108 protein-coding genes (2 of these 108 only partly in view) are annotated in these 112698 nt (G+C 70.4%); 37 read left to right on the plus strand and 71 right to left on the minus strand.

What is annotated here, in order from left to right; genetic code table 11:
* From VGC13_RS01875 to VGC13_RS01900, 6 genes are all read right to left on the minus strand, one after another.
* Positions 1 to 369 carry the 5' end (the start) of a 50S ribosomal protein L11 methyltransferase gene (locus VGC13_RS01875; RefSeq protein WP_331123492.1) on the minus strand. It extends 780 nt beyond the left edge of the window, so only the first 369 of its 1149 coding nucleotides appear in the window; it begins with the start codon at positions 367 to 369; its stop codon lies off the left edge, out of view.
* On the minus strand, positions 362 to 1255 hold the full coding sequence (locus tag VGC13_RS01880) for a hypothetical protein (RefSeq protein WP_331123493.1): 894 nt from the start codon (positions 1253 to 1255) through the stop codon (positions 362 to 364). The genes VGC13_RS01875 and VGC13_RS01880 overlap by 8 nt, the downstream gene beginning before the upstream one ends.
* Before the next feature lie 151 nt (positions 1256 to 1406).
* Positions 1407 to 3245, minus strand: coding sequence for an asparagine synthetase B family protein (locus VGC13_RS01885; protein ID WP_331123494.1), 1839 nt, complete (start codon positions 3243 to 3245; stop codon positions 1407 to 1409).
* A gap of 40 nt (positions 3246 to 3285) precedes the next feature.
* A complete protein-coding gene (locus VGC13_RS01890; RefSeq protein ID WP_331123495.1) occupies positions 3286 to 3591 on the minus strand; it encodes a PqqD family protein in 306 nt (101 codons plus the stop codon).
* Positions 3588 to 4229, minus strand: a complete 642-nt coding sequence (locus VGC13_RS01895) for a hypothetical protein (protein WP_331123496.1) — start codon at positions 4227 to 4229, stop codon at positions 3588 to 3590. The genes VGC13_RS01890 and VGC13_RS01895 overlap by 4 nt, the downstream gene beginning before the upstream one ends.
* A 14-nt stretch (positions 4230 to 4243) precedes the next feature.
* Entirely contained in the window at positions 4244 to 5269 is a 1026-nt protein-coding gene (locus tag VGC13_RS01900; RefSeq protein WP_331123497.1) for a hypothetical protein, read from the minus strand.
* A gap of 261 nt (positions 5270 to 5530) precedes the next feature.
* Here VGC13_RS01900 and VGC13_RS01905 point away from each other — a divergent pair, with 261 nt between their 5' ends.
* From VGC13_RS01905 to VGC13_RS01925, 5 genes are all read left to right on the plus strand, one after another.
* A complete protein-coding gene (locus VGC13_RS01905; RefSeq protein WP_331123498.1) occupies positions 5531 to 6145 on the plus strand; it encodes a polysaccharide biosynthesis/export family protein in 615 nt (204 codons plus the stop codon).
* Positions 6146 to 6170: 25 nt separating this feature from the next.
* Positions 6171 to 6872: a response regulator gene (locus tag VGC13_RS01910; RefSeq protein ID WP_331123499.1), complete on the plus strand. Its 702-nt coding sequence runs from the start codon at positions 6171 to 6173 to the stop codon at positions 6870 to 6872.
* Between the two features lie 198 nt (positions 6873 to 7070).
* Positions 7071 to 8570 (plus strand): DUF4118 domain-containing protein, encoded by a 1500-nt coding sequence (locus VGC13_RS01915; RefSeq protein ID WP_331123500.1) that lies wholly within the window; start codon positions 7071 to 7073, stop codon positions 8568 to 8570.
* 330 nt (positions 8571 to 8900) lie between these two features.
* The gene (locus tag VGC13_RS01920; protein WP_331123501.1) at positions 8901 to 10796 is read left to right on the plus strand and encodes a potassium transporter Kup; all 1896 of its coding nucleotides are present in this window, start codon (positions 8901 to 8903) and stop codon (positions 10794 to 10796) included.
* Positions 10797 to 10807: 11 nt separating this feature from the next.
* The gene (locus tag VGC13_RS01925) at positions 10808 to 11245 is read left to right on the plus strand and encodes a hypothetical protein (protein ID WP_331123502.1); all 438 of its coding nucleotides are present in this window, start codon (positions 10808 to 10810) and stop codon (positions 11243 to 11245) included.
* Between the two features lie 596 nt (positions 11246 to 11841).
* Here VGC13_RS01925 and VGC13_RS01930 read toward each other — a convergent pair.
* From VGC13_RS01930 to VGC13_RS01945, 4 genes are read right to left on the minus strand one after another with little or no spacing between them, the layout of a single operon-like run.
* Positions 11842 to 12411, minus strand: a complete 570-nt coding sequence (locus tag VGC13_RS01930; protein WP_331123503.1) for a hypothetical protein — start codon at positions 12409 to 12411, stop codon at positions 11842 to 11844.
* 19 nt (positions 12412 to 12430) lie between these two features.
* Complete coding sequence (locus VGC13_RS01935; protein ID WP_331123504.1) at positions 12431 to 13393, minus strand: hypothetical protein; 963 nt, start codon at positions 13391 to 13393, stop codon at positions 12431 to 12433.
* Between the two features lie 35 nt (positions 13394 to 13428).
* Complete coding sequence (locus VGC13_RS01940) at positions 13429 to 13842, minus strand: hypothetical protein (protein WP_331123505.1); 414 nt, start codon at positions 13840 to 13842, stop codon at positions 13429 to 13431.
* 33 nt (positions 13843 to 13875) lie between these two features.
* Positions 13876 to 14667: an SDR family oxidoreductase gene (locus VGC13_RS01945; protein ID WP_331123506.1), complete on the minus strand. Its 792-nt coding sequence runs from the start codon at positions 14665 to 14667 to the stop codon at positions 13876 to 13878.
* Positions 14668 to 15271: 604 nt separating this feature from the next.
* Here VGC13_RS01945 and VGC13_RS01950 point away from each other — a divergent pair.
* Positions 15272 to 16762 (plus strand): radical SAM/SPASM domain-containing protein, encoded by a 1491-nt coding sequence (locus tag VGC13_RS01950; RefSeq protein ID WP_331123507.1) that lies wholly within the window; start codon positions 15272 to 15274, stop codon positions 16760 to 16762.
* Between the two features lie 118 nt (positions 16763 to 16880).
* Here the strand turns inward: VGC13_RS01950 and VGC13_RS01955 are convergent, their stop codons facing one another.
* The 3 genes from VGC13_RS01955 to VGC13_RS01965 form a co-directional block, all read right to left on the minus strand.
* Positions 16881 to 17129: a hypothetical protein gene (locus VGC13_RS01955; protein WP_331123508.1), complete on the minus strand. Its 249-nt coding sequence runs from the start codon at positions 17127 to 17129 to the stop codon at positions 16881 to 16883.
* Positions 17130 to 17556: 427 nt separating this feature from the next.
* Positions 17557 to 17721, minus strand: coding sequence for a hypothetical protein (locus VGC13_RS01960; protein ID WP_331123509.1), 165 nt, complete (start codon positions 17719 to 17721; stop codon positions 17557 to 17559).
* A 161-nt stretch (positions 17722 to 17882) separates the two neighbouring features.
* Positions 17883 to 18101 (minus strand): hypothetical protein, encoded by a 219-nt coding sequence (locus tag VGC13_RS01965; RefSeq protein WP_331123510.1) that lies wholly within the window; start codon positions 18099 to 18101, stop codon positions 17883 to 17885.
* 411 nt (positions 18102 to 18512) lie between these two features.
* Here VGC13_RS01965 and VGC13_RS01970 point away from each other — a divergent pair, with 411 nt between their 5' ends.
* A complete protein-coding gene (locus VGC13_RS01970) occupies positions 18513 to 19904 on the plus strand; it encodes an aminopeptidase P N-terminal domain-containing protein (protein ID WP_331123511.1) in 1392 nt (463 codons plus the stop codon).
* 637 nt (positions 19905 to 20541) lie between these two features.
* Complete coding sequence (locus tag VGC13_RS01975) at positions 20542 to 20829, plus strand: hypothetical protein (RefSeq protein WP_331123512.1); 288 nt, start codon at positions 20542 to 20544, stop codon at positions 20827 to 20829.
* Between the two features lie 932 nt (positions 20830 to 21761).
* Here VGC13_RS01975 and VGC13_RS01980 read toward each other — a convergent pair.
* The 4 genes from VGC13_RS01980 to VGC13_RS01995 are packed head-to-tail and all read right to left on the minus strand — an operon-like array spanning position 21762 to position 26344.
* On the minus strand, positions 21762 to 24392 hold the full coding sequence (locus tag VGC13_RS01980; protein ID WP_331123513.1) for a pseudouridine synthase: 2631 nt from the start codon (positions 24390 to 24392) through the stop codon (positions 21762 to 21764).
* Positions 24358 to 24942, minus strand: a complete 585-nt coding sequence (gene scpB / locus VGC13_RS01985; RefSeq protein WP_331123514.1) for an SMC-Scp complex subunit ScpB — start codon at positions 24940 to 24942, stop codon at positions 24358 to 24360. Before scpB ends, VGC13_RS01980 begins: the two co-directional genes overlap by 35 nt.
* Positions 24939 to 25685 (minus strand): segregation and condensation protein A, encoded by a 747-nt coding sequence (locus VGC13_RS01990; protein WP_331123515.1) that lies wholly within the window; start codon positions 25683 to 25685, stop codon positions 24939 to 24941. The genes scpB and VGC13_RS01990 overlap by 4 nt, the downstream gene beginning before the upstream one ends.
* Positions 25685 to 26344 (minus strand): site-2 protease family protein, encoded by a 660-nt coding sequence (locus VGC13_RS01995; RefSeq protein WP_331123516.1) that lies wholly within the window; start codon positions 26342 to 26344, stop codon positions 25685 to 25687. Before VGC13_RS01995 ends, VGC13_RS01990 begins: the two co-directional genes overlap by 1 nt.
* A gap of 121 nt (positions 26345 to 26465) precedes the next feature.
* Here VGC13_RS01995 and rpsT point away from each other — a divergent pair, with 121 nt between their 5' ends.
* Positions 26466 to 26756 (plus strand): 30S ribosomal protein S20, encoded by a 291-nt coding sequence (gene rpsT / locus VGC13_RS02000; RefSeq protein WP_331123517.1) that lies wholly within the window; start codon positions 26466 to 26468, stop codon positions 26754 to 26756.
* A gap of 592 nt (positions 26757 to 27348) precedes the next feature.
* Here rpsT and VGC13_RS02005 read toward each other — a convergent pair.
* From VGC13_RS02005 to pyrR, 7 genes are all read right to left on the minus strand, one after another.
* Entirely contained in the window at positions 27349 to 28032 is a 684-nt protein-coding gene (locus VGC13_RS02005) for a hypothetical protein (protein ID WP_331123518.1), read from the minus strand.
* A gap of 64 nt (positions 28033 to 28096) precedes the next feature.
* Entirely contained in the window at positions 28097 to 28390 is a 294-nt protein-coding gene (locus tag VGC13_RS02010) for a hypothetical protein (protein WP_331123519.1), read from the minus strand.
* 327 nt (positions 28391 to 28717) lie between these two features.
* Complete coding sequence (locus VGC13_RS02015) at positions 28718 to 29887, minus strand: hypothetical protein (RefSeq protein WP_331123520.1); 1170 nt, start codon at positions 29885 to 29887, stop codon at positions 28718 to 28720.
* 20 nt (positions 29888 to 29907) lie between these two features.
* Positions 29908 to 31011, minus strand: coding sequence for a 3'-5' exoribonuclease YhaM family protein (locus VGC13_RS02020; protein ID WP_331123521.1), 1104 nt, complete (start codon positions 31009 to 31011; stop codon positions 29908 to 29910).
* Positions 31012 to 31126: 115 nt separating this feature from the next.
* Positions 31127 to 32413, minus strand: coding sequence for a dihydroorotase (locus VGC13_RS02025; RefSeq protein WP_331123522.1), 1287 nt, complete (start codon positions 32411 to 32413; stop codon positions 31127 to 31129).
* Positions 32410 to 33381 carry an aspartate carbamoyltransferase catalytic subunit gene (locus VGC13_RS02030; RefSeq protein ID WP_331123523.1) on the minus strand — a complete coding sequence of 324 codons (972 nt, stop codon included), beginning with the start codon at positions 33379 to 33381 and terminating at the stop codon, positions 32410 to 32412. The genes VGC13_RS02025 and VGC13_RS02030 overlap by 4 nt, the downstream gene beginning before the upstream one ends.
* Complete coding sequence (gene pyrR, locus VGC13_RS02035) at positions 33381 to 33941, minus strand: bifunctional pyr operon transcriptional regulator/uracil phosphoribosyltransferase PyrR (protein WP_331123524.1); 561 nt, start codon at positions 33939 to 33941, stop codon at positions 33381 to 33383. The genes VGC13_RS02030 and pyrR overlap by 1 nt, the downstream gene beginning before the upstream one ends.
* 251 nt (positions 33942 to 34192) lie before the next feature.
* Here pyrR and VGC13_RS02040 point away from each other — a divergent pair, with 251 nt between their 5' ends.
* The 3 genes from VGC13_RS02040 to VGC13_RS02050 all read left to right on the plus strand — a co-directional run bounded on the left by VGC13_RS02040 (position 34193) and on the right by VGC13_RS02050 (position 37192).
* Positions 34193 to 35359, plus strand: a complete 1167-nt coding sequence (locus VGC13_RS02040; protein WP_331123525.1) for a 6-bladed beta-propeller — start codon at positions 34193 to 34195, stop codon at positions 35357 to 35359.
* A 95-nt stretch (positions 35360 to 35454) separates the two neighbouring features.
* Positions 35455 to 36408, plus strand: a complete 954-nt coding sequence (locus tag VGC13_RS02045; RefSeq protein ID WP_331123526.1) for a c-type cytochrome — start codon at positions 35455 to 35457, stop codon at positions 36406 to 36408.
* 169 nt (positions 36409 to 36577) lie between these two features.
* Positions 36578 to 37192, plus strand: coding sequence for a Uma2 family endonuclease (locus tag VGC13_RS02050; protein ID WP_331123527.1), 615 nt, complete (start codon positions 36578 to 36580; stop codon positions 37190 to 37192).
* Positions 37193 to 37261: 69 nt separating this feature from the next.
* Here the strand turns inward: VGC13_RS02050 and VGC13_RS02055 are convergent, their stop codons facing one another.
* On the minus strand, positions 37262 to 37699 hold the full coding sequence (locus VGC13_RS02055; RefSeq protein ID WP_331123528.1) for a hypothetical protein: 438 nt from the start codon (positions 37697 to 37699) through the stop codon (positions 37262 to 37264).
* A gap of 215 nt (positions 37700 to 37914) precedes the next feature.
* Between VGC13_RS02055 and VGC13_RS02060 the strand changes: the two genes are divergently transcribed.
* Positions 37915 to 38298 (plus strand): hypothetical protein, encoded by a 384-nt coding sequence (locus VGC13_RS02060; protein ID WP_331123529.1) that lies wholly within the window; start codon positions 37915 to 37917, stop codon positions 38296 to 38298.
* Between the two features lie 281 nt (positions 38299 to 38579).
* Here the strand turns inward: VGC13_RS02060 and VGC13_RS02065 are convergent, their stop codons facing one another.
* The 4 genes from VGC13_RS02065 to gltX all read right to left on the minus strand — a co-directional run bounded on the left by VGC13_RS02065 (position 38580) and on the right by gltX (position 42061).
* Complete coding sequence (locus VGC13_RS02065) at positions 38580 to 39005, minus strand: hypothetical protein (protein ID WP_331123530.1); 426 nt, start codon at positions 39003 to 39005, stop codon at positions 38580 to 38582.
* A 69-nt stretch (positions 39006 to 39074) separates the two neighbouring features.
* Entirely contained in the window at positions 39075 to 39686 is a 612-nt protein-coding gene (gene tadA / locus VGC13_RS02070; protein WP_331123531.1) for a tRNA adenosine(34) deaminase TadA, read from the minus strand.
* 1 nt (position 39687) lies between these two features.
* Entirely contained in the window at positions 39688 to 40344 is a 657-nt protein-coding gene (gene lexA, locus VGC13_RS02075; protein ID WP_331123532.1) for a transcriptional repressor LexA, read from the minus strand.
* Between the two features lie 274 nt (positions 40345 to 40618).
* The gene (gene gltX / locus VGC13_RS02080; RefSeq protein ID WP_331123533.1) at positions 40619 to 42061 is read right to left on the minus strand and encodes a glutamate--tRNA ligase; all 1443 of its coding nucleotides are present in this window, start codon (positions 42059 to 42061) and stop codon (positions 40619 to 40621) included.
* 590 nt (positions 42062 to 42651) lie between these two features.
* Here gltX and VGC13_RS02085 point away from each other — a divergent pair.
* Positions 42652 to 45042, plus strand: coding sequence for a glutamine--tRNA ligase/YqeY domain fusion protein (locus VGC13_RS02085; protein WP_331123534.1), 2391 nt, complete (start codon positions 42652 to 42654; stop codon positions 45040 to 45042).
* Between the two features lie 84 nt (positions 45043 to 45126).
* Here VGC13_RS02085 and VGC13_RS02090 read toward each other — a convergent pair whose 3' ends face one another.
* Positions 45127 to 45831 carry a restriction endonuclease gene (locus VGC13_RS02090; RefSeq protein ID WP_331123535.1) on the minus strand — a complete coding sequence of 235 codons (705 nt, stop codon included), beginning with the start codon at positions 45829 to 45831 and terminating at the stop codon, positions 45127 to 45129.
* The gene (locus tag VGC13_RS02095; protein ID WP_331123536.1) at positions 45828 to 46925 is read right to left on the minus strand and encodes a hypothetical protein; all 1098 of its coding nucleotides are present in this window, start codon (positions 46923 to 46925) and stop codon (positions 45828 to 45830) included. The genes VGC13_RS02090 and VGC13_RS02095 overlap by 4 nt, the downstream gene beginning before the upstream one ends.
* A 486-nt stretch (positions 46926 to 47411) precedes the next feature.
* Here VGC13_RS02095 and VGC13_RS02100 point away from each other — a divergent pair, with 486 nt between their 5' ends.
* Positions 47412 to 47567 carry a hypothetical protein gene (locus VGC13_RS02100; RefSeq protein WP_331123537.1) on the plus strand — a complete coding sequence of 52 codons (156 nt, stop codon included), beginning with the start codon at positions 47412 to 47414 and terminating at the stop codon, positions 47565 to 47567.
* Between the two features lie 57 nt (positions 47568 to 47624).
* Here VGC13_RS02100 and VGC13_RS02105 read toward each other — a convergent pair whose 3' ends face one another.
* Positions 47625 to 48332, minus strand: a complete 708-nt coding sequence (locus VGC13_RS02105) for a hypothetical protein (RefSeq protein WP_331123538.1) — start codon at positions 48330 to 48332, stop codon at positions 47625 to 47627.
* Between the two features lie 235 nt (positions 48333 to 48567).
* On the opposite strand from VGC13_RS02105, the gene VGC13_RS02110 reads away from it, so the two are divergent.
* Positions 48568 to 50295: a serine hydrolase domain-containing protein gene (locus VGC13_RS02110; protein WP_331123539.1), complete on the plus strand. Its 1728-nt coding sequence runs from the start codon at positions 48568 to 48570 to the stop codon at positions 50293 to 50295.
* A 93-nt stretch (positions 50296 to 50388) separates the two neighbouring features.
* On the opposite strand, the gene VGC13_RS02115 is transcribed toward VGC13_RS02110, so the two are convergent.
* The 3 genes from VGC13_RS02115 to VGC13_RS02125 all read right to left on the minus strand — a co-directional run bounded on the left by VGC13_RS02115 (position 50389) and on the right by VGC13_RS02125 (position 53849).
* Positions 50389 to 51345: a zinc-dependent alcohol dehydrogenase family protein gene (locus VGC13_RS02115; protein WP_331123540.1), complete on the minus strand. Its 957-nt coding sequence runs from the start codon at positions 51343 to 51345 to the stop codon at positions 50389 to 50391.
* Between the two features lie 189 nt (positions 51346 to 51534).
* Entirely contained in the window at positions 51535 to 51747 is a 213-nt protein-coding gene (locus VGC13_RS02120) for a hypothetical protein (protein ID WP_331123541.1), read from the minus strand.
* Positions 51748 to 51995: 248 nt separating this feature from the next.
* Positions 51996 to 53849, minus strand: coding sequence for an RICIN domain-containing protein (locus VGC13_RS02125; protein WP_331123542.1), 1854 nt, complete (start codon positions 53847 to 53849; stop codon positions 51996 to 51998).
* A 1252-nt stretch (positions 53850 to 55101) separates the two neighbouring features.
* Here VGC13_RS02125 and VGC13_RS02130 point away from each other — a divergent pair.
* The 4 genes from VGC13_RS02130 (at position 55102) to VGC13_RS02145 (ending at position 56749) form a co-directional block, all read left to right on the plus strand.
* The gene (locus VGC13_RS02130; RefSeq protein ID WP_331123543.1) at positions 55102 to 55509 is read left to right on the plus strand and encodes a hypothetical protein; all 408 of its coding nucleotides are present in this window, start codon (positions 55102 to 55104) and stop codon (positions 55507 to 55509) included.
* An 86-nt stretch (positions 55510 to 55595) separates the two neighbouring features.
* Positions 55596 to 55940, plus strand: coding sequence for a hypothetical protein (locus VGC13_RS02135; protein WP_331123544.1), 345 nt, complete (start codon positions 55596 to 55598; stop codon positions 55938 to 55940).
* A 90-nt stretch (positions 55941 to 56030) separates the two neighbouring features.
* Positions 56031 to 56426, plus strand: coding sequence for a hypothetical protein (locus VGC13_RS02140; protein WP_331123545.1), 396 nt, complete (start codon positions 56031 to 56033; stop codon positions 56424 to 56426).
* A gap of 83 nt (positions 56427 to 56509) precedes the next feature.
* Complete coding sequence (locus VGC13_RS02145) at positions 56510 to 56749, plus strand: hypothetical protein (RefSeq protein WP_331123546.1); 240 nt, start codon at positions 56510 to 56512, stop codon at positions 56747 to 56749.
* Positions 56750 to 56902: 153 nt separating this feature from the next.
* Here VGC13_RS02145 and VGC13_RS02150 read toward each other — a convergent pair whose 3' ends face one another.
* A complete protein-coding gene (locus tag VGC13_RS02150) occupies positions 56903 to 57322 on the minus strand; it encodes a VOC family protein (protein WP_331123547.1) in 420 nt (139 codons plus the stop codon).
* A 225-nt stretch (positions 57323 to 57547) separates the two neighbouring features.
* Between VGC13_RS02150 and VGC13_RS02155 the strand changes: the two genes are divergently transcribed.
* The 4 genes from VGC13_RS02155 to VGC13_RS02170 all read left to right on the plus strand — a co-directional run bounded on the left by VGC13_RS02155 (position 57548) and on the right by VGC13_RS02170 (position 62510).
* Positions 57548 to 58816 carry a phospholipase D-like domain-containing protein gene (locus tag VGC13_RS02155; RefSeq protein ID WP_331123548.1) on the plus strand — a complete coding sequence of 423 codons (1269 nt, stop codon included), beginning with the start codon at positions 57548 to 57550 and terminating at the stop codon, positions 58814 to 58816.
* A 283-nt stretch (positions 58817 to 59099) separates the two neighbouring features.
* A complete protein-coding gene (locus VGC13_RS02160; RefSeq protein WP_331123549.1) occupies positions 59100 to 59537 on the plus strand; it encodes a MarR family winged helix-turn-helix transcriptional regulator in 438 nt (145 codons plus the stop codon).
* Positions 59538 to 60607: 1070 nt separating this feature from the next.
* Positions 60608 to 61429, plus strand: coding sequence for an arylamine N-acetyltransferase (locus VGC13_RS02165; RefSeq protein WP_331123550.1), 822 nt, complete (start codon positions 60608 to 60610; stop codon positions 61427 to 61429).
* Positions 61430 to 61517: 88 nt separating this feature from the next.
* On the plus strand, positions 61518 to 62510 hold the full coding sequence (locus tag VGC13_RS02170; RefSeq protein ID WP_331123551.1) for a hypothetical protein: 993 nt from the start codon (positions 61518 to 61520) through the stop codon (positions 62508 to 62510).
* A gap of 557 nt (positions 62511 to 63067) precedes the next feature.
* On the opposite strand, the gene VGC13_RS02175 is transcribed toward VGC13_RS02170, so the two are convergent.
* Positions 63068 to 63340 (minus strand): DUF3303 domain-containing protein, encoded by a 273-nt coding sequence (locus VGC13_RS02175; RefSeq protein WP_331123552.1) that lies wholly within the window; start codon positions 63338 to 63340, stop codon positions 63068 to 63070.
* A 99-nt stretch (positions 63341 to 63439) separates the two neighbouring features.
* On the opposite strand from VGC13_RS02175, the gene VGC13_RS02180 reads away from it, so the two are divergent.
* The 5 genes from VGC13_RS02180 (at position 63440) to VGC13_RS02200 (ending at position 65377) form a co-directional block, all read left to right on the plus strand.
* Positions 63440 to 63673 (plus strand): hypothetical protein, encoded by a 234-nt coding sequence (locus tag VGC13_RS02180; RefSeq protein ID WP_331123553.1) that lies wholly within the window; start codon positions 63440 to 63442, stop codon positions 63671 to 63673.
* A gap of 247 nt (positions 63674 to 63920) precedes the next feature.
* Positions 63921 to 64307, plus strand: a complete 387-nt coding sequence (locus tag VGC13_RS02185) for a hypothetical protein (protein WP_331123554.1) — start codon at positions 63921 to 63923, stop codon at positions 64305 to 64307.
* A complete protein-coding gene (locus tag VGC13_RS02190) occupies positions 64307 to 64564 on the plus strand; it encodes a DUF5985 family protein (RefSeq protein WP_331123555.1) in 258 nt (85 codons plus the stop codon). The genes VGC13_RS02185 and VGC13_RS02190 overlap by 1 nt, the downstream gene beginning before the upstream one ends.
* Positions 64549 to 64818 (plus strand): DUF5985 family protein, encoded by a 270-nt coding sequence (locus VGC13_RS02195; RefSeq protein ID WP_331123556.1) that lies wholly within the window; start codon positions 64549 to 64551, stop codon positions 64816 to 64818. Before VGC13_RS02190 ends, VGC13_RS02195 begins: the two co-directional genes overlap by 16 nt.
* A gap of 145 nt (positions 64819 to 64963) precedes the next feature.
* Positions 64964 to 65377: a response regulator gene (locus VGC13_RS02200; protein WP_331123557.1), complete on the plus strand. Its 414-nt coding sequence runs from the start codon at positions 64964 to 64966 to the stop codon at positions 65375 to 65377.
* A 522-nt stretch (positions 65378 to 65899) separates the two neighbouring features.
* On the opposite strand, the gene VGC13_RS02205 is transcribed toward VGC13_RS02200, so the two are convergent.
* From VGC13_RS02205 to tgt, 14 genes are all read right to left on the minus strand, one after another.
* Complete coding sequence (locus VGC13_RS02205; protein WP_331123558.1) at positions 65900 to 67180, minus strand: hypothetical protein; 1281 nt, start codon at positions 67178 to 67180, stop codon at positions 65900 to 65902.
* Positions 67181 to 67213: 33 nt separating this feature from the next.
* Positions 67214 to 68122, minus strand: a complete 909-nt coding sequence (locus VGC13_RS02210) for a metallophosphoesterase family protein (protein WP_331123559.1) — start codon at positions 68120 to 68122, stop codon at positions 67214 to 67216.
* 60 nt (positions 68123 to 68182) lie between these two features.
* A complete protein-coding gene (gene tsaD, locus VGC13_RS02215) occupies positions 68183 to 69253 on the minus strand; it encodes a tRNA (adenosine(37)-N6)-threonylcarbamoyltransferase complex transferase subunit TsaD (RefSeq protein WP_331123560.1) in 1071 nt (356 codons plus the stop codon).
* Positions 69250 to 70323, minus strand: a complete 1074-nt coding sequence (locus VGC13_RS02220; protein WP_331123561.1) for a hypothetical protein — start codon at positions 70321 to 70323, stop codon at positions 69250 to 69252. Before VGC13_RS02220 ends, tsaD begins: the two co-directional genes overlap by 4 nt.
* 5 nt (positions 70324 to 70328) lie before the next feature.
* Positions 70329 to 70901, minus strand: a complete 573-nt coding sequence (locus VGC13_RS02225; RefSeq protein ID WP_331123562.1) for a TlpA disulfide reductase family protein — start codon at positions 70899 to 70901, stop codon at positions 70329 to 70331.
* A 610-nt stretch (positions 70902 to 71511) separates the two neighbouring features.
* A complete protein-coding gene (locus tag VGC13_RS02230) occupies positions 71512 to 72441 on the minus strand; it encodes a PASTA domain-containing protein (protein ID WP_331123563.1) in 930 nt (309 codons plus the stop codon).
* Complete coding sequence (locus VGC13_RS02235) at positions 72438 to 73748, minus strand: RsmB/NOP family class I SAM-dependent RNA methyltransferase (protein ID WP_331123564.1); 1311 nt, start codon at positions 73746 to 73748, stop codon at positions 72438 to 72440. Before VGC13_RS02235 ends, VGC13_RS02230 begins: the two co-directional genes overlap by 4 nt.
* Positions 73749 to 73753: 5 nt before the next feature.
* On the minus strand, positions 73754 to 74539 hold the full coding sequence (locus tag VGC13_RS02240) for a thiazole synthase (protein ID WP_349264170.1): 786 nt from the start codon (positions 74537 to 74539) through the stop codon (positions 73754 to 73756).
* 406 nt (positions 74540 to 74945) lie between these two features.
* Entirely contained in the window at positions 74946 to 75173 is a 228-nt protein-coding gene (thiS, locus tag VGC13_RS02245; RefSeq protein ID WP_331123566.1) for a sulfur carrier protein ThiS, read from the minus strand.
* Positions 75174 to 75806 (minus strand): thiamine phosphate synthase, encoded by a 633-nt coding sequence (locus VGC13_RS02250; protein ID WP_331123567.1) that lies wholly within the window; start codon positions 75804 to 75806, stop codon positions 75174 to 75176.
* Between the two features lie 115 nt (positions 75807 to 75921).
* Positions 75922 to 76866, minus strand: a complete 945-nt coding sequence (fmt, locus tag VGC13_RS02255) for a methionyl-tRNA formyltransferase (protein ID WP_331123568.1) — start codon at positions 76864 to 76866, stop codon at positions 75922 to 75924.
* A 7-nt stretch (positions 76867 to 76873) separates the two neighbouring features.
* Positions 76874 to 77374 carry a peptide deformylase gene (def, locus tag VGC13_RS02260; RefSeq protein ID WP_331123569.1) on the minus strand — a complete coding sequence of 167 codons (501 nt, stop codon included), beginning with the start codon at positions 77372 to 77374 and terminating at the stop codon, positions 76874 to 76876.
* Positions 77375 to 77376: 2 nt separating this feature from the next.
* Entirely contained in the window at positions 77377 to 77715 is a 339-nt protein-coding gene (gene yajC / locus VGC13_RS02265; protein WP_331123570.1) for a preprotein translocase subunit YajC, read from the minus strand.
* A gap of 97 nt (positions 77716 to 77812) precedes the next feature.
* Entirely contained in the window at positions 77813 to 78979 is a 1167-nt protein-coding gene (gene tgt, locus VGC13_RS02270) for a tRNA guanosine(34) transglycosylase Tgt (protein ID WP_349264171.1), read from the minus strand.
* Positions 78980 to 79417: 438 nt separating this feature from the next.
* Between tgt and VGC13_RS02275 the strand changes: the two genes are divergently transcribed.
* A complete protein-coding gene (locus VGC13_RS02275; RefSeq protein ID WP_331123572.1) occupies positions 79418 to 81547 on the plus strand; it encodes a POTRA domain-containing protein in 2130 nt (709 codons plus the stop codon).
* A gap of 130 nt (positions 81548 to 81677) precedes the next feature.
* Here the strand turns inward: VGC13_RS02275 and VGC13_RS02280 are convergent, their stop codons facing one another.
* From VGC13_RS02280 to ruvB, 6 genes are all read right to left on the minus strand, one after another.
* Positions 81678 to 82706, minus strand: a complete 1029-nt coding sequence (locus tag VGC13_RS02280) for a PQQ-binding-like beta-propeller repeat protein (RefSeq protein ID WP_331123573.1) — start codon at positions 82704 to 82706, stop codon at positions 81678 to 81680.
* Between the two features lie 307 nt (positions 82707 to 83013).
* A complete protein-coding gene (locus tag VGC13_RS02285) occupies positions 83014 to 84078 on the minus strand; it encodes a PQQ-binding-like beta-propeller repeat protein (RefSeq protein ID WP_331123574.1) in 1065 nt (354 codons plus the stop codon).
* A 162-nt stretch (positions 84079 to 84240) separates the two neighbouring features.
* Positions 84241 to 85398: a PQQ-binding-like beta-propeller repeat protein gene (locus VGC13_RS02290; protein ID WP_331123575.1), complete on the minus strand. Its 1158-nt coding sequence runs from the start codon at positions 85396 to 85398 to the stop codon at positions 84241 to 84243.
* Between the two features lie 5 nt (positions 85399 to 85403).
* The gene (locus VGC13_RS02295) at positions 85404 to 87614 is read right to left on the minus strand and encodes an alpha/beta hydrolase (RefSeq protein ID WP_331123576.1); all 2211 of its coding nucleotides are present in this window, start codon (positions 87612 to 87614) and stop codon (positions 85404 to 85406) included.
* A gap of 570 nt (positions 87615 to 88184) precedes the next feature.
* Positions 88185 to 89231: a tRNA preQ1(34) S-adenosylmethionine ribosyltransferase-isomerase QueA gene (queA, locus tag VGC13_RS02300; RefSeq protein ID WP_331123577.1), complete on the minus strand. Its 1047-nt coding sequence runs from the start codon at positions 89229 to 89231 to the stop codon at positions 88185 to 88187.
* Positions 89228 to 90310: a Holliday junction branch migration DNA helicase RuvB gene (ruvB, locus tag VGC13_RS02305; protein ID WP_331123578.1), complete on the minus strand. Its 1083-nt coding sequence runs from the start codon at positions 90308 to 90310 to the stop codon at positions 89228 to 89230. The genes queA and ruvB overlap by 4 nt, the downstream gene beginning before the upstream one ends.
* A gap of 225 nt (positions 90311 to 90535) precedes the next feature.
* Here ruvB and VGC13_RS02310 point away from each other — a divergent pair, with 225 nt between their 5' ends.
* Complete coding sequence (locus tag VGC13_RS02310; RefSeq protein ID WP_331123579.1) at positions 90536 to 91498, plus strand: surface-adhesin E family protein; 963 nt, start codon at positions 90536 to 90538, stop codon at positions 91496 to 91498.
* A 77-nt stretch (positions 91499 to 91575) separates the two neighbouring features.
* Here the strand turns inward: VGC13_RS02310 and VGC13_RS02315 are convergent, their stop codons facing one another.
* Positions 91576 to 92163, minus strand: coding sequence for a hypothetical protein (locus VGC13_RS02315; RefSeq protein WP_331123580.1), 588 nt, complete (start codon positions 92161 to 92163; stop codon positions 91576 to 91578).
* A 341-nt stretch (positions 92164 to 92504) separates the two neighbouring features.
* On the opposite strand from VGC13_RS02315, the gene VGC13_RS02320 reads away from it, so the two are divergent.
* Entirely contained in the window at positions 92505 to 92681 is a 177-nt protein-coding gene (locus VGC13_RS02320; RefSeq protein WP_331123581.1) for a hypothetical protein, read from the plus strand.
* A gap of 120 nt (positions 92682 to 92801) precedes the next feature.
* Here the strand turns inward: VGC13_RS02320 and ruvA are convergent, their stop codons facing one another.
* Genes ruvA through VGC13_RS02335 form a run of 3 tightly spaced genes read right to left on the minus strand, consistent with a single transcriptional unit; the run spans position 92802 to position 94734 of the window.
* On the minus strand, positions 92802 to 93389 hold the full coding sequence (gene ruvA, locus VGC13_RS02325; RefSeq protein ID WP_331123582.1) for a Holliday junction branch migration protein RuvA: 588 nt from the start codon (positions 93387 to 93389) through the stop codon (positions 92802 to 92804).
* Entirely contained in the window at positions 93386 to 93988 is a 603-nt protein-coding gene (ruvC, locus tag VGC13_RS02330; protein ID WP_331123583.1) for a crossover junction endodeoxyribonuclease RuvC, read from the minus strand. Before ruvC ends, ruvA begins: the two co-directional genes overlap by 4 nt.
* 2 nt (positions 93989 to 93990) lie before the next feature.
* Positions 93991 to 94734 carry a YebC/PmpR family DNA-binding transcriptional regulator gene (locus tag VGC13_RS02335; protein ID WP_331123584.1) on the minus strand — a complete coding sequence of 248 codons (744 nt, stop codon included), beginning with the start codon at positions 94732 to 94734 and terminating at the stop codon, positions 93991 to 93993.
* A 288-nt stretch (positions 94735 to 95022) separates the two neighbouring features.
* Between VGC13_RS02335 and VGC13_RS02340 the strand changes: the two genes are divergently transcribed.
* Positions 95023 to 95508, plus strand: a complete 486-nt coding sequence (locus VGC13_RS02340; RefSeq protein WP_331123585.1) for a helix-turn-helix transcriptional regulator — start codon at positions 95023 to 95025, stop codon at positions 95506 to 95508.
* Between the two features lie 618 nt (positions 95509 to 96126).
* Here VGC13_RS02340 and VGC13_RS02345 read toward each other — a convergent pair.
* Genes VGC13_RS02345 through trpC form a run of 7 tightly spaced genes read right to left on the minus strand, consistent with a single transcriptional unit; the run spans position 96127 to position 104926 of the window.
* Complete coding sequence (locus tag VGC13_RS02345) at positions 96127 to 98265, minus strand: methyl-accepting chemotaxis protein (RefSeq protein ID WP_331123586.1); 2139 nt, start codon at positions 98263 to 98265, stop codon at positions 96127 to 96129.
* A complete protein-coding gene (trpA, locus tag VGC13_RS02350) occupies positions 98262 to 99077 on the minus strand; it encodes a tryptophan synthase subunit alpha (protein ID WP_331123587.1) in 816 nt (271 codons plus the stop codon). Before trpA ends, VGC13_RS02345 begins: the two co-directional genes overlap by 4 nt.
* Positions 99055 to 100536 (minus strand): HD-GYP domain-containing protein, encoded by a 1482-nt coding sequence (locus VGC13_RS02355; RefSeq protein WP_331123588.1) that lies wholly within the window; start codon positions 100534 to 100536, stop codon positions 99055 to 99057. Before VGC13_RS02355 ends, trpA begins: the two co-directional genes overlap by 23 nt.
* Positions 100533 to 102224, minus strand: a complete 1692-nt coding sequence (locus VGC13_RS02360) for a HEAT repeat domain-containing protein (protein WP_331123589.1) — start codon at positions 102222 to 102224, stop codon at positions 100533 to 100535. The genes VGC13_RS02355 and VGC13_RS02360 overlap by 4 nt, the downstream gene beginning before the upstream one ends.
* 25 nt (positions 102225 to 102249) lie before the next feature.
* Positions 102250 to 103458, minus strand: coding sequence for a tryptophan synthase subunit beta (gene trpB, locus VGC13_RS02365; protein ID WP_331123590.1), 1209 nt, complete (start codon positions 103456 to 103458; stop codon positions 102250 to 102252).
* A 14-nt stretch (positions 103459 to 103472) separates the two neighbouring features.
* Positions 103473 to 104123: a phosphoribosylanthranilate isomerase gene (locus tag VGC13_RS02370; RefSeq protein WP_331123591.1), complete on the minus strand. Its 651-nt coding sequence runs from the start codon at positions 104121 to 104123 to the stop codon at positions 103473 to 103475.
* Positions 104120 to 104926 (minus strand): indole-3-glycerol phosphate synthase TrpC, encoded by an 807-nt coding sequence (trpC, locus tag VGC13_RS02375; protein ID WP_331123592.1) that lies wholly within the window; start codon positions 104924 to 104926, stop codon positions 104120 to 104122. The genes VGC13_RS02370 and trpC overlap by 4 nt, the downstream gene beginning before the upstream one ends.
* A 93-nt stretch (positions 104927 to 105019) precedes the next feature.
* On the opposite strand from trpC, the gene lexA (VGC13_RS02380) reads away from it, so the two are divergent.
* Together lexA (VGC13_RS02380) and VGC13_RS02385 are read left to right on the plus strand one after the other, a co-directional pair.
* A complete protein-coding gene (gene lexA, locus VGC13_RS02380; RefSeq protein WP_331123593.1) occupies positions 105020 to 105625 on the plus strand; it encodes a transcriptional repressor LexA in 606 nt (201 codons plus the stop codon).
* A 145-nt stretch (positions 105626 to 105770) separates the two neighbouring features.
* Positions 105771 to 105905 (plus strand): hypothetical protein, encoded by a 135-nt coding sequence (locus tag VGC13_RS02385; protein ID WP_331123594.1) that lies wholly within the window; start codon positions 105771 to 105773, stop codon positions 105903 to 105905.
* Between the two features lie 921 nt (positions 105906 to 106826).
* On the opposite strand, the gene trpD is transcribed toward VGC13_RS02385, so the two are convergent.
* Both trpD and VGC13_RS02395 read right to left on the minus strand, forming a co-directional pair.
* Positions 106827 to 107879, minus strand: coding sequence for an anthranilate phosphoribosyltransferase (trpD, locus tag VGC13_RS02390; protein ID WP_331123595.1), 1053 nt, complete (start codon positions 107877 to 107879; stop codon positions 106827 to 106829).
* A 14-nt stretch (positions 107880 to 107893) separates the two neighbouring features.
* Entirely contained in the window at positions 107894 to 109114 is a 1221-nt protein-coding gene (locus VGC13_RS02395) for a GAF domain-containing protein (RefSeq protein ID WP_331123596.1), read from the minus strand.
* A 212-nt stretch (positions 109115 to 109326) separates the two neighbouring features.
* Here VGC13_RS02395 and VGC13_RS02400 point away from each other — a divergent pair, with 212 nt between their 5' ends.
* The gene (locus VGC13_RS02400) at positions 109327 to 111147 is read left to right on the plus strand and encodes a serine hydrolase domain-containing protein (RefSeq protein WP_331123597.1); all 1821 of its coding nucleotides are present in this window, start codon (positions 109327 to 109329) and stop codon (positions 111145 to 111147) included.
* Positions 111148 to 111350: 203 nt separating this feature from the next.
* Here VGC13_RS02400 and VGC13_RS02405 read toward each other — a convergent pair whose 3' ends face one another.
* Entirely contained in the window at positions 111351 to 111974 is a 624-nt protein-coding gene (locus VGC13_RS02405) for a hypothetical protein (protein WP_331123598.1), read from the minus strand.
* A 220-nt stretch (positions 111975 to 112194) separates the two neighbouring features.
* Between VGC13_RS02405 and truA the strand changes: the two genes are divergently transcribed.
* Positions 112195 to 112698, plus strand: partial view of a tRNA pseudouridine(38-40) synthase TruA gene (gene truA, locus VGC13_RS02410; RefSeq protein WP_331123599.1) — the 5' portion only. It continues 306 nt past the right edge of the window; the window shows 504 of its 810 coding nt (coding positions 1-504); the start codon lies at positions 112195 to 112197; the stop codon falls past the right edge of the window.

The following is a 112698-nucleotide window of genomic DNA, read 5'->3' on the forward strand; positions in this document are numbered from 1 at the left end:
GTCGGCCAGCGAGGCCACGTGGTGCTGAAACAGCGGCAGCACGCCACGCAGGTCCGAGACGATCACGTCCGCCCGCTCCGGCAGCTCGATCTGCGTCGAGAGGCCCTGGATGAACTCGATGCGGTCCGCGAAGCCGCTGGCCCGGGCCGCCGCGCGCGCCAGGCGGATGGAGTCGCCCGGGTCGGCGGCAAAGACGCGGCGGGCGCCCAGCCGGCACGCCATGAGCGCCATCAGCCCCGTCCCCGTGCCGATGTCCAGCACCACGCTGCCGGGGCGCACGGTGCGCTCCAGGGCGGCCTGGTACGCGTCCATCCGTACGCGGTCCGCGATCATCGCGGCGTGGCCGCGCAGGGTGTAGGTCTCAGCCACGGCGCCCCCGTACGTCCGCCTCGATCATCGCGCACAGCTCCCCCAGCCGCGCCGGGTCCGCGTGCGGCACGGCGCGCATCACGGGAACGGTGCGTGCCAGCCGCCCCAGCATCTCCAGCTCGCGCGCCTGCGCCGCCCGGTCGGGAAACCAGCCCACGTACACGTTGGGCACCAGCGCCAGCACGGCTTCCGCTCCCCCCATCGGCTCCAGCCGCGGCGCGTCCGCCGCCTGCCGCGCGGCCAGCACGTACACGGCGTCCAGGGGGAGCGGGGCGGCGTGGAAGGCGTGGTCCATCCGCAGGCAGCGCTTGTCCCAGTTGGGCGTCAGCGGCGGAAGCTCCGCGCCCGGGCCAAAGAGGGCGGGGAGCACGTCGGGCCACAGCCGCAGGTGCGGATACGCGGGCTGCACCTCGATTCCGCCTGCATCGCTCCGCAGCGCCAGCACGTCGTCCGCCACCAGGGGATGCCCCCGCGCGGCCAGGGCGGCGGTCGTGGTCGATTTTCCCGCGCCCGCCGGCCCGGTGACGGCGAGCGCCCGGCCGTCCACCGCCACGGCGCCCGCGTGCAGCGAAGGAAGCCCCCGCAGCCGCAGCACCAGCCCCAGCACCGGCCCCAGCAGGTACGTCGCCGCGTCCTCTACGGTGAAGTGCGCGGGCCAGGTGCAGGCCACCGCCGTCCCCGCCGCGTCCACGTGGTACTCGCAGCCGTCCGCGTAGCGCAGCCGGAACGCGCCATCCCCGCGCCGGTGAACGACCACGGTGGGCTCCTCCACCGGCGTCAGGCGCGGCGACACGTACCACGGCTCCTCCGCCGCGCCCGGTGGAAACACGTCCGCGGGGACGCGCCCCATCCACACGCGCAGCTCCGCCGGCCCCTCCTCCGCCACCGCGGCGAGACCCGGCAGAGACCGATCGGTTTCCGCCAGCAGCCCGTACAGCCGGTAGCGCGTGCGCCCGGCAAAATCCGCGGCGGACGGCGCCCCGTCCGCGGCCGGCGCGGCGGTCAGCGGGCCTCCGCGGCGGGGCGGGCGGGCGCGTTCATCGGGGGGCGCGGGAAAGCCAAAGCGACAGGGCCAGCGGGCGAAGGTCCGCGGAAAGGTCGCGCGGCGCCTCGTCCGACGCGCCGCCCGTCAGCCGGGGGACGCGCGACAGGTCCACCCACGGCGCCACCGCCGGACCGGCGGTGCGCCCGCCCAGCCAGCCGGGCCCCAGGGCGGCGGCGCGCACCGCGATGGGGTCTCCGGACACGGGCGTCTTGGGGCGCGAGAGCAGGGGCGCGGGGAGGCGGCCGCGCATGGCGATCCGCAGCAGCCCCTTGTCATTATACCACTGGGCCGGGGGGATGGACAGCGCCAGACGCACCAGCCGCAGGTCGAAGTACGGGTGCCGCAGCTCGACCGGCACCCCGGTGGATCCCGGGTCCCAGGCGGCGAACAGGTAGGGCCACAGCGTCCCCGCCAGCTGCTCCGCCGCCTCCGGCCGCAGGGGGTGGGGCGGGCCCTTTCGCGCGTTGAAGCGGCGGATCCGTTCCTCCAGCCGCTCGCGCGCCGCGAAGTCCGGGTCGATCCACCGCGGCAGCTCCGCCGTCCCGCGGTACGTCCCGCTTCGCTCCGCCCGCAGGGTGCGCACGCCGGGGCGGGGAATGCGGCCGTGCCAGCGGGCGTACTGCGCCGCTTCCCACGCCGCGCGCGCCACGCGCCCCTCCGCCCACAGCCGCGCCAGGCGCGAGCGCGACTCGCGCAGCAGCGCGTCGCCGCCCTGGCCGGTCAGCAGCACGCGCGCGTGCCCCGCCGCCTGGCGCAGCTGGTCGGCCTCGATGGCCAGCAGCGGCGAGGCGCTGGGCTCCGGCCGGTACAGCTCCGGCGTTTCCCACCGGCCGAAGGGCGCGTAGTCGTCCGCCGCCAGCAGCGTCAGCGGAACGCCCAGCGCGTCCGCCGCCATCCGCGCGTACACCGGCTCGTCGTCCGGCATCAGCCGCGCGTGGTGGGCGGTGTAGCCGCGCAGCTCCGTCGACAGGACGCCGCGGTCCACTAGGTCGCGCCAGGTGGCGGCCAGCGCGGTGGAGTCGCGCCCGCCGCTCAGCAGGATCCCCGCGCGGTCCCGCGGCAGCCGGTCCGCCACCGCCTCGCGCAGCGTGGCCATGAAGCGCTCCGCGTACTCCCCGGGTGCGCGCAGCCGCAGCGGCTCGGCCTCCGTGGGCAGCCGCCACCAAGGGCCCGCATTGGACCGGCCGTCCTGGTGCACCAGCCGGCCGCCGGGCAGGACCTGGCGGATGGCCTGGTAGACGGTGAGGTCCGTCTCGTGCGGCCGGCCGTGCAGCAGGAAGTCGGCGATCCACTCCTCCTCCAGCTCCAGCTCGCCGGAGAGCGGGGGATAGCGGCGGATGCAGTCGAGGGAGGTGGAAAAGACGAAGGCGCGGCAGGTGTGCGCGTAGTAGAGGGGCTTTACGCCAAAGGGATCGCGCGCGCAGAACAGGCGCCGCCGCTCCGCGTCCCAGGCCGCGAAGGCGTAGTCGCCCAGCAGGTGGCTCGGCGCGTCGTCGCCCCACAGGCGCAGGGCGTGGAGGATGAGCTCCGCCGCGGGCGCGTCGATGGACGCGTGGATGCCGCCGGCGCGCAGCTCGCGCACCAGCTCCGCGCGCCCGTCGATGCGCGCGTCGGCCACGATCCAGGTGGTGCCGTCCAGGGAAAGCGGCTGGGGGACGTCTTCCCCCACGTCGCCGGTGCGCAGGAGGGCGTGGACGAGACCGATCGGCCCCAACGCCCGGACTGACGTGCCGTCGGGGGCGTGGGACGCAAGCGAGCCGGTCATCCGGTCCAGGAGGCCGGCGTCCACGGGGGCGCCGTCCAGGGCCACGATGCCGGCGATGCCGCTCACGCTGCGCGGGGAGGGGGTGCGATGCGGGGAGGGGTGCGGATCACTCCGCGGGGTGGACCTGCACCAGCCCGCGGGCGGCCATGTCGGCCAGCAGCTCCAGCAGGTCGCGCTCGGCCGTGGGGGCGTCCACCTCGTACGCCTCCACGACCGCGTCGCGCAGCTCGGCCACGGTGCGGGGGTGCTCCAGCAGCGTCCAGGCAAAGGCGCCCACGGTGTTCAGGCCGTAGTACACGCCCTGGTCCAGGCTCAGGATCACCGCCTCGCCGTCCAGCTCGCACGACACCTGGTCGGGCGCCGCCACCACGCGCGTCTCCGCGTCCAGGCGCGGCGGGTCCGCGAACTTCACCGCTCGGCGGCGGCCAGGCCGGCGTCCACCAGCCGGTCCATGATGATGGCGATGGCCACCAGCACGGGGGGCGGCGAGTCCAGCAGCGCGTCGGGGGCAGACTCCATGTACGCCTCGTAGGCCACGATGGCGGCCTCCCAGCGGGCGCCGTCCACGTAGCGCCCGCGCTCGTCCACGAACCCCGGCCGCTCGTCGGCGAGCCCGGCCAGCGCGGCCACCAGCACCTCGGCCGGGTCGCCCGGGCGGCCCGGGGCGCCGCCGCGCAGGGCCCGCAGCGCGGCCTGCGCTTCGGCGCTTTCCAGCCCCGGCCGGCGCAGCAGGGTGCAGGCGACGCACTCCCCCGCGGGATCCAGCTCCAGCGCCCGCGGCCAGTGCTCCGGCCGCTCCAGCCCGCCGGTGCAGACGGTGGCCGTCTCGCCCGTCACCGCGTCGGCGATGGCGCGCGAGCGGAAGGCCGTGCGGCCGCCGGCGTTGCGGAAGAGCGCGCCCTCGAGGTCGCGGGTGGGCACGGCCGGGGTGCGGGCCACCTCGCTGCCGGTGATGACCGGCCCGGTGTTGTCGGACTGCGCGGCGGCGGGCGCGGCGGCGAGCAGGGCGGCCAGCGAAAGGGCCGCGGCAAGGCTGTTTTTCATCTGCATCCGGCTTTCCGGGGTTAGAAGGGCTGCCGGAACGCCAGGCCGTAGCCCAGCGAAACGATGAAGCGCGCGCCGTCGCCGGCGCTGCCCGTAAGATCCACCATCCCCGCGGTGAGCACCAGCGGAAAGCGGGGGAACGGCGTAACGGAGGCGGCGGCGTTCAGGTCCTGCCCCGTCCAGTCGGCCACCAGCGAGAGCGGGCCGGCCACGCGAACCCCCAGGCCGCCAAAGACGTTCACCGTCTGGCGGTCCGCGGCGTCGTCCTCCTCGAAGCGAAAGCGGCCGTTGCCCACGCCGAGGGTCGCCACGGCGGTGCTGAACGGGGCCGACGGGTCGCCGCGCAGGCTCAGCATGCGGCTGGCCACGGCGTACACGCTGGGGTCGCCGTCGCTGCCGCCCCACAGCAGGGCGTTCTCCACCCCCACCGCCACGCTGGTCTGGCCGCCCATGGCGCGGTGCAGCTTCAGGCTTACCCCGCCGGTTTCCAGCGGGCCGCCGCCGCGCAGGGTGCTGTAGGTGGTGAGCGCGGCCTCCAGCGCCACCACGCGCCGCGTGCCGATGCCCACGCCCAGCACCGCCGCGGCGTCGTCCTCGGTGGTGTAGCGGGTGCGCCCCTGGTAGGCGATGCCGAAGAACAGCTCGCCCGCGTCCACGCCCAGCGCGGTGGGGATGGACACGCTGGCCGCGGGCCCCAGCCGCACCTGGTCGCCCCGCTCGCTTACGCCCAGCCCCATGGCCTCGCGGTTGCGCCGCGCCCTGCGCCGGTCCACGGGCACCGTGTCGGCCGCGGCGAGCGCGCCGCTCAGCGGAAACGACGAGCCCGCGTAGCGGCACACCGGCCCCTGCACGGCCTCGTCCCCCTTGATGAGGATCGGGACGGCTGTCGGCGGTGCGGGAGACACCGGGTCGGGCGGCGAGGGCGTGGCTACGGGCTGGCCCGTGCACGGGTCGGTCGCCGCGGCGCCGCCCTGCGGCTGCGCGGCCACCGGTGCCGCGGCGAGCAGGGCAAGGGCCAGCGGGACGATGAGGCGCGTGTGAGCCATGGGCGTGCGTCGCGGGGCCGGGATGAGCGGGAGCGGACCGGATCCGGGGGCGGCCGGAAGGCCGCAAATCGGCATGGAGGCAGAACTTGCTGGAATATGGACCGGCCGGGGCGTCTGCACAAGCCTGATACACGCCGCGCGTCCGTGCGTGCGCCGCGGTGGACAGCCCGCCGGGCTGGGCCGTACGTTGCAGGGAAGGGCGCCGGACGTTGCAGCGCCGCCGCAGGCCGTCCCATCCACCACCCGCACCGTGGCCGTTCCATGCGCCGAATCCTGCTGACGCTTCTGCTGGCCCTGTTCGCCGCGCCCGCCGCCGCGCAGGACACCACCACCGCCGTCCGCCCCGCCGACGCCATTCGCCTGGCGGTGTGGCGGCAGGCGGAGTTCACCGGCGAGTACCCCATCGCCCCCGACGGCACCATCCTGCACCCGCTGCTCAGCGAGGTGCGCGTGGTGGGGCGCACGCGCGAGCAGGTGCGCGAGCAGATCCGGCAGGTGCTGCTGCGGTACGAGAACGACCCGCAGTTCGTCTTCGACTACCTGTACCGCGTGGGGGTCACGGGCGAGGTGCGGCTTCCCAACCTGTACAGCCTGCCGCCCGAGACCACCATCGGGCAGGCGGTGGCGGCGGCGGGCGGGGTGGCGGAGTTCGGGCGGCTGGACCAGGTGCGGCTGATGCGCGGCGGCCGCGAGATCCTGCTGGACCTGCGCAACCCGTCGCCCGAGGTGGCCGAGATGCGCATTCGCTCCGGCGACCAGATCCGCGTCACCCGCCGCGGCGCCAGCTGGCGCGACTACGTGGGATTGGCGGCCGGGCTGGTGGCCGCCGTGGCCTCGGTGGTCGCGGCCGTGAACGTGGTGGGCGGCGGCAACTAGACCCGGTTTTCGGTCGATCGATACGATGCCGATGCCCGGGTCCACCATCCTGGTGATCGACGACGAGCCGCAGATTCGCCGGGTGGTGCGCAACGCGCTGGCCGGCGAGGCGGTGCGCGTGCTCGAGGCGGCGGCGGGGCAGGCGGGGATCGACCTGGCGGCGGCGGAGCGGCCCGACCTCATCGTCCTCGATCTCGGCCTCCCCGACGCCGCCGGGGCCAGCGTGTGCCGCGAGATCCGCAAGTGGTCCAGCGTGCCCATCGTGGTCCTTTCCGCCCGGCATTCGGAAGCGGAGAAGGTGGCGATGCTGGACGCGGGGGCCGACGACTACGTCACCAAGCCGTTCAGCACGGCCGAGCTGCAGGCCCGCGTGCGCGCCCAACTGCGCCGCGCCCGCACCGCCGCGCGTCCCGGCGACGCGGGCCCGGTGGCGGCGGACGGGCTTACGGTGGACACCGCGCGCCGTTTCGTGTCGCGTGACGGGGCCGAGATCCACCTTACGCCCACGGAGTGGGACCTGCTGCGGGCGTTCGTGGGGCAGGCGGGGCGCACGCTGACGCACGACCAGATCTTTCGCGCGGTGTGGGGGCGCTCGCCGGGCGATCCGCAGGCGTACCTGCGGGTGCACGTGGCCAACCTGCGCCGCAAGATCGAGCGCGATCCCGTTCGTCCCGTGCTCATTGTTACCGAGCCGGGCGTGGGCTATCGGTTCCGCGCGCTGGACTGAGGCTCGTGCCGTCCGTGAGCTCCAGGGAATGGCCTCACACAGAGTCAGCAGAGTCAACAGAGTTTGCTCGTGCCGCCATTCCGATCTCCTTCCGAGGGGCACCTGCCATCAATTGAATATGGACGGATCGGCTGAGGTCTTCTCCTCGCTCCAGACCAACTCTGTTGACTCTGTGTGAGACCCCATCTTTTCGATCGCATGAAGGCCGCACGGAACGACGCAGGCGCGTGGGTGGCGTGGTGCGCGGCGCTGGCGGTGCTCACGGCGGGGCTGTGGGCGGTGCGCGCGCAGCTGGACGAGGCCCACGTCGCCCTGACCTACCTGCTGCTGGTGCTGGCGGCCGGCGTGCGCGGCACGGCGGCACGCGGCATCGTCCTGGCCCTGCTCTCGTTTCTCTGCTTCAACTTCTTCTTCGTCGCCCCCTACAACACGCTCACCGTCGCCGACCGGCGCGACTGGCTGGTCCTGTTCGCCTACCTGGTCGTGGCGGTGGTGGCCGCGCAGCTCATCCACCGCGTGCGCGTGGAGGCCGACGAGGCGCGCCGCCGCGCGGACGAGGTGAACCGCCTGTCGGCCCTGGGCGCCGAGACGCTGAACGCGGGGCGCGCGGAAGACGCGCTGCACGCCATCGCCGCCGTCATCCGCGGCACGCTGCGGCTGGACGCGTGCGACATCCACCTCCCCGACGACGCGGACGGGCTGGCGCGGCAGCCGGGCGCGGCGCTCGCGGTGGAGCGGGGGACGGGGGTGGTGGAGCGGGTGGACGGGTCGCTGCGCCTGCTCCCCAGCGCGGCGGCCGAGCTTCCGCACCTGCCGGAGATGGAGGCGCTCTCCCTGCCGCTGCGGGTGCGCGAGCGGACGGTGGGGGTGCTGCGCATCGCGCGCGGCGGCGGGCTGGCGCTGGACGCGGGGGAGCGGCGCTTCTTTTCGGCGCTGGCGTACTACGCGGCGCTGGGGGCGGAGCGGGTGCGGCTGGAGGGGCAGGCGCGGCACGCGGAGGCGCTGCGCGAGGCGGACCGGCTGAAGGACGCGCTGATCGCCTCCGTCTCGCACGACCTGCGCACGCCGCTCACCACCATCAAGGCGCTCGCCCGCGAGATGCGGGACGACGGCGACGACCGCGCGGTGGTGATCGAAGAGGAGGCCGACCGGCTGAACCGCTTCGTGGCCGACCTGCTGGACCTGTCGCGGCTGAACGCGGGGGAGCTGCGGATCGCAGCCGAAACCGTGGCCGCGGAGGACCTGGTGGGGGCGGCGCTGCAGCGCGTTTCGGGCTCGCTGGCGGGGCGCGAGGTGCGGGCGCGGGTGGAGCCGGGCGAGCCGGTGCTGGTGGGGCGCTTCGACTTCGTGCACTCGCTGCGGGTGCTGGCCAACCTGCTGGAGAACGCGCACAAGTACGCGCCCCCCGGCACCCCCGTGGACCTTGCCGCCCGCCGCGACGGCGGCCTGCTGCTCTTCGAGGTGGCCGACCGGGGCGCGGGCATCCCCCCGTCCGAGGCCGAGCACGTGTTCGCCCCCTTCTACCGCTCGCCCGGCGCCCCGCCGGACGCGGGCGGCGCGGGGCTGGGCCTCTCCATCGCCCGCCGCCTTGCCGAAGCGCAGGGCGGCGCGCTGAGCTACGCGCCCCGCCCCGGCGGCGGCAGCGTGTTCATCTTCTCCCTCCCCGCGGCCGACGTCCCCTCGGGCATTTCCACCTGACAGGGGCCGCATGCCGAATCCGGGAAAACAACACCTTTATGGATACAGAGGAACAGAGTCAGACAGAGGCAAGATGATCTCTCAGCTCGCTTTCTCTGTCTGATTCTGTTCCTCTGTACGATTATTCTTTTTTCAGGATCTGGGATCACGCAGAGACGCAGATGCGCGGAAAGGAGCGTTTCTCTCTGCGCTCCCGTGTCTCTGCCTGATCCATCGTTTCTTTGTGACTTCTTAACGTCATCCCACCCGTTCTTTGTGCGGCGTTGACGGATCGTTCCGCAGATTGCCCAGCTTCCGGGTGTTGCGGGGACGAGAGCAACGGAGCGCGGGGTGAGCACGGAGCAGCAGGGAAAGGACGGGCCGCGGGGACGCTACCTGGCGTCGCTGTCGCTGGCGGCGCTGGGGGTGGTGTACGGCGACATCGGCACCAGCGTGCTGTACGCCATGCGCGAATCGTTTCACCACACGCACGAGCTGCTCCCCACGCGCGCCAACGTGCTGGGGGTGCTGTCGCTGGTGTTCTGGGCGCTGGTGCTGGTGATCTCCATCAAGTACGGCATCTTCGTGCTGCGCGCCGACAACCGCGGCGAGGGCGGCATCCTGGCGCTCACCTCGCTGGTGACGCCGATCGGCGCGCTGAAGCGCAACCCGCGCTGGGTGCTCATCATGCTGGGGCTGTTCGGCACGGCGCTGCTGTACGGAGACGGGATGATCACCCCCGTCATCTCCGTGCTGGGCGCGGTGGAGGGGCTCAAGGTGGCCACGCCGCTGCTGGAGCCGTACATCGTCCCCATCACCATCGCCATCCTGGTGGGGCTGTTCGCCGTGCAGAGCCGGGGGACGGCCACCATCGGCAGGGTCTTTGGCCCGGTGACGCTGGTGTGGTTCGTCACCATCGCGGTGCTGGGCATCGTCAACATCGCCCGCGATCCGCACGTGTTCGCGGCGGTGAACCCGCTGTACGGGGCGCGCTTCTTCATCGACAATGGATGGAGAGGCTTTCTGGTCCTGGGCTCCGTGTTCCTGGTGGTGACCGGCGGCGAGGCGCTGTACGCCGACATGGGGCACTTCGGGCGGCGGCCCATCCGCATGGCGTGGTATTGCGTGGTGCTGCCGGCGCTGCTGCTGAACTACTTTGGCCAGGGCGCGCTGCTCATCCACCACCCCGAGGCGGCGGAAAACCCCTTCTTTCACATGATGCCGCGCTGGGCGCTGTATCCCGTGGTGGTGATCGCCACGATGGCGGCGGTCATCGCGTCGCAGGCGCTCATCACCGGCGCATTCTCGCTGACGATGCAGGCGGTGCAACTGGGATACATTCCCCGCGTGCAGATCGAGCACACCTCGGCGCGCGAGCGGGGGCAGATTTACATTCCCCAGGTGAACTGGGCGATGATGATCGCCTGCGTGGTGCTGGTGCTGGGATTCCGCACGACGACGAACGTGGCGGCGGCGTACGGCGTGGCGGTGACGACCACGATGGTGATCACCACCCTGCTGCTGTTCACGGTGGAGCGGGAGCGGTGGCGCTGGCCGCTGTGGGCGTCGCTGGGCTTCAGCGGGTTCTTTCTGGTGGTGGACCTGGCGTTCTGGGGCGCCAACATCGTCAAGATTCCCGCGGGCGGCTGGGTACCGCTGGTGATCGGGGCGGCGGTGTTCACCCTGATGTCCACCTGGAAGACGGGGCGCCGCATCCTGGCCGACCGGCTGGGCGCGCAGACGCTGCCCATCGAGCTGTTCCTGGACGACGTGGCCGCGCGGCCGCCGCACCGCGTGCCGGGGACGGCCGTGTTCATGTACGGCAATCCCACGGGCACGCCTCCCGCGCTGCTGCACAGCCTGAAGCACTACAAGGTGCTGCACCAGCACACCATCTTCCTTTCGGTGATGACGGAAGAGGTGCCGCACGCGGAGCCGGGGGAGCGGCTGCAGGTGACGGAGCTGGGGCACGGGTTTTACCGGATTGTCCTGCACTACGGGTTCATGGAAGAGCCGGACGTGCCCGAGGCGCTGGCCGCGGTGGCGGTGGAGGGGCTGGACCTGAGCCCCGGCCGCACCAGCTACTTTCTGGGCCGCGAGACGCTGATCCCGTCGAAGGAGCGGGGGATGGCGCCCTGGCGGGAGCGCCTGTTCGCGCTGATGTCGCGCAACGCGCGCCCGGCCACCGCGTTCTTTGGCCTGCCCGCCAACCGCGTGGTGGAGCTGGGCGCCCAGATTCGCCTGTGAGGATGACGACGATGCACCGATTGTTTCGCGCGGCGCTGCTGTGCGCGGCCGGCGCGGCGGCCCTGGCCTGCGGCGGCGGGGACACGCAGGCCTACGCCACCCACGCCGAGGCCGCGCGCGCCCTGGCGCTTCCGCCGTACGTTCCCGGCACGGCGCACACCTTTACGGCCGTGGCCGAGGAGGGCGGCGCGCGGTGGATGCGCTTTCAGGTGCCGCCGGCGGACGCGCAGCGCATGGTGGAGGGGATGCGCGTGCTCACCTTTGGCCAGGCGCGCACCGGCCGCTTTACGCCGCCCTCGTGGAAGGGCGACTGGCCGCCGGAGCTTTCCCGCCGCGAGCCCACCAGCTCACGCAGTTCGCTGCGCTTCTACGCCGCCTCGCCCATCGAATGCCTGGCCGTGGAGTGGGTGAGCTCCGTCGCGTACCTGTATCCGTGCGGCGGGGGGTGAGGGGGGATGATGTCCTCTCGTTCCTCCGGGAGCGAGTGAACTCGCCGCAACGACAGCGGAAAGCCCCGCAAACTGCGCGGGGCTTCACCTGCAGAAGGAACAACGGCAAGCGCTGACTTCCTGAGGGAGCGCCGCGCCACGCCTTCTCTCACGCCACACCCGGCGCGCGACCGAAGGACCTCGCGTCGGCATGCTCGGAGCCGGTCTTCAGCCACGGAGCGACCCGCCTTGCGTGAGCGGCTAAAGCCGCCGCTGGAACCGCGAAAAGCCCCGCAAACTGCGCGGGGCTTCACCTGCAGACGAAACCAGCAGCGCTGACTTCCTGAGGGAGCGCCGCGCCACGCCTTCCCTCACGCCACACCCGGAGCGCGACCGAAGGACCTCGCGTCGGGATGCTCGGAGCCGGTCTTCAGCCACGGAGCGACCCGCCTCGCGTGAGCGGCTAAAGCCGCCGCTGGAACCGCGAAAAGCCCCGCAAACCGCGCGGGGCTTCAACTGCTCGGACGATCACGCAATACCGTCCGCGAAGGCGGACATCGCGTTTTCCCAGCCGCGAATTCATTCGCCTGGGCGTCTTTCTCCGCTACGGCAATCGTTTATCTCGGGGGCGGGGGCGTGATCCGGAACGGATGCGTGATCCTGGCCTCCCGGAATCCCCATCCTCGGCCATCGGGAAGCGCGGCGAAGAAGTAATCCTCGTTGTAGCTCCATTCCCCGCGCTTGATCGAGAGGTGCACGGAGGCGCCCGAACCCGTCACCGTCACCGAATCTACCCGCACGATCCGCGGGAACCTGGCCGCGGAGTCCGGTTGCGCGGCGGCGCATGGATCCGACCCGGTGCGGTCCAGAAGCGGGACCAGGCCGGGAGGCAGCCCGGCCGGAAAGCCGCTCGGACGCCCGGTCTTTTCGAAGACGGTGCAGGCATCGAACTGGAGAGGGTCGCCCAGCGCGTCACGCCTCAGCGCCATCACCTGCGCGACCGCGGCAAGCGCGCCGGCATTGCGGCCCGCCGGGCCGCCGCCTTGCGCCGTCAGCGCCGTCCCGCAGGCGGCCGAGCTGAGGCCCACGGCCAGCAGCGTGAGCCGCAGGTGCATCACCAGCCGGTCAGGCATGAGTTCGTTCCCGGGCTCAACAGGTTGAACGGAGCGGTCGTAGGCGCCCGACATGACCGCTCCTCTGGGCAGCCTACAGCCTCCGCCCCACCGGCAGGCGTTCGCGGATGGGGATGATGGGGGGCTGAACCGTCGGATAGAAGGGCACGGGCTGCGAGATGAAGTCGCGGGTGCGGCGGCGCCAGTGCTCCAGCGCGCTGGGGGACTGCCACTCGCCCTCGGGCCGGCCGGTCGCCAGCGTAACGTGCATCACCCGCGGAAGGGTGCGCAGCACGGCCAGCTCCAGCCCCACGGCGGCGTCGGTGTCGGGCAGGTACACGTGGCCGGGGTCGTTGCTGTCGGCGCCGTAGCTCTGCAGCCCGATCTCGGCGGCGATGGCGTGAAAGCGCGGCAGGCTGGCCCCGGACACGTCGTAGTCGGCGGCGCGGGCCGCGGGGCGCCCCAGCCGGTCCACGCGGCTGTGCCACGAGGTCAGCGTGGTGGTGGCGAACGGCCCGGAGCGCGACCGCCCCTGCTGAAACAGCCACGCCTGCCGCTCCGCCGTGCGGTACGTCTCGCGCCGCCGCGCGCGCACCCCGCGGGACGCAAGCTCGCGCTCGAAGCGGCGGATCATCGACATGAACACCGGGTCCAGCTGTGCCAGGTCGTTGTGCACGTTGCGCACGGACGGGCCGTAGGTGGTGCGCAGCACCCGCCACTCCCACTGCTCGTGGCTTTCGCCCGGGGCGGGGTGGGGCATGCCGGGCACGCCCACGGTGTGCGTTCCCGGCAGCGGCGTCGCCGGGCGGTAGACGGGCACGTCCAGGTACGACAGCAGCCCGAACTCCCCCGGCCCCCGCCCGCCGAAGCGGCAGCGCAGCTCGGCGGCGGTGGGGTTGCGGCGCAGGTTGGGCAGCCCGTTGATGCCGCACTCCTCCCAGGTCAGCGGCGCGGCGGAGTGCCCTCGGCCCGGCGCGGCCGCGGGATCGGCGGGCTGGGCGGCCGCGGGTGTGGCGAGCGCCAGCGCTAGAACTGCTGAGACAATCGATGTGTTCATCGGTGACGACAAACTCGCGAGAGCGGGACGAGGCCTCACTCGTGGTCTCGGAACGTCCTGCGCCCTCGCCAGGAGCCGAAGCATTTGACGTGGAGTCCGGGCCGTGAGATGCGGCTGCGCTTGCAGCAGATGTTCGCCGGCGGCTGAAGCTCCGAAATCAGCAGACTTTCCACGTCCGAAAGCAATGCGCTGGAGAACCTCCGCCCCTCCTCCATGTGCAGATCACCAAACAAGACGATGAAATCGCCAATGCCATACTCGTCGAAGAACCAATCGTAGATCCCCTGCTTGTGCCGGCCGTACATCCGCTGCCTGACACTCTGGTGCTCCGCCTTTCCTACGTACAAAACCTCTCGCGTGTCGGCATCCACATACGAATACAGGCACCGGCACATGTCCCAGCGCCAATCCCGTTCGGCGATGACTTCCCACTTCACATTGACCAGCATCTCGCTCCCTGAGGCTGATTGGATCGGCATGCGTTACAGCAGGCCCTGCACGAACCCGCCGTCCACCTGCAGCGTGGTCCCGGTGACGTAGCTGGCGCGCTCCGACGCCAGGAACGCGACCACGGCGGCGAACTCGTCGGGGTCGCCCATCCGCCCCATTGGAATGCGGCCGGCCATCTCGGCCAGCACCTCGTCGGCGTTGCGCCCCTCGTTCTCGGCGCGCTCGGCGGCCAGGTCCTCCACGCGGCCGGTGCGCATGTAGCCGGGCGCCACCACGTTGCAGGTGATGCCGAACGGCGCCAGCTCCGTGGCCATCGTCTTTACCCATCCCGCCACGGCGGCACGGGCGGTGTTGGAGAGGATGAGCCCGGGAAGCGGCTGCTTCATCGAGACGGAGGTGAGCGCGATGAAGCGGCCCCACCGCTTTTTCTGCATGTGCGGCGTGACCTCCTGCGCCAGCCGCACGGTGCTCATCAGGTTCAGCTCCAGGGCGCGCTCCACCTGCTCGGCGCTGGTGCTTTCGTAGCGCGTCCCCGGCGGCCCGCCCGCGTTGGCCAGGGCGATGTCCACGCCGCCCCAGCGATCCACTGTCTGCTCCACCAGCGCGCGGATGTCCTCGGGGCGGGTCATGTCCGTGCGCACGGCCAGCACCTGCCCGCCCGTCTCGCGGCGAATCTCCTCCGCGGCGCGCTGCAGGCGCTGCTCGTTGCGCGCGGCGATCACCACGCGCGCCTTTTCGCGCGACAGCTCGCGCGCGATCGCCCGCCCCAGCCCCATGCTGCCGCCCGTGACGATGGCGACGCGGTCCTTGAGCCCCAGATCCATGATCCCCCTCCGTCGAAGCGTCCAAGCCGACTGGCGGGAATGTAGCACATTGGCGGGGGAGAGTGCCAAGTGTGGAAGCGGTGTTTAGTTCGCAGGCTTCTCAAATGTTTAAACTCTAAAGGAGCGCAAAATGGTCCTACAAAATAGAGCTGTGCTTCTACTTTCTTCTCAAGCCGTGATGCCGTCCGAATGCGTAAACCTACGTTTGTAGTATAGTTGTCCCGAACGGTGTGGTTTGGCACAGCGGATGCCTCCATATGAACGGCGCAGGCTCCTCCTGCGTCATCGCGTTTCCTTCACAAGGAGTGTTCCCATGTCCGAGCAGCAGAATCCGGTTCCGGCCCTCGAGGACTCCGAGTTGGACACGGCCGAGCTTGAGGAGGTGGCTGGCGGGACTAACCAGAGCTGCCCCATCACCATCAACAACAGCTGCCCTCCTCAGAGCGACCAACCTAAGGACTAAATCGGAGGTCCGCCCTCGGCACACGGCGCCTAGTACGCCCGTGTGCCAGGGTGGTACCGCGCCTGCCCTAACAACGTCTTTACTCTGAGGCGTTCGCCCAGCGCTCCGCCGATCGCGGAGCAGTACTCCAGGAGTGATGAGATGAAGCCAACGCTCGACATGACGGTGTCGCCCTACGACCGCGGCTCGGCTCCCGAGGTCTCATCCTCCCTCGTGCAGTTGCGGTACCGGCGGCCGGACCGATGGGTGCCCTCGCGCTACAATGCGCGCACCGTCGATGAAGATGGGCGGCTACTGCTATGGAATACGTTGAGCGGCGCACTGAACTCGTTCGAGGTGCAGGAAGCCACCCGCGTACTGGCGCGGCTCTCACCCCAAGGGCTTTCAGAACCGCTGGACCGCGCCGGCGAGTACTTGGCACGACGGGGATACCTGGTGCGCGATAACGTGGACCAGGTCGACCTGTTTCGCTATCGCTACGCGCAGCAGCAGTGGAGGTCAGACGCTCTGCAACTCATCCTCTTGGCTAGCGAGGATTGCAACTTCCGCTGTGTGTACTGCTATGAGCAGTTCGAGCGCGGCATGATGACGCCCGAAACGCGAGAGGGGGTGCGCAATCTGCTGCTGCAGCGCGCGCCCCAATTGAAGCAACTGCGGGTGTCGTGGTTCGGTGGGGAACCGCTGTACGGCTGGGAGGCGATTGAGGAACTGGAGCCTGTGTTTAACCATGTGGCCCAAGAGCGAGGCATCCCATTCGCGCAGCAGATGACCACCAATGGGTACCTGCTTACCGAAGAGCGGGCCACTAAGCTGCTGGATTGGGGATGCCGCAATTATCAGATCACAGTGGATGGCCTGCCTGCGCAGCATGACTGCAAGCGCGTAGGCAGGGACGGTAGCCCCACATATAACGTGATCATGGACAATTTGCGTTCCCTGCGCGAGCGGCGGGGCGCGGACTTCCGGGTGGACCTGCGTGTGAACTTCGATCGCGACAATTTCCCCATGCTGGGCCCGTTCCTGGAATCGCTGAGCGAAGACTTCGCGGGGGACAAGCGGTTTGCCATGCGCTTCCGCGCGGTAGGCAAGTGGGGTGGTGCGCGGGACGCGGAACTCTCCACCTGCGGCGTAGACGCGAAGTCGTACCAGCGCCAGCTACAGGCGCAGGCTCGCGAACTCGACTTGCACCAGGAGGGCGGTGTGCATCTGATGGCCCCTCCCGGATCGCAGGTCTGCTACGCCGCGCGTCCGTTCAACTTTATTGTGGGCGCTACGGGCAAGCTGATGAAGTGCACCATCGCCCTGTACGACATGCCAGAAAACGTGGTGGGCCAACTGCACCCAGACGGCACCATGGAATTGGAAGACGAGCACATGCGCCGGTGGGTTAATCCGCATTGGGAAACGGACTCGCTGTGCAAGACCTGCTATGTGCTCCCCGGCTGCCAAGGCGCGGCCTGCCCCCTTACGCGCGTTCGTGACGGCTATCGCACCTGCGCGGGTGTCAAGAGCAACCTCAAGCACGAGATGCGACACACCCTCCGCACGATTGGCGCGCCCAAGCCTGCGTCCGTGCCAGTGCCTGTGCCGGCCGAGGCGGAGGTGATGGAGCCCGTGCTAGTCGGGGTGTGAGCGAGCAGGCTGTGGCGCTGTTCACCGCACCTTCGTACCAGAAACCGGCCCGGGAGCGCGTTGCTCCCGGGCCGGCTTTTTCGATCCGGCGGGCTGTGTCAGCCCGTCCGTGCGGTGCTCAGCAGCCGGCGCCGGCGCAGGTGTAGCCGAAGCAGGTGCCCACGGCCGGGTCGCAGGTGTAGGCGCAGCTGTCCGGGCAGGTGCCGGCGCACGTCTCGTAGCACGTGTAGCCGAAGCACGTGCCGATCGCCGGGTCGCAGGTGTCCTTGGTGCCGTGCGCCATCACCGTGCCCTCTTCGGCCGCCGCGGTGGCGGTCTCGAAGGACTCGATGGCCAGGTCGTCGATCTGCAGCTTGAGCTTCTTCATGGGAACGGTCTCCGTCGTATGGGTGGCTCCCCCGTTGCGGGGGGCGTTTGTAAGGATGCGTTTCGCGCCGGGAAAGGACGCGAGTACTCTTGCCGCGGCGCCCGTACACCGCCGTCGCGGGCCGACACGAAAGGCGTCATAAAAGCTACGGAATTCGCGGACCGGCGCAAGAAAAATCTCCGCGTCTGCCTCCCGTGAGCGCAGTGCACACACAGGCGTTTTCCCGCATATTCAGGATCTGGAGGCACTTGCGGGGGAGCGTCGCATCCGCGTCAGGAGCAGCGGATTGCGCACGGGTGGACGCTCTGTACGGGACTTGACGAACGGCGGGTTTTACACATCCTCTCCCACGCACGCCCCAGGTGGGACGTGCGTTCCACGAAACGAGCGAGGCGGGGCCCGCTGGATGCCGGCCCCGCCCGCGCGTTCAGCAGTAGATGCCGCAGGTGGGAAAGACGGAGAAGAAGCACTGGTCCAGCGGAAGGGTCCGCGCCGCGTGCGCCTGCACCGTGCCCGCCCGCTCGCCGGCCGGCGCCTCGGCCTGAAAGCTCTCCACGTTCAGCTGCTCCACGTCCAGCTTCAGCTTCTTCATCGTTCGCATCCTTTTGGGCGGATTGGCGTTGCGCGCGGCCGGTGGCCGCGCGGAGCCCGGGGCAGGCGCAGGGAGCGTGCCGTCCGCTGGAATCCCGTCATCAAACGAAAGCCGCCGCCCCGGATGCTCGGGACGGCGGCGGGTTCACGCGCCGGGTGCGGTCAGCAGCCGCGGTTGGCGCAGCTCAGCTCGCAGGTAAAGCACAGGTCCGGCTCGGTCTCGCCCGGCTGCACGGTGGTGTCGCCCGGGTCGGGCAGGAGCACGTCGGCGGGCATCGCGGTGCCGGCGTGGGCGTGCGCCGTGCCGCGAAGGCCGCGCGCGCCGCCGGTGGCGAACGACTGCACGGCCAGGTCTTCCACTTCCAGCTTCAGCTTGTGCATGGGGCTCCTCCGGTGTCAGGGTGGGGCGGGGGACGGATGGCCGGTCGACGGAAAGGCATCCAGGTCCAGCCTGGGCTTCCGCATGGCATCCTCGGGGTGGTGAGAACGTCCCGTGGCTGACGTTTCACGACCAGTATCGGAGATGCGAATCCCCCGCGCAACCCGCGCATCCAGCTGCCGCGGAGAATCCACCGCGCCTGGTCCGCCCTCCCGGTGCAGAGCCGCGTCCCCGTCCGCCCGCCCATGGTGTTGCGCCCGCGCGGACCGCCGTCTAAGCTTGCCGGCGCCCGAGATTCCGCGCGGAGCACGATCGCACGCCAGGCCGCGCGGGCGGACTTCGTGCGTTCGCTGCAGCAACTCCGTTCGCCCCGGGAAGAGGCACGCCCGGGCGGCCGACCATCCAGGCTTACGATGACCGATACGACGATCGCCGCCGAGCCCGCCGAGGGCGCCATCGAGTCCGCGGAGCGCGCGAATGCCGTGCAGGCCGGCGGCACCGGGGCGTTTCGCAGGCGCCGCGAGCGCTTCATGGAGGGGATCGGCGACGGGGTGGCGGTGCTGGCGGCCGCGCCGGAGCTGGTAAAGTCGCGGGATACGGACGTGATGTACCGCCAGAACAGCGACTTCTTCTACCTGACTGGCTTTCTGGAGCCCGGCGCCGTGGCCGTGCTCACCCCGCACGATGCCGGGCACCGCTTTACCCTCTTCGTGCGCCCGCGCGATCCCGAGCGCGAGACGTGGAACGGCCGGCGCGCCGGCGTGGAGGGCGCGCGCGCGCGGTTTGGCGCGGACGCGGCCTACGACGTCGCCGAGCTGGACGAGCGGCTGAAGGGGCTGGTGGAGCCGGCGGACGCGCTGTGGTACGGCGTGCGGGCGGACGGCGGTGCCATGGACGCGCGGATGCTGAAGCTGCTGGCCGGCTTTCGCGGCACCCGCCCGCGCGCCGGCAAGGGCCCGTGGGACCTGCGCGACCCCGCGCAGCTGCTGGACCGCATGCGGCTCATCAAGGAGCCGGGCGAGCTGGCGCTGATGCGCGAGGCGGCGGAGCTGGCGGCGCGCGGTCACCTGGCCGCCATGCGCGCCGGCCGCCCCGGCGTGGGCGAGTGGGAGGTGCAGGCGCTGCTGGACCAGACCTTCCGCGCCCATTCCGCCACCTCCGGCACCTCGTTCCCCGCCATCGTGGGCTCCGCGGCCAACGCGACCATCCTGCACTACGTCACCAACGACCGGCGCATCGAGGAGGGCGACCTGGTGCTGGTGGACGCCGGCGCGGACGTGGGCTTCTACTGCTCCGACATCACCCGCGTCTTTCCCGCCTCCGGCCGCTTCACCGCGCCGCAGCGCGCCGTGTACGACGTGGTGCTGCGCGCGCTGCGGGCCGCCGTCGCCGCCGTGCGGCCCGGCGCGCCGGTGACGGACGTGCACGAGGCCGCCCGCCGCGAGCTGGTGCAGGGGATGATCGACCTGAAGCTGCTGGAGGGGGAGCCGGAGAAGCTGATCGAGGACGAGACGTTCAAGCGCTTCTTCATGCACAACACCTCGCACTGGCTGGGGCTGGACGTGCACGACGCCGGCCCCTACCGCGAGCCAGACGGCACCCCCCTGCCGCTGCAGCCCGGGATGGTGCTGACGGTGGAGCCCGGCCTGTACGTCCCCGAAGACGCGGAGAACGTCCCCGCCGAGCTTCGCGGCATCGGCATCCGGCTGGAAGACGACGTGCTGGTGACGGAGGACGGCCACGAGGTCCTGACCCGCGGCGTCCCCGTAGACCCGGACGAGATCGAGCGGATCTGCGCGCGGTGAGGCGGCGGCGGTGAGGTTTGGCCAAGCCCCCGGCGAGAGCGAGTGAACTCGCCGCAACGACCGCGGGAAGCCTCGCAAACTGCGCGAGGCTCCGTAAAGCCGGCCCTCTCCACACCGCTGGCTCCGCGCCCGGGCGGGTGAACCCGCGGCTGGAACGCGGGAAGCCCCGCAAACGGTGCGGGGCTTCAACTGCACACTGCTGCATGCCGCACGGCACACACCCGTCGGCGAAGGCCGACATCGCGTAGTCCCAGCCGCGAATTCATTCGCCTGGGCGGCGGGCGGGGGGCGGAACAAGGGGTGTCACCGCTGGCTCCGCGCCCGGGCGGGTGAACCCGCGGCTGGAAACGCGGGAAGCCGCGGCCCCTGTGAAGGCGGAGATTCTCCTCGGTGGTCGGCGTCTGGTTGTCGAAGCCTCCAGGCGGGGAGTGCGTATCGTATCGCTCGCCTAAAGGGCATCGCGTTTGCCGACAGGACATTGCGTTTGCCGACACCGGGCGCTACCATCTGTCGGTGAAGCCGTTCGGCGACCCCGCGTGCTGCATCGCTGCTGACTGGTTCCAGTGATGCACGTGCGTGGGTTGGCTTACAGCGGCGGCTTCATCCTGTGGCATTCACGCAAACCAGGAAGGGGCCCATGAAGCTCAAGCTGAGGCTGGACGACCTGCAGGTGAAGACCTTCGAGACGACGGCGGTGCCCACGGAGAAGGGGACGGTGTTCGGCGAGCAGTGCACCTGCCCTGGCGCCGCCACCTGCGACGCGAGCTGCAATGGAACCTGCGAGGAGACGATCGCCGGCCCCACGTGCAACGTCTCGTGCGGCTACTCGTGCGTTGACTACACCCCGTGCAACGAGTTTACCCAGGCCGGGACCTGCTACGACACGTGCAATTGCACCACTGGCCCTCGCACGTTCTATTGCTGACAGGACCACGCGAGAGACGTTGAAGACGGCCATGCAGTTCGTGGAAACGGGCCTCGCGGCACTGCCGCGAGGCCCGTCGTTCTCCATCCACTTCGCTGCCGCGCTCCGCCGCCGCGCATTCTGGCGTGCCGCGTTTCCTTGCCCTGGCGGCGAGGGTTTGCGGTTCGATCCGAGCGGTTGCGGCACGGCCGCATCGTAGTGCGCGTACCTCCCGGCGCCGATCCGCTGATCGGCGCCGCACTTTCACCGGGGCGCAACAATCCCCGGCGCGTCACAAACCGCGGCAGTTCCACCCACCGGGGCGGCGGCTCCCCCCCGCCGGTGCAGCCCGATTCCAGGCCGTCAAGAACACCGCCACAGTACCGTCTCGCTGCGTTTCCGGCATTCCGGTATTCCAACGGAGTTTTCTCGTGCCGTTTCCTCCGTGTCGTCCGAGAGGCTGATTTGTAGTGAGCGGAGGCATGGCGCGCCGGTCGACGAGGCACGAGCCGGCGTCGGCTGTCGGGAACGGAACAGGGATGGAATGCGGCAGGGAGCCATGAGAATTTTTTTGGGAGGGATGCGGATCGGCCGGTGATCTCCGAAGGTGTTTAAGAATCCCTGCGCTCGCGCCCGTATGTCATTTCGAAGGAGGCGCCACACCGCACGATCGGCTCGCACGAAATCCGGCGCGCCGACTGAGAAATCTACTGTCTGCTGCTGGTGCCCCGCTGCACCGCTCCGGCACTGGCCCTGTCCGCCCGTGTCGTAGCCGCGAAGCAGGCACGGGCTACCGCGTCTGCCCTCCAGCAATCCGACAGGGGATTCCTCGGCCCTGCAACCTCTGGTGTGAAAGCAGGCTGCGGCGTGGCCGGGCCTCGGAATGACAGCGCTGGTAGATCTGCCTGGATGCGCAGCGTCGGACTCTTGAACACGCTCTCAGACGCTGTAGCCTACCCGCGCCGCCCGCCACCGGGACGTCCGCCACCTCTGGCGCCACCGCCGCGCGCGCCGCCCGGGCGGCCACCGGACCGTCCACCGCCGCCGCGTCCGCCCGCGCTGGGCCTGCCGCCACCACCGCCGCGCGCACCGCCACCGCGGGGCGCATCGGAACCGCCGTCCGCGTCGGAGCGAGGTCCGCCGCGAGAACCGCCGGCGCGGCTGTCTCCGCCACGCGCGCCGCCACCCCTGCCGGCTCCCGGCCTGCCGCCACGCGCGCCGCCGCGCGGGCCACCTGCCCCGCCGGCACGCGGACGGCGCGGCGCGGTACCCCAATCATCCAGTTCGTCGCGATCGTCATCGGCCGGGCTGGGGCCGCGTGTCGCGCCGGGCCTCACGCCGCGTGCGCCACCATCGCGCTCCTCGCCGCCAAACCGGCCCCGTGGCGGCCCCGGACGATCATCGCGCTCGAAGCTGCCGCCACGCGTTCCGCCGGAACGGCTTCCCCGCTCGCCTCCAGCACCGCGCGCACCACCGCCCCGTACCCCAGCCCCGCCACGCGCCGGCGCCCGGTCTTCACGGTCGAATCCACCGCGTGCGCCGCCACCCCGGCCTCCACGCTCGCCCGTCCCACCGCGCGCCGGAGCGCGATCCTCACGGTCGAATCCACCGCGTGCACCGCCGCGGCCTCCGCGCTCGCCGGTTCCACCGCGCGCCGGAGCCCGATCCTCGCGGTCGAATCCACCGCGTGCGCCGCCACCCCGGCCTCCGCGCTCGCCCGTCCCACCGCGCGCTGGAGCGCGATCCTCACGGTCGAATCCGCCACGCGCGCCACCGCCGCGGCCTCCCCGCTCGCCCGTCCCGCCACGCGCCGGAGCACGATCCTCACGGTCGAATCCGCCACGCGCACCCCCGTCGCGGCCTCCGCGCTCGCCCGTCCCACCACGCGCCGGAGCCCGATCCTCACGGTCAAATCCGCCACGCGCGCCACCGCCGCGGCCTCCACGCTCGCCCGTCCCGCCGCGCGATCCACCTGCCCGATCCTCACGGTCGAATCCCCCGCGCGCACCGCCGGCACGACCACCGCGCTCGCCGGTCCCGCCCCGCGATGGAGCACGATCCTCACGATCGAAGCCGTCGCGTGCACCCCCGGCGCGGTCTCCACGCTCGCCAGCACCGCCGCGCGATCCGCCTGCGCGATCCCCGCGGTCAAAGCCGCCACGCGCACCACCGCCGCGGCCGCCGCGCTCCGCACCGCTTCGCGTGCCTCCCGCCCGGCCGCCACGCTCCGCGCGGTCACCGCGAGCAGAGCCGGCGCGCGCGGCGGGGCGGTCTTCGTACTCACGATCCGGACGGGCGCGAGAGGTGCGCTCCGCCGTCCGGGGCGGCGGGGCATCGTCATCCCACTCGTTCAGGCTGCGCGCCTCCTTGCGCGGGCCGGGCGGACGCGGGTTGGGGTCCGCCGGACGGCCGCGCTGCTCCTGTCCGGGACGCCGCTTCTTGCCGATCTCCGGCGCGTCGAAGCGCGCTCCGCTGCGCAGCTTCGTTCCCCCGCGCGCGCCGCCCGCCCGCTTGGGCGTCGCGTCGCCGCCAACGCGCGACCCGGCACGCTCGCCCGTGCGGGCGGACGTACGCGGCTCGTCGCCGGAGGACCTGGCGCGCGCGCGAGACTCGTCGCCGAGAGCCTTGGTCCGAGCGCGCGGCTCGTCTGCGGCAGACTGGGCGCGCGTGCGGGGCGCTTCGCCGGCGGACTTGAACCGGGGGCGGCGCTCGCCGACGGCGGCGGTTTCGCGAAGGCGCGGCGCCTCGGTCTTGGCGCGCCCCGCCGCGGCTTTGGACCGGGGCTTGTTGGACGCGTTCTCGTAGGCGCCGTGCGTGTCCGCCGCCCGGGTGCGGCTGGGCGGCGTGCGCACGTGCGACAGCTCGTCGGGCTGGACCACCCGGTACTTGCCCTTGGGCAGCTCGCCCAGCTCGATGGGCCCAAAGCGGCGGCGCACCAGGCGCGTGACCTCGTGCCCCAGCGCGGCCAGCATCCGCCGCACCTCGCGCTTCTTCCCCTCGCGCAGCACCAGCTTCAGCCGCGACAGCCCGTTCCCCGCCGGCCCCAGCAGCTTGGCGGATTCCGCCTGCGCCATTCCGTCCTCCAGCTCCACCCCCTCCACCAGCTTGCGCAGCGCCGCGTCCGTGGGCTTGCCCTTGGCCACCACGTCGTACTCCTTCGTGATCCCGAACGACGGGTGAAGGAAGCGGTTGGCCAGCTCGCCGTCGTTGGTCAGCAGCAGCAGCCCCTCGCTGTCGCGGTCCAGGCGGCCCACGTGAAAGAGCCCGTGGTACTTCTCCGGGAGCAGGTCGTAGACGGTGCGGCGGTCGAACGGGTCCGACCGCGTGGTGACGTACCCCGTGGGCTTGTGCAGCGCCAGCCACGTGGTGGGCGCCACCTTCACCTCCTCGCCGTCCACCGCCACCCGGTCCACGCCGGGAACGACGGTCATCCCCATCGCCGTGACGGTCTTGCCGTTCACGGCGATGCGGCCGTGCGTGATCATCTCTTCCGCCCCGCGGCGCGACGAAATCCCGGACCGCGCCAGGAACGCCTGGAGCCGCACCGGCTCACCCCGCTTCAGAAACCCCGGCTGCCGTGCCATCTGCCTCTTCCTTGCGTTGCTCCCGCCGCGCCAGCACCACCGGCAGCTCTTCGCTGCGCGGCAGGTCGTCCAGGCTGCGAAAGCCAAAGTGCTGCAAAAAGAACTGCGTCGTTCCGTACAGCAGGGGCCGTCCCAGCCCCTCGCCGCGCCCCACCACCTCGATCAGCCCGCGCTCCTGCAGCGTCTTGAGCACCCCGCCGCTTCCCACCCCGCGAATCTCCTCCACCTCCGCCCGCCCCACCGGCTGGCGGTACGCCAGAATGGCCAGCGTCTCCAGCGCCGGGCCGCTCAGCCGCTGCGCGCCGGGAACGGAGTCGAAGCGCTCCAGCACCGGCGCGAACTCCGGCCGCGTCAGCAGCTGGTAGCCGCCCCCCACCTCGTAGACGGTGAACGCGCGGGCGTCGCGGTCGTACTCCGCCCGCAGTTCGGCGATGGCCGCCTCCACCCGCTCCTCGTCCAGGTCCTCGTCCGCGCGCGCCAGGTCCGCGGGCGCCAGCGGGCTTTCGCTGGCGAACAGCAGCGCCTCGATCACGCGGCTGGCCCGGATCACGCCGCCTCCCGCTCCTCCCGCGCCCGGTAGATCCAGAGCGCCGCGAACGGGCTGGCCTGCCGCACCCGCACCATGCTGCGCTTGGCCAGCTCCAGGCAGGCCAGCAGCGACGCGATGGCGTGCAGCCGGGTTCCCCACGGCGCCACCAGTTCCGCGAACTCCACCCGCCGCGCCCGCTGCAGCGCCGCCAGGATCTCGAGGATCTTGTCGTCCATCTTTACCTCGCGGCCGCGCACGTGGTGCACCGTCTCGGGCGCGTTCAGCCGCTCGACCAGGCCGCCGAGCGCCGCCTGCACCTCGGCCCACGACGTTTCCAGCGGCAGGTCGGCCAGCCGCGGCGCCGGCCGGGCCTCCACGAACCCGCGGGCAAACAGGCGCGCCCGCTCGCGCTCCGAGCGCTCCAGCAGCCGCGCCGCCTCCAGAAAGTGCTCGTGCTCCAGCAGGCGCCGCACCAGGTCGGCGCGCGGGTCCTCGGCGTCCTCGTCGTCGCCGCGGCGGGGAAACAGCATCTGGGCCTTGATGCGCACCAGCGTGGCCGCCATCTCCAGGAACTCCCCCGCCCGCTCCAGCTCCAGCCGCTGCAGGTCGCGGATGGCCCCCAGGAACTGCTGCGTGATCTTCGAGATGGGGATGTCGAAGATGTCGATGTCCTGGTTGCGGATCAGGTGCAGCAGCAGGTCCAGCGGCCCGTGAAAGCGGTCCAGGTCGATGTCGAACGGGCCGGCCTGGAGCGCGGCGTCCATCAGAGCTGAAAGCCGGAGGGGAGGAGCAGCAGGTTGCTGAGGCCGCTGATGACCGGCCACAGGAACCGCAGCACGCCCGTGAGCACCAGCCCCCACAGGATGAACATCCCGTACGGATACAGGTTCCGGTACTGCTGCCCCAGGTTGGCCGGCAGCAGGTGATACATCACATGCGACCCGTCCAGCGGCGGGATGGGAAGCAGGTTGAAGACGATGAGGCCGATGTTGCCGATCACCCCGTACAGGCACATCTGGAAGAAGATCTGCACGAACTCCGGCATCTCCCGGGTCTGCGCCATCTGCCCGATGACGGCGCACAGGATGGCGAACACCACCGCCAGGAGGGCGTTCATGCACACCCCGGCGATGGAGACCAGGATGTCGCCGCGCACGTAGTTCCTGTACTTGCGCGGGTTCACGGGCACCGGCTTGGCCCACCCCAGCAGCGGCATCCCCGAGCCGATGGCCAGCGCGGGAAAGATGATGGTGCCGATCCAGTCCAGGTGGGCCATGGGGTTCATGCTCACCCGGCCCAGCATGTACGCGGTGTCGTCGCCCTGCTTGAGCGCCACCCACGCGTGGCCGAACTCGTGCGCGGTCAGGGACAGCAGCAGGACGGGAAGGGCCAGCAGTACGGCTTCGAGATTGAAAGTTCCCATAGGACCGGCAACCTGAACGGCGCCTGGGGGCTTGTCAATACGAGGGCGGATCGGGGTTGACAGGTGCGGCGGGGGCGGGTACATTTCGGCTTCCTGTTTTTTGGACCAGAACCGAAACGCGGTGCCTGCGGGTGCCGGTTCAGTTGGAGAATCAGCCTTGCCGAACGTAAAGTCCGCCGAAAAGAGGATGCGGACCAGCGCCGCCCGCGCCGAGCGCAACCGCATGTTCCGCTCGAAGCTGCGCACCGCGCTCAAGAAGGTGCGTGCCGCCGACAACGCCGAGGCCGCGGCCCCCGCGTTCCGCGAGGCTTCGTCGCTGCTGGACCGTGCCGCCCGCAAGCGGATCCTGCATCCCAACAAGGCTGCCCGCGCCAAGAGCCGCCTGAGCGCCCGGATCGCCGCCCTCGGCTGATCCCGCGACAGTCTGCTCCACCGATGCCCCGCCGACCCCGAGTCGGCGGGGTTTTCGTGTTTTCATCGCAGATCACGCATCGCCACTCCTTTATCGTCCCGGTGGCCCGGTCGCGGTTTGCCGCGGAAGCCAGATTTCTACCGCCCGGGCAGATCCGACTCCCTCCACATGCCGCGCCGTGGCAGCCCGCACATCATTCAGCACGCGCGTAGCCCACGGCAGCACGGCGCCACGCGCGTCGGAGGCAGGGACGGCGCGGAGCATGGCGGGATTGATGGGGATGTCACCTTGATGACGTCTCGTCACCAGCAGTGTGCGTACGGCATCTGAGAGTATCGTCTCATCCGCGTCCGAGCGCAGGAGGATCACGTCGGAGTGTGATCGGCCCGGCTTGCGGAGAATCACGTAGTGGACGCTGGTATCCGGCAACGCTTCAGCGATCGCGACCGTCACCGGAACGCGCGGACCCGCCGCGCGTCCTGCCCCTGCGGGTCCTGCCTGCGCTGCCGCACATACTGGCAGCGCCAGCGCGGCCATGACGGTCGCGCGTATCGCCCAGCAGAAAAGAGGTTTCATTTTCGTTCTCCCCGATTCAGGCCTCGTTCTGCTCGCAGACTATTCCCCACCCTTCCCACCAGACCTGCCAGGTCCTACCACCGTCGTACGAAATCTCAATCACCATGTGCTCGTTCCAGCAGTTCAAACCGCCTCCGCCGGTCTCTCCCCCTCCCGCACCGCCACCCCCGCAGTCGGAGACCACGATCTGATCGGGATCATAGGGGTCGTATTCCGGGACCCCAATACTCGTAATGTATTCGCCACCCCAGGGATCGCCCGGCTCACTGCCGCATGCAGTGGAAATCGGTTCGACTACGCCGAACTCGAAGGCGACCGTTGCATACGGCTGCGTAATGAGTCCCCATGCGTATTCCCGCACAAAGCAGTCGACCCAGATCCGGGCGTCCGTCCAGCGGTAACGGCCAGTCACGTCGATGAGCTGGGCTCCCTTCACCGAGCGCATGATCATCGACCGGTTCCCATTCATCCATCGAGTGGCCTGAAACGGGTTCGCATCGAAGAAGTACCCGTCGACGGAATAGTATGGAAAGGCCTGCGGATCGTGGAACTCCATGATCGTCGTCCAGCATGGTACGGGGCGCATAATGTAGTCGCCCGACCGATACTGCGTCTGGCCGGAGAGGGCATCTGGTTGAGCACCCGCGAACAGCAGCATCGCCAGAATCTGGAAAGTTTGGCCCGAAATAGACCGCTTCACAGTGCTCCTCCGGTATTTGAAGGACTATCTCAACAGAATTTCGAGGGCGAAGGAAGAATCCCGATCACGGCCAGTTGCCGGCGTCACGCCTGGGACGGATGATCGACGCCACCGCCGCGCGAATTTCTGGATCGGGTATCGTCGTCGTCATGGGGCCGAACGCCGTCGGCCTGTCTGATGCGAGTTCGTTCAGATCCTTGAGAATCGTGACTCGGTGCTCCGGGCGAACCCTGGCCAGGAACGTTTCGAGGGCGGCAGGATCAATCAGCGGCGATAGGGTTGCACGCTCCGCATCCGATAGATGAAATGCCGGATCAGGTACAGCGAGGAGCAACCGGGCTGGATCGGGAGAGCTCATTGCGAGCACCGAGGCTGAGTGTTGTTCACACGCACTGAGTACCGCCCCAGTGCCCAACAACATGAGCAAGCGACGCATGCGACCTCTTGGGCAGATGGTTGCGACCATGAACCGACATCTTTTATTAACGTGATTCCCTGGACTGTCAAGCATCCTGATCAGGCATGAAAGGCGCCTGCGACGGCACGTGCGACGGGGGCCAGAACTTGCCGGGACAGCTGCCCAAGCCGTGGCGGCTCGTACGACTGCGTCTGTGGAGCAACAAGCAACGAAAGCCCGCCGGATCACCGGCGGGCTCTCGCGTTTCCCGATACCTTTACTACGCGTCTACAGCTCGGAGCCGCAGATCTCGCAGTACCAGGAGTGCGGCTCGTTGATGGCGCCGCACTCCTTGCACAGCAGCGGCTCCGCGCGCTGGCCCGCGCCGGCGGCCGGCTTCGCGGGTGCGGCGGGCTCGGCCGGCGGCGGGGTCCGGGCGGCGCCGCGCCCGCCCGTGCCCGGACCGCTGCCGATGGCGCGGTCCAGCTCCTCCAGGAACGCCAAGTCGTCCGCGCCCAGGTCGCCGGACGGCGGCGGCGGCGCGGGGGGACGCGTGGACTCCTCGATCTCGCGCAGAAAGTCCAGCCCCTCGTCCACGCCGGCCGCGGGCGGCGTCCATCCACCGACGCCCCCGCCGCCGGACGCGGCCGCCTGGTCGATCCCCTCCAGCCAGGGAAGGTCCTCCTCCGCGTCGCCCTGCCTGGCGTCGGCGCTGAACTCGCTGCCGAACGGGTCCCACTCGTCCACCGAGGCCGCTTCCGCCGCCTCGCGCACGTCCACCGGCGGCGCCTCGGGCGCGGGCTCCGCGGCCGGGGGCGCCTGGAACGCCGCCTCCGCGGGCGCGTCCGCCCGCGTGGGGAAGTCGTCCGGCAGGTCCGGCTCGAAGTCGTCCGTCGCGTCGCGGTCGAACGGGCCGCCGAACAGCCCCTCGTCCGCCGCGGGCGCGGGCTGCGGCGCCACCGCGGGCGCTTCGTCCGCCACCGGGGCCGGCGCGGGCGGCGCGGACGCCGAAGCGGCGGCGGTTTCCGCGCGGGAGATGTCGGCGGCCAGCACCTCCAGCCGCTCCACCTCTTCGCGCGCGCTGGCGACCGCGTCTTCCGCGTCGCGCACGCGGGCCTCCAGGGGCGTGCGCGCCTCGTTCCACGCCGCCTCGTCCAGCTCGCCGATCAGGTGGCGCAGGCTCACCTCGTCCAGCTCGTCGGCCACGGACAGGCGCTGCTCCTCGGCCTGGGCCAGCGCGCCGCGAAAGCGCTGCAGGTCCGCCTCGATCTCGCCGCGGTGCGACGACAGGTCCTCGTTCACGCGGCGCAGGCGGCTCGCGTAGTCGGCGCGAATGCGCTCGGCCGCGCGGCTGCTGGCCCGCGGGCCCACCTCGTCCAGCCGCGCGATCCAGCCGGTAAGCTGCGCGCGCAGGCGGATGAGGTCGTGGACGGTGGCGCCGGGGTTCTGTTCGCTCATGGGGGCTCGGTCGGGCGGCGTCAGCCGCGGAACATGTCGATCAGCACTTCAACCACCTCCTGCGGCGGCACGGCTTCCACCGGCGCACCGGCGGGCAGCTCCTGCGGCGGACGGTACAGCGCCCGCTCCAGGTGCCGGTCGAAGCCGGTCCATCCCCCCGGCTCCAGCCCGCCCACCATCCGCATGCCGGGGTTCATCTTGGCGTCCAGCTCGTCCGCCGTGTGCAGGATCACGGCCTCCAGCGTCATGGGCACCTTGGGGCTGGCCCACTCCAGCCGCCCCTGGTGGCTGGCGATCAGGTGCTGCAGGTGCAGCAGCCGGTCGGGCCGCACCCCGATCTGCTCGGCCTCGCGCGTCACCATCTGCAGGCCGATCAGGATGTGCCCCAGCAGCTGCCCCTCGTCGGTGTAGACGAACGAGCGGCGCGCCGCCAGCTCGCGCACCTTGCCGATGTCGTGCAGCAGCGCCGCCGCCACCAGCAGGTCGCGGTCCAGCTCGGCGCCCTGCTCGCGGTAGTGCGCGCACAGCCGGTCCGCCGCCTTGGCGACGGAAAGGGAGTGCTCCAGCAGCCCGCCCAGGTACGCGTGGTGGTTCTTCTTGGCCGCCGGGTGAATGCGGAACTGCCGCCCCAGCTGCGTCCCCTTCCCCACGCAGCGGACGAGAAGCGTCCGCAGCGGCACGTCGGCGACGGTGGCGACCAGCGCGTCCAGCTCGCGGCACATCTGCTGGCGGTCGCGCGGCGAGGACGGGAGGAACACCTCCAGGTCGTCGTCGCCCACCTCCACCGGCTGCAGGATGGTGATGGTGAGCTGCAGCTTGTCCTGGTACGACCCGATCCGCCCGCGCACGCCCACCACCTCGTCCGGGCCGATGAGCGCGTCCAGCCGCTCCGCGTCGTCCCACACCTTGGCCTCGATGGTCCCGGTGCGGTCGCCCAGCGTAAGCGTCAGGAACGGCTTCCCCGCCTTGGTGTCGCGCTTCTGCTTGTCGTGCACCAGGTAGCAGGCCACCACCTCGCGCGCGTCGTCGCGCAGGTCGGCCACCAGCGGCCACGTCGCCGCGCCGCAGAACGCGCGCGGGTCGGCGCGCGGCACCATCGTCTTCAGCGGAACCAGTTCCCTCACACTGCTCCTTCCATGCATGCCCGTCATCCTTCCATCCCCGCCACGCGTTCGTGCACGCCACGCGTTCATGTCTGATGCACGCCCCTCCCGGCCGCGCCGATCCCGCCGGGCGCGTCTACCCCTGCCACACCGTCCGCCCGCCCACGATGGTCCGCACCGCGCGGCAGCGCAGCGCGCGTCCGCCAAAGGGCGTGTTGCGGCTCAGCGACAGGAACGCCGCCGGGTCCACCGACCACTCGATGCGGGGGTCGATGAGGGTCACGTCCGCGTAGTACCCCGGCGCCAGCGACCCGATCATCCGCTGCAGCCCCATGGAGCGCGCCGGCGCGCAGCTCATCCGGTCGATCAGGGCCGAAAGGTCCAGCAGCCCCGTCCCCACCAGCTCCGTGTAGCTCAGGCCCAGCGACGTCTCCAGCCCCACGATGCCGTTGGGCGCGTCCTCGAAGGCCTGCTCCTTTTCGTCGTAGTGGTGCGGCGCGTGGTCGGTGGCGATCACGTCCAGCGTGCCGTCGCTCACCCCCTGCCGCACCGCCTGCCGGTCGGCCTCGGAGCGCAGCGGCGGGTTCATCTTGGCGTCGGTGCGATAGGCCTCGACCGCCGCGTCCGTCAGGGTAAAGTGGTGCGGCGTGGCCTCGGCCGTCACCCGTACGCCGCGCGACTTTGCCTCGCGGATCAGCTGCACCCCGCGGCGCGTGGACACGTGCTGCACGTGCAGGCGCCCGCCGGTGAGCTCCGCCAGCATCAGGTCGCGGGCGATCATCACGTCCTCGGCCTCGTTGGGAATCCCGGTAAGGCCCAGGCGCGTGGCGATGATCCCCTCGTTCATCGACCCGCCGCGCGCCAGCGTCAGCTCTTCCTCGTGCACGGCCACGGGGAGGTCGAAGGCCAGCGCGTACTCCAGCGCCATCCGCAGCATTCCCGCGCTGCTCACCGGCCGCCCGTCGTCCGTCACCGCCACCGCGCCCGCCGCCATCAGCTCGCCGAACTCCGTCAGCTGCTCGCCGGCCTGCCCCACGGTAATGCAGCCGGTGGGGTACACGCGCGCACCGCCCGCCCGCAGCCCCTCGGCCAGCACGAAGCCGACGGACGCGGGGTTGTCGATGGGCGGATCGGTGTTCGGCATCGCCACCACGGTGGTGAAGCCGCCGGCCGCCGCCGCCCGCGCGCCGCTGCGGATGGTCTCCTTGTGCTCCTGCCCCGGCTCGCGCAGGTGCACGTGCACGTCGATCAGCCCCGGCGCCACCACGAGGCCGGACGCGTCCACCGTCTCCGCCCCCTCCGGCGCGTCCAGGTTCTCGCCGACGCCCGCGACCAGCCCGTCGGCGAGGAGGACGTCGAGCACGGCGTCCAGCTTCTGCGACGGGTCCACCACGCGGCCGCCGCGGATGACGAGGGGCCTCATGCCGAGCCTCCCTTGGCCGCTTCGGCCTGTCCCGGCTCGCCGCCGGCCAGCAGGTAGAGCACGGCCATGCGCACCGCCACGCCGTTGGTCACCTGCTCCAGGATCACGGACTGCGGCCCGTCGGCCACGTTGCTGTCGATCTCCACGCCGCGGTTCATGGGGCCGGGATGCAGGATCAGCAGGTCGCGCGGCGCCGCCTCGACGCGGGCGCGCGTCACGCCGAAGACACGGTTGTACTCGCGGAGCGAAGGGATGAAGCCGCCCTTCATCCGCTCCAGCTGAAGGCGCAGGACGTTCAGCACGTCCGCCCACTCGATCGCCTCTTCGATGCGGCGGAACACGGTGACGCCCAGCTCTTCCACGTGCGGCGGCAGCAGCGTCCGGGGCCCGCAGACGCCCACCTCGGCGCCCATCGTCCGGAGGCCGTGGATGTTGGAGCGCGCCACCCGCGAATGGAGCACGTCGCCGCAGATGCACACCCTGAGGCCTTGCAGCGCCCCGCGGTACTGGCGGATGGTCATCAGGTCCAGCAGCCCCTGCGTGGGGTGCTCGTGCTTGCCGTCGCCCGCGTTGATGACGCTGCTGGCGATGCGCTCGGCCAGGAACTGCGCGCTTCCCGACGCATGGTGGCGAATGACCACCATGTCGATGCGCATGGCCTCCAGGTTGCGCGCCGTGTCGACCAGCGTTTCGCCCTTGGCCACGGACGACCCGGCGGTGGAGATGTTCACCGTGTCGGCGCTCAGCCGCTTTTCGGCGAACTCGAAGCTCACGCGGGTGCGGGTGCTGTTCTCGAAGAAGGCGTTGACGATCGTCTTGGTCCGCAGCACCGGCACCTTCTTTACCGGGCGCTCCGAGATCTCCTTGAACGTCTCCGCCGTGTCCAGGATGGAGGTGATCTGCTCGCGGGTCAGCCCCTCCAGCCCCAGCAGGTCCTTGCCCAGCGGCGGTGCGGTGGGATGCGCCATCAGTCCGCGGCCCCCCGCGGCCAGACGAAGTCCACGCCCAGCACGTCGTCCAGCTCCGGCACCCGCACCTCGACCACCGCGCCCTCCGGCACCTCGACCCTCGCCCCCACCACGTCCGCCTGGATGGGCAGCTCGCGCCCGCCGCGGTCCACCAGGACGGCCAGGAGGATGCGCGCCGGGCGGCCGAAGTCCGCCAGCTCGTCCAGCGCCGCGCGCACCGTGCGCCCCGTGTACAGCACGTCGTCCACGATCACCAGGTGCCGCCCGTCCACGCCGCCGGTGGGCAGCCGCGTCTGGCCGACGACGGGGCGCGGCCCCACCGACATCAGGTCGTCGCGGTACAGGGTGATGTCGAGCGAGCCGGTGAGCGGGGCCTCGCCGCCGGCGCCCGCGATCAGCTCGGCGATGCGGCGGGCCAGCTGCACGCCGCGCCGCTCGATCCCCACCAGCACCACGCCGCCGGAGCCGCCGGTAAGCTGCACGATCTCTTCCGACATGCGCGCGAGCACCCGCTCCACCTCGGGCGGGTCCATGAGGGAGCGTCGCTGGGGTTCGGCCATTCAGGTCGCCCGTTTCGTGTATGTCAGGGGATGGGTCGGAGGCTGCGCAAACTTACCGGCGGTGCCGGGGGGGTGTCAACGAATCGGCCCCGGCAGATGCGGACCACGCCCCGGATGCCGCACACACGGTGGCGGATGCGTGGCGCACCATGTCATTCCGAAGCACAACGATGAGATAATGACCCGACGCGGACGGTGGAGGCCATCCACCGATTCGCCGCCACACGCACTCCTTCACGCCATCCGCCCGCATGCCCTTCGCATCATCGCTCCGCATCCGCGTGCGTCCATTGCTGGCCGCCGCCGCGCTGGCGTGCCTCTCCGCATGCGGCAGCGGGAAGGGCGGTAAGGACGTCGGAGATGGAGGCGGCGTGTGGGAACCAGGCCAGGAGTGGCGCCTGGTTCCGCGAGCGACGATCGGGGCGGCGGACGGAGAGGGGCCGGAGACGTTCGCGCGGATCGTGGACGTAGAGCTCGACCCCATGGGTCGCGTGTGGGTGGCGGACGGGCAGCAGCACCAGATCCGCGTCTTCGATTCCGCAGGCACCCACGTGCGAAGCATCGGCCGCAAGGGCGGCGGGCCGGAGGAGTTCAGCGGGATCGCCGGCATGGACTGGGCGGCGGACGGGACGTTGTGGGTGCTGGACGGAGGCAACATGCGCTTCGCCGTCTACGATACCGCCGGACGGTTCATCACGACGCACCGGCGCGACGCCAACATCGTCCAGACGCCCTGGATCCTGGGCTTCGATTCGCGCGGTAACCTGTACGATCGGGCCTCGGTTACCAGTCACGAGGACACCGAGGTCCGGCTGGTGCGTTTTACGCCCGTGCTGCAGGCCCGGGACACGTTCCGGGTTCCGCCGTTCGAGGCGGCGGCCTTTGAAGTGGTGCGGGAGCAGGGCGGCAACCGGAGCATCGATCGGGTAAACGTGCCGTTCTCTCCCAACCAGGCGTGGCGAATCGATCCGGAGGGATTCGTGTGGGTAGCGATCACCAGCCAGTACCGGCTCACCCGCTACCGGTTCGATGGAACGGTTGACCGCATCGTGACGCGCCCGGTCCGGCCCCGCCGCGTGACCGCCGGGCAGCGGCGGAAGATCCTCGAGAACTACCGCGGCTTTCAGCAGAGCGGCGGACGGATCGACGAGTCCCGCATCCCCAGGACGCACCCCGTCATCATGCACTTCTTTGTCGCCGACGACGGGCACCTGTGGGTGGTGCCGTTTGATGGGAAGGGCCTCGTGATCGACGTGTTCGGCCCGGACAGCCGCTTCCTGGGACGGGTTTCGCTCCCCCGCGCGCTGCAGCCCTCGCCTGCCCCCGCCGTGAGGGCGGACCGGATGGCGAGCGTGGTGCGGGACGCGGACGGGGTGGAGTTCGTGCTTCTGCTGCGGATCGAGAAGCCGGGCCGCTGACGATTCTGTTGCCTCCGCCGCTCGCCGCGCGCATCATCTCTTCCAGGCACGGGAGATGGTGACTCCCCGGCCGCACCCACCCACCGGAGGGGATGATGTCCAGCACGATCCTCGGGATCCGCCGCGCGCTTTTCGCCTGCGTGTGCGGGATGATGGCGGCCGCCGGGCTGGCGTCGTGCGGCGGCGGGCACGTGCCGCTGCCGGACCTTTCGGCGTCGGCGGTGGGCGACACGGCGGGGCTGGTGGCGCGGGGCGAGTACATCGTGCGCAGCGTGGCGGTCTGCGGCCACTGCCACGCCGCCGACCCGCGCAACGCCGACGGCCCGCTGAGCGGCGGAATGGCGTTCCGCAACTGGCGGCTGGGCACCATCCGCGCGTCCAACCTGACGCCCGATCCGGAGACGGGGCTGGGGGCCTGGAGCGAGGCGGAGATCGTGCGCGCCCTGCGCTCGGGCGAGGACCGCGACGGGCACGTGCTCGCCCCCGTGATGCCGTATGCCTGGTTCCGGGGGATGTCGGACCGCGACGCGCTGGCCGTGGCGCGCTACCTGAAGAGCCTGCCGCCGGTGCGGAATCCCGTGCGCAGCCGGCCCAGCCTGGTCTACCGCGCCGCGCGCGTCTTTGTCCTGGGCCCGGCGCGGCCCACCGCCCCCGTGGCGCCGCGGCCCGCGGCGGACGCGGAGTACGGGCGCTACCTGGCCAACCACGTCTCGCTCTGCGGCGACTGCCACACGCCGCGCGGGGGGGTGCAGCAGCAGGCGGACCTGGACCGTCCCTTCGCCGGCGACGCGTCGTCGCCGTTTCCCGCGAACCCCGCCAACCTCACGCCGGACGCGGAGACGGGGATCGGCCGGTGGACGGAGGCGGACTTCCTGCGCGCCCTGCGCACCGGCGTGAACCCCGGCGGCGACCGCATCCACCCCTTCATGCCCTGGCGCGAGCTGGGCCGCATGCGCGACGACGACCTGCGCGCCATCTACCGCTACCTGCGCACCCTGCCCCCCATCCGCAACCCGATCCCCGAGAAGGCCGCCCCGCCGGGATCGTGAGCCGCGGCGTGCGTCGAGTGCCCGGTGGCTATCCTGATTCCGCCATCCAGCGCATGACCACCGGATCTGCGGGACCGCCGGTGGCGCATCCGTTGCGGTGAAGTGCAATCCACTTGCGCGTTTGCGCCTCACAACCTTACACTCGGACCAACCCGTCCGAGAGGAGAGCATGGCCACGGCTGCCCTGACCTGGTACACCCCGGAAGAGTACCTCGCGCTCGAGCGCAACGCCGAGTTCAAGAGCGAGTACATCGACGGCCGCATCGTCGCGATGACGGGCGCTCCGGATCCTCATGTCACCATCAGCCTCAACCTGCACGCGGAGCTCCGGGCGCGCTTTCGCGGCAAAGCCTGCCGGGCGTGGGCGATCGACATGCGCGTACAGATCGAAGGCGGGCGCAGGTATACGTATCCGGACGTGGTCGCCCTGTGCGGCGAGAAGCGGTTCATCGACGGCGTATTGGATACCCTTGTGAATCCCGCGCTGATCGTCGAGGTGCTTTCGCCGTCCACCGAGGCGTACGATCGTGGAGAGAAGTTCTTGCACTACCGGATGATCGAGACGCTGCAGGAGTACGTTCTGGTGGCGCAGGACAAGCCGCTGGTGGAGCGGTTCGTCCGGCACGGAGAGTTCTGGCACCTGGCGACCGTCACCGGTCTGGATGCCGCGCTGGAGCTGACTTCCGTCGGCTGCACCATCCCGCTCCGGGAAATCTACGAGAACGTGGAGTTCCCCGCCCCAGCGAAGGCCGCCGCTCCCGTAGCGGACGCGAATCCATCCTGACGTGAAACAGGCGAGGACCGGCAGCGATCCTCGCCTGTTCTTATCGCGTCGAGGTCCGGTTGATCTTCGTTACGCCGCCGGCACAGGCTCGGCCCGCACCGGGGCGGCGCCGAGGAGTGCCCGCCCGGCCTCCGCAAGCGCGACGTAGGCGTAGCCGAAGAACACCGCGAAGATCGCCAGCATGCCCAGGAACTCCGCGCTGTTCACCAGGGTGCCGTCCACCACCAGGAACAGGGTGAAGCAGACCAGCAGCACGGCGGCGTAGACCAGTGGCGAAAGCAGGACCCCGGCGCGCACGCGGTGCTCGGGCGCACGACGAATCCACACCAGGAAGCCCGCCGCGAACAGCAGGTACGGAACGCCGCCAAAGAGCAGCGACCAGAACAGGTACATCAGCACGACGACGAGCCCCGGGGCCTTCGGCTCCAGCAACAGGAGCGGCGACGCGAGCGCCGGGACGGCCAGCGGAAGGAGCAGCGCCCAGCGATAGTAGTTCTTGACCGGCATCAGGAATCCTCCGGTGGAGGGTATTGAACACGTTCAACTACAGGAGCATGATACGCTGCGCCGCGCCCGCGCGAAAGGGTTTTGTGCGCGGCGACGAGCGGGTGTATCAACCGGTCGATTTCGGACGTTCTCCGATGCCGCGTCGCGGCAACGATCCGGCGGGGCGCGGCGTCGAAATCCGCGGACCAGGACAATCCTTTCAACGATCGCCGCTCATGCGAAACACGTACGCCCTCTGCCTTCTCCTGCTGGGTGGCTGCGCCGCCGCGCACGAAACGCTGCCGCGGCCCGGCGTTCTGCGCGCGCGGACCGTCCCGCACGCCAGCGGCACCACCGAGCCGGTGGCGTTCAAGGTGAACGCCCGGCACCTGGGCCTGGGCGCCGGCAGTCCGTGTGAAACCAACGACCGCATGGCGGTGGTCACGGCCGAGCCGGGGCAGGTGACGCCCATGCCGCGCGTCACGTCTCCCGGAACGTCGGTGCCCATCCCCAACGCCTGCGCCGTCACTCCGTTGGCATCCGGACCCAAGGGCAGCGTCCCCGGCGTGCTCCGGAAGGGCCAGCCGGTGCAGGCTCCGCCCAAGGCGCCGCAGCCGTAGGAATCCGCCGGTCGTACGATCAGCGAACGCTCCACGCGAAAATCGCGGAGGCGCAGGGAGAAGGTTCTCTCTGCGCCTCCGCGTTTTTCGCGTGAGTCCGTCGCCGTCTCTACCAGATCCTGAAAAAGAACAATCGTACAGAGGAACAGAGTCAGACAGGGAAAGCGAGTTGAAATATCATCCTGATGCTCTGTCTGACTCTGTTCCTCTGTACCCATGAAGGTGTTGTTTTCCCGGATTCGGTATGACACTGTCCGCCGAACCCGTATCAGCGCGCTTTCTCAGGCGGAGCCGGGGCGGATCACGCCGCGGCCCCGCAGCACGCGGTACAGCACGTCCGCGGCGAGCACGTACACGTATCCCACGCCGACGGCGGCAAGGCTCAGGACCATCACCATCGGCAGGGCGCCGGAGCCGCCGCCGGCGATGGCCAGCAGCAGCCAGAAGCCGGCGAACGGAAGCAGAAAGAGCAGCGGCGCCAGCCACGCCGCGCGCTGCACCTCGCCCGGCGCGCGGTCGCGCGTCCACGCGGCAAAGGCGGCCGCGAAGGCCAGGTACGGCACCAGCCCGGCCACCGCGGAGCCCACCAGCACCTGCCCGATCAGGTCGAACGGGTCCCGCTCCACGCGCAGCAGCGGAACGCCCAGGACGGGCACCACCACCGGCGCCGCGAGCACCCAGCGGACAAAGGAACGCGTCGTCATCATCCCGCACCTCCTCGGACGTTGGCTCCCGGACACGGACCGCCACCCATCGCCGCAGGATTCGCGCTCGCGTCAGCCCTGGTCCGACGTGGCGCCGGGGGAGGGGTCGCAGGCGTCCAGCGGATTGGCGCGTCCGCGGCGGCGGGCGCGAAAAAAGGCGCGCAGCGTCTCGCCCGCCTCGTCGGCCAGCACGCCGGTGGTGAGCTGCACGCGGTGGTTGAGCCGCGGGTGCTGCACCAGGTTGGCCAGCGAGCCGCTCATCCCCGCCTTGGGATCGTGCGCCGCGAACACCAGCCGGGGGACGCGCGCCAGCACGATGGCGCCGGAGCACATGGCGCACGGCTCCAGCGTGACGTACAGGGTGCAGTCGAGCAGCCGCCACTCGCCCAGTGCCTGCGCGGCGCGGCGGATGGCCACCATCTCGGCGTGGGCGCTGGGGTCCTGCAGCGTGTGCGTGAGGTTGTGGCCCAGCGCCACCTGCTGGCCGCCGCGCACGATCACCGCCCCCACGGGCACCTCGCCCAGCGCGGCGGCGGCGGCGGCCTGCCGAAGCGCCACCCGCATCCACCGCTCGTCCTCCTGCCGCCGCTGCGCGTCGTGGTCCGCGGCCACACCGGCGCGGTCAACGGAAAAGGGACCCAGGCAGCGCGCCGGGGTCCCCGTCATGTCGTCCGAAACCGTCACGTCAGTGCGCGCCGGTGACGATGGCCTCCGTGTGCGCCCGGGTCAGCCGCCGGTGAATGCCCGTCACCCGGCCCAGGATCGCGAAGTCGTTGTGCTCGTGCACCAGGATGGGCGCGTAGCTCGTGTTCGCCGGCTCCAGCACCACCTGGCCGCCGTTGGCGAAGTAGCGCTTGACCGTGGCGTCGCCGTCGATCCGCGCGGCCACCACGTCACCGTTCTGGATGTCGCCCTCGTCCGCCGGCTCCACGATGACGTAGTCGCCGGGAAGAATGCCCATCGCCTGCATGCTGTCGCCCTTGACCTCGAGCATGAAGGCGTCGCTGCTGCCCACCAGCTTGCGGTCGAGCTCGAACTCGGCGGTGACGTCCTCGCGCAGCAGCGCGGGGATGCCGGCGGCGATGCGGCCGTACACGGGAACGTTCAGCGCGCCGGGCGCCAGGTTCATCCCCAGGATCTTCACCCCGCGCGACCGGCTGGCGTCGCGCTCGATGAACCCCTTGTCCGCCAGCGACTGCAGGTGCTCCGAGACCGTCTTGGTGCTCTTGATCCCGAAACGTTTGCCGATCTCGCGAATGCTCGGCTGGTACGTGTTCTCCTTGAGGTAGTCCACAAGGTAGTTCAGGATCCTGCGCTCGATCTTGGAAAGCGCCTCAGGCATGGCTGCCTCCGCGGTGGACGAGGGTTACTGCCTCCTCGGTGATTTGACGGTAAATCGGGAATCCGTTTGCTGCAGAGGCCGCGCGCGGGAACGACAAGCGGGAGCCACAGATTGCTGCGCACCCCCGCACATCCGCCCAAGTCGTTTCCCCACCACCCCATGCGGTCCGCGGCGGCCAGCGTAAACAGGCAGCGCCTGTTTACGCGCTATCTGGCCTCGTCGCGCAACTTAGGCGCCGCCCCGGCCGAAGTCAACATTTGTGTACGGGAACGGACTACACGCCCGTCCCCGCGGCCAGCCGCTCGCGGGCCCGGTCGATCCTGCGCAGGGCGCCCTCGCGGCCCAGCAGGTAGACCACGTGGTCGATTCCCGGGCTCGCGGACGAGCCGGTGAGCGCCACGCGCAGCGGCTGCGCCACCTTGCCGAAGCCCACGCCCGCCCGCTCGGCGGCGGCGCGCAGGGCGGGCTCGATGGCCTCCACCGTCCACGGCTCCAGCGCCTGCAGCGCGTCGCGCGCCACGCCCAGGCGCTCGGCCGTGGCGGGGTCCTTCCACTGCTTCGCGACGGAATCCGCGTCGTACTCCACCTCGCCGGCCAGGTACACGCGGGCCATCTTCGGGATCTCGTAGATGCCGCGGGCGCGCACCTTGAGCTGCTCCAGCAGGTGCAGCAGCCAGTCGCGGCGGGCCTCGGCCTCCGCCTCCGTGATCAGCCCCTCCTTCACCAGCAGCGGCGCGACCAGGGCGAGCAGCTCGTCCGCCGGCTTGTGCTCCAGGTAGCGGCCGTTCATCCAGAACAGCTTCTCGGTGTCGAACACCGCGCTCTTCTTGTTGATGCGCTCCAGGCTGAACGCCTGCACCAGCTCGTCCACGCCCATCACCTCGCGCTCGTCGCCGGGGTTCCACCCCAGCAGCGCCAGGAAGTTGAACAGCGCCTCGGGAAGCACGCCCAGCTGCGCGTAGTCGCCCACGGCGGTGGCGCCGTGGCGCTTGCTGAGCTTCTTGCCGTCGCCGCCCAGGATCATGGGGAGGTGGGCAAAGGCGGGGACGGGCGCGCCCAGCGCCTGGTACAGCAGGATCTGCTTGGGCGTGTTGGGGATGTGGTCGTCGCCGCGGATGACGTGCGTGATGCGCATGTCGATGTCGTCCGACACCACGGCCATGTTGTAGATGGGGGTGCCGTCGGTGCGCAGGATGATGAAGTCGTCGATGCTGGCGTTCTCGAAGCGCGTCTCGCCGTGGACGACGTCGTCCCACTGCGTCACGCCGTCAGGAACGCGAAAGCGGACGGTGTACGGCTCGCCGGCGGCGGCGCGCGCGTCGCTCTGGTCCGCCGGGATGGCGCGGCACTTCTGGTCGTAGCGGTACTCGTGCTGCAGCTGCTCGCGCTTGGCGGCCAGCTCCTCGGGGGTGCAGAAGCAGCGGTACGCCTTGCCGGCGTCCAGCAGGCGGCGGGCGTCGGCCTGGTGGCGCGCAAGGCCGTCGGCCTGGTGCACGGGGCCCTCGTCCCAGTGCAGCCCCAGCCACGTCATCCCATCCAGGATGGTGCGCGTGCTGGCGTCGGTGCTGCGCTCGCGGTCGGTGTCCTCGATGCGCAGCACGAACACGCCGCCGAGCTTGCGGGCGATGAGCCAGTTGAACAGCGCGGTGCGGGCGCCGCCCACGTGCAGGTAGCCGGTGGGGCTGGGGGCAAAGCGTACGCGGATGGGGTCGGGCATCGGGATGTCTGTCTCGTCGAAAACACGGGGTACCCCGTGCAGGTTGTCGGAATCTGCGAGGGAGAAAGTTATCCCGGACCGCAACGGCAAGCCAGTGCGCGACCCGCGGCGCCCCCTCCGGGCTCGCACCACTCGCCCACCTCCCCCAAAACTGCTGGGGGAGGTTGGGGTGGGGCCGGGGATGGTGGATCGGCGAACGGGATGGAGCGGGGAGGGCCAGTGGATTGGGAAGGATGTGGAAGCTTCGAACGGCATCGAGCTGGCGCCCGACAGGGGCCTCTCTCCCCCTGCCCCTCTCCCCCGCGGAGCGGGAGAAAGGGGAGAATTCGATCCCGCTTCGGCAAGCATCCACCCGACCACCTTCCCCAACCCGCAACGTGGCAGGCACTCGCACCTGCCCCGCAACCGCCTGTCCGCGAAGGCGGACGTCGTGTGCTTGTTGCAGCGAATTCATTCGCCTTGCCGGGCCGGAGGCAGGCTGCATTGAAGCCGCTTGTGACGTAGGTTACGTTACATGGTTTCCAGCGGGGTTCCGGCAGTCTCCGCGCATTCGTGGATCCGCATCCGTCCATCGACCGAAGAGCCGTCACGTGACCGATATCGAAACCAGAGATGGAAGCGAGCCGCGGACCGACGCCTACGCGGACCGCGAGGCGCTGGACTTCATCCGCACGATCGTGGCGGAAGACCTGCGCGCGGGAAAGTACCAGGAAATCGTCACCCGCTTTCCGCCGGAGCCCAACGGCTACCTGCACATCGGCCACGCCAAGGCCATCCTGCTGAGCTACGGCATCGCGCAGGAGACGGGCGGCCGCTTCAACCTGCGCTTCGACGACACCAATCCCGAGACGGAAGACATCAGCTACGTCGAGTCCATCGCCGACACGGTGCGGTGGCTGGGCGCGGACTTTGGCGACACGCCCCTGTTCGCGGCGGACTACTTCGAGCAGATGTACCGCTTCGCCGAGTTCCTGATCGAAAAAGGGCTGGCGTACGTGGACAGCTCCACGGACGAGGAGATTCGCGAGGCGCGCGGCACGGTGATGGAGCCGGGGCGGCCCACGGCGTACCGCGACCGTACGGCGGAGGAGAACCTGGACCTGTTCCGGCGCATGCGCGCGGGCGAGTTTCCCGACGGCGCGCACGTGCTGCGGGCCCGGATCGACCTGTCCAGCAACAACATGCTGCTGCGCGACCCGCTGCTGTACCGCATTCGCCACGCGCACCACTACCGCACGGGCGACGCGTGGTGCATCTACCCGCTGTACGACTACGCGCACCCCATCGAAGACGCCATCGAGGGGATCACGCACTCGCTCTGCTCGCTGGAGTTCGACAACAACCGCGCGGTCTACGACTGGGTCATCGACCACTGGCAGGACTTCGTCCGGGCCGAAGGCGGCACGCCGGCGCGACCGCACCAGTACGAATTCGCGCGCGGCGAGCTGGAGTACACCATCACCAGCAAGCGAAAGATGCTGGAGCTGGTGAAGGGCGGATACGTGAGCGGGTGGGACGATCCGCGCCTGCCCACCATCGCGGCGTTTCGCCGCCGCGGGGTGACGCCCGAGGCCATCCGCGGCTTCTGGGAGCGGATGGGCGTGGCCAAGTTCAACAGCCGCATCGACATCGCCAAGCTGGAGTACGCCATCCGCGACGACCTGAACACGCGGGCGCCGCGGGTGCTGGCGGTGCTGCGGCCGCTGAAGGTGACGATCACCAACTATCCCCCGGGGGAGACGGAGACGTTCGACGCGCCGCTCTGGCCGCACGACGTGCCGAAGGAAGGCTCGCGCCCCCTGCCCTTCTCCGGGACCCTCTACATCGACCGCGACGACTTCATGGAAGTGCCGTCCAGGGGCTTCCACCGGCTGTCGCCGGGCGCGGAGGTGCGGCTGCGCTACGCGTACGTCATCCGCTGCGACGAGGTGGTGAAGGACGATGCGGGCGAGATCGTGGAGCTGCGCTGCTCGTACGATCCCGCGACGCGCGGCGGGAGCACCCCCGACGGGCGGCAGGTGAAGGGGACCATCCAGTGGGTGAGCGCGGAGCACGCGGTGCCCGCGGAGGTGCGGCTGTACGACCGCCTGTTCACGGTGCCCGATCCGGACGGCGGCGAGGGCAACTTCAAGGACTACCTGAACCCCGAGTCGCTGGTGGTGGTCCAGGGCGCGCTCGTGGAGCCCAGCTTGGCCGGTGCGGAGCCCGGCAGCCGCTGGCAGTTCGAGCGCGTGGGCTACTTTTGCGCGGATCCGGTGGATTCAAAGCCGGGCGCGCTGGTGTTCAACCGCACCGTCACCCTGCGCGACGCCTGGGCCAAGGCCGCCGAAAAGGCCGCCACGCCCGTGTCGACGCCGAAAGCGGAGAAGAAGCCGAAGGCGGAGCGCGCACCCCGTTCCGAAAGCGGGCGGCCCGCGGGGGCGATGGAGATCGTGCGCTCGCCGGAGCTGGAGGCCAGGCGCGCGCGGTTCGTGGCGGAGTTGGGCCTGTCGCAGGCGGACGCCGACGTGCTGACGCGCGACGACGAGCTGGCCAGCCTGTTCGAGACCACGGTGGGGCTGGGCGCCGCGCCGAAGGCGGTGGCGAGCTGGATCGTGAACGTGGTGCTGCTTGAGGTAAAGGAGCGCGGCGTCAGCAACATCGAGTTCACGCCGGCGGAGCTGCGGGAGCTGATCGGGCTGGTGGAGGACGGCACCCTGAGCGCCGCGAGCGGCAAGGCGGTGCTGGCCGACATGGCGCGCGGCGGTGGCAGCCCGGCCGAGATCGTGGAGCGCCGCGGCCTGCGCCAGGTGAGCGACCTTGGCGCCCTTGCCCCGCTGGTGGACCAGGTGATCGCCGCCAACGCCGCAAAGGCCGACGAGTACCGCGCCGGCAAGACGGGCCTCCTCGGCTTCTTCGTTGGCCAAGTGATGCGGCAGAGCGGCGGCAACGCGAACCCCGCGCGCGTCAGCCAACTGGTGCAGGAGCGGCTGGGGGGCTGAGTTGCGGCGTCACTACGCACGGACGGAAACGGCCGGCGGTCCGCGGCGAGAATCGCCAGCGTTTTCGTTTCCGTCCGCGTGTGATTAAGTATCTGGAAGATATCCCTGATTCATCCCCCATTCCGCAATCTGCATAGCCACGAAATCCTCTAATGAGGCTTTCGCGGCAGGCACAGGGCCCGTTGTAAATCCGTAGGCCTCTCGGGAAAAGGATTCAAAATGCGGGTCTATGAGCGCTTCCACAACTTCCGCTGCTAACTCTTCGGCGGTCTGTTCTGCGTGGTAGTGAATGACCCACTGGATTTGATGTGGGGGAAGAAGGCGCGCAAGACCGATTCCTTTCGATACTGCGTACTTTATCGCAGACTTCTGAAAACCCCGCCTAGTAACGACTGTCCCTTTGGTATTAGCCGACCCAATTTGTTCAAGCTTTGCGTGGAATTCCTCGAGATCGTCAACCGGTACGGGAGATGAGTAGTCCTTGCATTCCCAAATCCAAATAATGGATGGTTTGGAGGAGCTTGGGAGCATCAATTCGATGGAGACATCAAAGATAATGTCCTTCTCCCGATCGCGTGAGTAATAGGCGGCGTGGTGGCGCACACGACACGCTGAAGCATGCCAACCGAGCAAGCCTTTATTGACGGCGCTCTGAACAGCAGCAAGCACCTCTCCCTCTAGAGTTTGACCAGTGTTCTTAGCCACTATTCCTCCCTTATGGCCACAGCCATCGCGTGAAATTTGATTGACAGTAATCCACCAGCCGTTCAGAACATATAGCCGGATCATCGCTTGGAGTTTGTTAAGGACTGAGTGAACTGAGCATCCCAACTTCCTATACCGCGCCTCTGGAATCGAAATAGCAGTTGCTGAAAAGGAAGAATATCTTCTACTGCATCACGGAATGCGTGCGCATTGAGAGAAGCGAGGACGCGCCCGACAGCACTGAACCGTGATCGGATGCTGGGATGAGTATCAGTGTCGTTCTCCGCATCATCAGCGAATTGACCGATTACTGTTAGGGCGAGCATTGATCCGATCGCCGCTTCCCAAACTCTTTGCTCGAAAACTATGTCAGACTTTTCTCTTTGACTTCCGGAACCTGTGAGAAGCAGAACAGCTAGGGCATCAGCCTGAAATTCAACAGCGTGAGATGTCTTCACGCGAATCCAGTCCTGAGCCCACTCCGGAATATTAGCCAACATCTCGCCCGCCGAATTTTCAGCGCCTGTATGCGCAAGGAGGTGATGTGCGATTTCATGAGCTAAAATGAAATAGTCTGTAAGTACCGCAGTTTTGATAGCATACTCAAGAGAGTCCGGTGATGTTGGAAGATAGTTCTCATCAAGCGCTACAACACCAGCGATCTTGCTCCAACGCACCTGCAATTCCGCGAGTTGACCAGCGTGTCGGGCCACCCGTTCCGAGAGTCGCGAAAACTCCGGAACAGGCTCTCCGTTAGATCTTCTTGCCTGAGCACGAAGTAGGTTCAAAAAATCGGCAAAGAGCGTAGAGTACTGTAAACAGGCGTCAGATAACCCGACGTTGAAGCGTATCAACTCCCCTTCATAGGAGTCGTTAAAATAGTAAGCGCCGGCAATCGGACGAAAATCCCGCTTCTTAGCGATGAACATGTTGTTCAGCCGGGGCCGAAGGCGTACCGGTGAACGATCTACAATCTTCTTGAATACGTCTTCCAATAGTGCGTCGTTACTGTGCTCCGGGACATGCCGAAAGATTGCAGCCCACTGCTCTTCAGTTGGTCGCTCGTGTTCCTCATAGTACGTTGAGTGACGTCCATCGGCTTCTAAATGGAGAGCAGCATATGACAATCCAGCCTCATCCGGAGCCAACACTGTATAATAGTACTCACGGGCATTCACGAGCCTCTCCGATATCTTGGTGTCTTCGAACGGGATCAGGCTGCGGGATTCGCGGGACCGGTGCCGTGCACGCGATCCATTTGGGTGGCCAAGTGCAGCAATTCATTGGCCTTTGCACGGGCAAGTCTTCCAACCGCAGCTTCCCAACCGGCCGGAGGGAATCGGTACGAAGAAGCGGATGAGCCGAGCCGTGCCTGCCGCATTAACCCATGGGACACACCTAACTCCCGCGCCAGATCTGCCAGCGTCACTGAGGCGATCAGCCGATCCGTCGCTTCACGAAATTGGTCGCTCATACTGTTTACAATTAGGTTGACAAAGCCAGTCTGTGTACTATATTGTAAACGGCAGGGCGAAAAAGCAAGGCTGGCCGCTCTCCCGCCAAGAAGAATCGGCCAGCCCCGAATCGCGAACCGACCCGAAGGCCGCTCGCTCGCCAACGATAGCCCTGCTGCGCGGCCAGGGTCAAGACGATTGGAGGCCACGATGACCCCTCAGCAGAACACGCAGCAGCCGGGCTACAAGGTCGCGAGGTACGGCAACAGCCGGTACTGGGCGGTGCTCGACGCGGCAGGCGAGTTGGTGTGCGTCACTGTGTACAAGCGCGGCGCGGAAGAGGTGGTGCGGCGGCTGCGCGGGTGAAAAACGAGGCGGGCAGCTCTTTGGCCTGCCCGCCTCGATGCGTGTCCGCCTGTGAGGCTAGTTGTTGTCGCCGCTGGGGAGAGGCTGCGGAGCCGCGGGGATCAGGATGCGGGCGCGGGTGGCGATGTGCTCCATCTGCGCCTCGCGCTCGCGGGCCCAGCCGGGAAGGCGGATGGCGTTCATGACGAGGATGACGACGCCGACCAGGGCCGGGATCAGCAGCACACTCAGGTCTTCGTCCAGCACCTCGGCGAACAGCAGGACGGCGAGGATCAGCCCCGCCAGCAGGCCGGCCACCCCCATCTGGATGCCCTGGGCGGCGCCGCCCTTGGTGGTGCCCAGGCGCAGGCGGTAGCCGGTTTCGGACGGCTCCACGTACGCGTGCAGGTTGCCGTTGTTCCAGGCGCGCAGGCCTCCGCTGGAGCGGTCCTTTCCGCGCGCGCCGAACGTCTCGCGCAGCTCGGCGACCAGCATGTCCCACTCGCGGTCGGTGGGCGCGCGCGGCAGGTCTACCGTGCGGGCGACGGAGACCGGGAGGCCCAAGTGGGTGCGGCGCGGTGCGGCGACGCCGCGCACCTCCAGGGCCGCGGCCGCCTCGGCAATGCGCTCGGGCTCGATGCCCACCTCGCCGCCGATCGACTGCAGCTCGGCCAGGGAGAACCCGCCCGCGGTGGCCGGGGCGCGCTCCTGGGCCGCGCGTGGGCTGGTGGCGGCCTTGAAGATCTCGGCGACTTCTGCTTCCTGGTACCGGCGCTCGTCCATCATCGCTCAACTCGGGGGGACAGGGGATCGTTGGGTGCATGATTCGCGCGCGGAACCATCCAGCGCAAGCGGCAGGGCGAATTACGCCATTCAGACGCCCGGGTTTCAGGCGCGCCATCCACCAGGAAAAGATCCAGGTTCGCCATTCCGCGGGAAAGGCTGAAACCGGGAGCAGCACCCGCCCGTAGGCGTCGGCACATCCCCATCCATCCGGCCTCGCACCGCACCACGTATGATCATGCGCATCAGACGAACACTCGGCCTTATCCCCGCCGCGCTCGCGGCCACCGTCCTCACCGCGGCAATGGCGCCATCCGCCATCGCCCAGACGACGACAGCCGCGACATCGAGCTTCCCGTCTGACGCGGACCTGCAGGAGATGCTGGACTACCTGGTGGAGGACGGGGCTACGCCGGGGATCGTGCTGGGGATCCTGGAGCCGGACGGCAGCACGCGCATCCTGCACGCCGGGTCCGCGGGCGAGGGCGCGCGGCCGCTGGGGCGGCAGACGGTGTTCGAGATCGGCTCCATCAACAAGACGTTCACGGGCACCATCCTGGCCGACATGGTGGCACGCGGCGAGGTAAAGCTGGACGATCCCGTGCAGCAGTACCTCCCCGACAGCGTGCGCGTCCCCACGCGCAACGGGCGCCAGATCACCCTGCTTGACCTGGCCACGCACCGCTCCGGCCTGCCCCGCATGCCGGACAACTTCGTCCCCGCCGACACCGGCAATCCCTACCGGGAGTACAGCGTCGCGACCGTATACCAGTTCCTGAACAACCACCAGCTGCGGCGCGACATCGGGGCGGAGTTCGAGTACAGCAACCTGGGCGTGGGGCTGCTGGGGATCGCCCTGGGGCGCGCGGCGGACAGCAGCATCAAGGACCTCATCCGCGAGCGCATCCTGGAGCCGCTGGGAATGCGGATGACCCGCTACGAGCGCGAGGGCGAGATGGCGGCGTGGCTGGCCCCGGGACGGGGGCAAGGCGGCCGTCCGGCGCCGTACTGGGACGCCAGCGAGGGCATCGCGGGCGCGGGCGGGCTGCGCTCCAACATCGACGACATGCTGCTGTACCTGCGCGCGCAGCTCACCCCGCCGGACAACGGCGTGGGGCGCGCCATCCGCGCCGCGCAGCAGGAGCGGCACCGCTTTGCGACAGGCGAGGCGTTCGGCCTGAACTGGGGGATCCGCACGCCCCAGGGCCGCACCATCCTCACCCATGGCGGCGGCACGGGCGGGTTCAACACCATGATCGCGTTCGATCCCGCGCGGCGCACGGGCTTCGTGATGCTGACCAACACGGGAGGGTTCGAGGACGACCTCGCGATGGACTTCCTGGTCCGCGGCGCACCGGCGGCCCGCCCCGAGGTGCGGGTCGCGCGCGAGGTGCTGGCGCGCTACGCGGGCGAGTACGACCTGGGCACCCCCCGCCCCGCCTTCGTGCGGCTGGAGGATGACGGCGCGATGACGCTGCGGGTGGGAGGCAACGTACGCTTCCGGATGTTCGCGGATTCGGACTCGACGTTCTTCCTGAAGCGCGCGCCGTGGCGGGTGCGGTTCACCCGCGACGCGGGCGGGGCGGTGACGGGGATGGTCCTGGACGCGGATGGGCAGGAGCGCCCCGGCCGCCGCGTGGGCGACCGCGCCCCGTCCCCGCGCGACGAGGCCGCGGCGATCCGCGACCTGCCGCTGACGGCCGAGGAGATGGCGCGGTACGAGGGCGGCTACACCTTCCGGATGGGCGAGCGGGCGCTGGAGGTGCGCATCTACGTCGAGGAGGGCCGGCTGATGGCGCAGCCCGGCCCGCAGCGGCCCACCCGGCTTCGCGCCCAGGGCGGCCACGCGTTCATCCCCGAGGCCGACGACGAGATCCGCCTGGTCTTCACCGTCGAAGGCGGCCGCGTGACGGGCGCCACCCTGCACCAGTCCGGCCGCCAGCTCCAGGGCACACGCAACCCGTAGGCACGCGGCGGACGGGCGGACCGGCATCCGTCCCGCCAAACGAGATCGGCCGGCGACCCGCACACGGATCGCCGGCCGATTCGTTCTACGGGATCATCCCTCCGACACGCGCAGGATGACCTTGCCGGTGCCGTGGCCGCTGTCCAGGCGCTCATGGGCGCGGCGCACGTCTTCCAGCGGCATGGTCTCGCCGATCAGGGGGCGGCAGCGGCCCTGGTCGATGACGGCGGCCATCTCGCGCAGCCGCTCGGCCTCGCGCATCACGAAGATGCCGTGCAGCGTCTGGTTCCGGCTCGAAAGGCCGCCCAGCGTGCCCTCGGGCGTAAGGATGCACGCCAGCCGGCCGAACGGGCGCGTGGCGGGGATGCTGCGCTTGACCAGGTCGCCGCCCACGGTGTCGAACACCGCGTCCACGCCGCGCCCGCCGGACTCGCGCAGGGCCACCTCGGCGAAGTCCTCCGCGCCGTAGTCGATGGGGACGTCGGCGCCCAGCTCGCGCAGCACGTCCTGGTTGCGGGCGCTGGCGGTGGCCAGCACGCGCGCACCCGCGGCCTTCGCGAACTGCACCGCGAACGAGCCCACGCCGCCCGCGCCGCCGTGGATGAGCACCGTCTCGCCCGGGCGCACGTTCAGGCGGCGGACGATGGCCTCCCACGCCGTTCCGCCCGCCAGCGGCACCGCGGCCGCCTGCTCGTGCGACAGGGTGCGCGGCTTGTGGGCGACGATGCGCGCGGGGACGGCGTTGTACTCGGCGTAGGTGCCCAGCGGGTTGCCGAAGATCTCGTCCATGTAGTACACCTCGTCGCCGGGCGCAAAGCCCGTGGCGCCGGGGCCCACCTCCTCCACCACGCCCGACGCGTCGTAGCCCACCACCAGCGGCGGCGTGAGCCCCGCCCAGCCGGCGTTCTGGCGCAGCTTGGCGTCCACGGGGTTGGTCCCCGCGCAGATCACCCGCACCAGCACCTCGCCCGGCCCGGGCGCGGGCCGGTCGATCTCCTTCAGCTCCAGCACCTCCGGCCCGCCGAACCGCTCCAGCACGATCGCTCGCATCCCGTGTCTCCTCTTCGCGTTGGTGAGCGTCGGCGGGCGGCGAGAAGCATGCCGGGTGGAGCGCAGCCGGAAACAGGGCTCGCGTCTGACGGTGTGAGCAAGCTCGGGGGGTTTGGGATGGGAAAGAAAGCGGCCGGCGGTCCATGGTGGATCGCCGGCCGTTTTTGGGTCCGCAGAGGCGCCGTGGTGCTACACCGCGCAGCCGGGGACGCTTACGCAGGTGCCGTAGTCGCAGGTGTAGCCGCCTTGGGCGGTGCAGTCGTACTGCTGCGTCTGGCAGGAGCGCACCAGCGTGTCCGCCATCTCGCCGCGCACGGTGCCGCGCAGGCGCGGCTCCAGGTCGTCCGCGGGCTCGAAGGTTTCCACCTGAAGCGTGTCGATCCGGAGCCGGGTCTTCTTCATCGTTGCCTCCACGAACGGCGTTGCGAGCGCACGGACGGCCACCCGTGGCGTCCGTCGAGGCATGCGGGTGCAATCACCCGGCAAACCTCCACCCCTACAGTAGCATCCTCCTATTTCGTCGTCAAAGGAAACGCGACCGGGCTCCCGCCGATCTTCGAAAGCAGCCGGCGCGGACGTCCCCGCGCTGGCTGCTTCGCCGCACAGGGGCTCGGCAGGCCTGGACGCTCCTCATCCCCCCGACGCGTAGCCTACGGCGTGGTCGCGATGCGCCACTGCTGGCAGGCGGCGCCGGTGTAGGCGCGGACGATGACGTCGGCGGCGCCGGCGGTGGAGCAGCCGGCCACGTCGAGCGCCTTGCCACTGTTGCGGGCGGTGATGCGGTAGTAGTCGCCGCCCACGTCCACCACGTCCCACTGCTGGCAGGCCAGGCCGCTGTAGGGCCAGGTGATCACGTCCGCGCCCTCGGCCGTGGAGCACCCGCCCACGTCCAGCGCCTTGCCGCTGTGCGCGGCGGTGATCTTGTAGAAGCCGTCCGCCAGCCGCTCCAGGTTCCACTGCTGGCAGGTGGCGCCCCAGTACGGCCAGGTGATGGCGTCCGCGCCGTCCGCCGTGGAGCAGTCGGCCACGTCCAGCGCCTGCCCGCTGTGCCGGGCCAGCAGCCTGTACCGGCCGTTGGGCACCACCTGCGCGGCCTGCCGTACGGTCCACTGCTGGCAGGCGGCGCCCGTGTACGACCGGACGATGACGTCGGCGCCGTCCGCCGTGCTGCACCCCGCCACGTCCAGCGCCCGGCCGCTGTGCTTGGCCAGCAGCTTGAAGGTGTCGTGGCCGGTCTTTACCACCTGCCACTGCTGGCAGGCGGCGCCGGAGTACGGCCACACGATGACGTCCGCGCCGTCCGCGGTGGAGCAGCCGCCCACGTCCAGCGCCTTGCCGCTGTTGGCGGCGGTGATCCTGTAGTGGCCGTCCGCCAGCCGCGCGAAGTCCCACTGCTGGCAGGTGGCGCCCGAGTACGGCCAGCTGATCACGTCGGCGCCGTCGGCCGTGGAGCAGCCGCCCACGTCCAGCGCCTTGCCGCTGTGCGTGGCGAACAGCTTGTACCGCCCGTTGGGCACGGCGCCGGTCATGGTGACGCGCTGGATCACGCCGCCGCTGTACGTAAGCCGGTCGATGGCGGTGGCGCGCCGCTTTGCGTTGAACTCGGTACCGTCCTCGTAGCGGTGGTAGACGACGTACCAGTCGTCCGAGCCCGGCCGCTGCAGCACCGCGTGGTGGCCGGGGCCGGTGAAATTGGCGTCCTTTGACAGGATCTGCGCCTGGTACGTCCAGGGGCCCACGGGCGACGTGCTGGTGGCGTAGCGGACGTTGTAGTCCGGGGTGTTCCATCCCCCGTTGCTGTAGCTCAGGTAGTAGATGCCGTTGCGCTTGTGGACGAACGGCCCCTCGGTAAAGTACCGCGGCTTCTGCACCATGCGGGCACCGCTCAGCGAAACCATGTCGGGGTTCAGGCGGTGGATGGCCATGTTGCCGTTCCCCGCCGATCCGCCGTAGTACAGGTACGCCTGCCCGTCGCCGTCGATGAACACCATGGGGTCGATGGCCTCCAGCGGCACCGCCGCGTCGCTGCTCACCAGCGGCCGTCCGATGTCGGTGAACGGCCCGCGCGGCGACGTGCCCACCGCCACGCCGATCTTGCTGTCGGGGTGCGGCCCGTTGGCCGAGTAGTAGAAGTAGTACTGGCCGTTGCGGTAGGCGATGGCCGGCGCCCAGCCGTTCCAGTCGGTCCAGCTTACCCCCGGGCCCAGGTCCAGCACCACGCCCTCGTCCACCCAGCTCACCAGGTCGGTGGATGACCAGGCGTGGAACCGCTGCCCGCCCTCGGACGTGGGATAGATCCAGTACTTCCCCTCCAGGAACGCCACGTGGGGATCGGGCGCGTCCGGGCCCAGGATGGGATTGCGGTAGCTGGCCGCGACGCTCCGGGCGGGCGGCGCGTCCGGCGGCAGAATGCCGGGCGCGGGGCCGCTGACCTCGTCGCATCCCAGGTGAAGCACGCCCAGCGCAACGGCGATGAGCAGCGCGCGGATCCGCGTACCGGGCATGGGCTTTCTCCGTGGAGGCGAGTACCGTCAGATGGAGACCGGGTGGATTCCTGCCAGTATACGCCAGACTGTGATGGCGGGCAAACACAGGGGAAAGCGGATGAAGCCGGTGCGAGACGGTGGTCGTGCGGGTGCCTGCTGATAATCCCGATCCGCAAAAAGACCGCGTCCTGATGATCACCTGTCGGCGTGATTGACTTCCTGAGGGAGGCGCCGCCCCGTAACTCGCCTGTACACTGCACCCTGGCGCCGACCGAAGGACCTCGCCAGCAGAACGACGGGGCTGGTCCCGTGCCCTGATCTGGCCCCTGCGCCGCCGAGACGAGGTCCTTCGGTCGCGCGCAATCTGTAGTGTGATTTCTGGTTAGACGTGATGCGCTCCCTCAGGAAGTCACCGCTTCGTTATGGATTCAAGATTTGGCAACACCCTCTGAGGCTGAGAGGGTGTTGCCAACCTCCCGGCGTGATTGACTTCCTGAGGGAGGCGCCGCCCCGTGACCCGCGTGTACACTGCACCTTCGCGCCGACCGAAGGACCTCGCCAGCAGAACGACGGGGCTGGTCCCGTGCCCTGATCTGGCCCCTGCGCCGCCGAGACGAGGTCCTTCGGTCGCGCGCAATCTGTAGCGTGACTTCTGGTTAGACGTGTGCGCTCCCTCAGAGCGTGTTTAAGAATCCGACGCTGCGCATCCAGGCAGATCTACCAGCGCTGTCATTCCGAGGCCCGGCCACGCCGTAGCCTGCTTTCACACCAGAGGTTGCAGGGCCGAGGAATCTACTTTCGGATTGCTGGAGGGCAGACGCGGTAGCCGTGCGTACTTCGCGGCTACGACACGGGCGGACAGGGCCAGTGCCGGAGCGGTGCGGCGGGGCACCAGCAGCAGACAGTAGATTTCTCAGTCGGCGCGCCGGATTCCGTGCGAGCCGATGGTACGGTGTGGCGCCTCCTTCGAAATGACATACGGGCGCGAGCGCAGGGATTCTCAAACACACTCTCAGGAAGTCAAGCGTTTGCGTCAGGAAACCCGCAAAGCTTGAACGCACTCTCAGATGACGATGACATGACCCGCCGAACTCGCGGGCCTCTCCCCCGCCCCGCCAATCCACAAGTTTCGTCCCGCCTGCCGGACTGATCCGCACCATCGACGGCCGGATCCGTCCCCGTTTGCTACCGGTGTCGCCTCGGTTCTTTCAGCTTTGGAGCAGATCCGCCAGCAGGCGGGTCGGTTCCAGAACTTTCCTCGAGGTGACTCATGCGAATCCGCAACTTCTCTCTCGTTCTCGCGGCCGCCCTGGCCGCCTGCCAGGGCAGCCCCACCGCGCCCGGACGCACCGCGCCGGCGGACGGATCCATCCTGCGCGACGGCTCCCCCGCCATCGGCACGGGCCTGCGCGACGGCAGCGACTCGGCCTCGACCAACTCGGTTTACGTGGGCGGCGGCAACCGTGACGGTGACGGCGCGGCATCCACCAGTTCCACGTTCATGGGCAGCGGCAACCGTGACGGTGACGGAGCGGCATCCACCAGCTCGGCGTACGTGGGCGGCGGCACCCGGACGGACGATGCGGTGACAGCGAGCTCAAGCTACATGGGCTCGGGCGTCCGCGTGGACGAAGGCGAAAAGGACAGCCCCATGCTGGGTGGCGGCGGCAGCGAATAACCAGTCGCGGAGGCAAGGCTCCGGCGCGGCCGGGCCTCGCCTCCGGATTCTTTCGAACGTCACCAGACACGACGACCGAGGTGAACATGAAGATCCGCATCACAATCGCGCTCGCGCTGGCCACCGCGCTGAGCGCATGCCAGGAAAGCCCGACCGTATCCGCCGACGTGCGCCCGCTGAACAGCACCTATCTCGGCGGTGGCAACCGTGACAAGCCGGACTCCGCGTCGGTAAACAGCATCTACATGGGCGGCGGAAACCGCGTGGAGGACGATGCGGCGTCGGCGAACAGCGCCTTGCTGGGCAGTGGATACCGTGTGGAGGAAGACGCGGAGCCAGCCAGCAGCGCGTTCATCGGCGGCGGCGCCCGTGAGGAGGGCGAGGAGGAAGGCGAGGACAGCCCGTACATGGGCGGCGGTGGCGGCGAGTAACCCCGCGGCGGAGGCGAGGCTGCCGGTCCGCCGGGGCCTCGCCGTCCCGGATCTTCCGAAGCGATCAACCACTGACGATTGAGGTGAACCATGAAAATCCGCATTGCACTTCCGCTGGCGCTGGCCGCGATGCTGGCCGCCTGCCAGGAGAGCCCCACGGTACCCGCCGACGTGCGCCCGCTGAACAGCACCTTCATCGGCAGCGGCAGCCGTGAGGCAACGGACTGGGCCTCGGCGAACAGCGCCTACATGGGCGGCGGACACCGCGCGGAGGAGGACGCGGCGTCGGCGAACAGCGCGTACCTGGGTGGCGGCAATCGCGACGCGCAGGACGCGGTGCAGGCGAGCAGCGGCTACGTGGGCGGCGGTTTTCGCGACCAGCCGGGCTCATCGTCGGTGAACGGAGCCCTCATGGGCAGCGGCGCCCGCGAGGAAGGCAAAGAAGAAGACGACAGCCCGCTCATGGGCGGCGGCGGCGGCGAGTAGCCTGCCACCGGGACGAGGCCGCGCCAGCCGGCAGGCCTCGCCACCCGGAATGTTACGAGGAGCCATCAACCACGAGGTGAACCATGAAAATCCGCATTGCACTTCCGCTGGCGCTGGCCGCGATGCTGGCCGCCTGCCAGGAGAGCCCCACGGTACCCGCCGACGTGCGCCCGCTGAACAGCACCTACCTTGGCACCGGCACCCGTGAGGCGACGGACTCGGCGTCGTCGAACAGCACCCTGATGGGCGGCGGTACCCGCCAGGGCGCGGAAGACGGCGGGGACGGCGCCCGCAGCCCCTTCCTGGGCGGCACCGGCGGCTGATCCCAACCGGCGCGCGGCGGCGGAGCGGGACGCGCTTCCGCCAATCGCCCGCCGGCCGATCCAGCGGCTTCACAGACCGTACGCGGACGGCCCGCGATCCATGGTGGATCGCGGGCCGTCGCGTGCGTGCCGGGTGCGCGGCGTGGCGACCGGCTACTGCGGCTGCACGAAGGCCGGGTCCATCCACATCACCTCCCAGATGTGGCCGTCGGGATCCTGAAAGCTCCATCCGTACATGAAGCCGTGGTCCTGCGGATCGTTGGCCGGCGAGCCGCCCGCCGCGAGCGCCGCGTTCACCATTGCGTCCACCGCCTCGCGGCTCTCCGCCGACAGCGCCACCAGCACCTCGGTGTGCGTGGTGGAATCCACGATCTGCTTCTTCGTGAAGTCCTTGAAGCGGTCGTGAACCAGCAGCATCACGTACGCGTGGTCACTGATGACCATGCAGGTGGCGCTCTCGTCGGTGAACTGCGCGTTGAACCGGAACCCCAGCTTCGTAAAGAAATCAACGGACCGGTCGAGATCCTTCACGGCCAGGTTGACGAAGATGCTGCGCGACGTGCCGGCTGCCATGGCTGCTCCGCGGGATGGTGGATGGAACGGGTTCCGGATGGGATCGGTGCCCTGCGACATGTCGGGCACATCGCCGCGAAAGTGGCCGCCGCCGCTCGCGCTGGCAAGGCTGCGGCGGAAGCAGCCATCACCTGCGCGCGCCGCCGGCAATCCATTACGGAACGTTTTTAGCGGCGGATGCGGGGACTCCCATCCCGCGGTCTCCCCCGATCCCGAATCATCCCCATGAACCGCACGTTCCTCGGCCGCTGCCTTGTCGCTGGCGCGGGAATCACGCTGGCGCTCGCCGCCGCGTGCCACGATGCGCCCTCCGTCGTAACGCCCGGGCGCGAAGCCGCCGCCGCTCCCGAGGGACCGTCGCGCGTGATGGCGGCGGCCACGCAGGGCGCGGTACGCATGGAGGCGCACTTCACCGACATGCGCGGCGGCGCCACGCAGGACATGAGCATCCTGAACCACGTCATCTACCTGATCGACAGCGCGCCGGCGGGGTCCACCATCCGCACCGCCGTGCACAACATCAGCGCCAACGTGGTGCAGGCGGCGCTGCAGCGGGCCAAGGACCGCGGCGTGGTCATCTACGTCGTGATGAGCGGCAACCACCACCCGGGCGACCCGGCGGACGACGGTGACACCTCGCCCGAGGACCTGCAGGCGTACCTGGACGGCGGATCGGGCGCGCGGTTTCGCTGGTGCGTGAACGGCGGCAGCTACACGGGCGGGGGATGGGACGGATGCATCGCGCGGCACGCCAGCGCCATCATGCACTCCAAGCTGTTCCTGTTCAGCCGCACCAGGGACGCGACCGGCGCCGTGCGCGACTGGGTGAGCTGGTTCGGATCCGCCAACCTGACGTACGCCACAGGCGCCAACACGTACAACAACACCGTCACCGTCTACGGCGACAAGACGCTGTACGACAACTTCGTCAACAAGTACTGGGCGCCGCTCTGGGCCAAGACCAGCTACACCAACAACGACTTCTACGATTCGGGGACCGGGCGCGGATACTTTGGCGGCAGCAGCTTCAACCTGCAGGTGTACGCCTCGCCCGAGCAGCAGACGGACCTGGTGTACAACCGCCTCACCTACGTGGAGCCCGACACGGCGTGCGCCATTCGCGTGGCCGAGAACATGTTCAACGACACGCGCAACAACGTGGCGGAGCTTCTCGTCGCCAAGAAGCGGGCGGGGTGCTGGGTTTCCGTGGCGGTGGGATCGATCGGCGCGCAGCCGCTGGCCACACTGCGCAGCGCGGGGATCGCCGTGCGGCGCATCAACACGCACGACAAGTTCATCCTGGTCAAGGGGCGGTACGCGGGATCGGCCGATACGCGGCGCATCGTGTTCACCGGCTCGCACAACCTGTCGCACTCCGCCAACTACCTCAACGACGAGCTGTTCGTAAAGCTCGAGGACGACACCATCTACGCCTCGTTCCGCTACAGCTGGGAGCGGATGACGGAGGACGAGGACGTGTACGTCTATCCCTGAAAAAGACCGGCCTCACGCGGAGACGCGGAGAGAAGAATGGGCGAAGGGTTTTCTCTCCCATCCCTTTCTCCTCCGCGTCTCTGCGTGAGTCATTTCTGTGGATGGATCCAGCGCGGCAGCCAGTCGGCGCCGGGGGCGCGTACGGTGGCAGGGAGGCGATCACGAATGCTTTGCGAATGACCGTCGCGCAGCGGCTTCCGGCTATCGGCTTAGATGCTTGACCAATCAAGCATTCTGATCTATCCTCGATTGAGCCGGACGATCACGCGAACGGAGGAACGCCTTGGCCGCCCATCCGGACCCGCCCGCCGCGGGTCAGGCCGTCGTCGCCATCCTGCGCGCGGCCGACACGGTGCGGCGGCGGATGAGCGACGCGCTGGAGCCGCACGGGATCACGGGGCAGCAGTACAACGTCCTGCGCATCCTTCGCGGCGCGCATCCGGAGCCGCTGCCCACGCTGGAGATCGGGGAGCGGATGATGGAGCGCAATCCCGGCGTCACGCGGCTGCTGGACCGCCTGGAGCAGAAGGGCCTGGTGGATCGCGAGCGCGGCGAGCGCGACCGCCGGCAGGTGCGCCGCACCATCACGCCGCGCGGCCTGGCGCTGCTGGCGGCGCTGGACGACGTGATCCGCGCCGCGAACGAATCCCTGTTCGCCGGCATGGACGAGGCCTCCGTCCGCGAGCTCAGCCGACTGCTGCAACCGCTCGCGCGCAATTGAGACAGTGCCGGAAAAACCGTTGCGAGGAGTGACTTCCTGAGGGGCGCCGGCTCCCTCAGAGGGTGTTGCCAAACCTTTCAGCGTGATTGACTTCCTGAGGGAGGCGCCGCTCCGTAACTCGTTTGTACACTGCACCCTGGCGCCGACCGAAGGACCTCGCCAGCAGAACGACGGGGCGGGTCCCGTGCCCTGATCTGGCCCCTGCGCCATCGAGACGAGGTCCTTCGGTCGCGCGCAACCGGTTGTGTGGAATCGGGCTACACGTGGTGCACTCCCTCAGGAAGTCATCGCTTCTTTGTGAGTTTGGGGGTTTGGCAACACCCTCTCAGGGAGGCGCCGGCTCCCTCGGGAAGTCACTGCCGCGCGCTCGATACTGTCATTCCGAGGGAGCGCACGCACGGCGCTTTGCCAAACCACGGAACCCGGCGCGCGACCGAGGAATCTACTCTCCGTTTCCTCGTGATCTGCCGCGACGCCCCGGACTGGCCCTGTCTGGCCGTCTCGCCGCCGCAGCGATGGTGCGGGCTTCCGCGTCCGGCCTCGAGCAGGCGGAGAGTAGATTCCTCGGCCCTGCGACCCGCGGGGCATTCGTCCGGCGGCAGCGTGGCCGGGCCTCGGAATGACAGACCTGAGTCCGGTCGAAAAAGTCCGGAGCGGCGGCGGATGCCTCGGATTTGGGGGTCCTCCGCGGTATTCCCACGTCGAGATCGTGCGTCTGAGCGCATCCTCCGAAGTCGACTTCTCCACACCTATGTGGATCAAGGGCATGGGCGACTTCTTGGACCGGACTCAGACCTGAGTCCGGTCTAAAAAGTCCGGAGCGGCGGCGGATGCCGCGGATTTGGGGGTCCTCCTCAGTATCCCCACGTCGAGATCGTGCGTCTGAGCGCATCCTCCGAAGTCGACTTCTCCACACCTGTGTGGATCAAGCGGCATGGACGACTTCTTGGACCGGACTCAGACCTGTTTCAGCCAGCAGGATGCGGAGCGCGGCTGGAATCAGGAAGTCAGACTCGGCGTTACGGAGTGACCCGTTGCTTGATCCATCAACCATCAACGACGAGAGACGGATGACCTCGTTCGATCTGGACGCATACCTGCGCCGCATCGGCTACCACGGGGAGCGCGCGCCGACGCTCCAGACGCTGCGCGAAATTCACCGGCTGCATCCGCAGTCCATCCCCTTCGAGAACCTGGACCCGCTGCTGCGCCGGCCCGTGCCGCTGGACGCAGAGTCGCTGCAGCAGAAGCTGGTGCGGGGCGGCCGCGGCGGATGGTGCTTCGAGCAGAACCACGTGCTGCGCGCCGCGCTGGACGCGCTGGGCTTTCGCACCACCGGGCTGGCGGCGCGCGTGCGCTGGAACGTGCCGGACGGGCTGGTCACTGCGCGCGGCCACATGCTGCTGCTGGTGGAGGCGGAGGGCGAGCGCTACGTGGCGGACGTGGGCTTTGGCGGGCTTACCCTTACCGCGCCGCTGCGGCTGGTCGCGGACGTGGAGCAGCCCACGCCGCACGAGACCTTTCGGCTGGCGGCGGACGGCGACCGCGCGTTCGTGATGCAGGCGCGCATCGGCGGCGAGTGGAAGCCGCTGTACCGCTTCGACCTGCAGGAGCAGCACCTGCCGGACTACGAGGTGAGCAGCTGGTACCTCTCCACCCATCCTCGCTCGCACTTTCTCGCCGGGCTCATCGCGGCGCGCGTGGAGCCGGACCGCCGCTACGCGCTGCACAACGCGTCGCTGGCCGTGCACCACCTGGGCGGCGATACGGAGCGCACCGTGCTGGGGAGCGCCGCCGAGCTGCGCGGCGTGCTGGGCGACACCTTCGGCATCACGCTGCCGGACGGGGCCGAGGTGGATGCGGCGCTGGAACGGCTGACGGCGGCGGCGTAAGGCGGTTGCTTGCGGCGGGCCCGGGGGATGTGAATACTGTACGCTCCTTCGCCCCACAGCCTACCGCCCCACCCGGAGCGCCGATCCCATGCTGATTCCCCGCTACTGGTCCCGCGCAGAGTCCCAGGCGACCACGCCGGCCGGCAAGTTCGTGCGGTTTCACGTGTGGCGCGGGTCGCGCAGCAGCCCCGCCGAGGCGCAGTCGCTGGCGGACGAGGCGGTGGGGCGCATCGCGGAGCGCATCCGCGCCGGCGCGGGCTTTCCCGAGCGGTACGCGTACGGCGACCGCCCGCTGCGCGAAGAGGTGGTGGGCGAGTTTCCCGGCGCCGCCCCGGCGGACGCGCCCGAGGCCGCCCTCACCCGCAACGCGTACGGCGCCGTGGTGCTGAACGCGGCGCGCGTCTTCTTCATCGACGTGGACGTGGAGCGCGCGGACACGCCGCAGCCGCCGGGCTCGTCATCGTCCCCCTCCGCGCTGCCGGCGGACCCGATGGCGGCGGCGCGGGAGTTGGTGGATGCGCTGCCGCTCCCCGGCGGCGTAAAGTCGCTCCTGGGCGGGTTCTTCGGATCGAAGCCGGCGAGGCCCGCGGCCCCGCCCCCTCCGCCGCCCGCGCCCGCCGACCCCGCGTCCGCGGCGATGGACCGGCTGCGGCGGTGGATGGGGTCGCATTCCGACTGGCGTGTGCGCGTCTACCGCACGCATTCCGGGCTGCGCTACCTGGTGACGCACGCGCTGTTCGCGCCCACGGACCCGCAGGCGCAGGAGGCCATGGCCGCGCTTGGCGCCGATCCGCAGTACATCAGGCTGTGCCAGGTGCAGAAGAGCTTTCGCGCGCGGCTCACGCCCAAGCCCTGGCGCATCGGGATGGAGAACCCGCCGGTGGGCTTTCCGTACGAGAGCGCGGGCGATGAGGCGCAGATGCGCGCGTGGGAGGGGCGCTACGAGGCGGCGTCGCAGGGCCGCGCCACCTGCCGCTTCGTGGAGGAGATGGGGGGCGGCGCGGAGCACCCGCAGGTCACGCCCCTGCGCACCCTGCACGACGAGCGCACCCGCGCCACCTCGGGCCTTCCGCTGGCGTAGTACGGGAGCCGACCGAAGAATCCGCCGGATGGGCGCGCGATCCCGTCGGCTACGGCTGGGTTCGGCGCGAGGGGCCGCGCGTTTCCGACGGAGATTCTTCGGTCGCGCCAACGGGTTCCGCGGCGTTCCCGAGAGCCAGGGGTGGGCGCTCCCTCAGAATGACAGGTGTTTTTCAGGATTCAGGCTTTTCGGCGGATCATCATCATCCCGAATCGGGAAAACAACACTTTCATAGGTACAGAGGAACAGAGTCAGACAGAGGAACCAATATGATATGTCAGTTCGCTTTCTCTGTCTGACTCTGTTCCTCTGTACGATTGTTCTTTTTCAGGATCTGTATCAGATCAGACAAAAAACGCGCGGCAGCCGCGGGGGGCGAGCCCACGACTGCCGGCGCCGGCAAACGACATTCGCTGGATCGCGAAGCGCCCGCCTGACCTGCGCGAACCTCGGTTGCAGCCGCACGCCACCGGTGTGTGACGCACGACTGCATAAAGACAACGCGCCAGGGGCGCCGAATTCTAACGCGAGGCCCCATCCGCGGCCGCCGGATACGCTCACAGCCGCGGGGCGACGGCGGCGGCCGCATTGGCGGAGGGGACCACGGGGAACACCTCGAAATCCACGATGTCTTCCCAGCTGGCCATCCACTCGCGCAGCAGCCGCTCGTCGTCGCACTCCATCACTTGAAAGCAGCGGCGCAGGTCGTCCGTCACCCAACTGGCCACGTAGCGCAGCCCGTCCGGCGCCAGCCGCCCGCGGTCGCGAAAGCGGCGGTACACCGGCACCGGGTCCCCGCCGCGAAAGTCTTCGACGATCATGTACAGCATGCGGATCTCCCCCTGGACGAGGCACTGAGACGGTCCCGCTCTTGCGACCGGGCGACCACGGATTTTCCAGATGCGAACCTTTCAGCGCGGAGACGCTCCATGTCCGACAGCAGCCAGGGCAACACCGGAACCGGGGACGTGACCTACAACCTAGTCAGCATCCTTTATCATGCCCTGCAGGCGGCCGAGACGCACGACCAGTACATCCGCGACGCCGAGGAGTCGGGCGACCAGGACCTCGCCGCGTTCTTTCGCGAAGTGAAGCAGGAGAACACGCGCCGCGCCGACCGCGCCAAGGAGCTGCTGGCCCGCCGGCTGACCGCCAACTCCTGATCCGCCGCGTATCGTCAGCCGCGGCCGGCGACGCCTCCACGGATCGCCGGCCGTTCTCGTTTCTGAAAAGACGTGCCTCACGCATAGGCGCGAAGTCGCGGAGAGGGAAAGAAGAATGGTTCTCTCCACGTCTTGGCGTGAGGCTTGTTTGCCCCGTGATTTGACACAGGCGCAAGGCAGGATCTACTCTGGAGCGGTCCGCATCCTGCTGGGCGGCGGGGCGGACACGCGTGAAACATGGGAGCGGATGAGCCAGTCGGACATTCCGGAGAACGTACGCAGCTTCGTGGCGCAGCACATCGACAGCGCCGAGCTGCTGGAGACGCTGCTGCTGGTGCATTCCGGGCCGGAGCGCGAGTGGACGCCGGAAGAGGTGGCCCGCTCCATCTACACCGTGCCCGCGGGCGCCACCCGCCGCCTGGAGCAGCTGGTGGCGATGGGGCTGGCGTCGTCCAACAACGCCGCCGACCCCGCGTACCGCTACGCGCCTTCGCGCGCCGGGCTGGGCGCGCAGGTGGACGCGCTGGCGGCCGCGTACCGCGCGCAGCGGGTGGCCGTCATCAACCTGATCTACAACCAGCCTCCCAACCCGCTCCGCAGCTTCGCGGACGCCTTCAAGCTCAGGAAGGACTGATGGCGACCCTCGTATACGCCCTTTGCGCCCTGACCAGCCTGGCCTGCGCGGTGCTGCTGCTGCGCGGCTACGCGTCCAGCCGCGCGCGGCTGCTGCTGTGGTCGGGGCTGTGCTTTGCCGGCCTGGCCGCCAACAACGTGCTGCTGCTCATCGACAAGCGCGTGGTGCCCACCATGGACCTGTCGATGTGGCGCTCGCTTCCCGCGCTGGCGGGCGTGGCCCTTCTTCTTTACGGACTGGTATGGGAGACGCGCTGACGCCCCTGGTCAGTGGCCTGCTGGTGATGGGCTACGCCGTGGCCGGGCTGTTCTTTCTTCGCTTCTGGCGCGAGACGCGCGACCGGCTGTTCGGCATCTTTGCCGGCGCGTTCTGGCTGCTGGCCGTGCAGCGGCTGCTGCTGGCGCTGTTCCAGGACCCCGACAACGAGCAGGTGTGGCTGTACGGCATTCGCCTGCTGGCCTTCGTGCTCATCCTGGTGGCCATCATCGACAAGAACCGGGGCGGGCGCTGAGGCGGAGGGCCTGTTACAGCAACTGTCCTGTTACGTATCAGATGCACAAAACCGTTGTGCGGGCGGGCGCGGAGGATTAAACTGGGATCTTCGCCCCACCGTATGCGGCACCCCTGCCGGATCGGCCCGCCTTCTGAGGTGGCCCATGGCGCCCATCCGCGTCCTGATCGTCGACGACGATCCTGATCAGCACACCCTGTGCGGCGTGTTCCTTGAACATGCCGGCTACCACGTCCTGCACGCCTTCGACGGACAGGAGGGGGTGCAGGTGGCGCGTGCCGAGCAGCCGGACCTGGTGCTGATGGACATCCGCATGCGGCGGATGGACGGCGTCACCGCCCGCCGCGCCCTGGCCGAAGACCCGTCGACCTCCGCCATCCCCGTGGTGGCCGTCTCGGCCGACGTGCTGACCTGGCCCGAGCGCCGCGTGCTGGACGAGGGCTTTGCGGGCCACGTCACCAAGCCGTGCAACCTTCGCCACATCGGCCTGCTGGTGAACGTGCTTGCCCGCCGCGGCGTGCGCGAGCCCTTTCTCGCCGGCACCGCCCTGGCCGTCTAGGCCGCGCGGCGAACGCAGAAGCGGGCCCGGAGCGTCATGCTCCGGGCCCGCTTTCGTTCATCCGACGGGGTGAGCGGGTGAACGGGTGAACGGGTGAACGGGTGAACGCGTGGCCGCCGAGGCCCTCTCCCCGCCGACTTCGCCGCTCGTTCCTCGCGGCTCGCGGCGACCCCTCCCCAACCCCGGGGGAGGGGTTGTCCGTTTCCTCGGCACCGGACGGATCATACCAGATCCTGAAAAAGAATGATCGTACAGAGGAACAGAGTCAGACAGAGAGTAATTCCTCTGTCTGACTCTGTTCCTCTGTACCCATAAAGGTGTTGTTTTCCCGGATTCGGTATCAGCGCGTATTTCACCGCGTACAAGGAACGGCTGGGATTCGGCCTCCCGCACAACAAAACCCCTCCCCCGCGGTTTGGGGGAGGGGTCGACCGCCGTCGCGAGGAACGAGCGAAAGGCCGGTCGGGGGAGAGGGCCCCGCGGGTCGCGACAGTCCCGCCGCTCGTTCACCCGTTCACCCGTTCACGGATCCGCCGCCTCTTCCCGCTCCGACGCCTCCGCCGCCGCCCCTTCCCTGCTCGATCCCCGAATCTCCACCCCGCCCAGCACCAGCCCGCGCACCGGCAGCCCCTCCGGCAGCATGCGCTCGATCGTCGCGACGCGGACGGGGTCGGCTTCCAGGTCTACGTCCACGAAGCGCAGCGTATCGCCCAGGATCATCCCGAAGTCACCCACCAGGTGCGTGCCGGGCGCCCGGATGTCGCTTTCGCGCGCCAGGAACATCAGCCCGCCGGGGCGGTGCTCGATGCGCAGCGAAAGCGATCCGCGCGCGTCGGCGGGAAAGCGCGGGTACAGCCACTGCAGGTCGCGGAACGCCACCGAGTCGCTGCGGAACGCCAGGTCGTACATTGGCGCCTTGCCGGGGTCGAACCAGGCGGGAAAGCTGTCCGTGCGCACAACGCCCGACATCGACAGGGTCGATCCCGGCAGCCGCAGCACGGGCGCGTCCAGCTCCACGTGGCCGCGCAGGAGCGCGACCTGCCCCTGGATCTGGTTGAACTGCACCGGCTTGCGAAAGATCTGCGCGACCCCCCGCAGCGAGTCGATGTGGATGCGCGACCCCGTGGCCGACCCCGGCGCAAAGCGGATGCGCGAAAGGCGCCCGTTGAGCCGGCTGAAGTTCATGGTGCGGATGTACCCGCCCCGCACCGTGTCCACCAGCGCCAGCGACGTATCCGAAAGCGCCTCGGCCAGCGCCACCCGCCGCGCCGCGGGAGAGAGCGTGCTGTCGGGCTGCCAGGGCGTCTGCACCCGGGCAATGCCGTTGATCACCCGGATGGTGTCGAGCAGCGTGGCGCGCTCGATCCGCGGCTTGCTAGGGTCGGGCTTCTGCGGGTTGGCGAAGATCGCCTGGTAGTTCCACAGCGTGTCGCCGGGAAGCTTGAAGACGTAGATCTCCGGCTCGTACAGCGTGGCCTTGGTGATGTGGATGCGCGGCGAGATGAGCGTGGTGACGCGGTAGTTCAGGTACGCGCTGTCGGCCACGACGAACGCCCGGCCCTGCCGGTCCACCAGCCGCACGCCGTACAGCTTGGCGCCCTCGAACAGGTTGCCGCTGATGCGCTCCACCAGCAGGTCGCCGCCGTGCACGTTCTTGCCCAGCGCGGCCAGCGTGCGGCTCAGCACGAACTCGTGCCCGCGCTCCGTGCGCGCGACCACGTTCAGCAGCAAGAGCAGCAGCGCGACGCCCAGCGCCACGCCGCCCAGCCCCCACGTCAGCACCCGCACCGCGCGCCGGGCCATCAGCCCCCGCGCCCGGCGCGGGCCGCCCGCGGCCTAGACCGTTGCATCGCGGCGCTCCCTGCGGTCGTCCATGAAAATGCTCTCCACCCCGTGGCCCAGCCCCTCGTCGTCGTCCAGCACTGGCGGCCGGCCGCGGCGAAAGAACAGGTGGCGGCTGGTGGGCACGAAGTCGCCCGCGTCGTCGAAGTACATGTAGTGGGTGATGCGGATGACGCCGCCCCCCACCCGCACCACGTTCAGCGAGTTCTTTTCGCGCTCGCGCGCGCGGCCGCGGCGCGAGGTGCTGGTGCCGCTCTGCGCGATGATGATGCCGTGCTCGCGGTCCGCGCCCGCGTACACGTCCAGCGAGTTGCCGATGTACGCGCGGTGCAGGTGCCCGCCCAGGATCAGGTCCACCCGCATGGCCGTGAACGCGTCCAGCGCGCGCTTGGCCTTGGGCATCACGTCCGCTCCCTCCCAGTCCGGCGGCGGCGCGAAGTGATGGTGCGATACGATGATGCGCAGCGTCTCGTCGGGCAGGTTCCGGAACGCCTCGCGCGCCAGGTCGATCTGCCAGCGGTGAATGCGTCCGTTGGTGATGGCCTGCCGCGGCGCCGTGGAGTTCAGCGACACGATCACCGCGCCGGGGATCTCCGTCACCTGGTCCAGCGTGTCGCTGATGTGCTTGCGGTAGTGCCGGTACGGGTCCAGCAGCCGCTCCAGCCCGCGGTACAGCGGCACGTCGTGGTTGCCCGGGGTGACGATGGTGGGCACCCTGGGCAGCCGGTCGAGCCACGCGCGCGCGGCGGCGAACTGCTCCTCCGTGGCCCGCTGGGTAAAGTCGCCCGAGGCCACGATGCAGTCGGGGCCCAGCCGGTGCGCGAACTTCTGCAGCGCCTCGCCCACGCCTTCGTGGTACGGCGGGCCAAAGTGCAGGTCGGATACGTGGAGAAAGGAGATCAAGCCGGCTTCGCCGCGTGTCGGTGGATGGTCTTCAACCCGTGTCATGCGTCCCCTTAGCCGCTACCCGCGTGCCACGGCGCCGGATTGGCGCACCAGGCCGGGAAACGGCAGGTCCGCGCGGGCGTTCAGGTCCAGCCCGCCGGTCTCTCCCCGCCCCCAGCGAAAGAGCGCCGCCCGCGCGATCATCGCCGCGTTGTCCGTCGAAAGCCGCGGCGAGGGCGCGTACAATTCTCCGCCCCGCCCCAGCCGCTCCCGCAGCGAATCACGCAGGGCGCGGCTGTTGGCCACGCCGCCGCCCAGCACCACGCGCCGGCAGCCGGTCTGCTTCACCGCGCGCAGCGTCTTTTCCGTCAGCACGTCCACCACGGCGGCCTGGAAGGAGGCGGCCACGTGGGGCACCTCCTCCGCCAGCCGCCCCTCCGCCTCCAGCCCGCGGACCAGAAGGCGCAGCGCGTTCTTCAGCCCGCTGAACGACATGTCGTAGTACTCGGCGTCGCCCGGGCGCTCGCCGCGGTTGAACAGCGGGCGCGGCAGGGGATGACGCTTCGGATCGCCCGGCTCCGCCGCGCGCTGGATGGCGGGGCCGCCGGGGTAGCCCAGGCCGAGGATCTTTCCCGCCTTGTCGAACGCCTCGCCCGCCGCGTCGTCGCGGGTGGCACCCAGCAGGTGGTACTCACCCCACGCCGGCACCCACAGCAGCATGGTGTGCCCGCCGCTGACGAGCAGCGCCACGAAGGGCGGTTCGGCGCCGGGATGCTCCAGGTGGGTGGCGAACAGGTGGCCCTCCATGTGGTGCACGCCCACGACCGGCTTGCCCGCCGCCCACGCCGCCGCCTTTCCCCACGCCAAGCCGACGAGCAGCGCGCCGATCAGCCCCGGCCCGGCGGTCACGCCCACCAGGTCGATCTCCTCCAGCCGCACCCCCGCCTCGCGCAGGGCACCGTCCACCACGTCGTCCACCGTGCGCAGGTGGGCGCGGCTCGCCAGCTCGGGCACCACGCCGCCGTACAGCTGGTGGACGTCCTGGGTAAAGATGACGTGCCCCAGCAGGTCGCGCTCGCCCCGCAGCACCGCCGCCGAGGTCTCGTCGCACGACGTCTCGATCCCCAGCACCAGCGTGGGCGCGCTCACGGCCGGGCCCCCTGCTGCGCGGACGGCGCGCCCTGCCCGCCCGCCGGGGGGTTCTGCCCGCCCGGAGGCGGATTCTGGCCACCCGGCTGCGGATTCTGCCCACCCGGCGAGGGGTTCTGTCCGCCCGCCGGTGGCGCGGCGCCCTGCGGGTAGACGCGGACGCGGGCGGGGTTCGCGCGTCCCGCGGTCCCCGGCGGCAGCCCGTCGAACACCAACGGCGCGTCCACGCCCTCCGCGGGGACGACGGGCGGCAGCGAGTCGCGCGGGACCACGGCGCGCAGGCCGGCGGAAAAGACGCGGTCCAGCACCCGCCGCGCGCCGCTCACGTTCACCTGCACCTGCGCGGGCGTGGCCACCAGCCCGTCGGGAACGTAGACCGTGACCGGGCCCATCGACCGCTCCGCGCGCAGGTCCACCGGCCCGCTCACCCGTACGCGGTTGCGCGAAAAGCTGAGCCCCTCCATCCCTTCCGTGTCCAGCGCCACCTCCTGCGAGAAGGTGCTGTCGTCGGGGACGATGTCGAAGCCGCGGGTGGACACGGAGTCCAGCGCCGCCAGCCGGTCCGCCGGCCCGGTGACGCGCACCTCCGCCGGCAGCACCTCCAGGCTTCCTCCGACGACGTACCGCTGGGTGGAGCGCGCCGCCAGCCGGGCGCGGACCGGAACGACGCGGCTGGTCAGCCGCTGCACGTCCACGCGGACGACGGCGGGGCGGATGTCCTGCACGTTGACGGAAAGGCCGGCGGGAATGCGCAGCATGGAGGCGTCCAGCGCAAACGCGCGCCGGTTGCCGATGTCGCTCAGCGGCAGCACCAGCGAGGGACGGTCCAGCGCCAGCTCCCACAGCTCGCGCCCCGGCCCGCTGAAGCGCACGCGCACCTCCGCCGGGTCCGCCGCGCCGGCCAGCACGAACTCCGGGTCGCGCACCACGGGGTCGATGCGCACGGGGATCCACTGGCTGGTCACCTGCTCGGCGCTGACCGCCGCCCAGATGAGCACGGCCAGCCCCAGGGCCGCCAGCTTGAGGCGCCAGTTGTAGGTGAGCGAGTGTAGCGTGAAGTGCCGCCTCACCCGGGTCAGCTCCGCAGCAGGCGGCGGATGAGCTCCGGGTGCGAGCCGCTGTCCCACTCCGTCGCGCCGATCACCTTTTTCTGGATCACCCCGTTGCGGTCGATGACGAACGATTCGGGGACCCCCGTGGTGCGGTAGGTGCGCTGGATCTCGCCCGAGGGGTCGTGCCAGATGGTGAAGGTAAGGCCCAGCGCGCGGGCGAACTCGGCCACGTCGCCGCCGCCGGGCTGGTCGGCGGACTGCGCCTTCGGCGCTGCCGCACCCGGCGCCGCGTCCACGCTCACCGCGACGATCTTGAGGCCCTGCGGGCCCAGCTCGCGGTGCAGGCGCTCCATGGAGGGCATCTCGTCGCGGCAGGGGCCGCACCAGGTGGCCCACACGTTCAGCAGCACCACCTGGCCGCGCAGGTCTTCCAGGCGCACGGGGCGGCCCTGCAGGTCCGTCGCGGTGAACGACGGCGCCTGCATCCCCACCTCAACGGGCATGAAGCGGTCGCGCGCCATCCAGCCGGCGCCCAGCAGCAGCGCCAGCACCACGACCACTCCGCCCGTGAACCCCAAGTGCCGCGACTTCGCCATCGATGGATGTTGCCTGGTGTGTCTGGTGATGCCGATTCGGGTGCGCCGAAGCCGGTTCTGAGCTGCGTCCGCGGGGCGCCCCCTCCGCTCGCCCAGGCTCGCACCTCCCCCAAAACTGCTGGGGGAGGTTGGGGGTGCCGACGGTTATGTGGCTCGACGAAATGCATCGAACTGCGCCCGCAGGGGTGCCCCTCCCCCGGCCCCTCCCCGTTCGTTCCTCACGGAGAGGGGAGAATTCGATCCCGCTCCGACGGCCCCCACTCTGGCCGCCTTTACCCAACCCGCAACGTGGCAGGCACTTGCCCTGCCCCACCGCCGCCTGTCCGCGAAGGCGGACTTCGTGTGGTTGTTGCAGCGAATTCATTCGCCATTGCCGCCCTTTGCGCCGCACCCGCGGGACCGCTCCGCGACCTGTTGCGACGTTTATACCCTCTCCCGCTTGCGGGAGAGGGTGCGAGCCTGAGTGAGCGGGTGAGGGCCCCCGCAGGTGCCAGCGCAATCCCTGTCGTCGACCCGAGCCCTCTCGGCTACCCCAACCTCCCCCGGCAGTTTTTCGGGGGAGGTGCGAGCCTAGGCGAGCGGAGGGGGCGCCGCGGGCGCAGCTCGAAGCCTAGGGGACGCTCGGCTCCGGCTCGTCCGGCTCCGGCTCCTCGGCGGGCTCCTCCGCCGGCTCTTCGACGGCGGCGGCGGAATCGACCACGACGGCCGCGGCGGTGTCCGCGGGCGGAGGCGGCGGGGTGGGGTCGGCGCCGGCGAGCGTCACGCGCACCCCGGAGCCCATCCGCAGGCTGTCCCCCGCCGCTGGCGCCTGCGCGATGATGATCCCCGCGCTGTCCGCCGACGACGGATCGTAGCTCACCCGCCCCATCGACAGCCCGCCCGCCTGCAGCCGCGCCCGCGCATCCGCCGGCATCAGCCCCACCACGTTGGGCACCATCACGCTGGGCGGGCCGGCGCTGATCAGCAGCTCCACGATCCCGCCCACGGGCGCCGGCTTTCCCACCTCCGGCCGCAGCCCCAGGATGGTCCCCTCGTCCCGCCGGTCGCGCACCCGGCGGATGGCGACACGAAAGCCGTAGCGGTGCAGCAGGCCGATCACGTCGCGCCGCGGCAGGCCGCGGATGGCCGGCAGCACGCGCATCTCCGGGCCGGAGCTCAGCACGATGCGCACCGTCGAGCCGCGCGGCACCTCTTCGCCGGGAAGCGGCGTCTGCATCAGCACGCGGCCGCGGCGCATGCGGGGGTTGGGGATGGGCTGTCCGCGCTGCACCTCGAGCCCCAGCCGCTCCACCGCCCGCTCCGCCGCGCCACGCGTGCGCCCCGTCAGGTCCGGCACGGTGACGATGGCCGATCGCCCGAAGCCCGGAAAGAAGAGGAGCGTCATCAGCACGTAGCCCAGCACGAAAAAGCCGGCGCCGGAGATCAGCACCCACTTCAGCAGCCGCCGCTCGTCGAAGTAGCGGCGCACGCGGCCGGGGATCTCGCGGTGCCAGCCGGTGGACGGCTTTCGCGGCGCGCCGCGGGGCTGCACGCGCCTCACGCCACCCTCCGCAGCCGCGCCGCGAAGGCGCCGTCCACGCCCTGCCGCTGCGGCAGCACGCACAGCCGCCCCGCGTCGTCCAGCAGCGACGCGTCCACCACGCCCGCGGGCGGCTCGATGCGCCACCCCGCGCGATCCGCCAGGAACCGATCGATCCGCAACTCGTTCTCCTCCGGCTCCAGCGAACAGGTGGAATACACCAGCAGCCCTCCCGGCTTCACCAGCCCCGCCGCCGCGGCCAGCAGCTCGTCCTGCAGCCGCGCCAGCGAGTCCAGGTCGTCCGGCGACACGCGCCAGCGGCCGTCCGGGTGGCGGCGAAAGGTGCCGGTGCCCGTGCAGGGCGCGTCCAGCAGCACCGCGTCCACCGCGCGAAAGGGGGGATGGCGCCCGTCCGCCACCACGCCGCCCACGCGCTCGCCCCAGCCCACGCGCTCCGCGTTCTCGCGCACCCGCCGCAGCCGCCGCGGCGAAAGGTCCGCCGCGGCCACGCGCCCGGCACGCTCCCCCAGCCCCAGCGCCTTGCCCCCCGGCGCCGCGCACAGGTCGATGACGTCCCCACCCGCCGGCACGCTGGCGTAGCGCACCACCAGCGCCGCCGCGGGGTCCTGCACCACGGCGGGGACCACGGCCAGCGCCTGCGCGGCGGTCGCGGGCGGCGGAATGCGCAGCGAGTCCGGCGCGAAGTCCACCAGCTCGGCCGCGATCTCCGCCTCCGCCAGCTGGTCCCGCGCGTCTTCGACCGACATGCCGAGCGGGCGGATGTACAGCTCCGGCCGCAGGTTGTCTGCCTCGGCCAGCGCCCGCGCCTCGTCCGCGCCCCAGCGCTCGATCCAGCGCTCCGCAAGCCAGCGCGGGTGCGATCCCCACGTCTCCAGGTGCGACACGGGGTCCGCCTGCGGGTCGGGAAAGCGGAAGTTGGGGCGGCGCTGCATGTTCTGCAGGATGCCGTTCACCAGCCCCGACGCGTACCCGGCGCCCGCCATCCGCACCAGCTCCACGGACTGGCTGACGGCGGCGTACGGGGGCACGCTTCCCATCTCCAGCAGCTGGTACGCGCCCAGCCGCAGCACGTCCAGCACGTCGCCGTCCAGCGAGGCGATGCCGTCGCGCGCAAAGCCGTCGAGGATGTGGTCGATGCGGCCGCGCAGGCGAAAGGTGCCGTAGACCAGCTCCTGCGTCCACGCGCGCTCGCGCCCCTCCATTCCCTGCGTCGCCAGCTCCAGCGCGCGGTCGCCCAGCTCGCCCTCGCGAAAGCGGGCCATCGCCTCGAGCGCCGCCTGCCGCGCGACCGTCGGCCCTTCCGCCATGCCGGTCAGTCCAGCATGCCGGCCAGCGGCGACGACGGCACCGCCCGCTCGCGCCGCGGCATGCGCCCGGCCAGGTACGCCAGCCGCCCCGCCTCCGTGGCCAGCGCCATCGCGCGGCTCATGCGGACGGGGTCCTTCGCCTCGGCCAGGGCGGTGTTCATCAGGATGCCGTCCACCCCCTGCTCCATCGTCACCGCCGCGTCGGACGCGGTGCCCACGCCGGCGTCCACGATCACGGGGACGGAGAGGCGCGACTTGATCGTGCGGATGTTGTACGGGTTCACCAGCCCCAGTCCGCTACCGATGGGCGACGCCAGCGGCATCACCGCCGCGCACCCGGCGTCCTCCAGCCGCAGCGCCGTGATCAGGTCGTCGTTGGTGTAGGCCAGCACGACGAACCCGTCCGCCACCAGCTCCCGGGCGGCGCGCAGGGTGGCGTCCGCGTCGGGGAGCAGCGTCTCCTGGTCGCCGATCACCTCCAGCTTTACCCAGTTGGTAAAGCCGGCGGCGCGGGCCAGGCGCGCGTAGCGGATGGCGTCCTCGGCCGTGTAGCAGCCGGCCGTGTTGGGGAGCAGCAGGTAGTGGTTGGGATCGAGATGATGGAGGACGCCCTCCTCCTTCGTGCGGTCCAGGTCCACGCGGCGGACGGCCACGGTGACGACCTCCGCGCCGGAAGCGTGGATGGCGCGCACCATCTCGTCGTTCGATCGGTACTTGCCCGTCCCCACCATCAGCCGCGAGCGCAGCGGGCGCTCCGCGATGACGAGCGGCGCGTCGAGCGCGTCGGCGATGGCGGTCGGTTCGTCCAGCAGGATAGACATCACTACGATAGTACAGGATTACGAAAGTACGGCCACGATGCCGCTGGGCGCGTTGGGCTCTCCCACCGCCACGATTCCCGTCCGCGCAGGCGGACATCGCGTTTTCCCAGCCGCGAATTCATTCGCTTGGGGGCCGGGACGCGCGGCCTCGGCTCTGGCATGGCCTGGATCCGGCTGCGTCCGCCGGGGCCCTCACCCGCTCGCTTAGGCTCGCACCCTCTCCCGCAAGCGGGAGAGGGTATAAACGTCGCGACAATCCCCCGGCGTTTCCGATCTGGTCCGGCTCCCCTCAACACCCTCCGCCGCAGTTTGGGGGAGGGGTCGGACGCCGTCGCGAGGAACGAGCGAAAGGCCGTCCGGGGGAGAGGGCCACGTCTCAGCCGCCGCCGACGAAGTGGACGAGCTCCAGCTGGTCGCCTTCGTTCACGGCGACGCCGGCCAGCGTCTCGCGGCGCAGGATGTCGCCGTTGTGCTCCACGACCACCATGCGCGGGCTCAGCGACAGGTGCGCCAGCAGGCCATCGACCGTGAGCCCCGCGGGAATCTCGCGCTCGTCGCCGTTCACGCGGACCGTGATGGTGGCCGCTACCGCCGTGTCGCTCATCTATTCCTTCCAGTGCTTCAGATACTCGTTCACCGCCTCGGCGGGATCGGGCGCATCCCACACCCCGCGGATGACCGCCACCCCCGCCGCGCCCGCATCCCGCGCCTCCGCCGCCCGCGCCGCCGTCACGCCCCCGATCGCGATCACGGGGATGCCCAGCGCCGCGATCTCGCGGATGCGCCCGATCCCCGCTCCGCGCCGATCCGGATGCGACGGCGTGTCCCAGATCGTCCCCGCGAGCAGGAAGTCCGCCCCGCCCCGCATCGCATCCCGCGCCTCATCCACCGAGTGGACGGAGACGCCGAGCAGCCGGTCCGGCCCCAGCAGCCGCCGCGCATCCGCCGCCGTCATCCCCCGCCCCCCGGCGTGCGCGCCGTCCGCCGCCGCCGCGAGGGCCACGTCCACCCGGTCGTTGACGATCAGCAGCGCGCCCGCATCCGCCGCCATCGACCGCAGCGAGGAGGCAAAATCGTACATCCGCCGCCCCGCCCCCTGCGGCGCCCGCAGGTGAAACGCCGCCGCCGCCCCACCCGCCCCGAGAATCCGCCGCGCGCGATCGAGAAAATCCCCCCGCGCCACCACCTCATCGTCCGTCACCACGTGCAGCGGCGGAATGCGTGCAAGTTGGGTCATGCTGCCGCACCGAAGGTCGCGGCTCCGCTCCAAACTCTCCGCCACAGTCCGCGAAGGCGGACTTTGCGATTTTCCAGCGGCGAATTCATTCGCTCCTGGTGTCCGGGCGCCGAATTCAGACCTGCTGCTCCCCACCCAGCCGGTCCCCGACGGCCACACCGCGCCCGCGTACCCAGTCGCCCGCGGGCATGCGGCGCTTGCCGGGGGGCTGCACCTCGCGCACGCGCACCGCGCCCATCCCGCAGGCGATCAGCACGCCCTCGGCGCCAGTCTCGATCACCTCGCCGGGAACGCCGCCCATCTCGTTGACCACCTTCGGGCGAAAGAGCTTCACCGGGCCGCGCGCGCCGTGCGGCGTCCAGGCGCCGGGAACGTCGTCCATCCCGCGAATCCACAGCGCCACCTCGTCCGCCGGCAGCGACCAGTCGATGCGCGCCGTCTCGCGGTCCACCTTGGGCGCGTAGGTGGCGCGTTCGTGGTCCTGCGGCGTTTCCTGGATGCCGCCGTTCTCCATCAGCGCCAGCGCCTCGACCAGCGCCTCGGCGCCGACCTCCGCCAGCCGCCCGCCCAGCTCGCCGGCGGATTCTTCGGGCTCGATGGGCTCTTCCACGCGCAGCAGCATGGGGCCGCTGTCCAGCCCCGCCTCCATGCGCATGATGGTGACGCCGCTGGTGGCGTGGCCGCGCACGATGGCCCACTGGATGGGCGCCGCCCCGCGCAGCTCCGGCAGCAGGCTGGCGTGGATGTTCACCGAGCCCAGCCGCGGCACCGCCAGCACCTCGGGCTTCAGGATCTGCCCGTACGCCACCACCACCGAGATGTCGGCGTCCAGCGCGCGGATCTGCGCCAGGAACTCGTCGCCGCGCGCCTTTTCGGGCTGCAGCACGGGGATGCCGGATTCCAGCGCCTCCTGCTTGATGGGCGACATGGCCACCTCGCGGCCGCGCCCCGCCGGCCGGTCCGGCTGCGTGACCACGCCCACGACGACGTGCCCCTCTTCAGACAGGGAGCGCAGCGCGGGAAGCGCGAACGCCGGGGTGCCCCAGAACAGGACCTTCACGCGGGCCTCACTTGTCCGCCAGCTTGCGGTACTTCGCCAGCAGCATCTTGCGCTTGATGGGCGAGATGCGGTCGATGAACAGCACGCCGTCCAGGTGGTCGATCTCGTGCTGAAGGCAGCGCGCCAGCAGCCCTTCCGCCTCGATGCGGACCGGCTGCCCCTTGGCGTCCAGCGCGTCCACCACGCAGGTCACCGGCCGCTCCACGGTGGCCGCCACGCCGGGAATGCTCAGGCACCCTTCCTCCACCCGGTCCTTGTCGCCGCCCAGCTCCAGGATGGTGGGATTCAGCAGCGCCATCGGCTCCGAATTGTCCTCCTTGAGGTCGATCACGATCAGCCGCTGCGACAGGCCGACCTGCGGCGCCGCCAGCCCGATGCCGCGCGCGTCGTACATCGTCTCCAGCATGTCCGCCACCAGGCGGTCCAGCTCCGGGCCGGGCGCAGGGACGTCCTCCGCCTTCTTGCGGAGCACCTCCGAGCCCAGCATCTCGATGTTCAGCCGGGCCATGGCTACACCTTGATCTCCGGCCGGACGGGATCGCCCGCGCGGCGCGCGATCTTGGAGCGCTCCACCACCACCGTCGACGAGCCGCTGCGCACCTCCACGCGGTCGTCGCGCACTCCGGTGATGACGCCGATGATGCCGCCGGCCGTCACCACCTCGTCGCCCTTGCCCAGCGCCTGCACCATCTCCAGGTGCGCCTTGGCCTGCCGCCGCTGGGGAACGATGATCATGATCCAGAAAAGAAAGAACAGGATGACCAGCGGCAGCATGCTGAACAGCGGGTTCCCCCGCTGGGGCGCCGCTTCTCCGCTCGCCTGAATCATCGCCAAGAGTAGAGTTTCCATGGTTCCGGTCCGGATTGGTTGATTGTTCGAGAAGGTTACAGGTTACAGGGGACAGGTTACAGCCTGCACCCGCCACCGCTGTTTTGCCCGCTATTCCCTATTCCCTGTTCCCTATTCCCTGCCGTCCTGCTTTGCCCGCGTGGAACCGCTCGAGCCAGTCCCGGCTCCAGGACCCGAAATCCCCGGCCAGGATGTGCTCGCGCGCGCCGCGGGCCAGGCTTACCAGAAAGTGCAGGTTGTGGATGGAGAGGAGCCGCATCGAAAGGCCCTCCCCCGCCACGAACAGGTGCCGCAGGTACGCCCGGGTGTAGGTGCGGCAGGTGTAGCAGCCGCAGTCCGGGTCCAGCGGGCCGGCGTCCGTCAGGAACCGCCGCTGCTTGATGTTCACCTGCCCCTCGCCCGCGATCCACACGGCGCCGTTGCGCCCGTTGCGCGTGGGCGCCACGCAGTCGAACATGTCCACCCCCCGCCCGATGGCCTCAAGCAGGTCGTCGGGGTAGCCCACGCCCATCAGGTAGCGCGGCAGCCGCGCGGGAAGCTCCGGCTGCAGCGCCTCGAGCATGGCGTGCATGGTGGGCTTGGGCTCGCCCACGGACAATCCGCCGATGGCGATGCCGTCCCAGTCGCCCGAGTCCAGCGTGGCCCGCGCCGACGCCACGCGCAGGTCGGGGTAGATGCCGCCCTGCACGATGGGGAACAGCGTCTGGGTCGGGCCGTCGGGGTCCTCGTCCGGCAATTCCAGGAACCGCTTCCGGCAGCGCTCCAGCCAGCGCAGCGTGCGCTGGTACGCTTCCGTCGCCAGCTCGCGGCTGCTCTGCCCCGGCGGGCACTGGTCGAAGGCCATGATGACGTCGGCCCCCAGTGCCCGCTCGATCCCCATCACCCGCTCGGGGGTGAACAGGTGGCGGCTGCCGTCGATGTGGCTCTGGAAGGTGACCCCCTCCTCCTCGATGACGTTGATGTCGGAGAGGGAGAACACCTGGAACCCGCCCGAGTCCGTGAGGATGGGGCGGTCCCAGTTCTGGAACCGGTGCAGGCCGCCCATCTGCCGCACCACTTCGTGGCCGGGGCGCAGGTACAGGTGGTAGGTGTTGCCCAGGATGATCTGGGCGCCCAGCCCCTGCACCTCTTCGGGCGTCAGCGTCTTTACCGTGGCCTGCGTGCCCACGGGCATGAACACCGGCGTCTCCACCACGCCGTGCGGCAGGGCCAGCCGCCCGGCGCGCGCGGCGCCCTCCGTCCCCTGGATGTCGAACTCGAACAGCGGTCCCCCCTCCGTGCATCCGCGCGCGGCGCCGCGAATTGCGCCCGCCCGCAACCGTTTCTGGCAAGCGGGTAGTTTGGGGGATGCGGCGGGCGGTGGCAAGGCGCGGCGCGTTTGAATTCAGGAACGGATTGGCTTGACAGGGAATAGGGAACAGGGAATAGGGAATAGCCGGCAACGGCGGCCCGGATGCCGCAACTGCTGGCCCAAGTTCCGTGAACAAGGGTCTGCGCAGCAGGTGGGGAACTCACGCGGAGTTAGCGGAGTGGCGTTGTCCCATGCCTCCCCTCACCCCTCCCCCGCAGTTTGGGGGAGGGGTCGGACGCCGTCGCGAAGAACGAGCGAAAGGCCGTCCGGGGGAGAGGGCCCACGGCGGCGCGGCACGCGTCTTCCCGCCGCGCGTCTGGTCCGTAAACGCTGACTCGAATCTGAAAGCACATGCGCCCGACCCTTCTGTGGATGCTGATTTTCTGCCTCGCCTCCGTCCCCGCGGATGCGCAGGAGCCGGCCGCGGACAGCACCGCCGTGGAGGACGTGGAGTTCACCGGCGTACGGGCGCTGGACGTGGCCCTGCTGCGGGAGGCGGTCGAGACGCGCGAATCGGTCTGCGCCTCGCCGTTCTACGCGCCCTTCTGCGCGGTGGCGGATGCGGACTGGGCCGAGCGGCGCGCCTGGCTCGACACCGCCGCCGTCCGCCGCGACGAGGAGGCGATCCGCAGGACGTACGCGCTGTGGGGATTTCCGGACGCCACCGCCGCGTCCGCGGTGGACACGCTGGCTGACGGCGACGTGCGCGTGCGCTTCGCCGTGACCGAGGGCGCGCCGGTCCGCGTGCGCCTTGTGGTGCTTCGCGGCGCGGAGGCGCTGCCGTCCCTGACCGCCGCGCCCCTGCCGATCGGCCCCGGCGACGTGTACGCGCTGCCGCGCATCCAGGCGGCGCAGCGGGTGATTGCGCGGCGCTTCGGTGAGCGGGGCCACGCCTTCGTGCAGGTGGAGGCGCCGCCACAGCCGGTGGAGGGTGGCGTGGCGGACGTGGTGATCGACGTGCGCCCCGGTCCGGTCGCGGTCTTTGGCCCCACGACCGTGCGCGCGGAGCCGCCGCTGCAGGGCGACGACGCGCGCCGGCGGCTTCCGTATCGGCCGGGACAGCGGTTCTCGCCCGCGCTGCTGGAGCACGCGGTGGAGCGGCTGCACGGCCTGCCGATCGTGGATTCGGTGGAAATCCGCCCCGCGCCGGTGACGTGGAGCGACAGCGTGGTGGAGGTGAACGTCGCCGTCGGCACCGGAAAGGTGGTGCGGTACACGCTGGAGGGCGTGGTGGGCGCCAGCCGGTGCCTGGGCGCGGAGGGGCTCCTGTCGCACGCCTACGCCTTTGGCGCGCCGCGCGTGGTCACGCTCTCGGCGAGCGCGTCCAACCTGCTGGCGTCGGAGGTGTGCGGCCGCGACCCGTCCGGCGAGTTCACCGAGCCGGCGTACACGGTGCGGGCCAGCCTGGCCCAGCCGGTGGGGCGCGCGTCGTGGCTGCTGCTGGAAGGCGGCGTGCTGCGCGAGACGGCGCCGGGCGCGTACGTGCGGCGCGGGTGGCAGGCGCGCGCGGGGCTGGCGCGGGAGCTGGCGCGCGGGGTCACGGGCACGCTGGCGTTCACGCCCGAGCGCAGCGACAACGAGGCGGGCGGCGCGTTCTTTTGCGCGCTGTACGGCGACTGCGGTGCGTCCGCCGCGGACCGGCGGGCGCAGGCGTACACGCTGACGCCCGTGGAGGCGCGGCTGGAGTGGGAGCCGGCGGGCGTGCGCGCCGCCCTGGGCCCGCCGCCGCCGGGACCCGCATGGCTGGCGGCGGAGCGGCCTCGGTGGGTGCCGTCGCTCACCCTCGCCGTCTCCGCCGCAGGCGGTGCGACGGGCTCGGACTACGACTATGCGCGGGCGGTGCTGGAGGGCTCGGCCACGCGGCTGGTGAGCCGCCGCGTGCAGGTGGGGGCGCGTGCGCGGCTGGGCGTGCTGGCGGGCGGCGATTTGCCGCTGCCGCCGCAGCTGCGCCTGTTCGGCGGCGGGCCGCGCGGCGTGCGGGGCGTCGGCGTGAACCTGCTGGGCCCGCGCATCCTGCTGGCGCGCGACTCCGCCTCCGTCGCGTGCGACGACACCGCCAGCTGCGCGCCGCTTTCGCCGGACGACGTCTACGTCCGCGGCGCCGGCGGCGACCTGCTGGCCGAGGCGAGCGTGGAGGCGCGGCTGTGGGCCACGCGCGGCCTGCAGCTGGCCGCCTTCGTGGACGCCGGCGCCGTCCGCACCCGCGGCGAATCCGGGAGCCCGCTGGGCACGCGCACGGAGTCGACCGTCACGCCCGGCGTGGGCGTGCTGGCGCTGACCCCCGCCGGCCCCATCCGCGTCGACGTCGCCTACAACCCGTCACCCGTCCGCACGTACCCCCTGCTGGTCCGCGGCGCCGACGGCGGCTACCGCCTGCTCGGCCGGGTCCCCTACGACCCGTTCGGATACGACGATCCCGGCGCCTGGACCCGCTTCCGCCGCCGCCTGCAGTTTCAGCTGAGCATGGGCGCGCCGTTCTGATCTACGCCGAATCCAACGTCCGTGGGGATCGGCATAGGCACCGCTTCACCGCCGCGAGTCAAACATCACCGCGCCAAAGGCTCCGGAAGCCTGCGGCGCGGTGGCATTCTTTCCGAGACGGTACAGCCGCTTACGTGGGACACTCGAATCCATACAGGTGGCCGATGCCGAACACGTATGCCCGATTGCCGACCACGACGAAGTCGGTGTGCAGATACTCGTTGACCGATCCGTCGTACGCCCTTCCCAGCATCCTGCCAGTCTCCAGGTTTAGAACGGAAAGCGCGAGATCCTGCACCAGCAGCCGCTTCCCGCACGGCGCCACCTTGTGGGCGCCGCTTCCCACGCGGGTCCGCCACAGCATCCGTCCGGTCGCCAGGTCCACCGCCTGCGCATGCTGGTCCTGGGATGCGAAATACGCCCGGCCGCCCCTCACCTCCGGCGCCTCGTCCATCCCGATGTACGGGTCTTCGCCATGAGCTCTCCACACCTCCGTACCCGCAAAGCGGTCCAGCGCGAGGTAGTCGTTCTCCCAGTTCGCCGACAGGAGCAGCAGCCGCCCGGCTACCCGCCCCGCGGACTGGTAGATGTCGAGCCCGGTGCCATCGCCGTTGTGATGAACCCAGAGCGTCGCACCCGTGTGGCGGTCCAGCGCGAACACGTCGCCCGTACCGATGTGTCCGTTGATCCCGGTGTTGTGCTCCAGCACCGCGTAAACGGTATCGCCGCTTACCGTAACACCACGGACGATCCCCCCGTGCGGCCAATCGGTACCCAGTTGCCGGCGCCAGAGCAGCGCACCGTCGCTTGCGCGGAACGCATAGATGCTCCGCTGGTCCGTGCCGGTAAAATATGCGTCTGCGTCCCCGTCACTCTCCGCGAAACCCGCCGGGGCGTCCAGCTCGCGCCGCCAGATCTCCCGTCCCGTCGCGGCGTCCAGTGCAACCGCACTGTCACCCGCGAAGAACACGCGCCCGTCGCGCGCCACCAGTGACGACGGGCCGCCGATGGGTCGCTGATAGCTCCACAGCCTGGTACCCGACCCCAGGTCGAACGCCTCGATCCGGCGGTTCACGTCGGCGTACAGGCGCTGTCCATCCGTCGCCGGGACAAAGGCGTTGTCGGCACGGTCGACCGGCACCTTGAACAGCAGCGCCACCCCTCCGGGTCCCCGCTCGGGACGGTTTCCCCCCAGCGGTTCCTCACATCCGGCCAGCAGCGCGCAGACACTCAGGCACAGGACGAGAACGCCGAGCGATTGCATACGCTCCCGCCGATAGCGGCACGTTGTCATGGCTCCCGCTACGCGCGTGATGATCCAGCGTAGTCCAGCGCAGGCTGTGTCTCCATCCGAACCGCCTGGCGCGCGATTTCGCCGCTGTGGCTTCAAACCCGGGGAGCGGAGCCGCGCCAAAGGCTTCGAAACCCTCGGCGCGGTGGCGTTCCTTCCCATCAGTACAGCTTTGCTACGTGGGACATTCGAATCCGTACAGGTGGCCGATGCCGAACACGTATGCCCGATTGCCGACCACGACGAAGTCTGTCCCGAGCACTTCATTGCTCTCGCTCCCGTATCCATGGCCCAGCACACGGCCAGAGGCGAGATCGAGCACGTGAAGGCCCGACGCACCGACCAGAAGCCGGCTGCCGCAGACGCCCAGCCAGTTCACACCCGCCTGGACCCGCGTCTTCCACAGCTCGCGCCCCGTGGCAAGATCGAGTGCAAGGGCGTGCTGGTCGTGGGAGCCCACGTACGCCACGCCGCGCCTGTGCTCCGGCGCTTCCTGCGGACCGGAGAACGTCAGCCCGCCGCGGACACGCCACGCCTCCGTACCTGAGGCCCGGTTCAGGGCCAGGAACTCGTTGTCCCAGTTGGCGGAGAGCAGCAGGAGCCCGCCGGCCACCCGGCCGGCTGACTGAAAGATGCTCAGGCGCGTTCCATCACCGTTCCGGTACGTCCAATGGATGGCCCCGGTGTGCCGGTCCAGCGCGAACACGTCTCCCGTGCCGATGTACGCGTTGATCCCGGTGTTGTGCTCCAGCACGGCGTACACGGTGTCGCCGCTGACGGTGATTCCGCGGACGATCCCGCCATGCGGCCAGTCGGCGCCCAGCTGCCGGCGCCAGAGCAAGGCACCGTCGGTCGCGCGGAACGCGTAGATGCTCCGCTGCTCGGTCCCGGTGTAGAATGCGTCGGCGTCCCCGTCACTCTCCGTGAAGCCGGCATACGAGTCCAGCTCGCGGCGCCAGATCTCCCGTCCCGTCGCGGCGTCCACCGCAACCGCACTGTCCCCCGCAAACATCACCCGGCCACCCCGCACGACCAGCGCTGACGGCCCACCCGGCGGACGCTGGTAGCTCCACAGCCGGGCACCCGTCTGCAGGTCGAACGCCTCGATGCGCCGGTCTACGTCCGCGTACAGCCGCTGCCCGTCGCTCGCGGGCACGAACGTGTTCCCCGCCCGCTCCACCGGCGCCCGGAACAGGACGTCCAGCCCGCCGGGCCCGGACTGGCGCTGGCCACTGGTCACCGGTTCCGTGCAGGCTGCGAGGAGCGGGATCAGGACACAGGCTCCGCGAGCCAGGAAGCGGACATGCGATCGGCTGTTTACGGCCAAAGCCATCGACATCCTCAACTCAGGTAGCGGAGCCGGCGCGGTCGCGGCCCTCGTAATCCCGATAGGCCCAGTCTCCTACGTCGGACATTCGAATCCGTACAGGTGGGTAATGCCGAACACATACGCCCGGTTGCCGACCACGACGAAGTCCGTGTGAAGACTTTCATTCGTGGAGCTATCGTATGCCCGCCCCAACATGCGGCCGCTGCCCAGATCCACGACCGACAACCCTAGATCCTGGACGAGCAGGCGAGAGCCGCAGGGAGCGACGTTGGACGCTCCGCTTGCGACCCGTGCTCGCCACAGGCGGCGTCCCGTCGCCAGGTCCAATGCATACGCATACTGGTCCTGAGACGCAAAGTACGCCCTGTCGCCCTGTACCTCGGGTGCCTCGTCCATTCCGAAGTAGGGGTCTTCCCCGTGCGCACGCCAGACTTCGGTGCCCGTGAGACGGTCGAGGGCGATGTACTCGTTCTCCCAGTTGGCCGTGAGCAACAGGAGGCGGCCAGCCACCCGCCCGGCCGACTGGTAGATGTCGAGCCGGGTTCCGTCACCATTCCGGAACACCCAGTGCACGGCTCCCGTCCTGCGGTCCAGCGCGAACAGGTCACCTGTGCCGATGTACCCGTTGATCCCGGTGTCGTGCTCCACGGCCGCGTAGACCGTGTCTCCGCTCACGGTCATCCCCCGCACCACTCCCCCAAACGGCCAGTCCGGCCCAAGATCGCGGCTCCACAGAAGGGCGCCGTCCGTGGCCCGGAGTGCATAGACGCGGTGATCCTTCATCCCGACGTAATACGCGTCGCTGTCCCCGGCGCTCTCTCCCAGGCCCGCGGGGGATGGAAGAACATGGCGCCACAGTTCGCGGCCGCTGGCGGCGTCCAGTGCCACCGCCGTGTCTCCCGCAAAGAACACGCGTCCGTCACGCGCCACCAGCGATGAAGGCCCCCCGAGCGGCCGCAGGTAGCTCCACAGCCTTGCACCCGTGGAGAGATCGAACGCTTCGATCCGGCGGTTCACGTCCGCATAGAGACGCTGCCCGTCCGTAGCGGGGACGAAGGCGTTGTCGGCGCGATCGACCGGGACCTTGAAGAGAAGGTCCAGCCCTCCCGGGCTGGCGCCGGAAGGCCCATCGCGGGTCACGAGGTCTTTGCAGCCGGCAGCCAGCACACACGCTACCACGCAGGCCGCGGCTCCGCGGACGCAGAGCGCAAATCGTTTGATCTTTAGCATGGCCTTCATCGCCGGAACAGTCCCGCGTGATCGAGTGCAGGCTGCAATCTCAACAGCACGTCGTAGCTCGCAGTCTCGCCCGAGTGTGCTTCGACGCCGTTGATCTGGAACTGCTTGATGGGGAACGCGCCCGGCACGTAGCTGGGGTAGTGCTGGGACGAAAGCTGGACGAATCCGTCGGTTCCGCCAGCACGGCCCGTGGTGGCGTCGTCCCACAGGCGGTCCAGCGTATCCAGCGTCCACACCACCGTGCCGCCCAGGTAGTCCAGCGCGTCCGCCACGTGGTACCAGTAGCTCGCCTTCCACCAGTTGTAGGAATAGCCCGAGTTGTAGCAGGGCTCCCAGGACGACGAGTACAGGGACTGGTGGCAGCCCCAGCCGTACCCGTAGTCGGTGGCGCGCCAGCGCAGCACCATCGCCATGTAGCGCAGAACGCGGCCGGCGTCGTACAGGCGCTGCGCGTCACGGGCGTACGAGCGGCCCTTGAGCGGCTGGTTGGTCAGCAGGCGCGCCCGGTCGCTGTCCTTGTCGCCGATCATGCGGAAGATAGCCCAGCGCGGGCTTACGCTCATGGCGATGCTGGCGCGCCGGAACTGCTCGTACTGCGGCTCCGAGCGCCCGTTCATGCGCAGGATGAGCGCGGAGCCGGGCCGGTCGTCGCCCGCGGCGGGAACCAGGCTTCCGGCGGTGCGCGAGATGAACCCGGCCGCCTGCGCCTCGGCGACGTCGGAAAAGAGCTGGCACATCAGGTTTCCCGCGCAGCCGCCGGTGATGATGCCGGCGATGCCGTCCGCCAGCATTCCCGCGGGGCGGCTGGCGACCAGCGCGCCTTCGTGGGGCGTGCCGATGGTGACCACCCCCGAAACCAGGTCGGGCCGGCGCTGGCCCAGCCGGCGCGCCACCAGCCCGCCCTGGCTGTGCGCGACCACGACGTTCCCCGGAGCTCCCGCCTGGATGAGCCGCGCGGCCAGGTCGTCCACCTGCGACTCGATGGGCGCGTCGGGGTTCAGGCTGTAGCTCTGCTCCAGGCCCACGCGGTGCGTCTCGGGCACGCGCTGCCGCATGGCGGACCAGGTGTCGGCGGTGGCGCAGAAGCCGTGCTGGTACACGACGCCCCCGCCGCCCGCCGTGACGGTGCGCGTGTAGTTTGCCTGGCCCTGCCGGCACACGTCGATGCCGTCCTCCACGCTCGCCGTGCCCACGGCGGCACCCGCGTGCGTTCCGCGCAGCGCGCCGGCGGGCAAGGAGGCGTGGCTCTGCGCAGATGCGGGCGACTCGCCGAACGCGCGTTCGCGCTGCTGGTCCTTGCCGCGGTGAATGTGCGCCGCGACGTAGCGGTACGTGGTGCGGGTGCGGACGGTCACGCTCCGCCTGCCGCCGGGCGTGGTCGCGGTCTGGTCCACCGATTCCAGGATCCAGTGCGCCACGGCGGCGGCGCGTGCGGCTTCCCCCGTCGTTCCCGCGGCGGCAGCGTCCGTGGTAGGGACGGCGCGGCGGCGGAAGGTGCGGGAGGTCTGGATTCCCAGCCCGGAGCCAGCGGCGGCCCGCATGCCGGCGTCCCCACCCACGCCGGAAACCGTGGTGATCTGAAGCACGTCCTCACGAATCCGATGCACCTTGGTCCGTTCCGGATCGACGCCCGAGATGTAGATGGGCTCCTTGGTTCCTCCGCCTCCCCTGCTGCCCAGCGGGTTGTACAGGCTGCCGTAGGGGCTGCCGACCGCCAGGTTGCCGCCCGGCAGCCCCGCGCCCTCCAGGAAATCGTTGAAGCTGTACGTCTCGGCCAGGCTGCCCCACTCGTCGTAGACGTACACCTGGTTGCCTACCGTACGCACCACGGAGGGCGGCGCCGGCAGCCGCGCATCCGCCGCTCCGTCGCTGTAGACGTTGAAGCGTAGCGCGCCGTCGCTTCCGTAGCCCGCCTCCAGGTACGTGGACTCATCCGTGGCGTGGTCAGGCGAGTCGAGTGATGCCGTCCCCATCCCGTCCGGCGAACCGTCACCCTCTACCGTCCGCGTGGTGGTGACGTTTACCGCGAAATACGTGTCACGCGGATCGATTTCGTCGTCGCGCAGGGCGCCGGCCGGCGCGGCGGTCAGCGCGGGCTGCAGATCAGCAGAGAGCGACACCGCCGGTGTGTCGGCGTCCGTGCATCCGCCGACCGCCACGAACGCGAGTGCCGCAAAGTAGCGGATGTTGTGCAAAGCGAGGCGCATTGAAAGTTTCTCCAGGCTGAGACATGGGGCAGCATTCAGGGACGGCACATCAAGCCGGCGGTACGATCACCTCCATCTAGGGGTGCGGAAGGCGAGAAGAGAATCGGCTAGAATTTCATTACCGCTGTTCTACAGGATTAAGACTGATTCCGGGGATCTGTCAAGAAAAATATTTCCCCCTCGTGCGCATCCCGATTAAACGGATACCCAGCCCGGCAGACGGTGGTCATCTGGGCGAGGCGCGCGCCCACTCCTTTCCAGTCGTACCAGATTCTCGGGCCGATTGTGCATTCCCCCCACAGGCCGTCTCGTCCTCCAGACCAGATCCTGAAAAAAGAATAATCGTACAGAGGAACAGAGTCAGACAGAGAAAGCGAGCTGAAACATCCTCCTCGTTCCTCTGTCTGACTCTGTTCCTCTGTACTCATGAAGTGAGGGCCGGACGCAGTGATCATCCGGACCAGTCTGTTCGCGGATTCGGCTCCATCACTTCACCTACGCAGAAGCGGCAGTGCAGCGGTTTCCTCCGCTCCACCGCCGCTCATCATCCATCCGCTGAAGCGTGACTGACTACATCAGCAGCATCGCGTCGCCGTAGCTGTAGAAGCGGTAGCCGCGGTCGATGGCTTCGCGGTAGGCGCGCATCACCAGCTCGTAGCCGCCAAAGGCGGAAACCAGCATCAGCAGGGTGCTGCGAGGGAGGTGGAAGTTGGTGATCAGGCGGTCCACGGCGCGAAAGCGGTACGGCGGGCGCAGAAAGATGTCCGTCCACCCCTCGCCCGCGTGCACGATGCCGTCCTCGGTGGCCACGGACTCCAGCGTGCGCGTCACCGTGGTGCCGACGGACCAGATGGAGCCGCCAGCGGCGTGGGTGGCGTTCAGCGCGTCGGCTGCCTCGGCGGGGACGCTGTACCACTCGGAGTGCATGCGGTGCTCCGCCGGGTCCTCCGTCTCCACCGGGCGAAAGGTGCCCACGCCCACGTGCAGCACCAGCCGCACGATGCGCACGCCGCGCGCCTCCATCGCCTCCAGGATCCCCGGCGTGAAGTGCAGGCCGGCGGTGGGCGCGGCGACGGAGCCGCGGGCACGGGCGTAGACCGTCTGGTAGCGCTCGCGGTCCGCCTCCGTCGCGGTGCGCTCCACGTAGGGCGGCAGCGGCACCTCGCCGTAGCGGTCCAGCGCCTCGGTCAGCCCCAGCGGCGTGTCCAGGCGGACGATGCGCTCGCCGCCGGGCGTGGACTCCACGATCTGCACCGACAACTCCGGTCCGATCTCCACCGTGCGCCCCGGCTTCAGCTTGCCGCCGGGGCGGACGAGCGCCGTCCACACCTTCTCCTCCCCCTGGTGCGGATGCAGCAAGAGGATCTCCGCCGCCGCGCCGGTCGCCTTGCGGCCCAGGAGCCGCGCGGGAAAGACGCGCGTCTCGTTCACCACCAGCGCGTCGCCGGCGGGAACGTATTCGACGAGATCGCTGAACGTGCGGTGACGCAGTTCGCCGGTCGCGCGGTCGACGACGAGGAGCCGAGACGCGTCGCGCCGCTCCGCCGGGGCCTGCGCGACCTGCTCCGGCGGAAGGTGAAAGTCGAAGTCCGAGGTGCGAAAGCCGCGCTCGCTCACGCGTCGAACAGCCCCGGCTGCGCGGGCTTCGGCTCGCGGCCCAGGCCGGGGTGGCCGGGGAGCCCGTCCACCGGCGGCGCGTAGCCAAAGCGGCGGTACGCCAGCGTCGTGGCCACGCGGCCGCGCGGCGTGCGCATCAAAAAGCCGTTCTGGATCAGGAAGGGCTCGTACACCTCTTCCAGCGTCCCCGCGTCCTCGCCCAGCGCCACCGCCAGCGTGTTCAGCCCCACCGGCCCGCCGCCAAACTGCTCGATCAGCGAGCGCAGCACCCGCGTATCCATGTCGTCCAGGCCAAACTCGTCCACGTCCAGCATGTGCAGCGCCAGGTCGGCCACGCGCTTGTCGATGTGGCCGTCCGCGCGCACCTGGGCGTAGTCGCGCACGCGGCGCATCAGCCGGTTGGCCACGCGAGGCGTGCCGCGGGAGCGCCGCGCGATCTCCATCGCCCCCTCCTTGTCGCACCCCACGCCCAGGATCTCCGCCGTCCGCTCGACCACGAAGGCCAGGTGCTCCACGGGATAGTAGTGCAGCCGCTGCACGATGCCGAAGCGCGCGCGCATGGGCGGCGTCAGCAGGCCGTAGCGCGTGGTGGCGCCGATGAGCGTGAACTTTTCGATGGGCATGCTGATCATCTGCGCGTGCGGCCCGTCGCTCAGGCGCACGTCGATCCGCCAGTCCTCCATCGCGGGATACAGGAACTCCTCGATGATGGGGCGCAGGCGGTGGATCTCGTCGATGAACAGGATGTCGCCCTCGCGCAGCGTCGTCAGCTCGCGCACCAGGTCCGCCGGCTTTTCGAGCACCGGCGCGGCGGTGACCTTGATGTTCACCCCCAGCTCGCGGGCCATCAGCAGCGCCAGCGTGGTCTTGCCGAGGCCGGGCGGGCCGTAGAACAGCGTGTGGTCCAGCGGCTCGTGGCGGTTGAGCGCGGCCGAGATGGCGATGGCCAGCGACTCCTTGACCTTGTCCTGCCCGATGAACTCCGCCAGCCGCTGCGGCCGCAGCGAAAGCTCGGCGACGTCGTCGTCGCCGAGCACGTCGGGCGTGGTGATCTCGGAACGGGGCTGCTGCTGGGACATCGGTGGATGGTCGCGGGTGCCGGCAGGGCGCGTGGCCGCCGCCCACAAGGTACGGGTTTTCTTCGTTCGATGCTACACCCGCCCGCGCGCGGGGATCGTGCGCATCCGGAGCGGCATCCGGAGCGCGCGGGGCAGCGGCGGCCCATGCCGGAACTCCCGCCGCCCCGCCGCAGTATCACGCGCCCGACCGCGGTTCCCTCACTCCCCTTTCACCCCTCCCGCCGCATGCGCATACCCGTTTCCGCCACGATTCTTGCGGTGCTGGCCGTCCTTGCCGTGGCGCTCCCCGCGGGGGCCCAGACGCCCGCCGATCCCGCGACCCTCCCGGACGAAGAATGGATCCACCTGGGACACCAGGGCGGCCCGACCTTTCAGGATCGAACGGTCGCGGCCTCGCTGCACTGGGACGGCCTGTCCAGGCAGCAGGGACACCCGGTGACCTGGGTGGAGTGGCGGCCGCGCCTGCCCGAGACCGTGCCCGGCGACACCGCGCAGTACTCGAACCGCTACGTCCGGCAGCGCTTTGACTGCGCCGGCAGGCGCTGGCGGCCGCTGGCCGTGCGGTACGATGCCCGGCGCACCTCGGGGACCCGGCGGGTGGGCTCCAGCGACGCGCAGGGACCGTGGACCCCCGCCGACACCACCGGCATGGTGCGGGAGATGTTCGACCTGGCGTGCCTTCCGGCGGACCCGGCAATGGGCATGGGCCTGCCCCCGCTGAACGCCCCGGAACGGTGGACGCGGGTGGCCGGCACGGACGAGCAGCCGCAGGAGGTGGATACCGCCGGGCGCCAGCGCCACGGCGAGGTGACGATGATGTGGTCGCGCACCCGGCAGGCGCCGCGCGCGCTGCAGCGCTTCGATGGAACGAGGGGGCCCGAGTACGACACGCACCACCGGCTCATGCGCGTGGAGTGCGCGACCCGCCGCGTCCGGGTCGTGCGCCAGGTGCTGGCCCACTCGGGCACCTTCGTCGATTCGCTCACCCGCCCCGGTCCCTCAGGGATCGTGGCGGATTCCTCGGTCTACGGCTACGCCGAGGTCAACGCCGCGTGCGGCGGTCCGCCCGCCGGCGCGCCCACCTCGCTGCGCGCGCCCTCCGCGCCGGGCACTGCGCCGCTGGCCCTCTGGCGGCGCCCCGCCCCCGGGCGGACGGGGCGGCGCGGCCGCAAACGCCGGCGGGTGTAGCCGCACTGGGCGATGGAAAGCGGCGAGCCCGCCGGACCGTGCGTCCGGCGGGCTCTCCGCTTCCCTTCACCGATGGATCAGGACGGCGCCGAAGCCGGTACCTCTCGTTGGGCGCGGTAGCGCGGCGCCACGGCCTCGATCAGTGCATCCAGCGCCACCGCCGCGCCGCCGGCGATCAGCACCGTCTGCATGCCATAGTCCGAGAGCCAGTGCCAGGGCCACAACCCCGCGCGAATGGCAAAGCCCACGGACTCCATCATCTGCTCCACCAGCCAGCCCACGTCCAGCGCGCCGATGAACTTCGGCAGCGAGCCCGCGGAAGCCACGTCGCTCACCAGGTCGGCGGCTTCCAGGTACAGCAGCGTGGCCATCGCCATAGCGCCGTACACGCCGCCGCCGAACTCCGCGATCTTGGACGACGCCTGGTTCCGCAGTTCGTGGCGTACGCCCGCGCGCTTCCAGCGCACGGCGGCCATGCACCCGGAAGCGAGCAGCAGCAGCGGCACCGCGGACGGAAGCGAAAACCCGACGGCGAGGCCGTACGTCAAGCTCCCGCCCGCGATCCCGATGCATGCCACGCACGCGACGACCGCCGGCGTCCAGGGCGACTTCGGTTCGGCAAGGGGGGACGTGGCGGTGGCGGCGGGGTGGGCAAGATCGTTCACGAAACGCGCTCCGTCAGGCGGATGGATTCTTTCGCGCGGGCATCCGGCTCCGCGTCCGGACGCCCTCTACGGACGCGGGTGCCGGCGAGTTGCAACGCGGATTTGCTCCCGGTTCTGCCCGGGATGCGGACGCGCGCAGAAAGGGCCGCTCACCCGCCCTGGACGGTGTCCGGCGCGAGAAGATCACATGTTTCCCACCAACCACCACAAGCTGAACATTTGCAAACGCTTACAGACTGCTTGCGCGAATCCCGACATCATGTGAACTTCAGGCGCGGCTGCATTTTCCACCCTCCTGTTGGAAAGCCCCCCGCATCACAATCCCCCCCGCGGAGATCCTCATGAAGAAGCTGTCCCTGAACGTAGAAGCGCTGGAAATCACCTCGTTCGAGACCGGGGCCGCCAGCGTGGGCGGCACCGTCCACGCGCACAGCGACAACCCCGACAAGACGATGACCTGCTCGCAGGACTTCTTCTGCCTCAGCCCGCTCGAAAGCTGGGTCCGCGACTGCCAGTAAGCGCGGCGTGCCGGAGGCCCGGCGAGGCCTCCGGCACGGCTTGCGTCGTCGCTTCGCACACCCGCCGACGCCGGGAACAGCGCTGATCCGCCCGGAACCAGCGCCCGCCCGCGTATCCCCCTACTTCAGCCGCGCCAGCGCCTCGCGGATCATCTCCGGCGCGGAGAGGCTTCCCTTCTCCTGGACGACGCCGCGCACCGCGCGGTCCGCGTCCGCCTGCGTCACGCCGAGCGCCGTCAGCGCGCGCAGGGCCTCCTCCGCCGCGGGCGCCCGCTGGCCCAGCGCGCCGGCCGCGAAGGCGATGTCGTCCAGCTTGCCGGTAAGCTCCAGCACCACCCGCTCCGCCGTCTTCTTTCCCACCCCGCTCACCGCCGTGAGCGCCGCCGCGTTGCGCTCGCGCACGGCGCGCACCACCGACTCCGCCGTCATCGCCGAGAGCATGGCCAGCGCCAGCCGCGGCCCCACGCCGTTGATGGTGAGCAGCCGCGTAAAGACCGTCTTCTCCGTGTCGTCCAGGAACCCGAAGAGCGCCACCATGTCTTCGCGCACCAGGTGGTAGGTGCGCAGCGTGACCTGCTCGCCCAGGCGCGGCAGCCGCTCGAAGACGGTGGTGGGAATGGAGATCTCGTAGCCCACGCCGCCGGAGGTCATCACCTCCACCCGCTCCAGGTCGCGGACCATCAGCTCGCCGCGGACGCGTGTGATCAACGGCGGGCTCCGGAGTTGGCGATCATCTGCCGCAGGTTGAAGGGGGGAGACTTGGCCGAGGGGCCGAACCCGCGAAAGCAGTGGGTGAGCGCCAGGGCCACCCCGTCCGCCGCGTCGTGCGGCTTGGGAACGTCACGCAGCTTCAGGAGGCGCTGCACCATCAATCCCACCTGGTCCTTGGTGGCCCGCCCCGCGCCCACCACGGCGGACTTGACCTCCGCCGGCGGGTACTCGGCCACCTCGATCCCGTTGAGCGCGGCCGCCAGCAGGATGGCGCCGCGCGCGTGCCCCAGCACCACGCTGGTGCGGACGTTCTTGGCGTAGAACACCCCCTCCACCGACAGCACCGAGGGACGGACGCGGGCGATGACCTCCACGATCCCCAGGTGGATGTCGCGCAGGCGTTCGGGGAGCGGGGCGCGGGCGTCGGTGCGAATGACGCCGCACTCCAGCAGCGACAGGGCGCCGTCCGCCGCGCGGCGAACGACGCCGTAGCCGGTGACCGCCGTGCCGGGGTCCACCCCCAGCACCACGCTCTCGGCGGGGCCGCGCGGCCCGCGCTCCGGCGCGGCGGACGGGCCCGCGCCGCCGATGGGCAAGCTCAGACCTCGGCCAGCGAGTCCATGTCGACGTCGGCGTTGGTGTACACCTGCTGCACGTCGTCCAGCTCTTCCAGCAGCTCCAGCAGCTTGACCAGCTGCTCGGCGTCGGCGCCCTCGACCTTGATCTCGGTCTTGGGGATCATCGCCAGCTCGGCGTCTTCCCAGGTGATCCCCGCGGCGCGCAGCGCGTCCTGCACGGCGTGGAAGTCGGCGACCTCGGTGAGCACGGTGAACCCGTCCTCGCCGGTCTCCACGTCCAGCGCGCCGGCCTCCAGCGCCGCCTCCATCACCGTCTCCTCGTCGTGCCTGGCGCCGTCGATGGAGATCTGGCCGCGCCGGTCGAACATCCACGCCACGCTGCCGGTGGTGCCCAGGTTGCCGCCGTTGCGCGACAGCCAGCGGCGGATGTCGGCCACGGTGCGGTTTCCGTTGTCGGTCAGCGACTCGATCATGATGGCGACGCCGGCCGGGCCGTACGCCTCGTACGTGATCTCCTCGTAGTTCACGCCCTCGAGCTCGCCCGTGCCCTTCTTGATGGCGCGGTCGATGTTCTCGTTGGGCATGTTGACCGCCTTGGCGTTGTCGATGGCCAGGCGCAGCCGCGGGTTGCCCGCGGGGTCGCCGCCGCCTTCCTTGGCGGCCACGGTGATCTCACGGATCTTCTTGGTCCACGTGGCGGCGCGGCGGTTGTCCGTCAGCGCCTTCTTGTGCTTGATCTGCTTCCACTTGCTATGGCCCGCCATCGGGCTTCCTCCGGAAAGATTGGGCTTTGCGCGTCGGGATCGCCGTTCAGAATGCAGCCATTCAATATAAGCACTCCGCGGCGCCGCTTCAACGGACCACACTTTAGCCCGCCCTCCGCCTCATCCGCTCCGCCCCGGACCCCATCGGATCGCTCCCCTGGACCCTGCCGCGTTGACGGTATTTTCCCGGCGCTACTCAGCCGCGGCGCGAGTGATTAGCTTCCCATCGCCGGCACCAAGGTCACCGGGCGAGGGTGGACGCGGCTGAACCGAACGGGGTGGAGGACGATGATGAACTTGCCGGGATGCGGCGCGCACGAGCTGTTCGAGTCCGTATGGCGCGACAATCCGGAGATCGCGCGCGCCGAGGCGGCGATGGGCAGCAGGCTCACCCTTGCGCGCAACGTGCTGCGGCTGCGGGTGAGTGGCGGATTGACCCGGCACCAGATGGCGCAGCGTCTGGGCACCTCCCAGCCGCGCGTCGCGCAGATCGAGGCGGCCCAGGCGAACGTCACCATCGACACGCTCGATCGCATTGCCGACGCGTTCTCCATGCAGACGGCGACGCTGTTCAAGCGCGCGTATCGCAGTCGCTCGCACGCGGAATCCGCGAGCGCGGCGGAAACACCGATCGAGAGCCTGGAACCGGAAGATCCGGAGGACGATGCAGTCGAAGCGGAGGCACACCGCCGGGCGATGGAAATGGTGCGCGGTGTGGTCGAAGGGCTCGATGGCGACGAGGTGATCGCGGGATTGCGGGCACGTCCTCGGTAACAGGAACGGCCTTCCTCGCGCGGGAAGGCCGTTCTCTGCTTCGGCATGCAGATCCGGTCCGCGGTTCGCGGCGAGTGATACTGAAGACGGGAAAAACAACACCTTCATGGGTACAGAGGAACAGAGTCAGACAGAGGAACCAGGATGATGTCTCAGCTCGCTTTCTCTGTCTGACTCTGTTCCCCTGTACGATTATTCTTTTTCAGGATCTGGTCTAATCGCGGAGCTTCGGGCATGTCACCGGTCGTAAGAGTGATCCGCGCCGGTTGGCAGGGCAACTTCAACGATAACGGCCTTCCCCGCGCAGGAAGGCCGTTCTCTGTTTCGGCATGCGGATCCGGCCGCGGTTCGGGCGAGTGATAAAGACGGGAAAACAACGCCTTCATGGGTACAGAGGAACAGAGTCAGACAGAGGAACCAGGATGATGTTTCAGCTCGCTTTCTCTGTCTGACTCTGTTCCTCTGTACGATTATTCTTTTTCAGGATCTGGTATAATCGCCGAGCTTCGGCCACGTCACCGGTCGCAAGAGTGATCCGCGCCGGCTCGCTCGGAATGACAGCTGCGCGGGCGGATCGTCGAGAAGGGCGGCGGCGCAGGCGTGGACGGGACCGGCGGGTCACGCCTCCGCGGCCTCGGCGTCGGTGACTTCGTTGAGGCGGGAGATGTAGAGGGTCAGGCGCTCGGAGACGGAGCGCAGCGCGGTGCCGGCGCGCTCGATCTCCTGCAGCGTGTCGGCCTGGCGGGCGGCGGCCTCGGCCACGGCGCTGACGGCCTCGCCGTTGGCGGCGGCGTTCCGGGCCACGGCGGCGATCTCGTCGCGCAGCCCGCCGATGCGCGCGTGCTGCTCGCCCGCGCGCGTCTCGATGCGCGTGGTCAGCGCCTCCGCGCCCTGCGACGCGTCCACGATGCGCTCGATGGAGTCGAGCGCGGACCGCGACAGCTCGCCCACGCCGGCCAGCCGCGCCGAGCCCGCCTCCATCCGCCCCAGCGCCGCCGCCATCTGCCCCCGCACCGCGTCCACCATCTCCCGCGCCTGCACCGCCGCGCCGCCGCTGCTGTCCGCCAGCTTGCGCACCTCGTCGGCCACCACCGCGAAGCCGCGCCCCTGCTCTCCGGCGCGCGCCGCCTCGATGGCCGCGTTCAGCGCCAGCAGGTTGGTCTGGTCCGCGATGGAGCGGATCGTCTCCACCACCCCGGCGATCCGCGCCGAGGCGCCGGAGAGCTCGCCCATGGCGCGCGCCTCGGCGTCCACGAAGTCGCGCAGCTCCACCAGCCGCCCGATGGCCTGCACGATGGCGCCTCGGTTCTCCGCCGCCAGCCGCCGCGCGTCGCGGCTTGCGGTGGCCGTCTCGCCGGCGTCGCGCGACATGGCGGCGGCGGCGGCGGCCAGCTCCTCCGTCACCGCCAGGCCAAAGGCCGTCCGCCGCCCCTGGTCCGCCACGCGCCCCCGGATCTCGGCCGCGCGCGCCGCCACCCCTTCCCCGCTCTGCCGCAGCCCGGCCAGCCGCCCGCCCAGCGTGCGCAGCTGCGCGTCGATCTCGCGCGCGCTCTGCGTCATGGGGCGCACCAGCCCGTCCAGCTGCAGCGCCAAGGCCAGCTGCCGGGCAAAGCGCTCGATGAGCCGCGCCTCCGCCGGCCCGTACACCCCCGCGCGGTGGTGCCCGATCTCCAGCAACCCCAGCGGGTTGCGCCCGTACGACAGCGGCACCAGCACCAGCGAGCGCACGGGCCCGCGCCCCTGCACCCGCGGGTCCGCGTGCGCGTCCGCGATCACCAGGGGCTCGCCCCCGTCCGCCCGGAACACCTGCTCGCGCAGGGCGGCGTACGCCTCCAGCCCGTCGCCCTCGGCCACGGGCGGGTGCACCATCACCAGCTCGCCCCGGCGCACGGAGTACACGTGCAGCCACGCCCACTCGATCAGCCGCCCCGCCATCTCCTCGATGCGCGCCATGCTCTCCGCCAGCGGCATCCCCGCGGTGACCACCGCCTCCATCGCCGCCACCTTGCGCAGCTCCTCGGAGGCGATGGCCTCCACCAGCAGCGCGCGGGCCAGGATGCCGGGCACCGCCACGAAGGCCAGGATGGCGATGGACGCCCCCCATCCCCCCATGAGCGCCACCGCCGCCGCCGTGCACAGCGCCGCCAGCGACCCCAGCGCCGCCGCCACCACCTCGTACCGGACGAGCACCATCCGCTCGCTGGCGTTCAGCTTGCCGCGGACCAGGAGCGAGGCGTAGAAAAGGAGTCGGGATGCAGCGAAGTAGGTGAGGAAGTAGGCGGGGATGACGGGAAGGCCCTGCACCGTGAACGCCGGCGCGCTGCCGGAGGCCAGGTCCGCGGCGGGGAGCGCGGCGGCCGAGGCGGCCAGCAGGTAGCCGCCCCACCCCGCCAGCGCCGCCAGCGTCTCGCGCCCCGCGTTCACCCCCGCGGCAAAGCCCGGCTTGCCGCGGATGGCGTCCCCCGCCACGGTGCCCACCCACGCCGCGACCATCGCCGCCACCGGCTCGCCCAGCAGCGTGAGCGCCCCGACGGGAACCACCGTCATCGTCACGTAGGCGAACTTGGAGAGCGACACGGCGCCCAGCCGCAGCGCCGCCACCGCCGCCGCGCCCAGCACCGCCGCCAGCCACCCCGTCACACCCGGCGTCACCAGCGCGGCGGCGGCCAGCAGGGCCAGCGCGCCCAGCAGCAGCAGGGCGCGCGCGTAGACCCGCAGAAGGCGCACGGCCCCCGGCGAAAGCGGCTCCTCGCTCACGCGCGGCGGGCGCCCTCCACCGCCTGCCGCAGCGCGCGGACGAAGCGGCGGCCGCCCTCCACCCCCTCCGCCTGCAGCGCGTCCACCAGCGCGCTCCCCACCACCACCCCGTCCGCCACCCGCGCCACCGTCGCCGCCTGCTCCGGCGTGCTGATCCCGAACCCCACGGCGACGGGGACCGCCGTCACGGCCCGCACCTCCGCCACCTCGGCCGCCAGCCCCGCCTGCAGCGCCACCCGCGCGCCGGTCACTCCCGTCCGCGAGACGTAGTACAGGAATCCCCGCGCCGCCGCCGCGATGGTGCGCACCCGCTCGGGCCGCGTCGTCGGCGCGACCAGGCGGATCAGGTCCAGCCCCGAGGCGTCGATGCGCGCCTCGAGCGGCGGGTCGGCGCCCACGGGGAGGTCCGTCAGCAGCACCCCCTGCGCCCCCGCGGAGGCCGCGTCGGCCAGGAAGCGGTCCACGCCGTGGCGCAGCACGGGGTTCAGGTAGGTAAAGAGGACCACGGGCGTGTCGCGCTTGGCCCGGAAGCCGGCCAGCGCGTCCAGCGTCCAGCGCAGGTCCACCCCCTGCCTGATGGCCTCGAACGACGAGCGCTGGATGGTGGGGCCGTCCGCCAGCGGGTCGCTGAAGGGAATGCCCAGCTCGATGACGTCGGCCCCGTCGTCCGCGATCCCCGTGAGGACGTCGGCGGTAACGGCGGGGGTGGGGTGGCCGGCGGTGACGTAGGGGACGAGGGCCGCGCGGCCCTCCGCGCGGGCGCGCCCAAAGGCGCCCGCCAGGGAAAGGTCAGACGAAGTAGTCGCCGACATGGATGCCGTAGCGCTCCGGGTCCGTGGTCTTGATGATGCTGCGAAGCGGCTTGCCCGTGGCGGGCTCCGTCTCGGCGAGGTCCAGCCGGCGCGGGGGGTCCACCCGCACGCCCATGGAGTCGTAGATCACCTGCACCACCGGCTGGTGCATGGCGTCGGGCCGCGGGTTGCGCTCGCAGACGATGGCCAGCTCGAAGGTGTCGAGGATGACCACGCTTCCCACCGGGTAGATCCCGGTCATGCTGATGAACGCCTTGACCAGCAGGGGATCGAAGCCGCGCGCCGGGTTGTCGCGCATCTCGCGCAGCACCCGGTCGGGCGGCCAGGGCTGCGCCTGGTAGCTGCGCTTGGTGGTCGCCGCGTCGAAGCCGTCGGCCACCGCCACGATGCGCCCGAACAGGGTGGGGTCGCGGGGGCGGGCGCTGACGGGGTAGCCCGTCTGGTCCACCTTCATGTGGTGCTCGTACGCCATCAGCATGGCGCGCAGGGGAAGCTCGGCCAGGCCCCGCATGTCGAACATCGACAGCAGCCCCTCGGTGGGGTGCTCCTGCAGCACCCTGAACTCGTCCGCCGTCAGCGCGCCGGTCTTGTTGATGAGCTCCAGCGGCATGCGCACCTTGCCCACGTCGTGCAGCAGCGCGCCCAGCCCCAGCTCGTACAGCTGGTGCTTGCCCAGCCCCAGCTTCTTGCCCAGCGCCACGGAAAAGATGCACACGTTCACCGAGTGGGTGAACGTGTACTCGTCGTAGTCCCGCAGCGTCGTCAGCCCCACGATGGAGGTCTCGTTGGTGAGCACCTGGTCCACGATGGACTGCACGGCGCGCTTCACCGGCCGCAGGCTCACCCCCTTTCCCATCCGCAGCCCGCCCATCACCTCGCGCGCCACGGCGACGGTCTGGGCGTAGGCGCGCTTGGCCATGCGCCGCGACTCCTCGTCGCGCAGGTCCGGCTCGCTCTCCCGGTCGGGGCCCACGGCGAGGTGGAGGACCGCCGTGCGCCCCAGCCGCTCCAGGAAGGCGCCGAAGCGGTCCTCGGGGTCCGGCTCGGCGTTCACCAGCGCCAGCAGCGCCGTCCACTCGGGGATGGTGGCGCCGCGGAACACCTCCAGCTCGCCGATGCCGTGGCGGGCCAGGGCGCGCCCCACGGTGCCATAGGTGGCGTAGCTCTGCAGGTCTACCCGCAGCCGCAGGTCGTTGACGAAGAAGAAGTCGCCCACGAAGCGGATGGCGATCTGATCCTCGGCCGCCAGCAGCTCCTGGGTGATCCCGTCCAGCTCGGCCAGCGCGGTGGCCACCGCCTGGTTCTCGAGCGGGTACAGCTGCAGCGAGCGCAGCGCCGTGGCGACCGCGAACAGCAGGTTGCGCCCCTTGCGCTGCAGGCCCCGCTCGTCCGAGGTCTGCGCGCCGGGGTGGGCGCGCGGCTCGGGGAGCATGGGGACGGCGGAGGGAAGGGTGCTCACTGGCGCACCGTCCGCAGCGCGCGGCCCACGGCGCTGCGCACCACCGGGTCCGGGTCGGCCGCGGCGGCGGAAAGGGCGCGCTCCGCGGCGGGGGCGCGCACGCGGCCCAGCCCCAGCGCCGCGCAGGCGCGCATCTCGCCCGCCTCGCGCCGCCCCAGCCAGCTCTTGCCGTTCAGGATGCGGTCCAGCAGGGGCACCGCGTCGGCCCCCGCCAGCCCGCCGTACGCCTCGAAAAAGGCGATGCGCTCCGTCAGGTCCGCCTCGCGCAGCCGCCGCCCCTCCAGCGCCCCCTCCAGCCGGGCGCGGGCCGGCGACCAGCGCAGCGCCGCCAGTGCACGGGCGGCGGCCACGCGCACCTCGCGGTCGTCGTCGTCCAGCGCCGGCTCCAGCGCGGCGCTGGCCGTGGGCGAGCGCAGCTCCTGCAGCGCCTCCACCGCCGCCACGCGCACCCGGGGCTCCGCGCGCCCCAGCAGCCGCGCCACGTCCGCCGCGGCCTCCAGCACCCGCAGCCGTCCGACGAGCCGCGCCGCGCCCCCGGCAATGGCGGGCTCCGGGTCCTGCACGAAGCCGCGCAGGGCGCCGGGGTTGGGCGCCGCCAGCCGCTCCGCCGCCGCCATCAGCGCCGCGCGCGCGCCCTCGGAGGCGCTGCTCTCACCCGCGTGCAGCAGCGGGCCCAGCGACTCGGGGGGAAAGAACGCCAGCAGGGCGCCCAGCTGCTCGCGGGGCAGGGTGTCGCCCGCCTCTTCCACGATCCGCACCAGCTCCGCCACCGTCTCGCGCCGCGCCAGCTGCTCGAACAGGGCGCGCATGGCGCGGACCACCGGGGGCGGGAGCTTGCGTCCGCTGGTGGCGATCCCCACCAGCTCGCCCAGCATGTACGCCGCCGTGTCGAGCCGCGCCGCGCCCAGCAGCGTGGGAAGCAGGTCGCCGGAGATCGACACCACCTGCGCCTGCCGCTCGGCCGGGCCATCCTCCAGCCGGTCGAACATGGCGTTCAGCACGTCCGTCCACAGGTCGCGCCCCATCTCGCGCCGCACCTCGGCCTCCAGCCGGCGCATCTCCCCCTCGTCCAGGAAGTACAGCGCCTCGCGAAAGTCCTCCGTCGACACCGCCGTGGTGAGCGGCGCAGGGTCCTGCACGGGCGCCGCCACGGTGGGCCGCGCGGCCGACTCGCCCGGCTCGGGAAGCTTGACCCCCTCCGCCAGCGGCTCCACGTACCGGTAGCGGAAGTGGCTCCAGTCGTGCTCCCACAGCAGGGTGAGCAGGTCCTCCTCGTCGATCCGCAGCCGGTGGATGCGGGCCAGGATGGCCAGGAAGCCGTCCAGGTCGTCGCCCTCGAAGCCGGGCATGAAGCTCAGCTCGCGGACGCCGTCCTTGTAGAGGGAAAAGGCCAGGTTGTCGCGCTCTTCCTCGCCCGCGCTGAAGACGGCGACCCCCTCCCACAGGATCTCGCGCTCCTCGATCTGCACGTTCAGATAGGGCAGCCGCTCCCAGAGGGCGGCCAGGCGCTCGCGCAGCGATTCGACGAACCGGTCGAGCGCGGGGGACTGGCCCTCGTACAGCAGGTGGGTGCGCAGGGCGCGGGTAAAGCCGCGCACCACCTCCTGCACCTCGGCGCGCGTGGCCGCGTCGCCCCCGGAAGGGGCGTCGGGCTCGGCGGGGACCAGGTGCAGGGCGGTGGCGTTCATCCGGTGGGGCGGGTGGGTCGGGGGGTCAGCGGGCGCCGGTCATCTCGGCCACCTGGGCCACGTCCTTGTCGCCGCGGCCGCTCAGGCACACCAGCACGGGGCCGCGGTCCTTCCACCGCGCGCCCTCGCGCAGCACGAAGGCGATGGCGTGGGCGCTCTCGAGCGCGGGGATGATCCCCTCCAGCCGCGCCAGCCTGCCGAACGCCTCCAGCGCCTCGGCGTCGCTCACGGCGGCGTAGGTGGCGCGGCCGCTGTCCTTGAGAAACGAGTGCTCCGGGCCCACGCCGGGATAGTCGAGCCCCGCGGAGATGGAGTGCGCGTGCGCCACCTGCCCGCCCTCGTCCTGCAGCAGGTACGAGTACGAGCCCTGGAACACCCCCGGCGTTCCCCGCGTCAGCGGCGCCGCGTGGCGGGGCGTGTCGATCCCGTCCCCCGCCGCTTCGACGCCGACGAGCTCCACCCCGGCGTCCTGCACGAAAGGGTGAAAGGTGCCGATGGCGTTGGATCCGCCCCCCACGCAGGCGACCACGGCGGCGGGAAGCCGGCCCTCCACCTCCAGCAGCTGCCCCCGCGCCTCGCGCCCGATGACGGACTGGAAGTCGCGCACCATCCGCGGATACGGGTCGGGCCCCACGGCGCTCCCCAGCACGTAGTGCGTGTCGCGAACGTGGGTGACCCAGTCGCGCAGCGCCTCGTTCCCCGCGTCCTTCAGCGTGCGGGTGCCGCCGGTCACCGGCCGCACCTCCGCGCCCAGCAGGTGCATGCGGTAGACGTTCAGCGACTGCCGCCGGACGTCCTCCTCGCCCATGTAGACGATGCACTGCAGGCCGAAGAGCGCGCAGGCGGTGGCGGTGGCGACGCCGTGCTGCCCCGCGCCCGTCTCGGCGATGATGCGCGCCTTGCCCATCCGGCGCGCCAGCAGCACCTGCCCCAGCGCGTTGTTGATCTTGTGGGAGCCGGTGTGGTTCAGGTCTTCGCGCTTCAGGTACACGGTGATCCCCCCCGCCGCCTCGCCCAGCCGGCGGGCGGGGTACAGCGGGGTGGGGCGGCCCACGTAGTCGCGCCAGAGCGCGCCCAGCTCATCCCAGAACGACGGGTCCGCGGCCGCCGCCGCGTAGACGTCGGCCAGCTCGTCCAGGGCGGTGACCAGCGTCTCGGGGACGAAGCGCCCCCCGTATTCGCCAAACCGGCCGCTCGGTGCATCGGCCAGGGCGGTGCCTGCGGTGTCGCTCATGGAAACGGGCCTGCTCACTCAGTAGGGAAAGAAACGGCGTGTACGGCCTGCACGAAGTCGCGAACGGCCCGGGGGTCCTTCCGGCCCGGGGCGGATTCGACGCCCGAGCTCACGTCCACCGCGTCGGGCCGCAGGATGCGCACGGCGCCGGCCACGTTCTCCGGCCGCAGCCCGCCCGCGGCGATCAGCCGCATCTCCGCCGGCACCTCGCCGCGCCGCGCGGCGACCTGCTCCCAGGGAAAGCGCGCGCCGGTGCCGCCGTGCGACGCGGGATCGTACCCGTCCACCAGCAGCGCGTCCACCGACCCGGCGTAGCGGCGCACGGCGGCGGAAAAGTCGTCCGCGTCGCGCGCGCGAACCGCCTTCCACACCTCCCACCCCGCCGCGCGCATCCGCGCCGCCAGCTCGGGAGACTCATCTCCATGCAGCTGAAGGACGTCCACGCCGGCCGCCTCCGCGGCGGAACGCAGCGCGTCCTCGTCCGCGTCCACGAAGACGCCCACCCGCCGTACCGGGAAGCCGTGCAAGATAATGCGCGCCGCGTCCGGCGTCACGCTCCGGCGGAATCCCGGTGCCAGGATCACTCCCAGGTACCCTGCCCCCGCCTCCGCCGCCACCGCCGCGTCCTCGTGCCGCATCAGCCCGCAGACCTTGACCTCCGTCATCCGCCCCGCGCCCCCGGCAGGCGCGGCCGGCCCACCAGGGCGGACGCCGCCGCGCGCAGGTCCGCCTGCCGCATCAGCGACTCGCCGACCAGGATGGCGTCGATCCCCGCCGCGCCCAGCCGGTCCACGTCCTCCGCCGCGCGAATGCCGCTCTCGCCCACGTACGTGACATCGGAAGGAACGCGCGGCGCCAGGCGGACGCACAGCTCCAGGTCGGTCACGAAGGTGTCCAGGTCGCGGTTGTTCACCCCGACCAGCGTGGCGCCGGCGTCGAGCGCGCGGTCCAGCTCCTCCGCCGTGTGCGCCTCCACCAGCGCGTCCATCCCCAGCTCCCACGCCAGCGCCTGCAGCTCCACGAGCATCGCCTGGTCGAGGATGCGGGCGATGAGGAGCACCGCGTCGGCGCCGGACGCGCGCGCCTCCCACACCTGCACCGGGTGGATGAGAAAGTCCTTGCGGATGACCGGCACCGGCACCGCCGATCTGACGGCGCGGAGGAAGGCCAGGTCACCGCCGAAGTAGTCGCGGTCGGTGAGCACCGAGAGCGCCGCGGCGCCCCCGTCCACGTACGCGCGCGCCACCTCCACCGGATCCGCCCCCGGGCGAATGTCGCCCGCGCTGGGCGAGCGGCGCTTGACCTCGGCCAGCAGGCGCACCTCGCCGGGACGGCGCAGGGAGGCCGCAAACCCGCGCGGCGCACTGGCTTGGCGTGCAATGTCGCGGTATTCGGAAAGCCGCGGAACGGCTTCTCGCACCTCGTCCCGCTTGGTGCGGACGATGCGGTCCAGGATGCTGTCGCTCAATGTTTGATTTTATTCCTTGCGCTTCGGTTTGCCTTCGGGTATATTCTTCGGCACCTGTTCGGAAGAAGGCAATTCCCCCACGCGGAGAAGCGGATGGCGCTCACCAAGAAGCAGCGGCAGATCCTCGACTACGTCGAGAGCTTCGTGGAGACGAACGGCTACTCGCCGAGCTACGAGGAGATCGCGGACCACTTCGGCTACAACTCGCTGGCCACGGTCCACGAGCACCTTACCAATCTGGAGCAAAAGGGCTTTCTCCGGAAGAACTACAACAAGAGCCGCTCGCTCGAGGTGGTGCGCGCGGACCTGCACGCCCCGGCGCTGGAGCTGCCGCTGATGGGCGCCGTGGCCGCCGGCCTGCCGATCGAAGCCATCGCCGAGCAGGAGACCATCACGGTCCCGCACGACATGGTGCGGCGCGGCAACAACTACGTCCTGCGGGTGCGCGGCGACTCCATGATCGACGAGCAGATCCGCGACGGCGACTACATCATCGTCAACTCGCGCCAGACGGCGGAGAACGGCGAGATGGTGGTGGCGCTGGTGAACGGCGACTCGGCCACGGTCAAGAAGTTCTACCGCGAGCCCGCCGGCCGCGTGCGCCTGCAGCCGGCGAACCCCACCATGCAGCCCATGTACTATGCCGGCGACGCCGTGCAGATCCAGGGCATCGTGGTGGGCGTGATCCGCAAGTACTGACCTGACGGTGGGGCGCCACGGTTCTGCGCAGAACCGCGGGGCAGCCCGCCGCAACCGCACCCTCGCCGGCCTGGGAAGGCTGCGCCGGGTGCGGCTGAGACCCGCTTTCCGCCCGGGCGCCGGGCGGCACCTCAAGGGAACTACGATGAAGAGCGAAGCGTCGGTGCCGTTCGTGGTGGGCAAGCTGGGCAAGAACGACAAGCGCATGGTGGTGCTGGAGGACAAGACGCCTCCGCCGATCCAGGGGCCGTTCGAGCTGCGGGCCGTTTTTTCGAAGTAGAGGGGACAGGGAACAGGGAATAGGGAATAGGGAATAGCGGGACAGGGGATTCGCCCGTGGGGTTTCTCCGAACAGGTGATGCAAGCGATGCCTCCGCGTCTGGTGACGTGGAGGCATTCGTGTATCCGGGGGCGATCTTCGTACCCCGCGCGGCACACACCCGTCGGCGAAGGCCGACATCGCGTGGTCCCAGCCGCGAATTCATTCGCCCTGGCAGGGTGGGCGGCCTCGGCAGATCCTGCTGCGACGGGCTCTGGTCTGCGTCCGCGGCGCCCCCGCCGCTCGCGTAGGCTCGCACCACCCCCAAAACTGCTGGGGGAGGTTGGGTGGCGGAGGGTTTCAGGCTCGGCGAACGACAACACGCCGCACGGCACACACCCGTCGGCGAAGGCCGACATCGCGTTGGCCCAGCCGCGAATTCATTCGCCCGGGCGGGATGGGCGACCTCGGCAGATCGTGCTGCGACGGGCTCTGGTCTGCGTCCGCGGCGCCCCCTCCGCTCGCTTAGGCTCGCACCTCCCCCAAAACTGCTGGGGGAGGTTGGGTGGCGGAGGGTTTCAGGCTCGGCGAACCACAACACGCCGCGCGGCGCACACCCGCCGGCGAAGGCCGACGTCGCGTGGTCCCAGCCGCGAATTCATTCGCCCGGGCGGGTGGGCGGCCTCGGCAGATCGTGCTGCGACGGCTCTGGTCTGCGTCCGCGGCGCCCCCTCCGCTCGCTTAGGCTCGCACCTCCCCCAAAACTGCTGGGGGAGGTTGGGTGGCGGAGGGTTTCAGGCTCGGCGAACGACAACATGCCGCGCGGCGCACACCCGCCGGCGAAGGCCGACATCGCGTTGGCCAGCCGCGAATTCATTCGCTTGGGCGGGTGAGGCGCCGTCATGTCCACGCGCGCATCATTGCACCATGGACTCCCCCGCCCTACCCCGTCTGGCTGGCTTCGCGAAGGGCCTTCAGCTTGTCGTAGCCGGCGCCGGCATCCAGCGCGGCTTGGGCCTTCTTGACGCCGTCGGCCAGCGTCTTCGCCTGGCCGGACACCCAGATGGCGGCGCCGGCGTTCAGCACGGTGGCGGCGCGGGCGGAGCCGCCCACCTCGCCCTTGAGCACGCCGACGACCTTGCGCGCGTTGTCGTCGCGCTCGCCGCCTTCCATCCCCGCCGCCTCGAAGCGCTCCCACCCCAGCTCCTCGGCGGGATCGAAGGTGCGGCGGGTGATCTTGCCGTCCGCAACCTCCAGCAGCTCGGTGGTGCCCAGCGGGCTCAGCTCGTCGATCCCCGGCTCGCCGTGGACGACCAGGGCGCGGTCGTGCCCCAGCTCCAGCAGCGCGCCCGCGATCAGCTCCAGCAGCGCGGGATCGTTCACGCCCACCACCTGGCGCCGCGCGCCGGCGGGGTTGGTGACGGGGCCCAGCACGTTCATCAGCGTGGGCATGGCCAGCTCGCGGCGGATGGGGCCGATGTGGCGCATGGCCGGATGGTGCAGCGGCGCGAACATGAAGACGATGCCGCACTCCTCCAGCACCCGCGCCTCGCGCTCGGGGTTCAGCTCCAGCCGCACGCCCAGCGCCTCAAGCACGTCGGCGCTGCCGCACTTGCTGGTAAAGCTGCGGTTGCCGTGCTTGGCCACCCGCACCCCCGCCCCCGCCGCCAGCAGCGCCGCCGCCGTGCTGATGTTGAACGTCGTCAGCGCGCCGCCGCCCGTGCCGCAGGTGTCCACCAGCCCCTCGGGGTCCGCGGGGACGGGCACCATGGCGCGGCGCAGGGCGCGCACGCCGCCGGCCACCTCCTGCGAGGTGGCGCCGCGGACGCGGATGGCGACCAGCAGCGTGGCCATCTGCACCGGCGTGGCGCGCCCCTCCATCACCTCGCTGAAGGCGCGCTCGGCTTCTTCGGCGGTCAGGGGGCGCACGGTGGCGCGGCGCAGCAGCTCGGTCAGGTCGGCGTCGAGCGAGGCCGTGGGGGTAGGGTCGGTCATCGAACGAGAAGGGGTTAGGACGGGCGCGGGTCGAACAACCGCTCCGAGAGCCCGGCGTGGTCCGCCAGCAGCGCCACGCACAGCGACACCAGGCGCAGCTGCTCCACCTCGGCGTCGTCCACCGTGCCCGCGCGAAAGTTGGTAAGGTTCAGCACGCCCAGCAGCCGGCCGCGCGACACCAGCGGCAGCGAGACGAAGGCGTCGGAGGTGTACCAGTCGTCGCCCACCAGGGCGCCGCCGGTCTCGTCCTGCGGGTCGCGGACCACCAGCGGCATGCGGGTGCGGGCCACCTCGCCCGCGATCCCCCGCCCCATGGAGACGCGCACGCCGCCCGCGTCCAGCGCCGGCGGCAGCCCCACGGCGGCGCCCAGCCGCAGCTCGCGCTCGGGCGAGGCGTCGTCCACCAGCAGCAGCGAGCAGCGCCCGCCGCCAAACGCCTCGGCCACGGTGCGGACGATCTCCACCGCCAGCTCGGTGGCCTCCATCCCCGCGGCGTTGCGGTCCAGCAGCTTGCGGAGAAGAAAAAGGACGCGCGTCTGCCGCTGGTGGCGGGCGTTGCGGCGGTCCAGCTCCACGTGCGCGTCCATCAGCAGCTCCGTGGCGCCGCCCGCCGCCCGCTCCAGCGCCTCCAGCCGGCCGCGGCTGCGCTCCATCTCGCCGCGCGCCTCGGCCAGGGCGCGCTCGCTTTCGCGCAGCCGCTCGATGAACGCGTCCGCGACGCCCACGGGCTGCCCCGCGCCCAGCGCCGGGCCCGCGGCGGCCAGGGCCATGGCGCGCGCCAGCGCCATCTCGAGCACGTCGCCCGCGGCGGCCACCGGGCCCTCGTCCTTGCGGCCCAGGGAAAAGCGGCGCGGCTCCGCCACCAGCAGCGCGCCCAGCAGCGCGCCGTCGTGGGCGATGGCGCGCACGCGGATGGAGTTGCGCTCGGGGTCGATCCCCGGCAGCAGGTCGCGCAGCACCCACACCGCCACCGACTCGGCGGGGCGCAGGGGCCGGTCGCCGCCGGCGTCGTCCATCAGCAGCGAGTGCAGGCGCTGCGGCTCCACCTCCACGGCCGCCTCGTCCACGCGATTTCCCTCGCCCAGCGTCCAGCGCCGGGCGAACACGCCGCGCGCGGCATCGTACGATGCATACGCCACCCGGCGCTCGCCGCGGGGACCGGCCAGCACGGGAAGAAGCCTGCGGAGGACGGTATCGAAATCGACCGCGTCGTGCAGCCGAACGGGGAAGAACATGGCCCGTCTCGGTTGTGCGGAAAGAGGACCGCTCTGGATGGGGTGCGGGGTGATTCCAATGCTACCGGAGCAGGGGGCGGAAGTCAATCGGTGAAGGGGTGAAGGGGTGCGGGACGGGGGTGGGGGGATTCGGGGCGGGATGCAACCGTTCGCGGGGCGCGCGACACAGAGGAGGACTGTAGGCCGTCCCACTCCCTTACTCTGGTGACCCAATGTCTTTCCCGGCGATCGCGCGCGTGATCTGCTGCATGTTCCTGGCGACCCTGCCTCTTGCCGATGCGGGGGCGCAGCCGGCGGCACTGGCGGCGGCATCCACGTCGTCCCCGCCGCGGACCGACGCGGAGCTGGCGTCGGAGGTGGGGCGCATCGCCCAAGCGTACGAGGCGCTGGGCAGGTTCTCGGGGAGCGTGCTGGTGGCGCGCGGCGGGCGCGAGGTGTTCGCTCAGGGCTACGGGCCGGCCGACCGCGCGGGGGGAGTCACGGCGACGCCGGATACGCGCTTCGACATCGGCTCGCTGAGCAAGCAGTTCACCGCCGCCGCCATCCTGCGGCTGGAAAGCGAGGGACGGCTTTCGGTGCACGACCCCGTGTCACGCTGGCTGCCGGAGTATCCCCGCCCCGCCGGCGACCAGATCACGCTGCATCACCTGCTCACCCACACCGCCGGGCTTCCCAGCCTGTGGCGGCGCGGCAAGCTCGAGCAGGTGGCCGAAGACTGCTCGCCGCGCACGATCGACGAGCTGATCGCGTTTTCGAAGGACCTGCCGCTGGACTTTGCGCCGGGAACGGAGCACCGCTACAGCAACTCGGGATACATGCTGCTGGCAGCCGTCGTCCAGCGCGTCGCGGGGATGCCGTTCGACGACTACCTGCGCACGGCCCTCTTCACTCCGGCGGGGCTGCGGGCCACCGGGCGCGTGCTGCCGGGTGAGCAGACGGCCGCCGTCGCGGTGGGATACACCGGGTACGAGCCGGACGTACAGCCGCGCGGCTGCGTCCACCCCAGCTGGCACACGGGCGAGGGCGGGCTGCACTCCACCACGCGCGACCTGCTGCGGTGGGACCAGGCACTCGCCGCCGGCCGCGTCCTGCCGCCGGCGCAGCTCACGAAGTTCTATGCGCCGCACGTGCAGACGGGGCGGGCCGGGCGCGCCTACGCGTACGGCTGGGGGCGATTCGAGGTGCACGGCCGCCCCGTCATCCACCACAACGGCGGCACCACGGGCTTCATCGCCGAGTTCATGCGCTTTCCCGACGACGACCTGCTGGTGGTGGTGCTCACCAACTACCTCCCCGATCTGGCGGTGAACGTGCCGATCGACATCGTCCGGGCAGCGAGCGCGGCGGCGCTGGGGCGGCCGTACGAGGTGCCGCCGCTCCCCGTCCCCATTGCGGCGGCCGAGCTGGCGCGCTTCGCCGGCGTGTACCAGGCCGCCCCGGGGTACCTGCTGCGGGTGGATACGGCCGGGGGACGGCTGATCGCGGAGGCGCAGGGCGAGCACTCGTGGTCCATCTCCACCGTCGCGGCACAGCGGGCGCTGAACCCGGCGTCCGACACGCTGGCCGCGGGAATGCGGATCATCCGCGCGTTCGTGGACGGCGACGTGCCCACGCTGCGCGCCGCGCTGGCGCCCGCGCGACGGGCGGAGGTGTCGGACGAATCCCTTCTCTTTCTCCGCACGCTGATGGAGACGGATCGCGCGTTCGGGCCGGTGCGGGCCGTCTCGCCGCTGCGAATCATTCCCGATGCCACGGGGTCGTTCGTCGACGCGCGCGTCACCTTTGCGCACGGCGAGTGGTTTCTTCGCGCGGAGCTGGATCCCGAAAACCGGCTCAGCGGCTGGTACTACGGCCGCACACTTCCCTCGCGCGTGGAGCTGGTGAGCCTGGGCGGCGGCGAGTTCCTGGTCGACGGATTCCGCTGGGACGAGCCGGACCGCCGCGTCCGGTTCACCCTGCGCGACGGCCGCGCCGCGGAGATGGTGATCGACGATCCGGATGGCGTCATCGTCGCGCCGCGGCGGGAGCAGTAGGTGAAGGGGTGAAGGGGTGAACGGATCGGCGGCTTCGTCGATGAGCGGATGAACCCGCTGCCGGGAAAGCGACAAGCCCCGTCCTTCACGCTGACACGCGTAAAGGACGGGGCTTCCACTGCGTGGGATGATCCGCCTCGCCGGTGCACCCCTTCCCGTGGGCTCTGCGGAAGGGGGTGCACCAGATCAGGCCCGGACAGGGCTCAGCAGTACGGGGCGGAGGTGCTGGTGGTGATGTAGCGGCTCTGGGTGGCCGTCACGCCGTTGGCGTCGGTCACGGTCACCTGCAGCGTAAAGCCGACGGAGCTGATGGTGTAGCCGGTCCACTCGTACAGGTACGACGATCCCGAGGCCGACGACGCCGACCACGAGTAGCTGTACGGCCAGGTTCCGCCCGAAACGGCCGCGCGCCACGTGCACGTGTCGTAGCGCCGCACCTGTCCGGGGCCGTCCGCCAGGCTGATGCTGATCCCCGGCTTGACGTACACGTTCTTGGAGCCGGTCACGCCGCCCGAGGTGGCCTGCACGACGGCGCTGCCCACCGCCAGCCCCGTCACGTTGCCGCTGGACGAGAGGGAGACCAGCGAGGGCGTGCTGGTGCCCCATGTGGCCGTGCTGCCGCCCACCAGGTTGTTGTTCTGGTCGTACGCGTAGTGAATGCACTGCGCGGTCTGCCCCACCGAGATGGTGTCGGGGCAGGTCACGCTGACGGTGGTGATGGTGAGCATCGGCGAGACGTCGCCTACGCTCAGGAGCTTTCCGGTGTCTCCGCAGCCGGCGAGGGCGACGGCCGCAACGGTTCCGAGCAACGTGCAAAGCTTCTTCATGGGTTCTCCATCGGGGGGAGGGGAAAGAATGCGCGAGGGCTGATACAGTGCGCGTCATCCATCCTAATCTCCCCGGCAATGAATATCAAGCATGGTCGCAAAAGGAATGTTTGCAGAGAGTTTTCGGAACCCTTCCGGCGATCTCGATCGATCCTGGACCTCATAAACCGCACTCTCCGTACTTTCGCGCGCGCATGCTCCCGCGTAGCTTCCCGCCCCCATGGCGACCTCTGACCGGCACCGCATTCGCTTCATCATCCACTACGACGGGCGTGGGTTTCACGGCTGGCAGGTGCAGCCGGACCAGCGCACCGTGCAGGGGGAGCTTGAGCGCGTCCTGGCCAAGCTCACCAACGGCCCCGCCACCATCGTGGGCTCCGGGCGCACGGACCGGGGCGTGCACGCGCTTGGCCAGGTGGCCGCGGCCGACGTGCCGCTGCGCTGGACGCCCCAGGCCCTGCGGCGCGCCATGAACGCGCTGCTCCCCGAAGACGTGTGGATCGCCGACGCGGAGTTCGCCACGCCGTACTTTCACCCGCGCTACGACGCCACGTCACGCTCGTACGTGTACCGCATCGGGCTGGCGAGCGAGGCCGATTCGCCCTTTCGCGCGCCCTGGTGCTGGCCGCTGGTGCGCCCGGTGGACCTGCTGGCCATGGAGCGCGCCACGGCGATGATCGTGGGCGAACACTCGTTCAAGGCGTTCGCCAAGGCGGGCCAGGAG

The sequence above is a fragment of the Longimicrobium sp. genome (assembly GCF_036399255.1).
Taxonomy (GTDB): Bacteria; Gemmatimonadota; Gemmatimonadetes; order Longimicrobiales; family Longimicrobiaceae; genus Longimicrobium.

Bases quoted from the DNA above. Each gene is read 5' to 3' on its own strand.
- VGC13_RS01970 (WP_331123511.1), top strand. From the start codon at position 18,513: ATGACCGATACGACGATCGCCGCCGAGCCCGCCGAGGGCGCCATCGAG.
- VGC13_RS02130 (WP_331123543.1), top strand. From the start codon at position 55,102: ATGCGAATCCGCAACTTCTCTCTCGTTCTCGCGGCCGCCCTGGCCGCC.
- VGC13_RS02115 (WP_331123540.1), bottom strand. From the start codon at position 51,345: ATGCGAGCGATCGTGCTGGAGCGGTTCGGCGGGCCGGAGGTGCTGGAG.
- VGC13_RS02395 (WP_331123596.1), bottom strand. From the start codon at position 109,114: ATGTTCTTCCCCGTTCGGCTGCACGACGCGGTCGATTTCGATACCGTC.
- VGC13_RS02200 (WP_331123557.1), top strand. From the start codon at position 64,964: ATGGCGCCCATCCGCGTCCTGATCGTCGACGACGATCCTGATCAGCAC.
- VGC13_RS01900 (WP_331123497.1), bottom strand. From the start codon at position 5,269: ATGGCTCACACGCGCCTCATCGTCCCGCTGGCCCTTGCCCTGCTCGCC.
- VGC13_RS02165 (WP_331123550.1), top strand. From the start codon at position 60,608: ATGACCTCGTTCGATCTGGACGCATACCTGCGCCGCATCGGCTACCAC.
- VGC13_RS01995 (WP_331123516.1), bottom strand. From the start codon at position 26,344: ATGGGAACTTTCAATCTCGAAGCCGTACTGCTGGCCCTTCCCGTCCTG.
- VGC13_RS02335 (WP_331123584.1), bottom strand. From the start codon at position 94,734: ATGGCGGGCCATAGCAAGTGGAAGCAGATCAAGCACAAGAAGGCGCTG.
- lexA (WP_331123532.1), bottom strand. From the start codon at position 40,344: ATGCCTGAGGCGCTTTCCAAGATCGAGCGCAGGATCCTGAACTACCTT.
- lexA (WP_331123593.1), top strand. From the start codon at position 105,020: ATGGCGCTCACCAAGAAGCAGCGGCAGATCCTCGACTACGTCGAGAGC.
- VGC13_RS02100 (WP_331123537.1), top strand. From the start codon at position 47,412: ATGACCCCTCAGCAGAACACGCAGCAGCCGGGCTACAAGGTCGCGAGG.
- VGC13_RS01940 (WP_331123505.1), bottom strand. From the start codon at position 13,842: ATGCTGGTCAATGTGAAGTGGGAAGTCATCGCCGAACGGGATTGGCGC.
- VGC13_RS01935 (WP_331123504.1), bottom strand. From the start codon at position 13,393: ATGAACACATCGATTGTCTCAGCAGTTCTAGCGCTGGCGCTCGCCACA.
- VGC13_RS02195 (WP_331123556.1), top strand. From the start codon at position 64,549: ATGGGAGACGCGCTGACGCCCCTGGTCAGTGGCCTGCTGGTGATGGGC.
- gltX (WP_331123533.1), bottom strand. From the start codon at position 42,061: ATGCCCGACCCCATCCGCGTACGCTTTGCCCCCAGCCCCACCGGCTAC.
- VGC13_RS02170 (WP_331123551.1), top strand. From the start codon at position 61,518: ATGCTGATTCCCCGCTACTGGTCCCGCGCAGAGTCCCAGGCGACCACG.
- ruvB (WP_331123578.1), bottom strand. From the start codon at position 90,310: ATGTCCCAGCAGCAGCCCCGTTCCGAGATCACCACGCCCGACGTGCTC.
- VGC13_RS01925 (WP_331123502.1), top strand. From the start codon at position 10,808: ATGCACCGATTGTTTCGCGCGGCGCTGCTGTGCGCGGCCGGCGCGGCG.
- VGC13_RS02175 (WP_331123552.1), bottom strand. From the start codon at position 63,340: ATGCTGTACATGATCGTCGAAGACTTTCGCGGCGGGGACCCGGTGCCG.
- VGC13_RS01990 (WP_331123515.1), bottom strand. From the start codon at position 25,685: ATGGACGCCGCGCTCCAGGCCGGCCCGTTCGACATCGACCTGGACCGC.
- VGC13_RS02155 (WP_331123548.1), top strand. From the start codon at position 57,548: ATGAACCGCACGTTCCTCGGCCGCTGCCTTGTCGCTGGCGCGGGAATC.
- VGC13_RS02180 (WP_331123553.1), top strand. From the start codon at position 63,440: ATGTCCGACAGCAGCCAGGGCAACACCGGAACCGGGGACGTGACCTAC.
- VGC13_RS02040 (WP_331123525.1), top strand. From the start codon at position 34,193: ATGCCCTTCGCATCATCGCTCCGCATCCGCGTGCGTCCATTGCTGGCC.
- trpD (WP_331123595.1), bottom strand. From the start codon at position 107,879: ATGACCGACCCTACCCCCACGGCCTCGCTCGACGCCGACCTGACCGAG.
- VGC13_RS02190 (WP_331123555.1), top strand. From the start codon at position 64,307: ATGGCGACCCTCGTATACGCCCTTTGCGCCCTGACCAGCCTGGCCTGC.
- VGC13_RS02225 (WP_331123562.1), bottom strand. From the start codon at position 70,901: ATGGCGAAGTCGCGGCACTTGGGGTTCACGGGCGGAGTGGTCGTGGTG.
- VGC13_RS02110 (WP_331123539.1), top strand. From the start codon at position 48,568: ATGCGCATCAGACGAACACTCGGCCTTATCCCCGCCGCGCTCGCGGCC.
- VGC13_RS02250 (WP_331123567.1), bottom strand. From the start codon at position 75,806: ATGACCCAACTTGCACGCATTCCGCCGCTGCACGTGGTGACGGACGAT.
- VGC13_RS02150 (WP_331123547.1), bottom strand. From the start codon at position 57,322: ATGGCAGCCGGCACGTCGCGCAGCATCTTCGTCAACCTGGCCGTGAAG.
- def (WP_331123569.1), bottom strand. From the start codon at position 77,374: ATGGCCCGGCTGAACATCGAGATGCTGGGCTCGGAGGTGCTCCGCAAG.
- VGC13_RS02205 (WP_331123558.1), bottom strand. From the start codon at position 67,180: ATGGCCCGGCGCGCGGTGCGGGTGCTGACGTGGGGGCTGGGCGGCGTG.
- VGC13_RS01895 (WP_331123496.1), bottom strand. From the start codon at position 4,229: ATGCAGATGAAAAACAGCCTTGCCGCGGCCCTTTCGCTGGCCGCCCTG.
- VGC13_RS01910 (WP_331123499.1), top strand. From the start codon at position 6,171: ATGCCGATGCCCGGGTCCACCATCCTGGTGATCGACGACGAGCCGCAG.
- VGC13_RS02400 (WP_331123597.1), top strand. From the start codon at position 109,327: ATGTCTTTCCCGGCGATCGCGCGCGTGATCTGCTGCATGTTCCTGGCG.
- VGC13_RS01950 (WP_331123507.1), top strand. From the start codon at position 15,272: ATGAAGCCAACGCTCGACATGACGGTGTCGCCCTACGACCGCGGCTCG.
- VGC13_RS02360 (WP_331123589.1), bottom strand. From the start codon at position 102,224: ATGAACGCCACCGCCCTGCACCTGGTCCCCGCCGAGCCCGACGCCCCT.
- VGC13_RS02045 (WP_331123526.1), top strand. From the start codon at position 35,455: ATGTCCAGCACGATCCTCGGGATCCGCCGCGCGCTTTTCGCCTGCGTG.
- VGC13_RS01930 (WP_331123503.1), bottom strand. From the start codon at position 12,411: ATGTCGGGCGCCTACGACCGCTCCGTTCAACCTGTTGAGCCCGGGAAC.
- VGC13_RS01915 (WP_331123500.1), top strand. From the start codon at position 7,071: ATGAAGGCCGCACGGAACGACGCAGGCGCGTGGGTGGCGTGGTGCGCG.
- VGC13_RS01980 (WP_331123513.1), bottom strand. From the start codon at position 24,392: ATGGCACGGCAGCCGGGGTTTCTGAAGCGGGGTGAGCCGGTGCGGCTC.
- VGC13_RS02235 (WP_331123564.1), bottom strand. From the start codon at position 73,748: ATGGCGGAAGGGCCGACGGTCGCGCGGCAGGCGGCGCTCGAGGCGATG.
- VGC13_RS02010 (WP_331123519.1), bottom strand. From the start codon at position 28,390: ATGAGCTCTCCCGATCCAGCCCGGTTGCTCCTCGCTGTACCTGATCCG.
- VGC13_RS02145 (WP_331123546.1), top strand. From the start codon at position 56,510: ATGAAAATCCGCATTGCACTTCCGCTGGCGCTGGCCGCGATGCTGGCC.
- VGC13_RS02140 (WP_331123545.1), top strand. From the start codon at position 56,031: ATGAAAATCCGCATTGCACTTCCGCTGGCGCTGGCCGCGATGCTGGCC.
- pyrR (WP_331123524.1), bottom strand. From the start codon at position 33,941: ATGGCCGAACCCCAGCGACGCTCCCTCATGGACCCGCCCGAGGTGGAG.
- trpB (WP_331123590.1), bottom strand. From the start codon at position 103,458: ATGAGCGACACCGCAGGCACCGCCCTGGCCGATGCACCGAGCGGCCGG.
- VGC13_RS02090 (WP_331123535.1), bottom strand. From the start codon at position 45,831: ATGATCCGGCTATATGTTCTGAACGGCTGGTGGATTACTGTCAATCAA.
- VGC13_RS02015 (WP_331123520.1), bottom strand. From the start codon at position 29,887: ATGAGCGAACAGAACCCCGGCGCCACCGTCCACGACCTCATCCGCCTG.
- VGC13_RS02370 (WP_331123591.1), bottom strand. From the start codon at position 104,123: ATGACGGAGGTCAAGGTCTGCGGGCTGATGCGGCACGAGGACGCGGCG.
- VGC13_RS01960 (WP_331123509.1), bottom strand. From the start codon at position 17,721: ATGAAGAAGCTGAAGCTGGACGTGGAGCAGCTGAACGTGGAGAGCTTT.
- VGC13_RS02185 (WP_331123554.1), top strand. From the start codon at position 63,921: ATGAGCCAGTCGGACATTCCGGAGAACGTACGCAGCTTCGTGGCGCAG.
- VGC13_RS02135 (WP_331123544.1), top strand. From the start codon at position 55,596: ATGAAGATCCGCATCACAATCGCGCTCGCGCTGGCCACCGCGCTGAGC.
- thiS (WP_331123566.1), bottom strand. From the start codon at position 75,173: ATGAGCGACACGGCGGTAGCGGCCACCATCACGGTCCGCGTGAACGGC.
- VGC13_RS02290 (WP_331123575.1), bottom strand. From the start codon at position 85,398: ATGCTAAAGATCAAACGATTTGCGCTCTGCGTCCGCGGAGCCGCGGCC.
- VGC13_RS02065 (WP_331123530.1), bottom strand. From the start codon at position 39,005: ATGATGACGACGCGTTCCTTTGTCCGCTGGGTGCTCGCGGCGCCGGTG.
- VGC13_RS02275 (WP_331123572.1), top strand. From the start codon at position 79,418: ATGCGCCCGACCCTTCTGTGGATGCTGATTTTCTGCCTCGCCTCCGTC.
- VGC13_RS02055 (WP_331123528.1), bottom strand. From the start codon at position 37,699: ATGCCGGTCAAGAACTACTATCGCTGGGCGCTGCTCCTTCCGCTGGCC.
- VGC13_RS02025 (WP_331123522.1), bottom strand. From the start codon at position 32,413: ATGAGGCCCCTCGTCATCCGCGGCGGCCGCGTGGTGGACCCGTCGCAG.
- VGC13_RS02120 (WP_331123541.1), bottom strand. From the start codon at position 51,747: ATGAAGAAGACCCGGCTCCGGATCGACACGCTTCAGGTGGAAACCTTC.
- VGC13_RS02050 (WP_331123527.1), top strand. From the start codon at position 36,578: ATGGCCACGGCTGCCCTGACCTGGTACACCCCGGAAGAGTACCTCGCG.
- VGC13_RS02030 (WP_331123523.1), bottom strand. From the start codon at position 33,381: ATGGCGCATCCCACCGCACCGCCGCTGGGCAAGGACCTGCTGGGGCTG.
- VGC13_RS02060 (WP_331123529.1), top strand. From the start codon at position 37,915: ATGCGAAACACGTACGCCCTCTGCCTTCTCCTGCTGGGTGGCTGCGCC.
- VGC13_RS02405 (WP_331123598.1), bottom strand. From the start codon at position 111,974: ATGAAGAAGCTTTGCACGTTGCTCGGAACCGTTGCGGCCGTCGCCCTC.
- VGC13_RS02340 (WP_331123585.1), top strand. From the start codon at position 95,023: ATGATGAACTTGCCGGGATGCGGCGCGCACGAGCTGTTCGAGTCCGTA.
- VGC13_RS02125 (WP_331123542.1), bottom strand. From the start codon at position 53,849: ATGCCCGGTACGCGGATCCGCGCGCTGCTCATCGCCGTTGCGCTGGGC.
- VGC13_RS02320 (WP_331123581.1), top strand. From the start codon at position 92,505: ATGAAGAAGCTGTCCCTGAACGTAGAAGCGCTGGAAATCACCTCGTTC.
- VGC13_RS01955 (WP_331123508.1), bottom strand. From the start codon at position 17,129: ATGAAGAAGCTCAAGCTGCAGATCGACGACCTGGCCATCGAGTCCTTC.
- VGC13_RS02385 (WP_331123594.1), top strand. From the start codon at position 105,771: ATGAAGAGCGAAGCGTCGGTGCCGTTCGTGGTGGGCAAGCTGGGCAAG.
- VGC13_RS01945 (WP_331123506.1), bottom strand. From the start codon at position 14,667: ATGGATCTGGGGCTCAAGGACCGCGTCGCCATCGTCACGGGCGGCAGC.
- yajC (WP_331123570.1), bottom strand. From the start codon at position 77,715: ATGGAAACTCTACTCTTGGCGATGATTCAGGCGAGCGGAGAAGCGGCG.
- VGC13_RS01975 (WP_331123512.1), top strand. From the start codon at position 20,542: ATGAAGCTCAAGCTGAGGCTGGACGACCTGCAGGTGAAGACCTTCGAG.
- VGC13_RS02295 (WP_331123576.1), bottom strand. From the start codon at position 87,614: ATGCGCCTCGCTTTGCACAACATCCGCTACTTTGCGGCACTCGCGTTC.
- VGC13_RS02105 (WP_331123538.1), bottom strand. From the start codon at position 48,332: ATGATGGACGAGCGCCGGTACCAGGAAGCAGAAGTCGCCGAGATCTTC.
- VGC13_RS01905 (WP_331123498.1), top strand. From the start codon at position 5,531: ATGCGCCGAATCCTGCTGACGCTTCTGCTGGCCCTGTTCGCCGCGCCC.
- trpA (WP_331123587.1), bottom strand. From the start codon at position 99,077: ATGTCGGCGACTACTTCGTCTGACCTTTCCCTGGCGGGCGCCTTTGGG.
- VGC13_RS01965 (WP_331123510.1), bottom strand. From the start codon at position 18,101: ATGCACAAGCTGAAGCTGGAAGTGGAAGACCTGGCCGTGCAGTCGTTC.
- VGC13_RS02310 (WP_331123579.1), top strand. From the start codon at position 90,536: ATGCGCATACCCGTTTCCGCCACGATTCTTGCGGTGCTGGCCGTCCTT.